The sequence below is a fragment of the Streptomyces sp. NPDC007905 genome (assembly GCF_042959345.1).
Classification (GTDB): Bacteria; Actinomycetota; Actinomycetes; order Streptomycetales; family Streptomycetaceae; genus Streptomyces.
Window position 1 is genome coordinate 1 of sequence record NZ_JBIBKS010000023.1, and the last position, 115,343, is coordinate 115,343.

Here is a 115,343-nt window from a genome sequence, read left to right on the forward strand (position 1 = left end):
ACCGACGACACCGTCCTCCCGACCGAACTCACCGCATAGCCTCAAAACGAGATCACCGAGTGGCCGTCGATACACCACTCCGGCGGACGTGACCGGACGTGCGGGCTTTCCCCGCATCCGGCTCAAGCAAGCCCCATGGGCTTCGCAGGTCAGCAGGGTTATGTGGTCCGTTTGCCGTCACCAGCATGGTGCTGGCGGTGGCATTCGGAGTGCACGAGGCGAAGGTTGTTCCGCTCGTCCGTGCCGCCGTCTCGCCGGTAGGTGAAGTGATGCTTGTGGAGCATCTTCTTCGAAGCCGCGAACCAATTGATCCACTCACGTGGACTGTCCGGTTCGTACTCGGCTCCGACGATCAGCGCCTGCTTGCAGAGAGGACAGAGCCCCTGCTGCCTCACCGCCAGGAGAAGACTCGTCTTGTCCATCGGCGGCGGCGCTTTCCTGCGGCGGCGATCCCGCCAGTACTCGATCAGAGCGGGGTCGTCCGGGGACGCTCCGCCCTTGACGAGCTGGTGGCGGACGATGCCGGTCCAGGCGAACTTGATGAGGAAGGCGCCGCTGTCGCGGTCACCGAATACCCACCGGTCACGCCGGGACGGGTGGAACCGTCCGAAGTACCGGTCCACGACCCAGTACCTCGACTTGTTGCGGTGACGACGCCTGGCCCACTTGAAGGTCAGCCGCCACATGTAGTGATCCAACGACGAGAATGTCGTCGAGGACGCCACCCCCCGGTAGTAGGCCGCCCAACCGCGAACGATCGGGATCAGCCTGCGCAATACAGCCTCGGCATTGGACCCGTGCAGGGCCTTCACCTCGGTCCGTAATCGCGCCCGGAGCCTCGCGCAGGCCGCTGTACTCGGCTTGATGATCAGCTTGCCGCCGGTTCGGCGAACGGTGAAGCCGAGGAAGTCGAACCCCTTACCGAGGTGGACGACCTGGGTCTTCTCCTCGTTGAAGCGAAGACCCCTCGGCTCCAGCCAGTCCTCCAGCCGGGCTCTGACCTGGTGCACCTGGGCTTCGTCGTGACAAAGCACGACGAAGTCGTCGGCATACCTCACCAGCACCGGGGTGCTCGGCATGGCGCCGGGCTCGCGCCCGGCCCGCACCGTGTATTGGCACCCTGCGGCCTGTTCCAGTCCGTGCAGAGCGACGTTCAGCAGTAGCGGGCTGATCACACCGCCTTGAGGAGTTCCCTCTTCGGTCGGTGCGAACCGGCCGCGGTCGATCACGCCTGCCTTCAGCCAGCCGCGGATCAGATCCCTGGCGGGGAACTGTCCGAGCATGGTCATGAGGTGGTGGTGGTCGATGCGGTCGAATGCCGCTGACAGGTCCGCGTCCAGGACCCACAGACGTTTCGGGTTCTTGCCCTTCACCGTCCAGAAGATCGCGGATATCGCGTCCTGGCAGCTGCGGCCGGGCCGGAAGCCGTAGGACCTCGGCTCGAACCGCGCTTCCCATTCGGGTTCCAGCGCGTTCTTCACGCGGGCCTGGAGGACCCGGTCACGGATGACCGGAATGCCGAGTGGTCGCTGTTTCCCGTTGCTCTTCGGGATGAACACTCGCTTGACCGGCCTGGCCTTCCAGGGTTTCGACGACCGATGGATCTCGGCCGCCAGCGTGCCTCGCGCTTTCGGCGTGAGGGCCCGTTCCCCGTCGATGCCAGCGGTCTCGCGACCACTGCTCTGCTGCGTTACCCGCTTCACGCTGACCAGCGTGTTGCTGCGGCTTCTCAGCATGAGCTTCTGCAAGTTGCGGACCTTCTTCAGGTCCCCGTCCTGCGTCGCCTTGAAGATCCTCTGCCTCAGCCGCCGTACGTTCTCCTCGCAGGTGGCCCAGTCGATGCCGTGCCAGTCGAGTAAGTCGTCCTCGGGTCCGTTCACTGCAGGCGAGGGCATCACGACAGGCGCCGTGACCTCCATGTTCGCCTCCGGTGTCTAACTTGTCCCTCGGTTCCGGCTTCCTTGCAGTGGTGACTTCAAAGGCTCACCTGATCCACGTGGGCGCCCTTTCGGGCCGGGCCACCAGGGCCCGTATCCGGCGAGTTATGCGAGAGCGGGTGAAGGTCCCAACTCCCGGTTTCCTCCGGCCTTTCGGCCTGCCGGCCTTCGCTTCTTGGATCTTCCTTCTCCCGCCGGGGACTTCAGCCTTCCTTGCGGTCGACCTACCAAGCCGAGGCTTGGACCCCGTCGGGGTTTCCACGTTCCGCACCAGTAAGACGCGGCTGGGGTGGGCGCCCCCTCTACCCCGGGACCAGCGGTGTCCTCCCTCCGGGCTCAGTTACCCGAAGGTCGCTTGGTGCCTTCCAGCACCGGGTCCTATGACCGCCGTCAGCACGCCATCAGCGCGGTCTTAACGTCACGGGGCATCATCGAGGGTTCACTTACGTTCGCCCGTCCAGCCTTCCCCTCGCCTGTTGCACCCCGATGGCCGGGACGCTCTTGGGCTTGAACGCTCCGCTTCACACCCCGCCGTTGCCAGCGACGCATGGGAGCCGCGGGGACGGGCCGTGGACACTGGCCCGAAGTTCAGCCGATCGATACCTCCTTCACGTGGCTGTCCTTTACTTACCTGGAGCGACTTCGTGTCGCACACTTAGCGCTTCAGTTGGCGAGTTGAGCGCCTCAGCTGCTGGCTAATGCGGCTGTGGCATAGCGCCAGGAGCCCGCGAATCCATCCCCTGAAGACAGCTTCGCTGTACCTAATGGACGGGTACGGTGGAGCGGTCCCCCGGGTACGCCCTCCGGCGCCACTGCCGGGTCAAAGGAAAACAGCAGTCAGCGCATGTTGGCCGCGTCGTCGATCTCGTACACGGCGCGTCGCGCGTCTCGCTCCAGTTCCTCGAACTCGTCCTCGATCGCCGCGAACCGCGTGAACATGTCGTCGCGCGTTGCGGCATTTGCCACGTCGGCAGCACGCTGTATCCAGATGGGCATGTTGGCTGGCGACAGTGGATAGCCCCGGCGCCGCATGACGTCCGCATCGAAGGTCGCCTCCACGTCGCTGTCCTCGATCTGCAGCGCGAGGTACCCGTCGCCAGGGCGGACGTCGCTGCCGGTCATGTTCGCTTCTATGTAGGCGACGTTCGATTCCAGGTCCTCCAGCCGGCCGAGCAGGTGCTCGGACAGGAACGCACCGAGGGCTGCGACGTCCAGGCCGACCTCACTCCGAAATGTCTGGGCCACTAGGCCAGGCAGGCGGAACGGGTCGAGGCGTGCGGTCGCCTCATCGGTGAAGCGAGTAAGGCCTGGGGTGGCGGAGCCGTCGAAAGTCATCACGCCGAGGTTGTAGTGCTCCAGGATGGTGCATGCGGCGTCGAAGTAGATCAGGACAGCGGTACGTAGGACATCGACCCGGTGCTCGTCGCGGTGGTAGGTGTCATTCCGGTACTTGTGCAGCTTCTTCAGCACCGGGCCGATCATGGCCGGGAGTTCGTCCTTCTCCACCAGAAAGTCGATCTTCACGTTGAAGTCCCGGTCGATCCTCCTGCGCCGGGTCTTTGATGTCACCAGCGGGCGGAGGCGGTCGAGCTCGGCTTCCAGGCCCTTGCCTTCGCCCCGGGCCACAGCCGCCTCCATCGCATGGAGGCGGCTGTAGTTGAACCGCTCACCGTGCAGCACGTACTGCGCGAGCCGGAAGAGCATCAGCTCCACCGCGCTGTCGACCAGGATCAGCGCCAGCCGCAGATGCGGTACATCGCTGACTTGAAGGAGACGCTCGGCCTCCTCCATCTCCACGACGACCAGTTCGAGGCGGTGCACCCTTCGGTCCCTTCTGCATGCCGGCCGACGGCCGGTGCCAACTCATAGGGGCCACCGTAGAGAACGTCCTACGGCGTGGGCACGGGAATTGCGTGAGGCCGCCGGCAGTGCGGCTGTGCGCTGCCCTGGACGCTGGGCGCCACGGTGGGTGCGGCGCCGGTCGTGTCGGGTCCGTCCGATCAAGCTGTGCTGGTGCGCCGTCGGGTCAAACCGATGGTCCTCGTTCCCCTGTCCGGAGGATGATGTGCGCATGCAGTCGGGCCACGACCTTCCGAGTGACCGCCGGGCCGAGTATTTCGGCCAGTGCGCGGTGATGATGCTCGACGCGCTCCGACAGGAGAATGACGGGGACCCGTTTTCCGAGGTCACCAGCGTCGACCTGTCCACAGAAACCGAACCCGGGCACGAAGGAATCTACGACCAGGCGCTGTCCAACGCCCTGGCCGCGATCGTCGCAGCGGAGTGGCCAGGAAAGGAAGCGAACGGCAGGGGCCGTGTCCACTTTGCGAGAGACCTGTTGAAAGTGATCGCCGAGAAGATTCCGCCCGACCCGGCGACGGGCCTGTGCGTCATACCCGATCGCGACGCCGACGTCCGCTCACGGTGGGAGAAGGAAAACCGTGCGCCCGAAGGTTTCTGGGACACCCGGATCGACGTTGCCCTCCTCACCGATGCGCTCAACGTCAGCGGTCTGGCCCGCCATGGAAGCGGAACGGGACGCCTGCAGCACCGTCACGTCCACGCCCTGCTCGCCCTCGACCACCACCCCGCCCTGAGAACGCTCCTTGAGGCCCAGTCTGACCGCGATGACGAGCAGGCCCAGGACGAGGACGCGCGGTCGGCCGATCAGGCACGCGCTCTACTGGAACTCATCGGTGATGAAGAGGCCAAGCGCCGTGCGGAGTCGGCCGAGAACCCCAACGAGTACGACCCCAGGCACAACCCTGACGGACACGACTTCGAGGAATGCCCGGTGTGTGGATATGAGACCTTCTGTGTCCTGGGCTTGGACATGTGGGGGCGGGTCGGCTTCGGGCAATGCGTCGTCTGTTCCTACAGGCGCAGTCCCCAGGTTGCTGACCAGGAAGGCTTCGGCGAGCACCTCACATGGCTGATGGGAAATGACTGAACGCTCAGCTCGCCAAGTGTTGCGCTCACTCGCCAGCTGAAGCGCTCAGTCACAAGAAGGCAGTTCGGGCCCTTGCTGCAGGGCGATCTACAGGTCGAACTCTAGGTGCTCGATGTCCGTGAAGCGGACTTCCTCCAGCTGGCCAGCGCGGCGGCCGTTGTCCTGGAAGTACACCTCCTTGAGTCCTTCGGCCGCGATCTCCCGCAGATGCTGGTCGCTGGCTCCGGCCTCCTGGGCCTCGAAGAGGCGGGCGGCGTAGCGAGGCGGCAGGGCGACGGTCAGGTGCCGGATGCGGTCCTGGTCCGTCGACCCGATCGGCGCGGTGTAGCCGAGGCGGGCGCGGGTGTCGATGACGATGCCGCCGGTGGTCGCCGCCTGCTGCCGGGCCTTGGCCCGGATCTGCGGCTGCCAGCGGGCCTTCACCTCGCGCTCCAGGCGCGCGGCGAGGTCGGGGCGCGGCTTTTTGATCTGGTCCTTCACGTACCGCTCGACGGTGCGCTGGGAGACCCTCAGCATCTGAGCGACCGCCTTGGTGCCCTTGAGCTGCTTGACCAGGTACCGCATCTGCGCGCCCGCGCTCTTAGGCGCCGGGCGAGTGAACGCCTTCTGCACCGCGGCGTCCAGGCCGTCCCCGAACAGGCTCATCGTCGCCCTCTCCTACTCTCCGTTGTCGACGTCGGTGACGGTGCCGTCCTTGATGTACCGGGCGAGGTTGAGCTCCGGGGCGTTGAACTTCTCCCGGACTTCCTCGCCCCACAGGACGTCCTGGGTGCCCTCGTGCTTGACCAGGCCGGGGTTGATGCCGAGCTTGAAGCCGCCGGGCAGCGGCTTGCCCTCCCGGTAGGGCAGGAAGTCCAGCGGGCTCGGTCCGTTCGAGGCGTAGACGACGCAGTCGGACAGGATCGCGATGGGGTACTGCCCGGTGAACGCCGCGTGCTTGACGATCTTCCGGTGAAGGTTGATCCGGGTGCGGGAGATGACCGCCGCCCGGATGTCCGGCCGCCACGTCGGACGGGACAGCGCCCGCCACGGCTCGCCCGGCCGCCAGCCCTCACCCCGTGGCCGCTCGCGCAGCTTGCCCAGACCGCCCTTCACCGTCGCCTTGACCGCCGAGACGACGATCGCCAGCTCCGGATCGCGGGCCTTGTAGCCGTCCATCGCCGCGAGGAAGTCGGCCGGCGACAGGTCGGCGTCGACGCCGAGGTCGGCCATCGTGGCGAGGTAGGCATCGCGCAGCCGGTTGTACCAGCCGTCCAGGTAGCGGCCGTTCTCGTAGCGCACCCACGCCTCCAGCGGGCGCACCTCGTAGCCGAGCTCCACCGCGTACGCCACGGTGGGCGTCGCGTACCAGGCCGGGCCGGTCGGGCGCTCGCCCTTCGGCGTGAACGGGCTCGGCAGCAGGCTGCTGTCCAGCTCCACCCACTCCTTTCCGACCTTCACGTGGGACAGGTCGACGAGCCACGAGCCGGGCAGCTTCGGGTCGAACGTCGGGGCCTTGACGTGCGTCGGGGCACTGAGGCTGACGTTCAAGCCGTTGGTGCCGGCTGCGAAGGCCATGTTGACGTCGATGCCGACCAGGTGGCGCAGGGTGCACTCTGCGTCGGTCATCGGCCGTGCCCAGTCGTACGCCTCCTCGAACAGCTTCTCCGCCGGGCCGCGGACGTGGAACCGGGGCAGGTCCTTGAGGACGGGATGGCCGTCGGGGGCCTCGCACGGCGCCGGGTCGACCGGGTCCTTGCCCAGGCTGCCGGGGTTGTGCTCGGAGTGCCGCTTGCCGTCGGCGTCCGGCTCGGAGGCCCGGGTCGCCGGGTGTAGCGCGGTCATCAGCTCCAGGCCGGTCACGGCTGTGGAGCCGCGCGGCGTCATGACCCGGGAGGCGTACACGCCCAGGACGCGGGCGAGTTCGGCCGGCGGGAGCTGCCCGGCCTCGCCCCAGTGCCGGGTGTCCAGCGCGTGCCACGACGGGATGCACAGCTGCACGCAGGCCCGCTCCGAGCCGGTCGCGGGGCGGTAGATCCTCGCCCACGGCCCGAACCCGCGCTTGGTCAGCTTCCACTCCGCGCGCGCGAGCTGCTTGATGACCTTGTGGCCCTCCGGCAGGCGCCCGGCGAGGCGCTCCTCCTCCGTGAGCGTCGTCGGCAGGCCGTAGCGCTCCAGCGCGGCCTCGGTGAGCACGATCAGCGGGTCGGCGTCCTTGCCAGGCCCGGCGAGCTTCGGCTGTCCGAGCTTGGCCTCGCGCAGCGCCCAGTCGACCAGGGCCGGGATGCTCTTGGCGGGCACGTCCAGGACCAGGCCGCCGGTGCAGTAAGCCAGCACCTGCCCGTCCTCGACGTCGACGACCGCCAGCGGGCCGTTCTCGAACCGCGGGTCGGCAGAGCTCGCCGAAACCCCGGCCGGGGCCGCCTTCTTCGCGCCGGGGCGGCGCGACGTCGACGACGTCCCGGTGGTGCGCGCCGGGCGGGTCGCGGCGGCCGGAGCAGCGGCGACAGGGGCAGGGGTCTGGGTGTTCTCGGTTGCAGTCATGGCCGCAGGCTCGGATTCGACCATGTCGTCGATCGCAGCGTCCGGCACCTCTGACATTTCGCGTGCCGGGTCGGACGCCCCGATAAACGTGGCGGGTACCGGGGCCGCCGGCTCTTCCGGCGTTGCGGGTGCGGGGTAGAGCTCCGCGAGCTGCTTGAGCAACCGCGCATACGCCTCACGCTCCGGGCCACGCGGCTCGGTCGGCTTCTTCGTCGACTCCCAGGCGGACACCGTGGCCCGCCGCACCTTCAGCGCGCCGGCAACCTCGTCCAGCGTCAGGCCGTGCGCGGTGCGCAGCCGCTTGCGCTCTGCTGCTGGCGGCAACGGAGAGCGGGACGCGACCAGAGCGTCGACCGCGTCGAACAACTCGGACATGAAACACCTCCTAACCCACAGCCTACCTCGCCAAACCGTACGGTTGGCGTAACTTTCGCGTACGCATACCGTACGGAACCTCAGGTGCAGCTCACCTCAGTTTTTCTCCTGAACAACTTAACGAAGAAGATTAAAGAAGTCTCCTGGATGGCTTATGATCAGAGCGAGACGAGCGGTCCGGGCTGGCCGGACTGCCACAAGGGGAGGCCGCATGCCCACGCTCAGCATCAACTTCGACCCGGCTCTCATCGCGCACCTGATGAAAGCGAGCGGCGATGACACCGTCCATGTCACCCTCACCCTCGGCACCGGGGACAAGCAGTCATCACCGAGGCAGGTGGTCCCCCACGGCCCGCTGGCCGATCTCATGCAAGCGGGTCTGCTGAAGGCGGGGGCGGTCTTGTCCTTCCACCAGCGTCGCGCCAACCGGTCCGGGCGCGCCGTGGTGACGCCCGACGGCCAGTTGGTCGTCGATGGCCATGCCACTCCGTACCCCTCGCCGTCCAAGGCGGCCGAGGCAGTGACAGGAAACGTGATCAACGGATGGACGCTGTGGCACCTGGCAGATGGGCGCACGCTCGATGTCCTGCGCCGAGAGCTGGAGTCACGCAACTCGCAGTAGTCCCACTTCCTGAGCTGTAGATCCAGTCCTTGAGGCGGGGGCACAGCGGTGCTCCCGCCGGATCATGGCCGCATCCCTGAGATGCAGACCCTCAAGCCGACCGTGTGCTGGAGAGCATGGCCGCCCAAGCGGCCCATCGGTGGCAGAAAGGAACACCGGCTTGACCATGCTGTCCGAGCAGGAGAGCTTCAACGTGCTGCACCGGGTGATCCTCCCGGCCGCGACGCAGAGCGCCGTCGCACAGGCCCAGCCGGTCGTGGTCGTCGTCGCTGGACAGCCCGGCGCCGGGAAGACCGAGATTGCTGACTTCGTACAGGCGGCCCTGGACCGCCGGGGCGGCGCCGTGCGCGTCGACCGAGACCTGTACAAGCCTTTCCACCGCCACTACGCCAGCGCCCTGGCGGCCGACATCCGCACGGCCGGAGCCCTCGTACGTCCCGACACTGCTCTGTGGCAGGCCGCCATCGAAACACACGTCCGCGAGATGGGTTACGACGCCGTGGTGGAGTCGGCCCTCGCTGACCCGGACGACTTCCGCATCTCCTCCCGTGCCTACCGTGCCGCTGGCCACCGGGTCGAAGTGGTCGCGCTGGCCACGCCAGAGGCCTTGAGCCAGTTAGGCATCGTGGACCGTTTCCTCACCGAGGCCACCGCTGGCGGCGGCCGGTACGTGTCCTGGGAGAATCACGACACGTGCGCGAAGAACATGCTGGCCACGCTGACCGCTATCGAGGACGAGCAGCTCGCCGACCGCGTCACCGTCGTACGGCGCGACGGCACCGTGCTGTACGCCAACGAACTCAACCGCGACGGCGGTTGGCGGGGGAGGCTCGCCGCGGCACGGGCGGTGCAGCGAGAGCGGTCACGGCCGTGGACCGCGCCGGAGACCGCCTCTTTCCGCCGCGAGCTGGCCCGTACGGACCGGCGCGTACACGCCGAACTCGTCAGCGAGGACCGGCGCCTGGCCGTGCAGCGGGACACCGAGCGCGCGACCGCATGGTCCGAGCCGGTCCGCCGCACCGCCCAGCCCCGCAGACGCGCGCCCGGCGTCGACTACCACCGGCTCTCACCCAATGAACACCGCTGGATCTTCGACGAGCTCATCGCCCCGTCGTACCTGAAACACATCGTTCCCCGAGACGACCCACGCGCCGTGTACGTCCTGGGGCAGCCAGGAGCGGGCAAACTCCTGGCCGCCAGGATGGTCCGCCGCGCCATGCGGCCCGGCACCACCCGCCTGGTCGGCGACGACTTCAAAGCCTCGCACCCCGACTACTACCAGCTGCTGCGCGACGATCCCCGCAGCGCCGGCGCAGCGATCCGAGCCGACTACAAGACCTGGTTCGCCCAGGCCGAAGAGTACGTACGACTGCGGCGCGGCGACGTCCTGATCGAGGGTGCCCCCGGCAGCGCGGAGGAGCTCTTCGACAGCGCACTGCCGTTCGCGACCACCGGCTATCCAGTCGAACTCGTGGTCCTGGCCGTACGGGAAACCGACAGCCGACTCGCCACCGCGCTGCGCTACGCCCGGGCACTGCAGCGCGGCGGCACCGGCCGGTTCACCACACGCGCCGGACACGACACGTGCTTCCGCGCGCTCGCCGACGTCGTCGCCGTCGCTGAGCGGCACCCGCAGATCGCGGCCGTGACCGTGATCCGCCGGGACGGCCACGCCCTGGTGCGCCACGAGGCCGGCGGCGCCGGACAGGCGTCGTGGGCGCTGACGGCGGAACGGCTCCGCCCGTACACCGAGCAGGAGGCCGCCGCGTTCCTCCGCCTCCACCAGGCGCTGCGCCGGGCGCTCCCGCAGCACCGAGCCGAGCTCGACGAGATCGTCGCACTCGCCCGGCCCCTGATGCCGCCTCGGGTGCAGCCGGCCCGCATCAACCGGCCGCGCCCGCCCGTCTGGTCCCTGCCCATCCCGCGACGGGCCCCGGACTACGACTCGTTGAGCTCCCTCAGCCGCGCCGCATAAACGGCGGCGATCCGCGCGGCCTCCTCCAGGTCGGCGGTCGCCAGCTGTGCCTGGTCGGCGAGCGCGGCCTGACGGCCGGCCTTCAGCTCCTCGATCCGCTCCTCATCGGGCATCGGTGCGCGGCGCTCGGTGATGATCTGGATGTTGTACCAGTTCACCACCTCCTGGACGGCTTCCTCCGCCGATTGCTCTTCACCGCCTTCCAGGCCGGAGAATTCGGGCTCATCTGGTGTGCCGGACACGGCAACCCCCTCGACGTGATCATGATTGGGAGTCGCCATTGTCCCCTGGCCCGCCTGCCCGGTCCGGTGCCGTCACGGTCTCTACCCGCGCCGACTCAGAACCCGTCTTTGGCCTACCGGGGGACTCGCCTGGCGGTGACCTGCGCTGCGTGGGGCCCGAACCGGAGATCCGGGCCCCACGTGTCACACGTGGCTCTTCCGCGGACGGCGGTGGCCACCGGGGCGGCCGAGGAGGACTCCGACGCGGGTTTCAAGGCGGGCGACCTGGCGGCGCTCAAGGTCCTCACGAAGAGGCAGTTCCACGACGGATTCCCACCTGTCGCGCTTGTTCTGTTCCGTGAGGTGCTCGCGAAGACGATCGCCGGTGGCGAAGACCGTTTGCATCCGCTCTGTCATCCCGACATACAGGATCTCGTACGTCACTCCCAGCGCGATGTACAGCCCGACGTGGTGCAGGCGTCTCGGGATACGAGGCTGAAGTGGGCGCACTTGCGGATCGGTGATGGTGAGGTCGTCGCCCAGAAGGTCGACGACTGCCCTGGACACGGCAGAGTTCCAGCGCAGCATCAAACCTCCTTCAGGTTTCCGATGGACGTGACGACGTTGAACACCTGGGTGCTCACGACGGCCTTCCAGCTCTGACTGCAGGTACCTGACTCTCCGAGGTGTCGGTGATAGGTGTCGATGGCGTCCTGTGCCGCAGCCACGTTCTCGGAAATCTGCAGCTCGAGATCGCTGTTGTCCGGGGGTCCCTCAGCCTTGCCAGCCTTCCAGGCGTTGCGGATCGACTCGTCGGTCACGGGCACGATCTCGCCGCCGGAGCGAACTGGCTCGTACCGAGAGCCAGGCGCAGGGGCGTCCTGGCTGACCTGCGGGAGATCCTGCGTACCGCCGTGCGCCCAGTACACCTCAACGATGGCCTCCGCCTGCCGGCGCCCCCAGGCGCTGCGAGCACCCGGCTTGTTCGACACCATGCGAGTGACAAAGGTATTTGCCTGTCCGCGGGCACGGGTCACTTGCTGGGACCCGTATGCGGCCTGCAGAACACCGGCCGCTGTCGCGGCGATCACGGTTCGGATCCGGGCCTCGGCCAGGGCTTGCTTGCCGATCGTGGTGTCTGCGTTGGCGGTCACCGTGTCCATCACCGTGGAGATGGGACGCCAGGTCGGCTCCGGAGGCAGTCCCGAACTCCCCACCAGCAGAGACTGGGCGGCGGCACTGTGGTAACTGTCCTTCGCCCGCGGCAGGGACCGGTGGACCAGGTGGGCGACCACCCGGCCCCGCAGCTTCCCGGCGCGGGTACTGGAGTCGGTGCTGTACATGCCGAGCTCGGCATAGACGTCCTTCGCGGCGGCGGTGCTGCGGTTGAAGGCCCACACGGCCAGGAGCGCCAGGTACTCCAGTTCCATGCCGTCCGGCCGAGTGGACGGCATCTTCATATAGTCCACGATCGTCCGCCCGTGGACCGGTACCCGGTCGAAGACCCCGGCATCGGCGAGCCGGTCCAGAGCATGCTGAGCCAGTCGGGCCACAGCAGCTCCCTGTGGAAGTGCCTCCGGGTCGTTGTGCACGGTCTCGTAGCGCCGCGTCAGCGAGGCGGCATAGTCACGGACGCCGCTGCCCACGTACCGGGCCCCGAGGACTACCTGAGCGGTCGTCGTCCAGCTGTACACCGCGGCCAGCGCCTTGTCCGCCGGCACCGCCACTGTCCGCGTACCACGGTAGGACACTTGGATCTCCACGGTGCCCTTGACGTCCTTCGCCACGAGAAGCTGATCGCGGGCTTGCTGAAGGCAGGGGACGAGCGTGTCGATGATCCGCTCCTGTTCCTCCTTCCTGAGCAGCGTGAAGTCGTACAGCTTGAAGGGCAGCTTGAGAGCGGCGCAGAACTGTACGAGTGCATGGAATTTCATCCCTGCACGCCCGTGACCGTCAATCGGCGTGATGCCACGGGCCAGAGGCTTGCCATGGTTGTCAACGATGCGCACGAGCGCGGTGTCGATAGGGCGACGCTGGCCCTGCGTGGTGACCGTGGCGATCGTACGGTTCGAGGCCGAGCTGGTGACCTGGTGAACGGTCCACTTCTGCCGCTCCTCAGGCCTCTCCAGGGCGTGAGGGCCCTCTGATCGCAGTTCCAGTACGGAGGACTCCGAAGGGCTGGGCCGCTGGCGGGAACGGCAGAGCCCCGATGTCACCTCCCGTTCCGCTGTAGTCGCTGCTCTCCTCATCCCGGACATTGCTCACCAGGAGGAGGAACAGGGTGAGAATCTGGATCGGCGGAGTGATGATCTGGTGGCAGCCTCCGAGCACACCACCGTCGAGGAAATGCAGCCGCCCGTCGGAGCCCAGGTCCCGAGAGAAAAGGCTCTTCACCGGTCTCGGTTCGGCCACGCTGCGGGAAATCACCTCCAGCATCTCTTCATCGGGCCGACAGTCAGCTTGGGCGATTGCCGGGCACCGTCGGATGGCCTGAGCCAGACTTCGCGCTGCGTCCGCGGGGGCGCGACCGAGGATCTCGGGGAGAGTGGCCGTCTCTGGCATGATCATGTAATCAGAACTCGCTTTCTGCGTGCAGGTAGGAGGGCACGCAGGAAGCCCTGCGCTCCCGGAACAGGCGAATTCCGACCGTGAACGGACCTGCGCCATGAACCGGCCGCGTACGGGGGCGAGGGGGCGATTCCGGCCGTGACCGGACCTGGCAGTCCCACGCCACAACCTGTACGGGGCGCGATCACGGACAGACTAATGGGCCTCACTGACAGTTGAGGCCGGAATGACGAGAGAGGACCTCTGACAATCCGTCGGATGAGATTGGCACGGGTCTGAAACCGCCGCCCATCCTGGCAACAGCGCCAGGGCGGGCTCCCCAAACCCCGCAGGGCGGGCGTAGGTTGACCCTGCCGTTGATCATTTTCGGGGGTGGATGTGACAGGCCGGGATCTCAGGGCCCTGTTCAGTACGAACGACCGCAGCGTGCAGGCTGATGAGGCATTCACGAACCGCTCCTCACAGTGGGAGACGGTCGCGGCCGCGCTCACCGAGCACCTCCAGCGCATCAGTGCGCCCGCCTTCGACGCAGAGGACCTCGAGGCGCCCCGCAACCACGTCCTGGTCTTCCACGGAGTGGGTGGCATCGGCAAGACGACCCTGTCGAGGATGCTGGAGGCGGCGCTCACCGACGCCGGACGGCGGCCCTCCCAGTGGGGCGAGCCTGGCTGGCCGGCCGACTGGATCCTGCCCGTACGCATCGACCTCGCCCGCTCCGCCGGTACCGACTTTGAGCAGATCGTGCTGACGATCCGGGCCGCCCTCACCCGGATCGGGCGGCCGCTGCCCGCCTTCGATCTCGCCCTGCGCCGCTACTGGGAGGCCAACCACCCCGGCGAACCCTTGGAGGAGTACCTGCGCAGGGCGGGGCTCGGCTCCCGGTTCGGGCAGGCGCTGCCGCAGCAGATGCAGTCCGCGCTCGCCGACGTCGCCCAGGCGCTCATGCTGCCCGGCACCATCGGGTCGGTCGTCGGCCAGGTCACCGGTGCCCTCATCGGCGCGCTGCGCGAACGCCGCCAGACCGTACGGGCCCTGGCCGGCTGCGCCCGGCTGGCGGATCTGCTGGAGGCCGAACTCGACCTGGACAGCCTCTCCTTCTATCCTCACCTGCTGGCCTGGGAGCTCGCCCGCCTCCCTGACGGCAAGAAGGCCGTGCCGGTGGTGCTGCTCGACACGTTCGAGGATGTCGGTGACCGCACTCACCGCGACCTGGAACGGCTGATCCAGCGGACGATGTGGCTGATGCCGAACGCCTTCTGGGTGATCACCGGCCGCTCCCGCCTGCAGTGGGCCGACCCGGCCCTCCAAGGACAGCTCGACTACACCGGCCCCACCGCCTGGCCCGGGCTCACCCACACCACCGTCCCCGCCGCCCGCACCTCCGCCGGTGCCGGAGCGGCGCGGCAGGTGCTGGTCGGTGACTTCTCCCCCGAAGACTGCGACGACTACCTCGCCCGCCGCCTCTCCAGCAACGGACAGCCCCTGATCAGCGAGCCCATCCGGCAAGTCATCACCGCCCGCTCCCACGGTCTGCCCCTCTACCTCGACCTGTCCGTCGCACGGTTCATGGAACTGCGCCGCACCGGACGCACCCCGCAGCCAGCCGACTTCGACCACGACTTCCCCGCCCTGGTCGCCCGCACCCTGTCCGACCTCACCCCTGACGAACGCCACGTCCTGCGCTCGGTCACCCTGCTCGACGCCTTCGACATCCCCCTCGCCACCCGCGCCGCCGGCCTCACCCACGAAGGACCCGCCCAGCGGCTGACCGAGCGGCCCTTCGTCCGTGAAGCCCCCTTCGGCCTGTGGCCCTTCCACCTGCACGGTCTCATCCAGTCCGCCGTACGCAACGCCGATGACACCACCGACGACCGCTGGACCGAGACCGACTGGCAGGAGGCCGCCCAACGCGCCTTCAACGCCCTGGGCGAACAGCACCAGGCCGCCGACGGCCCCAGCCGGCTGCTGCTGGTCGCCTGCCTGCGCCAGGGCCTGCGCCTGGCCCGCGACCACCGCCTGGACCTCGACTGGCTCACCCCTGCGGCCTGGACCTACGTCAGCGACTCAGTCTGGGAACCCCTTGCCCCACCAGCCCGTCAGGAACAGGCCAGCGCCCTGCAAACCCCTGCCGAGGCGCTCGCCGAACTTCTCCACACCCTGGCCCGCCGCCAGCACGAACACCGCGCCCGTACCGTCGACCGCCTCACCGCGGTCATCGACACCGCCCTGCTGCCCGACGAACTGCAGGAAATGGCGATCTACTACCGGGCCAAAGCCGAACGTGACCTTGGCCGCTCGAGCGCCTCCCGCCACGGCATGCAGTACGTCGCCGACCGCGGCGGCCGCCTGGCTCCCGCCGCCCGCCGCGGCCTGGCCCACCTCGCCCGCCTCGCCGGCGACTTCCCCACCGCGCTGGCCACCGCCCGCACTCTCGGCTGGACCGGCCGCGGCCACCGCGTCGAAGGAGACATCTGGTGGCCGCACGCCGACATGCACCGCGCAGCCGCCGCCTACGCCGCCGCCCGCACCCAAGCCGAAGAACACGCCATCGCCGGCGAACGCGCCACCTCCCAGGCACAGCGCGCCTTCGTTCTCTCCTTCACCCATCCCGATGCGGCCGCCGGTGAAATCGACTTCGCTCATCAGCTCCTGGCCGGTCTGGTCCTGCGCGTCACCACCGCAACCGTCTCAGCCGCCGAGCTCATCCGGGACGCTGGCACCACCCGTGACATCGAGGACCGTGCGGAGCAACTGCGCACCGAGATCCGCCTCGCCGGCGTCAACGTCGCCGAACCCATCCTCGAACTCGCCCTGACCTTCCACCACGCCGTCCAAGGGGCCGACGAGAAGATCACAGACTCCATCGCGCGCCTGCGCGAACTCACCCGCAGCGGCGACTACGCCTACTACGCCGACATCGCCCACTTCATGACCGGCCTGCCCCTCCAAGCACACTCACCAGCACGGTGGGTCGACGGCGAAGAGTCAACCCGCCAGCGCTGGCGAGGCCTGGTCATCGCGCGGCGCGCGTACCTGAGCACCGGGCCGTGAAGGCAGCGCAACCGAGTGCCGTGCCTCAGCAGGAGGAGGCAGAGCTGTGCCGCTCGAAGCGCGGCGTCCGTCGCCCACGCCGGTCCCCGGCCGATCGAGCGACCGTACGCCAGTGAGCCCCGGACTGGCTCCGGGGCTCACGTCATCACAGCTGCTGAACCAAGCCGGTGGTGGTCACCCTGCTCGGACAGATGCACCGTAACTATCAATCTGGCGGAGCACCACCGCCTCTTGGGCCGGTGCGGACCATACCTGGATGAGGTACCACTCGGTGACGTCGTCCGGAGTAAGGTCGATGGCGGTGTCCCGGCCCCGTGCGTGGACGCGCAGCCGGTAGTCGCCGGGGCCGTCGAACGACAGCTCGGGCAGCTCCTCATCGAGGTCGGCCATCAGACCGCGCACCATCAGTTCACCCGATGCGGAGTGCAGCGAGATTTCGACGATCTCCTCCCATTCGGCGCCCCCGGGCTGGGGGGCGTTGGTGTGGAAGGTGACGGTGACGTCGACGTCGCCGGTGTGGATGCCGGTGAGGACTGAGGCAATGACGTCTTGCACTTGACCAAGCCGTTGTGCTCGGGAGGCAGGTCGGGGCCGACGCGGCCGTCCTCATCGCTGATCCTGAACTGGTGGTAGTGCACTGGCACGAGCTGTTGTCCGTGCGCGGCCTGCTCGGTCATGCGGTATCCCGGATGGTCGGCGGATTGTTAGTGAGGGGCTGTGACTCCAGCGAGTCAGAAGGAGGAGCTGTCGCCGTATCTGCCCCCCGACGGCGGCGCGGCTTCAGGAAACAGCGCATCACCGCATACGGGGCAGCCTTCCAGCGATGCGGTGTGCGGCGCCGCGGCAACCGGGCTCTCACAACGGGGGCATGACGTGGGGGCCTGCTCCAGCAGCGCATCGGCCACAGACCGCACGAGTGCAGTGGGGCACCGGTTGGGGCACCCGACCCAATCGGTGCCTAGGTCACCGAGCCGAACCCGGAAGAGATCACCACAGATGCCGCAGCGGACGCTCCACGCCGCCGTCGGGCTTCGAAACGGCTCCACTGATTCAAGTTCGTACCGGGCCAGTTCTGCTTCCGCCTCGCGGGCTGCCAGTTTCCGGGCCGGGGTGATCGCTGGCTCTTTCCGATCCTGTGTCCGGTTCACTTTCTTCCACGCGCGCCCCCAGTCCCCCCAGGTCCGCTGAGGCACGGCGCAGGCGTGAAGCAGAGCCAGCAGCTGCCGATGGCTGGTGGGGAATGACTGGCGCGTGAGTATGCGCTGTGCTGTCGAGCGCGACAGCGGCCCCAACTCGGGCCGTCCTTCTAGTCTGTGCTCCATGGCGCGGTAAGTCAGTCCGCTGCGCTCGCGTAGATCCAGCAGTGCCCGGCTCATGTCTGCCCGGTCAGCGATCAGGTCCGGCCGGGGCGCCTTCCCCGGATGAGGCGGCACCGCCCGCCGCCGGTCGTGGAGTCCTGCCATCTGCCGGGCCTGCTCCCATAGCCGGCGCGCTTCGCCGTCGGCTAGGCCGCACCCCTCCTCGTACGCTAAGACGACCCTGAGGGTGGGCAGGGCGGTGCCGCCCGCAGCCCGCTGCAGGGTGGTGGCGCTGTACTTCGTACGGGCCGCCAATGCCGCGTTGGTCAGGCCGGCACGGGCCCTGCACCGCCGGAGGTGGCTCGCGAGCCGGCCAAGGGCGCTGTCCGGGCGCGGGACTGGGTTCTCGGTTCGTCCCACGATCGCGCCTACCGGGGCAGGGAGGCCGAATGGACCCGGGCAAGGTTGCGCAGGCCCCGGGCCGCGGCACCGGTGGCCAGTCGTGTCACGCTCACCGACAGCAGGCCAGCCGCGCCCAACAGGGACAGCACCTCCGTGTGCGGCATGCCGTTCAGGGCCAGGGCGGACGCCATGATGATGATCACCACGATGACGGCGGCTTCCGCTCCGCCGAGCTGGCAGCGGGCAGAGCTGTTGGGTACGACGCAGCGCGCCACAGAATCGTGCATGAGGAAGGTCCCTACGTGCGGGCGGTCCACGGCCAGCGGCTGTGAACCTGACTGGCTCCAGCAATTTGTCATAGGCCACGGGCAGTTGACGCTGCGTCGCGGCGTGACAGCATGGTGCCACCACAACGGGCCGCAGACATTCCGTTGATGCACACTTGTCCCATGTGCTGATTTGAGGCAGACCCGATTTTCGGGCGGCACCGTATCTGAGACAGCATGTGGTCAATTCCGGCGAGACCGGTGGCCTGGCTGTTCTCCATGCCTGACCGGAGCCCGGCGCCGACGAGCCGCCGGGGAGGGGTCAGTTCGCGCGTTCCGTCCCAGTTCTGTTTGCCGTGAGCGGACCAGGGCTGCCACCCTCCACGTAGTTCCGTACGTGACTGGCTCCAGCAACCAACCGCACGGATGCGGTCGTCCGTGTTGACGCGCGGGCGCCCTACACAGCCGGCTTCGACGACGTGCGGGGCCGGCTGTTGCTAGTCAGTGGCGCGACGGTAAGCCTCGATCGCCGTACGGCGTGCATGAGGTCCACCCATTCGGCTCCGCAAATTCACGGGCGCGCGCGCCACGGCCGCAGCAGTGGGCCTGCGCCCCGCCGCCGAGTCGCAGAAAGATTATCGACGCTGGGCGTCCGGGACAGCAGCCGTACCGGCTGAGCTACCGCCGGTCGAACTGCGGTTGGGCCGTGGCAACGTACGCCGGATCGGTTCTGTAGGGCCCGCGAATCGCATCGGGAGGTGTGGCCATCGTTGCCGGTGTGTGGTGCCTTGTACGACGACGTCCAGCAGTACTTCGCCCACCACCCCACGCACCCGATCCTCATCTCCCGGATCGGCGGGACCCTGAAACCTGCTGCGTAACGCCCCGGCCGGACCGGCCGCCTGACCAGGCGCGGTCTGTGCCAGGGCCAGACGGCGGCGGCTTGCCGCAGGTCCGGCCAGCTCGGGGAAGACGCGGGCGCTGGGTTCGCGCGTTGCCCGGGCCTGCCGCTCAACCGCCGCCGCGATGTCCTGGTCGACCAGGCGGGGCGATGTGGCCTGTCGGTGGGCGGCGAGCGCGCGGTGGTAGCCGTCGCTGGCCAACTTCCGCGGCATGGCCCGCCTCGCCAACGACTTCCCTACCGCCCTGGCCGCAGCCGAGATGCTCGGCTGGGCTGGCCGCCGTCGCGTCACCGGAAATTTCGCAAGGCGGGCTCCCACCGCTCGCCGTGAGTTCCCAGTGTTTAGCTGCAAGCCTTTGGCCAGGGCAAGTCCGTTACCCGCATGGCATGGTCTCGGGAGGGGCTATTCCGTCAGGCGCGAGATGAAGGCAGGGGCGAGGTTTCGGACGCGATCCTCTTCAAGGGAGCCTGCAAGCGCCTTGACAGCCATGTCGACGCCGGGGGTGGCACGCCCGCCGAATAGCTGGTGCAGCTTCCCCAGCCCATCCGCCGCAACGTCGCCCACGCGCGGGTCGTTGCACAGAACGGTGAACGTTTCGGAGACCTGCCGTGCCCTGGTGGTCATCATGATGCGCAGGACGTCACCTGCGTCCTTGTCGGTCAGGCGGTCCGGACGCTTCTCGGCCTGGCTAAGCCGGTCGGTGATCTTGAAGGCTTTGGCGACCAGAAGGGCTGCAGGGCCGGCGACGTTGACCGTGACGGAGCGATCGTCGGCAGGGTCGAGGCTGCCGACGGGCAGAGGAGAACGGTCCACAGCGGCGACCTCAAGGCCCTCGATCCAGCGCGCGGACATTGTGCCGTGCGGCGGGACCTTGGCGCTGCGACGCCCGTTCTTTGGAGAGAGCTGCCGGGGAATGAGGAGATCCAGTTCCACCGGAACAACCTGGTCGCCCACGGTCTCCTGCCGTTCCCAAAGCCCGGGTTCGCTGTCCTTCTTCAGCGTGAAGCCGGCCTCGCGCAGAGATGTATCGAGAAGCGGTTGATCCTCCAGAAGTGCGGGGTCGATGCTCAGGTCGCCGTCGGAAGTGAAAGGCGAGTTGCGGATCGCCGCGTCCGGAGTGCGCAGGTAGACGGCCTGCGCACCTACGACAGTCAGGGCGTCGAGGTGAGGGCTCAACGCGACCAGGCCGTCGAGGAGAACGCGCCGGGCAACCACCGTCAGCTGATCGGGGTCGACGCCCTCCGGAACCTGTGACATGGTGCCTCGCGCTCTCGTCGGCTTGCGTCCTGCGTTGCGATCTTAGTGTTGGACGGGCCGTGTCCAGGCGTCGTTCTTGGGAGCCCGCCACTTCTCGGGCCAGCGCTCCATGAACTCAAGGAGAGCCTCACCCTCGGCAGGCATCCGGCCTGGGCCAGCCAGGCAGTCGATTACCGCTTGGCTGGGCGCGACGTACTGTACGCCGTCGACGAATTCCGCCCCCCTTCGGACGAAGGAGTCCGGTTCGTTCAGCAGCAGGACGTCCGCGCCATCGGCGACCGGCAGGAGTCCAAGGTCATCGGCCAGATCGTCGACGTCCAGCCAAGGTGCGACGTAGAGCACCAGCTGGCCGCCCACGGCGACCTGAACAAAGCGCTGCGCGGCGTAGGAGCCGGTGACCGAGAGACCGTCGATGGCTGAGAGACCACCGACATGCTCCGTGGAAAGCTGCGGGATCTGTTGCAGCAGGGCGGATACACCATTGGGAGCCAGCGCTCCCCGGTACGACCCAGGGGAGAGGAGATTGGTCTCCTGGGCCCGTGCGCGCAGAAGCTGAACCCAGTCGACGTCCGTGATGAGTCGGCCCTTGCGGTGGATCAGGAGCTGGTCTTCCAGGGTGTCTAGGAGCCGGGACACGTAGGGGAGGCTCAGCGTGGAGGTCCGGTGCAAGTCAGTGGCTCGGTGAGGTGGCGGCACATCGGCCAGGAGCCGAACAAGGCGGCCTGCCTTCGGCCCCGCCAGAGTGGTCCTGCTGGACTCCCGCCGAGCAGACCGCGGCGCCTTCTCGGCTCCTACTGTGTGGATGATGATGGCCGGTCGCGACACGCGAATGCCGACATTACCGGTCAGATCCAGATAAGCGATGCCGTTCTGCCGCAACAGATCACGGGCCTGCGATGAGATCCACGGTGCTATGACCAGCAGAGTTGAGTAGTGATTGACCTCACGGAGCAGCTGCACCTGGGGCACCAGCCGCTCCATCACGAACCGTGGTGATACCGCCTGCGTCGCTTCCACCAGTAGTTGCGTGAAGGTGCTGTCCCCCTCCGCCCTTACCTCCAGGAGAGCATCGAAGACCTTGCTGTTGTTCGGGCGCTGCGTGACCTGCCACTCCGGCCCCAGCAGGCCGCTCAGGGCTTGGATGCCCTGCTCCAGCAGGTGCGCTTCTCTGATCAGCGGAGATTCCACGAAACCATCATCACACGTGAAGCAAGCAAACTTGCTCAGAAACGGCGACTTTACCGGCTCAGTAAAGTTCCGGTTGCAGGCAACTTTTTCTGGGTATGCCACTTGCCTGAGCTGGACAACTCCGCCAGTCACGCAACTCGAGCAGCGTCGCACCATCGGTGCGCCTCACGGAGTCCTCGAGTCCCCAACGTCGGCGCCGTGGACCTAGTGGGCCACGTTGGCCGCTGCCGTTCTTGCGTGCCGCCTCCATCGCGGCCCGCAGCGCGACCCGTGCCAGGTCGACCCCGGACACCTCACTGCCGCTCATGCCTGCCCCCAGGTGGCGTAGCCGAGGTCCAGATGCCCGAGACCGGCCAGGCGCTGCACCTGGGCGACAAACGCCCGGGTGAACAAGCGCTGAGCCGACCTCTCGCCGTACCGGTCGATGTGGTCGAACACCAGCTGGTGGTCGGCGGCGGCGCGGTTGCGCCAGTCCAGGACCTGCTCCCGGGTGAGCTCCTCGAGGACCAGCTCCTGGTCGTCGTCGACGTCGGCGCGCTCCGGCTCCGGAGCAGGTACGACGGCGGCCGGGCGCGGCGCGGGCAGCACGACCGGGGCCGCCGGCGCGGCCACGACGTCGTCGGCCGGCTGCGCGGCCACGGCTTCGGCGGCACGGGCCTTGGCGGCGGCCTGCCGGGCGCGGACCTGCTCCCACTTGTGCTCGCGGGCCCATGCCTGGGCGGTCACCTGCTCGTGCAACTGCCGGTCGGCGGCCGCGCGGCGCTCCGCCTCGGAGGCGGCGGGCATCGCGGCGTCCACGGCGGCCGCGACCGCACTGCGCTGGGCACGGCGGTCGGCCTGCTTCTCCTCACAGCGCGGGCAGTCCCGGCCGGAGTCGAGCAGCAGCCGGTCGTCGCACAGGGCGTCACCGCACTGCTGGCGCTGAGGCAGTCCCCGGGCCAGCAGCCAGCCCACCGGGTCGGTGATCGGCCCGTACAGCCGCATCTGTTCGGCCAGGCGGCGGGCGAGCCGGTCGGCGAGGACCTGCGGCCCGTCGGTGCGACCGGCGAAGCCGATCACCCGCGTCAGCTCGCTGCGGGCGGCGGCCTCCACCAGCTTCCGGGCGCCCGCACGGTCCAGCCGCGCCCACACCAGATCGACCGGGGCCAGGACGATCCGCAGATCCTCCGGCGGCAGGGGCACCCTCCCCCGCTGCTGCCTGCCCTGACCCGCACCGTCCACCACCCGCACCGGAGCATCGGCCACCGGCCCGCGGCCAGGCTTCTCGCTGCTGATCGACGGGGACTTCTTCGGCTGTTCCCCGCGCAGCGGGCCGCCGTCCTCGCGCACGCACGCGCGGTCCGGCAGACCACGGTTCCCACCACGGCCTTCGCCAGAAAAGCCACCAGAGAGGGAGAGCGGAGAGACCGGAGTAACCACAGAAGCGTGAGAGGCGTGAAGGTATGCAGCAACGGCGAGGTCTGCCGAACCGGCCTCCTGCCCCTGCTCAGCGCCCTCCATCCCAGTACCCACAGGGGTCACAGCCTCTCCGGCCGTCTCATGATCTCCGGATGCACTATCGGCGAGGTCTGAAAACACCGAGGCGGCGGCCTCGCGGGCCTCCCGGATGAGCACGCCGTGGGCCTGGGTGACCGGCAGCAACCGCACCCGGCTGCGGGCGTTCAGCCCGGACGCCGTCTCGCGGCGCTCCACCGTCAGCACGCCCCGCTCCTGCAGCCGCGCTAGGACCTTCGCCCCGGCCGCCGGCGAGCAGCCCAGCAGCCGCGCGGCCGTCGCCGCCGGACGTCCCCGGGAGGTGTCCACGCTGCCGGAGCACAGCTGCAGCCAGCCACGCGAGTTCGAGGACAGCACCATCAGCAGCAGCCCGAGCCGGTCGGTCGCCGCCCCGCGCCCCGTACGGTCCGCGAGCATCCCGGCCGGAGTCGTCCGGCCGTCCTTGTGCACCCAGCCCGGTGCGAACAGCGTCTCGATCAGCTTCAGCAGCACGATCAGCTCCACCCGCGACAGCGCCAGGACATGCCGCCGGTCCCCGCCGTGCTGCGCCCGGTACATCGGGATCACCCAGCACTCCAGGCCCGTCGCCCGCCCGGCCGCGCTGGTCGTCTCGTTCGAGCCCAGCACGCCGCGCTCACGCAGCTCCGGCAGAACCTGGTGGGCGATCCGGGACGGCTTGAGGCCAACCCACCGGCCAAGCTCCCTTGCGGTGATCGTGGCGCGGTAGTTCGTTGCGACCTTCGCCTTCGCCATCAGCACCACCGCCGCAAGGCGCGCGGGGTCGCCCGCCCCCTTCAAGGCCGGGTCCGACACCAGGGCGCGTACCGCGGCGAGCAGCCGGGTGCGCATCGTCTCCGTCAGCTGGAGCGGGTTGCCCAGCTCCAGCGCGACGGCCGGGCCGGCCTGCGACGGGACCGACCGCAGCCGACGGCGCGAGGCCCCACCGACGGAGCTGTCCACGCACTCAGAACGGGGGCGTGCGAACGCGTCCGGCGCCGCCACGGCGCTCATCGGCCCACCGCCCCGACAGCAGCGGCGGACACCGCAAGAGCCGGACATCCCAACATCGCCTGCGTCGCCATCGGGTCGATGTACACGCCAAAGCGGACACCCCCCTCGGCAGGCAGAACTCGCGTTTCTTGATCCACCCGCCGACCCTGCACGAGACGGCCTGTGGACAGAGGACGCTCAGCCCCGATCACCCCCGGCGCTCCCGCACGGCGGGCAACAATCTTGGAACCCGTCCCGCCACACGGGACGCCGCCCTCACGGGCGCTGCCGTCGACGGAGTTGTCGACGACCTCCGAGAGCGGGTGCACGAGCGGGGCGGCCCACGCCGCAACCGCGCTCAGCGAGACCATCCCAAACGCGCTGCTCTTGTAGCTTCCTACCGGAAATCCAATCTCCGGTACGAACCGTGTATACCGGCATGAACGGGACGTCGATCCCGTCACACGGGAGGCCTGCAGAGTCCGAACCGGGGTGAAACGGACATGGCCAGGCTGACAAGGGGACACCAGGTCGTGCACTATGAAGACGACCGCCTCTCCATGTGGTGTATCGCCCGGCGTATCGCTGGACGTATCTCTCGGGAATGGGCGGGACGCCCCCTCCGCGAGGAGCGGGCGACCGGACGAAGAGCTAGAGGCACCTCCTGTTGTGGATGTGCTGACGGGGACTCGGACGGGTGGTCCCAGCGGCCTGCGAAACCGTTGGAACCGGGCTGCAAGGCCCCCTGCGAAAGGGGCTCTGCAGTTGTGTTGCTGGCCCTGATGAGGGGCCGATGGGAAACAGCGGCTTGATAAGCCGCAGCTCAGAACCGGGTGCGAACCGAGAACTGAGCAGCCGCGCTGGGTGCGAAGTCCAGGCGGTTGAAGGGCCGCGCGGCCACAGTGGATTGCGAGTCCACCGTCGTGGCGCGCGGCCGGTGGCGGCTACGTCACCCCGACCCCCTCGATTCCGAAGGTGGAGTCGGCGTGCCTGAAACCAGGTATGAGATCAGTCCTCACTTGGCGCCTCCTGGGCGGCGTCCGGGTACTTCTCGGTCAGCCGACGGAGGAAGTGTGCGTACTTCAGTCGATTGCTGCGGTGGGGCTTGGTAAGTCCTGCCTCCCATCGCGCGACGGCGACGCGCTGGACGCCGATGGCGTGGGCGACTTCCGCCTGGGTGAGGCCGGCGGCGACGCGCAGCTGCTGCCGAACGCGAGGCGAAGGGAGGGTGCCGGCATCCACCAGAGCATCGACGCGACGCAGCGGATCCGACATCGGAGCCTCCATCCTAGGAAACAGTTCCTGAAAAGATACACGAAGTGATCTCTGTGAGTGCACCCCATTCGATGCCCGGTAGTGTCCGTGCCTGTGTCCCGCCCCGCGTTCTTCGATCTCGACGGCACACTGGTCGACCGGCAGTCGGCATACAACGATGCCGTGACCGACTTGTGCCGCAGGCACCGCTTCACACAGGACATCGAGCACTGGCTGCTCACCGAGCTCGCTGACCGAGCCAACGCCGCTGACTTCACGCGGATGCATGACACCTTCGGCCTGGCGGTGCCCGGCGCTCAGCTGTGGCGGGAGTACGTGGACCTCATGGCGGCTGCCGTCACCTGTCGGCCCGAGGTTCTCGAGGGCCTGGCGCGCCTGCGCGCGGCCGCGTGGACGATAGGGATCGTCACCAACGGCGCCAGCGACATCCAACGGGCCAAGCTCTCTGCGACCGGCCTCGCCGACCTGGTCGATGGTGTCGCCGTATCGGGTGACCTGGAGATCCGCAAGCCAGACAGGCGCCTCTTCGAACTCGCGGCTTCGCGCTGTGAAGTGAGGCTCGCCGACGGCGGCTGGATGGTCGGCGACAACCCGACCGGGGACATCGGCGGCGGCCACCAGGTTGGTTTGCGCACCGTCTGGCTGCGCGGCCGGCCCTGGCCCGACGGCCTTCGCGCCGCGCACCATGTCGTCGACGACGTCACCGACGCCATCACCATCCTGCTCAACGAGACGGAGTAGCACCGTGGACCAGCCGACTGTTGGCATCCTCCACCCCGGCAGCATGGGCGCCTCCGTCGCCGCCTGCGCGGCGACTAACGCGGCCGAGGTCCTGTGGTGTGAAGCCGGGCGCAGCCAGGCATCTGCGGCGCGCGCCGCCCAGTTCCGCCTGAAAGCAGTGGCCAGCCTGCCGGAGCTGCTGCAGCGCAGCGACGTCGTCATCAGCCTCTGCCCGCCGGCCGCTGCCGAGGACCTGGCCCGCGACGTCGCCGCGCACGAGTTCGCCGGGGTGTACGTGGAGGCAAACGCCATCAACCCCACGCGCGTGCAGCGGATCGCCACGCTGCTCGAACCGGACGCGACCGTCGTGGACGGTGGTGTCGTCGGCTCCCCGCCGGTCGGAGGCAAGTCACCGACCTTGTACCTGTCCGGAGGGGGCGACGCGACCGCGCGCATCGAGGCACTCTTCGCGGGCACCGCTGTCCAGACGGCAGTGCTGGGTACCGAGGTGGGGAAGGCATCCGCGCTGAAGCTGTCGTACGCCTCGTTCCAGAAGACCAGCCGGGTGCTGGTGGCGCTCGCGGTCGGCATGGCGCGCGAGCACGGCGTCGACCAGGAGCTCCTCGAGGTGGCCTCGAAGCGCACCGACTCATATCTCGCGGAACCGGAGTACGTCGCCAAGACCGCCGCGCGCGCCTGGCGATGGGGCCCGGAGCTGGAGGAAGCCGCCGACACCCTCGCGGCCGCCGGCCTTCCGCCAGAGATGTTGCGCGCGGCCGCGTCCACGCTGGCACGGTGGAACGACGCCAAGGACAGCAAGCTCACGCTCACTGACGCCTTGGACCGCCTCGCCCAGCCGTAGCCCGCGCTCATGCCGTCGCCGCTCCCGCTGCTCGCTGCGCCAGCAGCTGGTCGATGAGCCGCGCCGCGTCCTGCGGCGACGCCGCCGTGGTGTCCACGGTCAGGTCCCAAACTGCGCTCGGGTGGGCGTCCAAGTCCTCGAGGGTCGCGTCCCACGCCGCCAGCCGCGCCATGGTGTCGCTGTCGCCTCGGCCTACCGACCGCTCCGCAGTCGTCTCGCGAGGGCACCACAGCAGCACCACAGCCCAGCTCGCCGGGTAGCCGTCGACCAGGGCACGGACACCGTCGACCTGCCCGAGATGGACCACCGGCACTCCAGCCGTGAATGCCGCGTCGAGGCCGGGCCGGTCGATGACGTACGTGTTGTCGTACCTGGTGTTGGCGTAGACGACGTCGCCCGCGGTCTTCAATGTGCGCAGTTGCTCGGCAGTGCCCATCCGGTAGCCGGACCGCTTTCCAGACCCGAACTTGAGCCGCGTGAACTGGGCGTACTGCGAGTTGAGTTCGGTTAGCGCTCGGGTGATGGTGTCCTTGCCTGCTGCTGGCGGGCCGTACAGCACCACTCCGTGCTTGCCGCTCACGAGTACATCGCCCCCATCGCCTGCCGGGCCTGGTCCGCGAGTGAGACCGCGGCCCCGAGACGGTTGTCGACGACCAGGTGCGGTACCGCTGGCCGCAGATCCAGGTCGATCGTCGCCATGTACTCATCCCACCGCTGCAGCTTCCAGGCATCTCGCGCCGCGCCACGGAAGCCGATGTACTCGCGCATCGACTCCTCGTCACAGCGGACCCAGACCGGATAGACGTCGACGCCCATGGACGCTGCGCGGTTGGTCAGGCGCTGCATCCACGCCTGGTCCGTCATCTCCGCGATGAACGGCGCCGTGAGCACCGTGCTGATCCCGCACTTGATGTTGGCCATCGCGGACTGCATCAGGCAGTCGTACTCCACCGGCCGGACCTGGGTGCGATACAGGTTGGTGTGTCGGTCATTAGAGTCACCACCCAGCGCGACCAGCAGCTTCTCCACCAGCGGGCGGGTCAGCGGATCCTTGTCGAGCAGCGGCCAGCCCGTGAGCTGAACGAAGAACCTCGCCAGCTCGGTCTTCCCGCTGCCCGCGTACCCGCCGACCAGGATCAGGACCGGCCGGTGCGGGTCACCACCGGTGTGCCGACGCTTCCACGCGTCAATGATCCGCTGCTGCAGCCCGAAGTGATCGGCGTCGTCACTGCCAGGCGCAATTCGGTGAACTGCACGCTCGACTGCGAGGACATGCGCGCCGTTGAGTCGATCATCCATCGGCGTGAGCTTGAAGGAGGTCTCCTCCCCCGGCAGGGCAGCGCGGAATCCAAGGTCCGGCTCCGTCGCCCTGTACAGGAGACAGTAGGCGCGACGGTAATGCGGGCCTGGGTAGACCTCCCCCTGCTCGTGCTGCCACAGGGTCTGGGGATTCGCGGCCGGGATGCCCTTGAGCTTGGCCTGTTCAGCAACCTCACGGAGGCGCTCGCCGGCCTTCTCCAAAGTCAGCCCGTGAGCTTCACGCTGCTCACGCAGCCGGTCCGGCCGCCACCCTGTCCGGTGCTTCCCCACCCTGTTCCCCTCCGTCGTCGTCATGGCCGCGAGCCTAGAGCGCAGCCCCGAAATCCCATGTGTACGCGGATGTTGAAAACCCGTGAACGCCGGTGCGCACGAGCTTCGACAAGGCGCTGTGATGTTGCGTTTCGGCTCTGGCGAGTGTGATGGCCCCCACACGACAAGCAGTCATGAGGGGGTTTGAGGTGACGGAGTTGGGACGCTCAGGCATCGAAGGCGTACTCCAGCACGTATGCCGCGCTGTCCATGGTCATCTCGTTCACTTCGACAGCTCGAAGCTCAGCGTCGAAGGCCGTGCGGCACAGCTTGATGACCGGGCGCTCCAGGGGCATGGCCAGTCCTTCGGCCTCTGCAGCTACAGGGAGTCGGCACCGAAGTTCCTCGCGGAAGTGTGCGGGCGCGTGACCGATCTCAGCGAGCCGGGCGTACGTGCCGCCGTCCCCGGTGTCGACGCGCATGATCGCCGTGCCTTCAACCAGCCCGAGGGGCAGGTAGGAGGTTGCGAGCATGACGGGCCTGTCGTCCAGCACGAAGCGCCGGGATCGAGCGCAGACGAGTTCGTTCTCGTCCACGTTCAGCATCCGGGCGATGTGTACGGGAGCCGCCACGGTATCGACGCGGACGTCGATGGTGACTGGACGCTCTTCGTCGGCGGACCAGATGGATTTGCCCGCGCCCCACTGCTCACATGCCAGTCGCTGAATGCCGTGGCGCCGGATCGGGCGGAACTCGATGACTCGGGCACCAGCGCCCTTCTTCGTTTCCACCAGGCCTTCGATCCTCAGGATCTTGAGCGCCTGGCGGGCGGTGAGCACGGCAACGCCGTACCGGGCGGCGAGCGCGCTCTCACCCGGCAACCGATCACCGGGGCCGTACTCGCCAGACTCGATCGCCGCCTTCAGGTCGTCGGCAATCCGCTGGTACTTCGGCCTCTGCGGGCTCGTCTCACTTGCCATGCCTCTCCCTACCTCGTTAGCGATCCTAGGGCCGCTGACTATCGAGCCGTCGGAGGGGCGCCGCCTTGACCCGCAGACAAGTTAGGCGGCGAAGTACCTCGTTAACGAGTTCTCTTGACAACGCTAACGAGGATACGTCTACTCTATTAGCTTACCTCGTTAACGAGGTTGCGAATGCCACTGCAAAACAGCAGGAGTCACTGCTCTTCGGAGCGGCGGCAGTGGGGTGAGCCGAGCTCCCCCGGCCTAGGCACCTGTACCGAATAGCTCCACCTGATCCACCTCGAACGGCGCTGCTGCGCTGTCTGTCCGCCAGGACCAACCTGCCGAAAGGCCGGCCTGGCGCGGCAGAGAAGGCAGCACCCCGCACCCGATCCACGTCAGGAGGACTCGATGCCCCGCAAGCGTCCCGGCCGCGTCCGGACCAAGAACACGAACCGCCGTGAGGCGCTCAAGCTCAGCAGCATGGCCCCGGAGGACTTCAACGTCCGACCCGGCGAGACGAAGTCGATCGCCTGCCCCGACTGCCGCACCTGGCGCCGGATCATGGGCGACAAGGTCCTCAAGATCCGCGAGCACTGCATCAGCGACAAGGTCGTGGAGGGCGAGAAGCACCCCGCCTGCCCCGGCAGCAACCAGCTCGTGGTCATCGACATCGACGTCCGACGCTGGCAGGCACGGCAGGACCGGCTGCTGCGCGACGCGATGCCGCAGGACAACCGGCGCGCCGCCCGGCAGTTCTACAAGCCGCTCCCGGCCCCGGCCGCTCCGGTCTCCCGGATCAAGGCGGAGGCCACGCTGGAGACGACCCGCCAGTCCTACCTCGCCCACCGCAAGGGATGCACGCGCTGCGTCGGCGGCCAGCACTGCACGGACGGCGGCATCCTCGCCCGCCGCTACGTCCTTGCCCTCCAGTTGGAACCCACCCGCCGCGAGGCCCGCGAGCAGATGGAACGCCAGGAGCGCCGCATTGCAAGGGAGTTGGCGAAGCAGTGGCCGGCCGGGCGTCGGCAGCAGTGGGCCAAGCACGGCGGCGAGGCGATCGAGAAGGCGAACAACCAGTGCGCGGAGCGACTCCCGGGATCGCTCTCCGAGTTCCGCGGCCCCCAGGTCCCGCTGGCGCCGAAGGACGTGAAGGCGCACGAACGGCGTCAGGCCGAACTGGGCAAGCGGTACGCGCGGAAGAACCCGGCCACGTCAGCAGCCTGACCTGCACACCGAGACGAACGACCACGGCCCCGGCCGTCCCGCATCAAAGGGGGCGGCCGGGGCCGTGGCTGCTCGTACAAGCAGTCAGCTCCCCAATTGGGGAGTGATCGCGACAGCCCTTGGGATTGCGGCCCGTGGGGCTGTCCAGGACCTGACTGGAGGACCTGATGCAGCACAGCATGACACGCACCACGGCGCAGCCGCGGGCCGGGATCATCGACGACATCGAGCGCGAGGACGACGCAAAGGGCTACGAGCCCGAGGACGCCGCCCGCGTCGACGTCGTCCTGGTCCTGGTCCCCAGCATCGCTGCGGTGCAGGCCGGTTGGGCGGTGACGGCATGACCGACGCCGAACGCGAGGCGCTCTCGCAGAAGAACCGGGAGCAGAACCGGCGCTCGGAGAACGAGCGCGCTGGGGACAACCGGTGAGCGCCCGTCCGACCGACGACCTGTTCGTCCGCTACATGAAGGCGTTCGAGGACTCCACCAAGCACACCGCCGACTGCCTGGCCTGCCAGGGCGAGACGCCGTGCGCGGAGGGGGTGCCGATCCACGAGCGGTTCGCCCGTCTCCAGGACGCCTACACCGCTCGCCAGAAACAGCAGCGCTGATCCCCCGGCCCTGCCCGTCGTCCCCGCGTCGTTCCCGGCCGGGGCCGGCGGAGAGCGCCGGGAGCTCCCGCCCGCTCCGGCCATACGGCCGCCACAACATGCAACAGCCCCGGGGCGGCCACCCCGGGGCTGATTTCTTGCTCTGGACCTTCTGGGAGGCCCTGATGAATCGCGACTCCATCGTACGCACCAGCTACGCCCCCGACGCCTACCTGCCGGTCAACACGAACTGGCGCGAGGACGGCGCCTGCACGCGAGAGGACCCCGAGCTGTTTTTCCCCATCGGCAACACCGGCCCGGCGCTCTTGCAGATCGAGGAGGCCAAGTCGGTGTGCCGTAGGTGCCCAGTGCTGGAGCGCTGCGCCTCCTGGGCGCCACGGCGTCTGGGGCGGGATGAGCGAGGACGACCGCCGCCGCATCAAGCGCCGGGCCGCCCGCAACCGCACCAAGGCTGCCTGATCCGTTCTGGCGGCTGCCTGATCTGCCCGCACCGACCGCTGAACCACGGCGGCCGGGACGGGCGGTGAAGGGGAGCCGGACAGCCCGGACCGACCTGATGCGAGGGAGGCCTCCATGGCCACCACGACCCTTATCCAGCCCGGTACGGAAGCCACCGCCGCCAGCCTCGCGGACTTCCTCTTCGGCAGCGACATACCGCCGATCGGGCCCGAGGACCACAGCGGCAGCTGGCGCACCACCCTCCATGTCATCGCGGAGGAGTGGGTGAAGGAGGGCCGCGTCGAGCGGCACGCCAGCTGACTTCGCTCCCGCCCGGCGGGAGCCGAGAGCAGTTTCGAGCCCGCCCCGTAGCACGCTCTCAGACCGGCCGCCCGGCTCCCGGGCCGCCGGCCTTTTCGTGCGCCTGGAGCGGGTAGAGCCGGTGTCCGCTTCGCAAGCAACCATCCCCGCGGACCACGGTTTCGGGAACGCACGCCTCGCGTTTCGGGAGCACCGGCCGCTGTTTCGACCCCGCCCTGAACGAGCCCTTCCGGAGGCCCTCATGACGATCACTGAGACGTCGCAGAACGCGGCACCCGACACCCCCGTTTCGCGTCCGCCGGTCGCCGCTTCGAGCGCACCGGAGAAGGCTTCGGAAGCGCCCTGGAGCGTTTCGCAGGCGCAGAAGCGGAAGACGATCAAGCCCAAGCGCGACCGCTTCACCGCGGCCCTGCCGTACTTCGCGGCCATCTCCGGCACGCTGGTCGGCGGCATCGGCTTCGCGACGTCGTACCAGACGCTCGCCAACGTGGCGCTGAGCTGGGGATTCGGCGAGGACCTGTCGCGCTGGTTCCCCATCGGCGTGGACGCGTCGATCCTGGCGTTCCTCGCGCTGGACCTGTACCTGATCCTCAAGGGCATCCCGTGGCCGGTGCTGCGCATGGGCGCGCACGGGATGACCGCCGCGACGATCTGGTTCAACGCCTCCGCCCAGGGCGAGATCGGCGCGGACCCGGTCAAGGCTGCCTCGCACGGCGTGATGCCGGTCCTGTTCGTGATCGGCGTGGAGGCCGCCCGGCGCCTGTTCATCCAGAAAGCGCAGCTCGAAGCGGGTACAGCTACCGACCGCATCCCGCTGCACCGCTGGATCCTGTCCCCCGTCGCCACGCCGCGGTTCTACCGCCGGATGCGGCTGTACGGGGTCACCTCCTACCCGGAGATGATCCGCCGCCAGCAGGAGCTCATCGCCTACGAGCAGTGGCTTAAGCGCAAGCACAAGGGCGACCTGAGCAAGGCGAGCGACGACGAGAAGCTGCCGATGAAGATGGCGGCCTACGGCTACACCGTCTCGGAGGCCCTCGCGCTGCCTGAGCAGCAGGAACGCGAGGCGGAGAAGCGGGCGGAGGAGGCGGAGCGCCGACGCCTGGAGGCGGAGACACGCCGGGAGCTCGCGCAGAAGAAGGCGGAGGCCGACCGGCTGGAGGCCGACGGCGAGCTCGAGGCCGTCCGCGCCCGGGTGGAAGGCCAGACCGCCCAGGCCCGCGCCCACGCCCGAGCCCAGGCCAGCGCCGCTGAGCGGGCCGCTGAGCTGGAGGAAAAGGCGATGGAGACGGCGCTGGTCGCTGAGGCGCGCGCCCGCGAGGCTGAGGCGCTGCGCAAGGAGGCCCAGGAGCGCGAGGCGCAGGCTGCCGCCGACGCCCGCGCAGCCGACCTGGAGCGCCAGGCAGCGCTGAGGCGGAAGGAAGCGGCGGAGGCCGACAAGGTCGCCGCGGCGGAGGGCCGGGCGATCGAGACGGCCAAGATCGCGGAGGCCCGGCGGCGTGCTGCCGAAGCCGATCGGGCCGCTGCCGAAACCGAGGAGGCCGCTGCCGAAGCGCGCCGCCGTGCCGCCGAAGCCGACCGGCTGAAGGCGGAGGAAGAGGAGCGCGCGGCCGCCGCTCGGGCCAACACGCAGGCCGCCCGGGAGCGCGAAGCCGAAACCGAGTTCCGCGCCGCCGAAAAGCGGCTCGCCGCCGCCGAAATCGAGCGGCGCGCGGTCGAAATCGAGGACGCCGCGAAGCTCACCCCGCGCGAGCGGGCGGTGCGCAAGGTCGCCCGGATGATCCTCGCGGCCGGCGGTGACGCCGACCAGGTGCTGCTCGCCGACATCCAGCGCGAGACGCAGGTGTCCTCCACGGACACCGCCTCGAAGTACCGCCAGGAGGCGGTCGACCTGCTCCGCGAGGGCTACCGCCCGAAGCAGTGACCTGCACCAACGAGCTGTTTCGACGGTTCCACCGGCCCCCGAGGCGAAGTCAGCGCCCCGGGAGCGCGGTGAAGGCGCCGAAACGCCACCCCGAACCCTGCCAGATCCCCCCGGCCCCGAGAAGGAGAAACCCCAGCTCATGGATATCAACGCGCTGTTCACCGATGAGGGCCTGAGGGCCTTCACCTCCACCGTCCGCGACCAGCACATGAAGGACGCCACGCAGTACGGGCAGATCGCCGACATCGTGCGCCGCCGCCTGGAGAGCGAGAAGATCGACGGCGACCGGTGGCTGTCCAAGAAGGTCCGCGCCTGGAAGGTGTCGCGGCAGGTCAGGGCCATGGAGAAGGCGTCGAAGGACGCCGCGTCCGCGGCTGAGGCGCTGTACGCGACCTACGTCAACGAGGTCCTGGAGCTCCCTCAGCGCCGGGCGTTGGCGGCGGCCCGGAAGACTGAGCGCAGGCAGAACCGCCAGGCGGCGGCCGGTGCTGCGGTCGCGAAGTCGCTTCAGAAGTCGGTGACTTCGCTGAGCGGCGGTCCGACCGAGGTTCCGGGCCAGGTCCCGCAGGCGAGGCCGGCGGAGTTCGTCACCCCGGACAGCCCCTGGGAGCAGTGGCCGATGGCGTCCGGCGGTGACCACGTCGCTCCGACGCGCACGATCAACGACTACTTCCCGAACGGGGGTGAGCGGCGTTGACGACGCCTCGGCAGACGCAAAACCGTGCGAAGCACTGGAACGCGCGGATCGCGGAGGCCAAGAGTGACCAGGAGCGCGCGGGGGTCTGGTACGACGCGTGCCGGACCCTGGCGCGGCAGGCCGAACGCGACGGCAAGCCGGACCTGTGGCGCGCGCTCACCGCGACGCTGCACGACTTCTACAAGCGCAACGGAGGGTGACGAAGTTCTTCTTCATCACCGCTTCTACTTCGCCGCCCGGCGGCCCCCAATGTGCGCGCGTGTCGTGCGCGCGTGAGGGTGCCCCGGGCGGTGACCGTCTGTCAACTCCGAGAGGGAGACGTCATGGCCGACGACGACGGCCCCAACAACCTGATCCACTTTCCCCGCGTGGGCTACACCGAGCCCACCGAACCCCCTCCGGAGACGCCCGATCCGGCCCCCGCCGACGTGCCTTTCGCGGCCCCGGCCGACGTCTCCGAGGACGCCCCCGAAGGGTTTGCACCCGCGACGCGACCGTCCCCGCTGGACACGCTCACGGCCCTGGCCGACCCTGGCCTGGGCAGCCCGTTCACGGCGGACTCGGAGCCGGATGCGGCCCCCGCTTCACCGGGTGCGATGGTCCCGGCGACGTTCCGCTCGGAGGCGGCGCAGCCCGTCGCGCCGCGCCTGGGCGCGCTGTCGCTGGCTGCGATCCTCGCGGTGTCCGTGGCCGCGATGCGCGGCATCCACACCGCCATCTCCGGACGGCGGGAGTCGCGGGAGCAGCGTGAGGCGGTCGCGAAGACCGCATCGACGGCCAAGGACAGCCCCTCCGGGGGCGGTTCGAAGAAGCAGCTGCAGCCCAGCCATGATTGGGGCCGCAAGACCCTCCAGCGGGGTCCTGGAGGCCCGTCAGGCCGCTCCGGCTCCGGTCCCGGCAGGTCCGGGCGGGGCGGCAGCGGGCCGTACAGCGGCTCGGGCGGGGGCAGGCGCAACGCGCCGACGACGAAGTCACCCAGCAGCTCCGGCGGCGGGCGCGGCGGCCGCGGAGGCGGCTCTGGCTCGGGAGGCGGCAAGGGCGGCTCCGGGATCACCTCCCCGCGCCGCACCTCGCAGGGCGGCGGCCTCAACCTCAAGAAGAACAACCGCGGCCCGGGTTCCTCCGGCTCCGGGGGGCCGGGAGGCTCGGGCGGCAGCAAGGGCCCCGGCAGCGGTGGCGGCGGGAAGAAGCGCAGCCCCGGCGGCTCGGGGTCCGGGTCCTCGGGCGGCGGTTCGAGCACGAACCGCAAGCGCGGCCCGGGCAGCACGGGTTCCGGCGGTTCCGCCGGCACAAGCGGCGGAAGGAAGCGCGGGCCCGGCGCCTCTGGGTCTGGCACCGGCACCAAGAGCCCTGGGAAGGGCTCGGGCACCGGGGCCGGGACGGGCGCACCCGGCTCGAAGGGCACCGGCACGGGGAAGGGCACGGGCCCCAAGAGCGGTACGAAGAAGTCGCCGCGCGGCACGACCGGCCCGTCCGGGATCCTGCGCAAGAAGCCCGGCACCACCACCTCCGGCACCGGCCCGAAGACGAAGTCGAAGGGCGCGGGCAAGACCGGCTCCGGCCCGACGCCGACCGGCAAGGGCGGCGGCAAGAAGGGCAAGACGAAGTCCGGTAAGCGCGGCGGCTCGGGCCCGGTCGGGCCGGTGCACAAGGCGCCGGGCGGGAAGTCCCGCAAGGGTAAGAAGGTCACGCTCACGCCGGGCATCGCGCACGGCACGTTCGCGGCGGTGGACAAGTACGGCTGCCGCTGCGGCAAGTGCCGCCGCTTCAAGCGCGAGTACAACCGGAAGGTCATCGGGGCCATGAAGTCGGCGGCGCGCGGCCGTACGACGCTGGGCGAGGCGATCCACGAAACGGCGGAGAAGCGCCTCAGGCGCCGCCGCAAGCGGATCAAGCCGGTGATGACGAAGGTCAAGGTCAAGAAGCCGAAGAAGAAGACCGGCCCGAAGACCAAGACCGGGAGCACCAAGCCCGCCGGGCCGACCGCTCCCGCCGGTCCGGCCCCGAAGGCACCGGCCAAGGGCGGCAGCTGGAACACCGCCAAGGCCCGGGCCCGCAAGCGCGCCCGGATGAGGACGCGTCCCGTCACCGTGTCCGGGCCCACCCCGGCCCCGGCCGGCGGGACGTCCCCGAAGCCGACCGCGCCCACCGGGCCCACGCCCAAGCCGGTGACCGCCACCGCTGCGGTTGCCGGTGGTACCACGGCGCTCCCACCCGGCCCGGCGACGGGCGCGGGGACGGTGACGGGCACCGGCGAGCCGCGCCTGTCGCCGTTCGAGGCGCTGGGCATGGCCACGGCGGTGTCCGCTCCGGCTGGTCCGATCACAGTCGAGCGGGCCGACTCCCCCCGACCCGACCCGGCGAAGCCGAGCGCGGGCCTGCCCGCCGGCACGAGCACGAAGGAGAACAGCGTGAGTGACGCCTGGCTGGCGAAGTACGGGGACGCCGCCGTCGCGGAGATGTCCTCGGAGCACCAGACCGAGGTCACCCTCGACGACACGCTCGACGTCCTCGAGGAACTGACACAGCAGTCGTTCAAGGCGCACGAGACGTGCAAGAAGCTCGCCGCCAAGGCGAGGCAGATCCGGTACGACCTGGACGAACTCGCCGCCGACCTGCGCTCGCGCCACAACGTCACCGGACGCCTGACCGGCGCTGCGATGGCCAAGCTGGCGGAGTCCATGGAGGTCCTGGCCCGCAAGGCCGACGAGATGTCCACCAAGTCGCTGGCGGCGGCGGAACTCTCCGAGACGGTGGAGAACGCGATGTTCGACGCCTACCGGCCCGTGCAGCAGGCCACCGAGGACGCCGGCCTGCTCGTGCCGTCCGCACGCGTCCACAACGAGGGCTGAGGAGACAGAAGTTGAGTGACAACCTCCCCGCCATCCCCGGGGTCGGCGGCGGCGCCAGCAGCGGCAACGGCTTCCTGGCCCTGTCCGGCCGGACCGCCCAGCTCGCGGCCGCAGCGCTCTTCCTCAAGGAGGGCATGCACCTGCTCAAGGCGCACATGCGGGCCAACGCCAACGCGGCCAGCCGCCTGTCGGAGATGTGCGACGCGGCCGAAGTCGAGCCGCACTTCACCTCGCAGATCATGGATGTCTCCACCGCCCTGCACGGGGTCGCGGAGGCCTCCGGCGAGATGGTCAACGCCGCCGACAGCGTCGACAACGACGCCCGCGGCTTCAACCAGGCGCACGACACCGAGTACCGCGGCGTGTACGAGGCCGTGAACGGCTCCGGCGTCCAGCAGGCCAAGCCCGGCTTCTACCGGCGCACCGGCCGACGCCGCTGAACAACCCCACCACCCCACCGAGGGCCGCGCCCGCACGCCGGGCGCGGCCCCTCCCCGTTCCCGCCCCTGAAGGAGGCTGTGTTGAGCACCATCGACCAGGCGGCGCCGGCCGCCGACACCACCAAGAGCGTCCCGGGCCACGTCATCTACCGGCGCGTCCTGGCCGAACGCACCTCCTACGCCCTCGCCGCTGCCGGAATGGCCGTCGGCCCGCAGCTGGATGACTCCGTGCTGTCCTACCTCGCCAGCGGCGGGGTCGCGGCCGGCACCATCGCCTGGCTGTACGCGAAGACCAAGGACCCCGACCAGGGCCTGGACGTCATCACCCGCGCGCAGCGCGCCCTCCCGTTCCTCACCGCCGCCGGCACCTACCTGGCGAACCTGATCACCCCCGGCTTCAACTGGTGGGAGGTTGTCGCCCCGGCCGCCTGGGCGTCCCTGACGGGATGGATGGCCCCGCTCACCCGCAGCGCGGGCCTGGTCCTCGAGCTCACCGAGCACCAGGACCAGGCCGCCGACGGCGGTCCCCCGGAGCCGGTGACGTACGAAGAGTTCCTCGCCGCGAAGTGGGCGCAGGCCACCGGCGGCGACACCCGCCTGGTCAACATCCAGTGCTTCCGCCCCGACCGGCCGGACTTCGAGGCCGTCATCGTCGCCCAGGCCGGGAAGGCCGTCCCCACCTACAACGAGACGCAGCTCGCCGCCGCGTTCGACTTCCCCGTGCGCACCGTCACCCTGCGCCCCGTCCAGGGCTCCGGCCCCGGCCGCATGCGGGTGATCGCCCGCCCTACGACCGAGGATGTCGAACGAGCCGCTGAGGGACTGCGCGGGCTGTGGGAGACGGCCGTCTCCAAGCCCGGCGGCGCAGCCCCCGGCGTGGAACTGATCGACCACCGCGCCGAACCCCACCGGATCGTGCTCCTGGTCGCCTCCCCTCCGGGCAAGGAGATCCGCTTGCCGCACACAGCGATCTGCTCCGCCTTCGGCATCGACGACCCCTCCCGGCTGGTGATCGAGACGGACGGCATCCGCATGGGCGTCGTCTCCGTCTACAAGACGGACCCGCTGATGAAGGTCCGCAAGGCCACCGTCGAAGACCTGACGATGGACGACAAGGGCCGCATCACCATCGGCATCTGCCACGACGGCAAGCCCGCCCGGATGCGGCTGTGGGACCCCAGCCAGGGCGCGCTGCGCGGCATCACTGCCGGCGTCACCGGCGCGGGCAAGTCCGTGCTGCAGAACCTGATCCTCGCCGCGGAGAAGCGCTCCGGTGTCGTCTCCTGGGTCGGCGACGTCCAGGGCGGCATGTCCCTGCCCGAGGCTGAGGGCCGGGTCGACTGGTTCGCTAAGGGCCCGGTGGAAACGCTGATCATGCTCACGGTCGCGCACGCGGTCATGAAGTACCGCGAGCGGATCTCCAACGAGATGGGCCGCGGCGACTTCGCGCTCAACCGGCCGTGGCCGCTCATCAACATCACGCTCGATGAGATCAACCGCCTGCTCTCGCACCCGGATGAGGAGATGCGGAAGGCCACCGCCTACCTCATCGCCGACATCCAGAAGACCGGCCGCAAGGTCGGCATCGGCATCCGGCTCGCCGTCCAGTCCCTGCACCTCAAGGACCTGGGCGACGACGATGCGATCCGCCAGCAGGGCAAGGTCGGCGCGCTGTTCCTCATGCGCACCGCATCGTCCTCCACCAAGGAGATGGGCCTGGACGGCATCGCCCCGGCCGGTTTCCAGATGGAGAACATCCCCGCCCGGATCTACGAGAACGGGCAGATCGAGGCGCTGTTCTCCGGCAAGGACGATGAGGACGGCGAGTCCACCGCCGGCATGGCGTACATGTTCCTCGACGGCCGCGCCAAGTTCATGCGCACCTTCTTCGCCCAGAAGGTCGACGGCGTCTACCCCGACCTGATCGCCCTGTACGGCGAGGACCCGCCCACCGGCCTCACCGACGGCGAGGCCAAGGTCGCGGCCGCCGCTGCCGAGCTCTACACGCTCCGGCACAGCAACCCGTACGCCGACTGCGACACCCTCGCCCAGGCGTTCAGCGGCGAGAGGAAGAGCGCCGGCGTCAGCACCCCGTCCGAGCCGGCCGACACGGAAGGCGCCAGCGGCGGCGAGGCTCCCGCCCTGTTCGACGCACCCTTCGGCACGCCGTTCGGGGAGGCACCTGACCCCGGCGAGGAGCCCGGCCTGCAGGACCAGATCTACACGCTGCTCGCCGACGGGCCCAAGAGCCTCAAGGAGCTGCGCGAGGCCCTGCCCGGCTTCCAGCCCTCCAGCGTCAGCAACGCCTGCACCCAGCTCAAGGCGAAGGGCCTGGCCAAGCCGGTCAAGCGCGGCGTCTGGCAGCGCGACAACTGACCACATCCCAGCTCACAGAAGGAAACCGATCACCGTGGCCCTGTCGATCTCCCTCGTCTTGCTCACCGGCGTCATCGTCGTCGTCCTCTGGCGCCTGGGCTACCTCCGCTTCTGGCCCACCCTCACGGTCGCCCTGTTCGGGTTCAGCCTCGCCGCCACCGGCATCGCCCCGGCCATCCGCAACGCGATCGCCTCCGTGTCCGGATGGATCTCCCACATCTCCTTCTGACGACCCCGCCCCGAACCGCTCCCCGCGCCGCGCCCTCCCCGCCACCACGGCGGGGAGGGCGCGGCGCATCTGCCCCGAAACGGAGAAACCCCATGGACTTCCCCCCCACTGCCGGCCGCCCGATGTCCGAGGCTGAGGCCGCCGCCGAAGCCAAGCGGATCATCGAAACGGAGTTCCGGCCCCAGCCCGAGGCGCCGGTGCGCCACTTCCCGACGTCGTTCCGCGACGAATCCCCGCTGCCCGCCTACGGCGACGCCCCGCCCGTCAAGCAGGACGACAAGCGGATCGAGCCCGCCTGGGCGGCCGGGATGGCGGTCGCGAGCATCGGCGTCGGCGCCGGATCGACCGGTCTCGGCTGCGCGGCCTGGCTCCTCTTCCGGGGCCTGTCCCTCGTCAGCGTGCCCGGCCTCGAGCGATTCGTGCTCATCGTCATCGCCCCGTTCGCCGGCCTGGCCATGGTGCTCACCGCGGGCGGTGCGGCCATCGCCGAGGCGAAGTCCAGCAGCACGACGAACGTCTACGAGGGCTCGGTCGTGCAGAACACGCAGATCAACAACACCAGCCACCAGCGCGGGATGTTCTCCCGCACCCGCAACGACGTCCGCTGAACTCCGGGCGTCCTGCCTCGTATCCGGCTCCCGCCTTCGCGCGGGTTCGGGTGCGGGACAGACCGTCCAACCTCGAGGTCAGTCGTCGTAGTCGATCCAGATACGGCCGTATTCATCGACCTCGGCTCCGCGGATCTGCCCGTCGACGATCGCCCGGTTGATGGTCACTTCGACGTCGTAGTCCACGTCGATCCACAGCACGCCGTCGTCATCGGTGAACGCGGGCCAGATCGTGTCGTCCGTGTCGATGACTTCGTCGAAAACGATCTCTTCCGGCTCATCGCGGGTGAACCACCCCATCGCAGCCGTCCCCCTCTCTTCCGGGCCTGTGGCTCCCAGCCTGGCCCATTCGCACGCTCCGTGACCATGCATCGACAAAAGGGAGTTGCCCCGTGCAGTCCTACGACAACACCTCCGCCAACGGCCAGGCGGTCCACTACCTGCCCGTCCACGTGCCGCAGCCCGAGAAGACGGCCCGCTTCGCCAAGGCCCGCGCCGCGGTGCGCGATTGGTGGAACCGTGCCTGGGACGTCGACGGCGTCCTGCACCACCTGTGGGACGACGTCCTCAGCGCGCCCGAGGACGGCCTGCGGTACATGGCCCCCTGGATCCGCGCCGTCCTGGTGGTGGCCGGAGTCTCCTTCGTCGTGCTGATGGCCAAGGCCGCCGGCGAAGTCGTCCTCCAGGCGCTGCACCAGCTGCTCACCGCCGTGCCCAAGGTGCAGGTCGGCGTGGACACCTCCAACGGGGTGTTCGCCGTCGTCGACCAGCCGGTGCGCACGTACATCGCGCAGCACTCCGCCGGCCTGCCCGTCGCGGCCTCCACCGTCTACACGCTGTGGCTGCTCACCGGCATCGTCGGCCTGGTCCTCGGCTTCCTCTCCAAGAACAACGGGGTGCGCGCGATGTGGGCCGGGCACGGCGCGGTCACCGTGTGGATGGTCTGGACGGCCACCCCGACGACCAGCCGCCCCGTCGCGGCCGGGCTCGCCGTCCTCGCCTGGACGTTCCTGTCCGCGTTCGCGATGCGCGGCCTGACGCTGCGCCGCCGTGTTCGCGCCGGGCGCCCGGCGAAGGTCACCGTCCGGCCCGAGATCTACGTCCCGGTGCAGCCCCCGGCCCCGGCCGCCGAACAGCACCCGCACAACGGATGCCCGTTCCGGGACTGACTTCCGGTCGCTCCGCCTGGTCCTCGCCCACCCCCGTCCCGGGTGGGCGAGGACTGGACAGGCCGACCGGCCGCCTCGCACCGCGCCCGTCGACGAACCGCCAGCGGGCGCGGTGCTTGCTGTCTACCGACATCTGGAGGAACCGCTCGTGCTCATCCCCCGCCCGCGCCGCCGGATCGGCCGGCTTCGCCCGCAGCGCCCCGGCCCGCGCTACCCGCACCGCCCCAAGCAGCTGCCCGGCGCCTGGAGCAGGTGATGCCCCGCCCCCGGAAGAGGCGCCGCCGCGAGGTCAAGCGAGTGCCGCGCAGCACCGCAGCCTTGCCGGAGTACGACCGGCACGCCTGTCCCGAGGGCCTGGTCACGCGCAGGCAGTTACGGGCGCTGAACCTGAGCCCCGGCGGGCATGGGCCGGTGGCGGTACTGCGTTGCAAGGCGTGCTCCTACCGGCCCGACCAGTCGTGCATCCATCCCACCCGGGCCTGGCTCTACAGCGTGGAACTCGCCCGGCCAAAGCGGACGCCGACGCTCGCGCAGGAATGGGCGCTGGACCGGGCGATGGCCGCGAGGTCCACCTGCCCGCGGTGCAAGCGCCGGTACTACTTCTGCCTTCCGCTGCGCACTCAGGGCTGCTGCGACCCCTGCGACAAGGGCTACGAGCCCAGCCCCGACACCTACATGCCCTCCACCAACCCGGCTGGCCACCGGCTGGCCGCCTGATCAACGACCCTCCCGAAGGAGAAGTCACCCCATGGCACTGAGCCTGTTCACCCGACGCCCCGCCGTACAGGGCACTGCGACGTGGACACCGGACGGCACGACCGTCGTCCAGCGCTATCGCGGAGTCGTCGGAGAGCGTGAGGGCGCGATCGTCCTCGTCTACACCGCCGACGGTGACCGCGGATCGTCGTCCTTCGCAGCTGCCTGCCTCGGCTGCACCTTCCGCGCGGCCCTGAACCGAAACGGCTCCGCGCGGCTGTCCGAGACCGAAGCCGCCGACCTGGCCAACACCCACGCCGCCAACTGCCGTGCGCTGGACCGAGGCATCCCGGCCGCCCTTGACGACGATCAGGCCGCGAAGATCGTGCGCGACCGGCTGTGGGGCATGCGCGAGCACGGAACCACCAGCCCCCGTTACGTCTTCCTGCGCGACTTCCACGCCGACCGCGTCGACCTCCAACGCCCGGCCGACTTCATCAAGGAGACGATGCTCCAGCTCACGCAGGCGGAGCCCCACTTCATCACCGCCCAGCCCGACTCCAGCGGCACAGGCACCCAGTTCCTGGTCCAGCCGCACCCGCCCCGGACCCGAACGCGGTGAGCGCCCGAACCGCCCTGCTGCTCGCGGCCGTCGTCCCGCTCACGGCCACGGCGGCCGCCGCCGTACTCAAGGCCGGCGCCTGGGAGCTGACCGTCTCCCGGCACGCCATCCGACTGTCCCCCCGGCCCCGCCCGGGCTGCCCGGACTGCAAGGGCGAGGGCGGCTGGTGGTCCGAGGGCCCCTACCCGGGCGGAGAGATGTGCTGGTGCTGGGACCGCCCGGTGCGCACCCTCGCCTTCTGCCGGTCCCGGACCCCTGGCCGGACGAACCCCCGTTCTGACACGCCCATTCACCGGAGCCAACCGGGGCGGCCCGCAGCACTACGCGGGCCGCCCTTCTCGCGTCACGACAAGGAGAACCCCGCTCATGACAACCGTCACGGCCCCCGCCCCCACCGTCGACAAGAACCTGGACACCGCCTGCGCATCCGTCGTCAACGAGATCGGACGCACGGACGGCAAGTCGTCCTTACTGCTCGCCTTCAACGGCGCCGTGCTCGCCGGCCTCGCGTCCATCGCCGACAAGGACCTGCCGCCCATGACGAAGGTCTTCGGCGCGCTCGCCGTCCTCGCCCTGGGCGCAGCCGCGGTGCTGCTACTCCTGGTCGTGAGGCCCCGACTGCGCGGCGACGACAAGGCGTCCTTCCCGTACTGGGCACGCCTGAACGAAGACGAGATCCGCGCGTGCATGGACGGCGACAGTCGAGCCGCCCGCATCCGGGTCCTGTCCACCCTCGCCGTGCGGAAGTTCACCCACCTGCGGCGCGCGGTCGACCTGTCGCTCGCCGCCCTGGTCCTGCTGGCGCTGGCCGCCGCCGGACTCGCGCTATGACGGCGCCAGTGACCCGCACGCGCCTGGAGCGCGTCCGCGCCTCGGTCGGTATCGCCTCCCTGGCTCTCCAGCAGATTGAGGTCGACCTCAGCGCCGCCGACGTCGACCAGGAGCAGCTCGCCGCGATCCTCTGCGAGCTCATCGAGGACACCGACCCGCCCGGCGGCTTCATCCCGGCCCTGGCACAGCTGGTCACCACCGCCGCGAGGCGAGCTGAGCAGATCGAGCCCGACCGCGACGGTGACGCCTCCTGCCCCCTGCACGAAGCCGCCGCCCTGATCACCGACAACGCCGGGCAACGCCTCATCTGGGCTGCCCGCGCCCTCCACCCACAAGGAGACACCTGAGATGGCGAGCGCGAAGGCAATGAACCCGCCCCGAGGGCAGTGCAAGCAGTGCTGGTACCACGCGTACGCCAGCCGTGAGGCGCACGCCGGGCTCGGTCCGCGTGAGGACTGCCCGCAGTGCGTGGACCACATGGTCAACGGCCACCCCGCTCACCTGATCGTCCGCTGACGGCGCCGCGCGAAGCCGCCGCCCTGCTCACTCATCACGCCGGGCAGCGCCCCATCCAAGCTGCCCGGCACCCCTGACTCCCAAGGAGAGATTTCGCATGACCGAGCTGATCTACCCGGAGATGTGCGAGCACAGCCTGGTGGTCCTCATCGGCCCCTCCGGCGCCGGGAAGTCCACGCTCGCGCGCACCTGGCCCGCCTCGCAGGTCCTGTCCCTGGACGCGCTGCGTGAGGTGGTCAGTGACGACTTCTCTGTCAAGTTCTGCGTGTTGAGCTGACAGTCGGGGGTTAAGTAGACGACTGGACCCCGGCGGGACTGCCGGGGTCCAGGGAGCAGTGGTGTTCGCTTCTTTACTCTGCCTGCTGCTCGCTGGGACGTAGCCCGGCGGTCCACTTCTCCTCGATGCGGCCGAACTTCCATACCGCGAGGGCGATGGCCCAGGTCGCGAAGAACAGGCCGACGATGACGTAGCCGATGATGTTGAGGTCGAGACCGGCGATCCAGTCCCAGAAGGTGCCGTGCAGGTCGGCCTTCTCGGCGATCAGGCCGAGGAGTTCGACGGTGCCGATGATGAGGGCGACGGCGACGGACAGGCCGGTGATGGTGAGGTTGTAGTAGACCTTGCGGACGGGCTTGGAGAAGGCCCAGCCGTAGGCGAAGTTCATGAACGAGCCGTCGATGGTGTCCAGCAGGGACATGCCGGCCGCGAAGAGGACCGGCAGGCAGAGGATCGCGTACCAGGGCAGGCCGGAGGCGGCGCCGGATCCGGCGAGGACCAGCAGGGCGATCTCGGTGGCGGTGTCGAAGCCGAGGCCGAACAGCAAGCCGAGCGGGTACATCTGCCACGGCTTGGTGATCGACTTCATGACGCGGCCGAGGAGGCGGTTCATGAAGCCGCGGTTGTTGAGCTGCACCTCCAGGGCGGCTTCGTCGAAGTGGCCGGTGCGCATCTGCCGGAACACCTTCCAGATGCCCGCCATGATCACCAGGTTGATGATCGCGATGACGTACAGGAACGTCCCGGAGACCGTCGTGCCGATCCAGCCGGTGATGCTGTGCAGCTCGGAGTTGTCGTTCTCGACCGGTCCGGCCAGTTCCTTGACGCCGAGGGAGAGCAGGAACGCGAGCGCGAAGACGATGGAGGAGTGGCCGAGGGAGAACCAGAAGCCCACCGACAGCGGGCGCTGCCCCTCGTTCATCAGCTTCCGGGTGGTGTTGTCGATGGCGGCGATGTGGTCGGCGTCGAAGGCGTGCCGCATGCCCAGGGTGTAGGCCGTGATGCCGATGCCGATGCCGAACGTCTTGGTGCCCAGGCTGTAGTGCTCGGGTGCGACGATCACCACCAGCGTGAACCAGCCGATGACGTGCAGGGCGGTGATGAAGGCGGCCATGCCCGCCAGGCGGCCCCATTCGGCGCGGGTCATTGACCGGGATATCCGCTGCCAGGGTCGTTGGGAGGTGGCAGGGGTCGTGGTGGTGGAGCCGGTGGGGCTGGCCATGGGCGGTCTTCCTTTGATCGAGGGCGACGCGGAGCCTAGACGCGTGTACATGGTTGTTGCAATACGGTCGCATTAGGGGTGCGCTGGCCGCCCGTACGCAAGGAGGCGCATTTCGTGATCCGCACCGCCACAGACCTGCGAGAGAGCTGCCGCGCACACCTGCGGGCGCGGGGCGTGCGCTGCCCATCGGCGCGCCTGTCCGTGCTTCAGGTGCTGGCCGAGGACGGCGGTCACCTGGGCGCGGCGCAGATCCACCGCCGGATCAGCGAGGCGGGCGGCCACCTGGACGTGTCGACCGTGTACCGGACCCTGGAACGCCTGGCCGAAGCTCGGCCTGGTCCATCAGCTGGCGGGGACGGCGCAGGCGAGTTACGGGCTGGCGGTGGAGCCGCACCACCATGCGGTGTGCACCGGCTGCGGAGCCATCGAGCAGATCCCCGCCCCCGCGGTGGCCGAGGCGTTGCAGGCCGCGGCGGGCGCTATGTCCTTCCGTCCGGAGAGCCTGGTGCTGAGCGGGCTGTGTCCGAGCTGCCAGGCGTGATGCGGTGGCGGGGTCGGCCGGGTCCGGCGGGCGCCGGGTGAGAAGACGATCACTCTTCAGGAAGGACACGCCGGACGGACGGAACGACGCTCAGACACCGAAGACTGACGGGCCGACCCCGCCACAGATCATGCTGATGCATTCCTGTCGTTGTTGCAAGGTCTTCGCAATAGAGGCATAGGCTGTTCCCGGACGATCACCCACACGGAAAGGGGACGTGCCTGATGGGCACCTACGCGCTTCCCGACCTGCCGTACGACTACGCGGCGCTGGAGCCGGCCATCACCGGGCAGATCCTGGAGTTGCACCACGCCAAGCACCACGCTGCCTACGTCAAGGGCGCCAACGACACCCTGGAGCAGATCGCCGAGGCCCGGGACAAGGACCAGATCACCCCCACCTCGCTGGTCGGGCTGGAGAAGACCTACGCCTTCAACCTCTCCGGCCACGTCCTGCACTCGATCTTCTGGCAGAACCTCTCCCCCGACGGCGGCGACCGCCCCGACGGGGCGCTGGCCGACGCCATCGACGAACACCTCGGCGGCTTCGAGCAGTTCAAGAAGCAGCTCACCGTGGCGACGTCCAGCGTGCAGGGCTCCGGCTGGGGCGTGCTGGCCTGGGAGCCGCTGGGTAAGCGCCTGATCGTGGAGCAGGTCTACGACCACCACGGCAACGTCGGCCAGGGCAGCACCCCGCTGCTGGTCTTCGACGCCTGGGAGCACGCCTACTACCTGCAGTACAAGAACGTCCGCCCCGACTACGTCACCAAGCTGTGGGACCTGGTCAACTGGGAGGACGTCGCCGCCCGCTACGCCGCGGCTACCGGAGCCTGATCCGTTTTTCACCGCCAGGTCGCCAGCGGGCCGGGAAGTCTGGCTTCCCGGCCCGCTCTGCCTCATACGCGTCGAGGCTGAGGTGGTAGCGCGCGGACCACAGGGGAACGCTCCGCCAGCTGCTGGCGCAGAAGCTGATTCTCGGCCGTGGCTTGGTGCAGTGCGCCGACGAGGGCTTCGACGTCGGCCTTCAGCTGGGCGATCTCTTCCGCGTCGGCGGCTCGGAGCTCTTTGAGCCGTCTGACCTGCTTGCGCAGGCGCTTCTCGCTGTCCGGGGTGCCGCCGCAGCTGCGGACCTTGTCGTAGAACTCGTTCTTCAGGTCGGGGTGCCGCTGGGTGAGTGCGTTGCGGGGAACCTGGGCCTCTGCCGCGAGCGCGACGATCGTCAGCGCGCCGTTGGAGTGCTCGGGCTTGCCGTTCAGGATGCGGTCCATCGCTGCGCGGATGCGGTCGCGTTCGCCGGGGGCTGGGCTCATGGGGTGGGCTCCTGCGGGTGGATGCAGTCGTCCTCGTGGCGGTCTGCCAGCGCGCGCAGCTGCGCGGCGCGGCGGGCGAGGCGGTCGGCGAGGGGGCCGGGGACCGTCTCCGAGGCGGCCTGCTTCTCCAGGGCCTGGGCGTGCTGAAGGAGCTGGGCGGCATGGTGGTCGGTGCGCGCGATATTCGCGCACGACGGCTGGCAGCGGTCCAGGCGCGGGGCGTCGTCGGCGTCCAGGCGGTGGCACAGGGCCCGGTCCCGGTTGTAGACGCACATCAGCAAGGAGCGCGGGTTGTCGTAGACGGTCAGGGCCGGATTGCCGAGGATGTCGTGGGCCTGGCGATGGGTGCGGATCGACCCCGCGAAGGCCGGTGCCTGCGCAGCGGCGTGGATCGCGCGGCGCACGGCCGGACCGGAGATGCCCACCCCGCGCGCGAGGTCGTCGTGGAGGCTGGTGAGGGTGTCGGCGGTGGCCCGGGCGGTTTCGATGTCCAGCAACTGGTGGATCCCGTCGCGGCCGCGGGCGGCGTACCCGCCGCTGACCGCGGTGCGCATGTGCCCGTACTGGATGGCCAGCGCCACCAGGCCGCCCGGGCGGCGGGCGATGTGCCAGGCCAGGGTGCGGCGAAAGCGGGCCAGACCGATCGCGCCGTGCGGATCGTCGGGGATGACCTCGCCTCCCCGTCCCAGGCGCCGGGCCAGGCTGGAGGCCCATGCGACGAAGGCCTCAATGCGTGAGCGCAGCCCCGAATACCGCAGGGAGACAGTGCTGGGCGTGGGCGTGTTCACGAACGCGTGGGTGGCCGCGTCGAACAGCAGCCCTTCGGCCGGGGCGATCTTCTCCAGCACGCGGATCGCCCTCACCACCGGCGGGATCGCCACCCAGGGGACCTCGCGCAGGCGGCCGGCGGAATGGTGGTTGCCGTCCTCGTCGAAGGCGTTCTTGAACTCGCGCCCGTAGATGAGGTGCCGTCCGGAGGTGACCTCGGGGCAGCACCCGGTCTCCAGGCCCAGCACTTCGGCCGGGCGCATCCCGGTCAGGTAGGCCAGGACGATGAAGCATGCCGTGCCCAGATGCCGCATGAGGTCCCGGCTCTCGGTGAAGTCGATGAACGCCGTCCACGGCTCACCGTCGATGCGGCCGGTGATGGGTGTAGCCAGCGGGCAAGGACCGGGATTGGCGTCGACGTAGGCGAGCAGGTGCTGCCACGGCTCGGTCACCAGCAGGCCGTTGAGCTGCGACGACGGGCAGCCGACCCGGGCGGCGATGTAGGCGTTGGCCAGGGCGTGGCGGTAGCCGGCGTTGGGCCTCGAGGGCACCGGCTCGCCGCGGTCGATGAGGTCTCGCAGATAGCGCTTCAGGCGGGCTTTGGACTCCGGCGTGCCCGGCGTGCGCACGGCCGCGTCGGCCATCCGCCGGCTTTCTGCCCAGGCGGCGAGGATGTCGTCGGCGAAGTCGTCGACCACACGCAGTGCCCAGATCAGCAGGGGCCCCATGGTGGCCGGGGAGATCACCTCGGTGGCGTTCTCGCCCCGCCCGATGGCCGGCGCGCGGGGCAGGAAGTCATCGACGCCGAGACGGTGCCAGGGCGGCATCGCCAACCCGCTCGGTGCAGGCCCGGCCGCATCGAACGCCCACAACCGGGTCAGGGCCACCAGGTCCTTGGTGACGTTGCCGCGGCTGGCGCCTGGCTGCCGGGCCAGATGACCGGCCCACGAGATCAGAACGTCCTCGGTGACCGGGCGCAGGTCGCCCAGACCCTGCTGGTGCAGCCAGAGCGTGAAGCGCTGCCAGCGCAGCACGGTGTGGTAGATCCCGGGCGGGCCCAGGCGGGAGTGCCAGCTTGGATGGCCGACCAGCACGCTCGCCGGCAACGAGGTGTTGATCATCATCCAGGCGGCCAGTTGCACCTGGGACCGCACGGCGCCGGGGAACCGTGCCCAGTCCAGCCCGGGCCGGGCGGCGCTGGGGTTGGCGACCAGCGGGGCCAGCGACCACACCTCGTCTGCGTAGATCGACACCGGCACGGGGCCGGGCGCCAGGACCAGCGACGGTGCGACGACCGGCGTGTCCCATGAAGGAAGCACCGGGAGTTCGGCGGGCAGAGCGGTCACAGGTCGAAGTCCCCTTGCAGAAGCTGGTCGATGATCGTGCGGTCGGATGTGGTGACGGCCTGCAGCGCCGCCTGCCAGACCGGCTCGCCGAGCCGGCCGCGCAGGTCGGTCAGCCGGGCATGGGCATCCGCCCAGTCCGCCTCCCAGATGCCCGGATCCACCACACCGCGCAAGTGGTTCAGGGCGTTGAGCAGGTGGGCCAGGCGCGAGTGATGGGCGGGCGTGACGCGGGCGTTGGGGCAGGCCGTGCACAGCAGGAACGACGCCGCGCACCCGTGTCCGGCCGGACTGAACGGGCTGTTCTCCCAGCCCGCGCAGCCGGCCGTCACCGTCTGCCGGTCTCCCGCCTCCGCGTTCGAGATGAGGCGGGCGGAGAAGACGGTGCGACGGGCGGCATCCACCGCCTCCTGCGCACCGTCGGCGATGACCGGCACCGCCGCCTGCTGAGCCTGCGGCTCGCCCACCACGTAGACGCTGTCGTGGGTGTCCTGGGTGTTCTGCCCGGGCTCTCGCCGGTGCAGCACGTTCACCGTCTTGCGCAGCCGCCGCAACGGGGAACCCCGCAGTCCCACCGAGCGTGCCCAGTCGCCGCCGGCCAGCTCGTCCACCCCTAGCCCGAACGGGCCGATCCGCACTGCCCTCCGATATCCCTGGCCGTCGTGCGGGGTGGTCTGGCGCCAGATGAGCAGCCGGTCGACGTCTGCATCCAGCTGTTTCATCAGGGCCCGGGCGTGCGCGGTCACCTCCAGAGCCTCGGTGATCAGACGCCCCGAGGAGTCGGCGCCAGAGTCGGTCACATTGCGGCTCTCGAACCGGCCGCGGTGCCCCGCGCGGCGCCGCTTCTCCAACTGCAGCCGGTAAACCGGCATTCCTGCCTCCGCTGTGCCCGGCAGCGACTTGGGCACCGGCAGCTCAGACAGCGTCGTGGCGTTCAGACCGAGCTCCGCGACGATCAGCACGGCCAGCGCCGCCGACTCCTTGCGGCTCAGGTACAGCCGCCCCCACGTGTATGGCGCCGAGCCGCCGACCAGCGCGGCCCGATACCGCCTGCGGACCGTGCGCGGTCTCTCATACACGGGGACGTCACCAGTGCGGGCCAGCACGTCCAGCGCCTCGCCCAGCAGCCAGTCGCTGCCTCCCGGCTCGATCCGGCCCGCCTGCCACGCCTCCAGGCGCTCGGTGTTCTCCCGGATCCGCAGCAGCGCTGTGCGGAACGTGCGCCGCGCCGCCACGCGGATGGCCGTGAACTCATGCGGTGTGTAGGCCTCTTCGCGGCCCGGCGTCCACGCGAACCGCTGGGCCATGGCCTCCCGCACCGGCCGGGGCAGCCGTTCATCGAGCTGCAGCAGGCCGGCGACGGTGGAGTACTTGCTGTACCCGTTCGTGTTCGGCGGCAGGCTCAGCCGCCACGCATGCCAGTGCGCCGCACTCAACCTGCCCACGTCCCGCGGCGCCGCATCCAGCGCGCTGAGGAACTCGCCGAAGGGCCGGACCAGGTACCAGTTCGCCTCGCTGGTCTCCACACTGTCCCAGCCGCCGCCCGGGGCGCACTTGGCGGCGAACAGCACGGCCAGCGACCGCTGCCACGGCTCGGGGGCAGGGAAGGTGCCGAAGTCGTAGCGGCGCACCCTGCCCTGATGGTCCCGATGAGTCACCACCAAGCCAGGCTGGTCCAAGGCCGTCGGCCGCTGGTGCGGGGTGTCGGGCAGGGCGGCCGCGCGGCCGCGGCGGCTCACCGGGCCACCAGCTTGTCGTCCAGGTCCTGAATGCCCTCGCTCTCCCTGGCCAGCCGCGCGAACACCGGCGTCAGCTCCCCCTCACGGAGCGGACCGTCGGCTGGCTGGAAGTCGGCCAGCAGCGACCGCAGCTGCAGGTCCGCGACCGGAGCGAGGTAGATGTGCTTCGTGGTCTCCAGCTGGGCGTGGCCGAGCAGGTCCTGCACCATCCGCCACGGATCGCCATACAGCAGTCGGAAGTCCCGCCTCTCCTCCGGCGTCAGGCCCATGCGCCGGTCCATGACGTGGTTGAGGACTACGAGCATGACCAGCGCGAAGCTGTGCCGGGCCATATGAGGGGTGCAAAACGGCGGCTCGCTCATCACCGGCGCCAGCACGTTCTCGCACCGCTCGTTCGCCGCCCGGAACACGCCCTCCCAGGACGCCGGGTGGAACGGCAGCCCGGCCTCGTTCAGCCACAGCCACAGCGGCTCCGGGCCAGCCGGGCCCTCGACGAACAAGCTCATCCGCTCATCCACCGTCGCCTCCGTCAGGGGCGTCTGACCCACCACGCCGTCCCGGTCCCGCCAGTGCAGCAGCCGCCGACGCCGGCCCGTCTCGTGCGTGACCAGCCGCATCGGCAGCCCGTCGTACCGACCCGCCGCCTGCGCGCGCCGCACCACCCGGGCGCGCGACGACTCCGCGTACCCCTCGACCTCACCCACCACGACAGAGGAGGCATAGAACGTGCGCGCCCGCTTCGACTTCGTCACCGCCCGCCCCAGACGCCCCACGTAGTACTGGCCGCCCTCCAACTGGAGACGCGGTACCTCCAGCGTCAACAGCGAAGCTCCCTCCGTCAGACGCACCCCGGAGGAGAACAGCAGATCAGCGAAGGCCGCGTTGCGGTCGGCCAGCCGTCCCGCCCACCCGGCGTCCGGCAGCCCGTCCGCGCCGTGCCCGCGCAGTCCCACATTCACCCAGCGGCGGAAGGCGCGCGGCGTCAGCCAGCGCACCTCGCTCGTCCGCGCGTTCTTGGCCCGCGCCGCCGGCACCAGCACGACATCGCCGGTCCGGCCGGTAACCGTACGCATCAGGACCGGATTCGCCAGTACGTACTCGCGCTGTTCCGCCCACTCGTAAAGCCGCGCGAGCGCGGCCAGTCCCCGGTTCCACCGGGCCCCGCCGACCCGGCAAGGATTCCGCGGCGAGCGGGTCCGCCAGTCCTCGAAGTCCCACAGATCGTCCGCCGACGCCTCGCTCCACCACTTCCCGCGGCCCCACAGGAAATCGAAGAACAGGCAGTAGTCGTCCGTGTAGTTGCGCTTCGTCTCATGCGCGAGACGGGCGAACGACGACCTGCACAGATACCGGCTCAGTACCTCGTCGATCCGGTAGTCCGGAGAAAGAAGAATCGGATCCCCAGGATGAATCCCAACGCGATCCTCACGTACCGACAGGTCCTCCCACCCAGCCAGAACAGGTACCCGATCCCCCGCCACCCGGCGAGCTGTCGGCACCCAGAACGTACGCCAACCCAACACTCATCCACCCCTGCTCGATCCGCTTCAACACGCCGATCCAACAGGGAAGATGACGCGGGCGACCAGGCGGCGACCGGCGACGCGGTCGCAGCCCTGCACCTGCTCCTGGAGGTCCGGATGCGCCGGCGCCTGTTCACGGTCGTCGACGCAACCAACGTCACCAGGGCCGCCAGGGAGCCGCTGGTCGCCGCCGCCAAGCGGCACAACATGCTCCCCATCGCGGTCATGGTCGCCACGCCCGGCACGACGTGTGTCGAGCGGCAGGGCTCGCGGCGGGCCAACCGTGCGGTGCCGGAGGACACGGTCATCCAGCAGCGCAAGGACATGGTCAACTCGCACCGGACCCTCAAGGCCGAAGGCTTCCTCGAGGTCGTCTTCTCCGACAGCCTCTACCGGTTGCTGCCATTCCTGGAGCGCCTGAGCGGGACCCGGCAAGCCGACCTCGGGCTCGACGACGGCGACGGCCTGGGCGACCTGAACCTCGTATCCCGTGTGTTCGGTGAGGAGATCCTGCCGCTGTGGCGGTGGAAGCCCGGCTCGAACGTCGCCGGCGGCGACCGGGTCGCGGAGATCCGCCTCGGTCAGCAGTACCTCACCCTCGCCCTGCGCACGAACGTGGACGGCGAGGGCGACATCGGGTTCGACGTCATGGTGCCGTGCCCGTACGACGACGAATGCACCGGCTACGCCTGGGCGCCCGCCTACAGCGTCACCTGCCTGTACCGGGCGCTCAACGGCGACCTGGACGACAGCGAGGACATCGTCTGCACCGTCCACGGCGGTGTCGACGACATCGACCAGGAGGCCGACGGTCACGCCCTGCAGCAGCTCGCGGAAGTCGGCGGGAGCGTGGGATGACCTTCCGCGAGCAGAGCGACAAGCCCGACTGGGACGACTGGACGCTCGCCCACGAAGCCGTCTGGATCCGCTTACTGGCCCGCCACAGCCCCAACCCGCAGGTTGAGGCAGCCCAGCGGATCCGGGAGGAGTTCACCGCCGACGAAGCCCGCCGGATCGACGCCTACCTGGCGGCGGCCACGCCCGACACCGACCGCCTGGCCGTGATCGAAGCCCGGCTTGACGACGCCAGCGACGACACGAAGTGGCTGGCCGAACAGCTCAAGGCCGCGTGGGCGGACCTGGACGAACTGCGCGACCGGATCGACGACGCGCGCACCCTCATGCACACCGCCTACGTCTCCAGCGCCATCCGGTACATCAGGCACAGCCGCGAGCTGGCTGAACCTCGCTGAGTTGAGCGCACTCTGTGCCGCCCCGACCCCGCACCTACCGGGGCCGGGGCGGTCGCGGTGGCCCCTCAACACCGAGCAATGAGAGGAGATGGACGTCATGGGCCTGCCCGTTTACGAGGTCGACGTCCCGACAAGGAGCACCACCCAGCCCGGTCTGGAAGGCGTGCACGTCTTCACCGGCCAGGCCGACAGCCGCAGCGCCGCCGTACGGATCGCGCACGAGGTCTATGACGCGGCACGCGCCGCGCGCGAGGCCGGCTGCGAGATCCCCCACGACCGGCCGGACGGCTGGGGCGCCTGCGGCTACCGGCCCGGCTGGGAGCTCGACTGGCGCGCGGCGACCGCCGGCCAATGGAACAACCCGTACAGCTGGCTCCGCGTCGCCGACGACGGCGACTTCGAGCTGTAGCTCCGCCCCGGGACGGACGACAAGCGTCCAAACCAACCGCCCGTCCCGGGCCCATCCCATCCCGCACAAGACGAGAGGGAGATCCTCAGTATGGACTCCGTCCTGCGCTTACAGGGCCGGATCGGCCAGCGCACCCTCCTTTTGACCACCGCCGCGCTGCCGCTGACCGGCTGGACGGTGCACGCCGTCACGCTGCACCGGCGGCTCGCCGCCGCCAAGCGCGACCCGCTCACCGGGCTGCTGCGGCGCGACGCGTGCACAGCCCGGGCCCGGCAGATCCTGCGCCGTCACCGCGACGACGTGTGCGTGGTCCTGGTCGACGCCGACCACTTCAAGGACATCAACGACACGATGGGCCACCCGGCCGGGGACGCCGTCCTCACGGCGATCGCCGCCCGGCTCGCCGCATGGGCGGGCCCGCGCGCTGCCGTAGGCCGCCTCGGTGGCGATGAGTTTGCGATCGTCCTGGAGTTGCCCGCCGCCCGCCGTGAGGTCCGCCTCGCGCAGCTGGTCCGCATGCTGCGTACGCCGGTCACCCTGGACGACGGCCAGGTGGTGAACGTCGCCGCCTCGGTCGGCGCCGCGACCTGCGACATCGTCGGCACCCGCGACCTGTCCATGTTGCAGCGCGCGGCCGATGCCGCTCTTTACGACGGCAAGCACTCCGGTCGCGCCGCCATCGCCACCGCCGCGCACGCCACGGTGCCGTCCGTCAACGGGCGCCGGGCCGGCCGCCCGGGCACGAGCCTGTGGGGGCGAGCCGCATGAGCCTCGTGACCCTGCCCGCGGGCGACTGGATCCGCGGCATCACGATCCGCCAGCCGTACGCCACCTGCATCCTCGCCGGGAAGAGCCCGGAGAACAGGCCGGTGCACTGGCCGTGGCAAGGCTGGGTCCTCATCCACGCCGGAAAGAAGAAGCCGGAGCCCGCCGTGCTGCGTGACCCGCTGGTCGCCACCGCGATCCGCGGCCGCGAACTGCACCTCGGTTCGGTCATCGGCGTCGCCCGGCTCACCGGCTGCCACCTGGATCAGGGGCCGAAGCGGTGCACCAGCCCCTGGGCGGAGCGCGGCGCGCACCACCTGGTCCTCGAGGACGTCCAGGAGCTCGCCCTGCCCGTGCCCGCTACGGGCGCGCTTCCGGCCTGGAAGCCGACGCCGGACCTGCTGGCGCAGGTGTTCCAGCAGCTGCCCGACTTCCGGCCGTGACCCGCCCCCCGCGAGGCAAGAAGCCGCTGTTCGAGCCGGGCTTGGTACCGGCTCCCGGCGCTCTCCTCGAATGGCGCGACAGCCAGCACTACGACCGCTGGCAGGACCGCCCCTGCGTGCTGTGCGACAAGCCCACGCCCTTGCGCTCCCACTACGGGGAGCCCGTGCACAAGGCGTGCGCTGAGGACTGGATCGCCGCGAACCCCGTTGAGGCCCGCCTCGGCAGGTTCGCCTCCGACGTCCAGTCCAAACGCCGGCGCGACGACGACCACGCCTGAACCCCTCCGCCTGGAGGCCCCGTGAGTAACACCCAACGCGACGTCGACCACGCCCTCGCCTACCCCGAGCCGCCCGCCTCCCCGCTGTGGCACTGCCACGGCGCGAAGGCCCGGCCGCTCACTCCAGCTCAACAGAAGCGCAACCGCGAGCTGCTGGACATCGCCCTGCGTAAGCCCCGCACCAGGGCCGCGTAGGAGGGCCTGGCCGTGTTCACCGACATGAAAGAGGCCCTCGCAGCCGAGGACCTCGAGCTCACCCCGCTCGGCAGCGACCAGAGCGCCGCCGCCTCCCTGGTGGTCGCCCACCACGCCCGCGACAAGGCCGACCTCGCCGACCTGCTGGGCGCGCTCGGTCTGCCCTGCGACGAAGACGACCTCGTCCGCTTGCTCCACCACCTCACCACCGCCGACACCCCGACGACTGGAGCCCAGATGCCCGTCAACGCCTTCACCGCCACCGCCGTCTCCATGCTGAACAACGGCGACAGCCCTGAGCACGTCCGCGAGACCCTCGGTCTGTCGGAGGACGAACTCGCTGACGCCGTCCAGCACGCCAAGATCGCCGACGCCGTCCAGCACACCGGACTGCCCGCCGATACGGACACCAAGGACAGCACCGGTACCCCGGAGACGGTCGCCGCGGCGCCCGACAGCACGATGGACACCGACGGCATCGGGGCCCTGCTCGCGTGGGCGGAGAACCACCAGGCCGCCAGCATCCGCAACCGGGCCGCTCGCGTCCGAAGCGACCTCACCGAGCTGACCGAGCGCCGGACCGCCGACGCCGCCCAGCGGGAGGCAGAGGAGCGCGTCGCCAAGGCCAAGGCCGAACTGGAAGCCGCGCAGGCGCAGCTGCGTGAGGTGAAGGCCGGCGGCCGCGCCGCCACGGTGGCACAGGACGTCACGCCCCTGGCTCCCGCCCCGGCCCCGAAGGCCCCGACCGGCAAGCGCAGCAAGCAGGAGCTGGCCGCGATCCGGACGTGGGCGCGCGCCAACGGCTACCAGGTCGCCGACAAGGGCAACCCGGCCAAGACCGTCCTGGACGCCTATGACGCCGCCCACCGCACCAACGCTCTGGCGGTGGCGGGCTGATGGACGCCATCCCGTTCGTGCTGGACGGCTACCTGGCCGCTGAACCTGAGCCCGGCGACCGTGAAGGCACTGTCTCCTGGCGGCTGAGCTGCTCCGCCGGGACTGACCACCTGGTGGAAGAAGCGGTCATCCCCTGCACCACCATGGAGCCGGAGATCGCACACTCCCTGCTCACCGAGCGGCAGCCCGGTGACCTGCTGCGCGTCATCGGTCACCTCAACCTCCCGGACACCGCCGACGGCGTCATCCGGCTGCACGCCGAAAGCCTCGAAGTGCTCTGGGCAGCCCCGCTGCTGGACGCCGACGGGGATGACGCAGACACCGCGACGGACGTGGACGCGGACCGCAACAGGGCGATCGCGGCTCTCGCCGAAGCCCTCACCGGCTTCGGACAGGTCGCCCCCGGCGCGGGGCCCAGCATCCGCATCGACATCAGCCCGACCGAGGCCCTCGGCTCGGGCCTGGAGCACTGCCACAGCTTCGACATCACCCCGGACATGGCCCACCGGCTCGCCGACTACGTCGACGCCATGAGCTGCTACCTGGACAGCGAACGCCCCGACGGCCTCGTCCTGGACCCGGAGACCATCGCGGACCTGACCGAGCTGTTCGAGGACATCGACCTGATCGGCCTCACCAACACGGTCCTCAACGCGACCCGGCCCGAGCACCGACCCGCCGTCACCCGCGCGATGGACGACATGTTCGGCGACGCCCCCGCCCCTGAGGACACCGACCCCTGACCACCCACCACGCCCCAAGGGAGGCGACCTTGATGTCCACCCAGCCCCAGCGCACCGTCCTGGAACGGTTCCCCGCCGGAGGCCCCCGCGGCTCCTGGCCGGCCGAAGAGTACGCCGCCGCGCGGCGCGCCCAGGGCACCAACGCCCAGGTCGTGATGGACCTGCCCAGCGACCAGTTCCTCGTGGTCACCGACACCACCACCCAGTAGCACCACCCCGGAGCTCCGCGCCCGCCCTTCCCGGCCGGGCGCGGAGCTCCACACATCCCGCCCTTCCACCACCAAGCAGGAGGCTCTCCCCCTTGCGCCCGATCCGTCTGACCTCGTTCGGCTACCTGCACCTGCCCACCGGCCCGGACGGCTCCCCCGTCCCGCCCGCCGCCGACCGGATCGAAGACGTCCGTGACCGTCTCCGCGACCCGGCCGCCGCCCGCGACACCCTCGACCTCGACGGCCTCAACCCCCGCGTCCAGGACGTCGTCCTGAACACCCCCGGTGCCCGCGAGCTGCTCGCCAACCTTGCCGACTACGCCGACCTCCCCGCCGGTCCCAGCCGCATCGCCATCGGTTGCGCGGGAGGTCTCTAGCCACAAGCAACTGTTGCTGGGATTTCAGTGACTGTGAGTGGCTGTATGTTCACTCGTTGATGATCGATGAACTTGAGGTGGAAGCCGGTCCGTTGGCGCGGTGGCAGGTGCATTGGTGCGACCCGCGGCGGGAGGTGTCGTGGTACGCCGCCGATCCGGTGCTGGCGGGCCTGCCGACATTGGCGGAGTGGGCGCACGCGCACGGTACGCAGATGGGACAGCCGGTGCTGCTGCGGGCCGATGGTTGGTCGGTGCCGGAGGTCAACGGGTTCTTCGCCTCGGCGCGGATGCGCAACGCGAGCGCTGGCACGCGGAGGAAGTACGCCTTCGCGGTAGCCGTCTGGCTGGGATTCCTTGATGCGGCGGGGCGGGCCTGGCACGACGCCAACGAAGAGGACCTCGCCGGGTTCAAGTTCTGGCGGATGACCGACGAGGCCAACGTTCGGCGCGTGGCCGGCGGGACGGTGCTGGACGACCTGATTGCGATCAGCGCGTTCTACCGCTGGGCTGGGTTCCGGTTCGGAGTGAGCGATCCGGTGGCCCGACGGCAGGTTCCCGGCCCTGACCCGGGCACGGTGACGGAGTCGTTCGAGGCCGGCCCGCACCTCGTACGCGGCAAGGACATGGCAGCCGGCGCCCGTCCGTATGTCCCCGCGGGAGCTGGCCCCGGGTGGTAGCGCGCTGGCCGTGCCTGCGGCGCACTGCTGGCTTTACTGCTTTGTGGTCCGCCGCCGTTGCACCACGCGGGGGCGGACCACATGGGAAGGGCATGTCAGATGGTGTATCGCACGTAACGCTCGCCCTTGAACAGGTAGACGTCCTTTCCGCTGCCGGGGACAGCGCAGCCGGCCTGGAGGTTGTAGGCGAACTCGGTGTCGGCCAGTCGCGGCCAGCCGGTGATGATGTTCTGGACGCCGTTGCGGATCCGTTCGTTGCGGCAGTCGTAGCGCACGTACTTGTCGCCTTTGAACAAGTAGACGTCGGTGGAGCTGCCGGGAACGCTGCAGGCGGCGTCGAGGTTGCTGGTGAAGTTCGTGCCCCTCAGGCCCGGCCAGCCGTCGGAGAGCCTGCCGATGCTGGCCCGCTCGTTGCGGCAGTCGTAGTTGACGTACTGGTCGCCTTTGAACAGGTAGACGTGGGTCGTGCTGCCCGGAATGAGGCAGGCGGCGTCGAGGTTGCTGGTGAAGTTCGTGCCCCTCAGGCCAGGCCAGCCGTCGGAGAGCTTCTTGGTGCCGTAGCCGATGTCCTCGCTGCGGCAGTCGTAGCGGACGTACTGATCGCCTTGGAACAGGTAGACGTCTGTAGCGCTGCCCGGAGCGAGGCAGGCGGCGTCGAGGTTGCGGGTGAACGAGGAGCCGAGCAGCCCGGTCCAGCCGGTGGCGAGGAACTGGAAGCTTCCCTCCGGAGGAGGTCCCGGAGGGGTGTCGCCCGTGTACTTCACGTGCAGGGCGAAGTGGCCCATTCCCGAGGAGCGCGCATTGAACTGCAAGGTCATGCGTCGGCCTTCGGTGTAGTACAGCGCCTTCAGGTCCGATCGGTTGAGGGCGAAGCCGCGGGTGAGGACCATGTCGTCGTGGTTGCGCAGCGCCTCCCAGAACGTCGCCAGGAGGTCCATCGCGACGATCATGTAGCCGAGCATGTCCGCACCAGGGACGAAGTTCAGCGCGAAATCGACCAGACTCAGCGAGTCGACGGCGTCCCCGAGCGCCTTCCCCAGCGCGGTGTACCACGCGTCGTTGGACTGGTCGGCCTCCCAGCATGTGATCATCAAGGCGCTGAGGTTGCCGGTGAAACTGGCGTCGAAGAACGCCATCCTCCCGGTGCCATGTTCGCCGGAGATGGGGTAGTCGTTGTTGCTGGACACCTCGCCTGTCTCGCCGGTGCGGGTGTGGAACTTGTAGTTGTGGGACTGACAGGCCGCGGTCCAGTAGATCTCGTCCCGTCCGCCCCACTGGTCGCCGGCCGCCTGGCGGCAGCGGAACCCGGCCCACTCCAGCTTCGCCCTGAACGGCGTGCTAGATGCCGCCTCATCCGTGGGCGCGCTGCCGTCTGTCTGTTCCTGCGTGGCGGTACCGAACTGCGCGCCGTTGAAGAGGGTCAGGCCGTAGCCGTAGGCATCGGCTGCTTCGCTGAACGCATCTGTCTCCAACTGCTCCCCCGCCAGCAGGCGGGTGCGGTTGACCCACGCGACGTTGGGCTGGTTGGCCGCCAGTTCCCCGACGGCCCGGATGCGCGCAGCGACGTCCTCGGGCGTGAACGGCTCGTCGAGGCCACGCCGCACGACCGCCTGCGGCACCAGCGCCACCGTGCCGGCATCCCGCTGCTCACGGTAGGCCCGCCCCAGCGCCCACACCTCGCCCTCCCCCAGCACACCGATCAGCGGTTCCAGGAACGACTGCTCCCACTCGGTCAGCTCCCGCCCCATCTCCGCGCGCGCCGCAGTGTGCAGCCATACCCCTGTGGCCACATTCGTCTCCGGGTTCTGGCGCCGCTGCCGCCGACGGGACGCGACGGCTGGCGCTCCCGCCAGCATCCGCCGCCATCGGTCCAAGCGCTCCTGCCCGCCCTCGACAGATGCTTGCCACGTGCTGGTGTTGGTCGTCATCTGGTCTCCATCTCAAAGCACTTCAGCCGCAGCACGAAGTCGCGTCGGGCTAACCCGATCCCCCCCAAATCACCCTATGTTCGGACATCTGTGGCATGTCGGTCACCATAGGCCCAAAACACCTCGATGCTGCCCTGGCAAGAACCCCAGTACCTCCCGAACTCATCAACACCACTCATCCGTGGAAGCTCCGTGAGACCGCCGGTGCTGAGGCTGAGGATGGGGCCAGTAAGGTCGCGACTACCGCTCAGCTGGCTGCTGGAATCTCAGGCCATGACCAGGGTCACCGGTAGGGACTCAGCCGCTGGTCATAGGGCGAACCCCCGCTCCAGGGACGATCACGGTGCTAACCGACACCATGATCAATCTCAGGGCCAACGGCTTTGTTGAAGCAACGGTTGGCAATAGGCGAGAGAACGGGAGGCCGGCACCGTGCCAGCGGACTTACCGAACTCCTGGCCCGAGCACTCCGCGGCCGCGGCCGCGAGGTCGAAGTCGAACACCTTCATGTCCATCTGCCGGGCGTCCTGAAGACGCCCGCCGGCCCCAGCGCTGCCAACCCTGAGCAGGAGCCCACCCGATGATTCGTCGCTTCCGCCGCTGCGGCCACGCGCCCGGCGCCCTCACCTCCGAAGACCAGGCCGCCGTCGACCAGTTCCGCGCGCTGCTCGCCGTACTGCGCGACATGGAGACCTGGACGCCAGGCCTCTACAAGGACATCGCCGTACGCGTCGGACCGTTCGTGGACCGGGCCCACCCCCGCCCGGGAGACGACCACGGCCCCGATTATGCAAAGGAAGTCCAGATGTCTCAGTAGCGATTCATGAGTGCCATGAGGCCCCAGGCGCGGCTGTTAGCTTCCTGCTCCCTGGATGTCTCACGATCACGGTGGTACTGGGTGGACTACTTCTTTGTCTCACGCAGCAAGGTGCGCCGCTTCTACGAGGCGCCTCCCGGCGTCGACCTCGACGCGATGGCGTACGTGTCTCGGCCGGGTGCGCTGAAAGAGGGCACTCCCTTCTTCTTCGACTCGCAGATGCGCCCGGCGGAGCCACTGGTCTCGTTCTTCCTTGAGATGGCGAAGACCTTGAAGGCGAAGTCGCTGCAGGACTACACGTACGACGCTCTCGACTTGACCGAGTACCTGGAGAACGAACTCGACCCACCGGTCGACCTGTTGTCGGTGATCGAGGAAGACCTCGTGGCGTACCGGGAGGACTGCACCGAGCACCGCGAGTCGCCCGATGCACCGGCGACATGGAAGCGGCGCCGCGCCATGATCAACGGCTTCTACGGGTGGGCCGAAGACCAGAAGCTGATCGACAAGCGCCCGTACTTCCGCCGCCGCAACGGCCGTGACGTGCTGTCCTGGGGTGCGACCACGCAGCTGGACGTGCGTCATCTGACCTGGCGGCAGTGGAACTTCCTCAAGCAGGTGGGGCTGCGCGGCTATCTACCCAACGGCCGCGTGGACCGTGCGTTTCGGGGGCGCTCCCCGCTGCGTAACAGCGCGGCGCCGGAGCTGGCGATCACGACGGGGATGCGGTTGCAGGAGTTCAGCTGTCTGCTGGACATCGAGGTCGGGCCGCCGCGCCGGGATGGTTCCCGGGCGGAGGTGCTGCTGCAGGCGATTGCGAAGTACGGGCTGCCCCGCACGGTGACCGTCCAGGATCCGACGCTGCGGGAGTTGGACATGTACCGGCGCACGGAGAGGGCTGCGCAGATCAGGGCTGCGGCGAAGGCGCTGTGGCGGCGCCGCGAGGAGCTGTTCATCGTCGACGACGTCGACCTTCGGCGGATGAAGCTGCGTGGAAAGCTCGATGGCCGGCGCTGCACTTTCCGCGTCGAGAGTATGAACGCTGACAAGCGCCGCCTTGCCGTCATCGAGGGTGATCACGGACTTGAACCGATGGCTCTGTTCGTCGGCCGTGGCGGCAGGATGCCGACCAGGCAGCGGTGGGAGCAGATATTCGGCGAGGCGCACCTGCGCGCGCTGCGGCTGAGCGAGGAGTACAAGGTCGGCTTCGTCATGCCGCGCGAGGTGCGGATCCACGACACAAGACACACCTTCGCCGTCTACATGCTGCGGTTGCTGACCAAGCTGATCGTCCAGGAGGAAGCCGAGAAGTACCTGGCCGGAGGCCACACCGGCTACCTGACGGACCACATCTCGCGAAACCCCCTGCTGATCCTCCAGGCCCTGTTAGGCCACCGGAGCCCAAGCTCGACTTTGCGATACCTGCGGTACATGCGCGACACCAACGCGCTGGTAGCGAAGGCGATCGCCGAGTGGAACAACCGGGACGCCACGTACGCCGACTACGCAGCCGCGATCGCCGAACAGAGGGCTGCCTGATGCCCCGCCGTGGTGAGCGCAAGCCGCGCGTACGCAGCAGCGCCCCGGAGCCGACGCCCGCCCGGGAGCCGGACCACATCGGGATCCGAACCCTGACCTGGACACGCCGGGGCGTGAAGGCCAGGCGGACCGTGGATCCGGCGAAGTACCGGTGCACAACCCTGGCGGCGCAGCTGGCCGACGAGTGGATCACGTACACCCGTGCCATGGCGCGGACCGATGGCGGCGACGACCTGGCCCAGGCGGTGCGCAGCTTCGCCAAGTTCGTCGACAGGCATCTGCCCACGCTCGGCATGGACCCAGCAGACGTCCGCCTGGACGGCCACGAAGTGGATCTTGTCGAGGTCATTCACGCCTGGGAGGAAGACCTGCGGCAACAGCATGGACTCGGCTCCAACTCCCCCCATGTGAAGACCAACAGCTGCTGACGCTGATCGAGCAGCGCGCGCTGAAAGACCCGGGCATGCCACAGGCGCTGAGACTGCGCTCTCAGGCCCCGCCCGCCTACCCGCCGCAGAAGAGTGAGCCGCTGGACGAGTTCTCCAACGCCGAGCGGATCGCCCTGCGGGACGCGGCTCGTGATGCCGTCCGGGCGCTCGAGGCGCGTCTCGCCCGGGGCCGGGCACTGCTGGCCCGTGGTGTCGATCCCCGCGAGGGCGGGTGGCACGAGCCGGAGAACCTTGTGTGGGCAGCGACCCACCCCTGGCTGCTGATCGTGGAGGTGCTCAAGCCCCAGTTCCCTCAGAACGTGCTGAGCTGGCCGGCACCGGTGAAAGAGCTGCTGCCGACCGGGCCCGACGGCACCCTCCTCAAACGAGGTTTCCGCTATCTCGTTACCGAGCTGAGCGCGCTGCTGTTCCCGACCGAGATGGACCTCCAGGCGTTCCGGGTGCTTCTGCTGCTGGGCATGAGCGATACGAGTCCGGAAGAACTCCACGACCTGAAACTGTCCGACATCGAGTTCACCGACGGCGGCGTGCGCCTGGTCCAGCGTAAAGGCCGTGCCCAACGGGTCCGCGCAGACCTGCACCCCGACCCCGGCCCAGAGGAGGAGACGGCGACGGAGTTCGCCGGGGACGGAGCCTGGGGCGTGACGGGCCTGCTGCGCCGACTCCTTGCAGCCACCGAGCTGTCCCGGAAGGTCTTCCCCGAAGCCGAGCCCTGGCTGTTCCTGGCGGTGGAACGACGCCACAGGGGTGTTCTGGACGCGGAAGTCGCCCAGTTCAAGAACCGCGAACGACGCTTCGGCAGCTGGATCGCCCAGCAGCACGACGCCGCAGGAAAGCCCCTTGATATCTCCAGGCCCTTCGAGATCCGGCGACTGCGTAAGACGACCAAGGTCGTACGTGCGGTCGCACTCGGCGGCACGGTGAGTGATCTGGCGGGAGATGACCACCACGTCGAGGTGTACCGCATGCACTACGCGCACGGCACGACCGCGCACATCCTGGCCGGCCGGGCGATCAACCGGGCCCAGAAGCGGGTCTTCGAGCGCATGAGTGAGGCCGCGCGCCCGGTGCTCGTCACCGAGGAGGCTGAGAAGCATCTGGAGGAACCCAAGGTCGCAGAAGACCTCGGGCTGGACACAGAGCAGGCCAAGGCCATGCGGTCGGGGGAATTGGACATGGGCCTGGTCAACTGCCGCAACCCGTACGCCTCGCCGCACCGCAAGGACACCAAGGCCTGCCACGTCGCACCCGCGATGTGCATGCTGTGCCGCAACGCCGTGGTGTTCACCTCCCAGATCCCGCGCCTTCTGCTCCTGTCCGATCACATCGAACGGATGCGCACGGTCCTGACCCCGCCGCACTGGCAAGCCCTGTGGGGCCGCCAGGCGGCCGCCCTGGCGGAGGTCTTCGAGGAGTGCGCCGACCTCGTGCCCGCCGCACGCCGCGAGATCACCGAACTTGGCCTGCGCCTCGATCTCCCCCTAGGCATGAGGACGGAGTTCGACCGATGACGGCCCGCCCCGCGCCCGCGCCCCTGTCGTCGCTCACCTTCCGGGACGACGAGAATGTCTTCAGCCACGGCGGCTACCAACTCCTCGACGACATCGCGGTGCCGCGGTTCGGCGACACCCGGTGCTGGCCGGCCGACTGCCTCGGCCGCCCGGCCAACCGGAAGCCGTCGGAGTGGCGGTTCGTCTTCCCCTAGGATGACCCGCTGATCAATCTGCAGCTGCGCGAGTACTGCTTCGCCTTGCTCAACCCCTCTCACCCGGTCTTGCGTAAGTCGCTGATCTTCCTGCCCGCCGTGCCGCTTGCCGTCGCCACCATCAATGCGTCGATGCTGGAGATCAGGAAAGTCATGCGCTGGGGCCGCGAACAGGGACTGCCGGCCGACCTCGGCCTGTGGGACCAGGAAGACTGGCACGAGGCGATCGTTCACAAGGCGTCCCAGGTCGAGGGCGCGAAGACCGTCGCCTTCCACGTGACGGCTATCCGCCGCCTGCGCCAGCTCGCCGAGGTCATCACCGGCATCAGCCCCTTCGACGACCCGTGGGGCGACGAGACAGCCGAGGCCATCGGAGCCAAGGAGTACGACGAGGACGTCCCCTGCAAAGACACGCTCGCCACCCCGTCCATCCCGCCCGAGACCTGGTGGCCGCTCCTGCGCGGAGCCTGGACCTACATCCATACCTTCGCCCCGGACATCTTCCGCTGGCGCAACCACTTCGCCCAGCAGAGGGAACCACGGCCCGACACACCGCTTTCCACCAGCGCACGACCGACCCCTGCCGAAAACACCGACACCCTCTTGGAGGAGTGGCTCAGTGCGCCGGGCAACGCGGTGCCGGTCCACGAGGTCGACTACCAGAACACCAAGGCGGGGACGCCTATGTGGACTGCCCTCAGCAAGATGGTCACCAGCGGCAGAACGATGAACATTTTCGGGTCGAACAACACGAGCAGCAGGCCTCAGAAGCGACGAGCCATCGTCCTCGCCGCGATCGGTGAAGGCCGCGTGGCGATTGCCACGGCGGGCGTGGGCCGTGGCAAAGGCTCCACCGCACCGAGCTACATCGCGCCGGGCACCGGACCGGGCGTCACCCAGGAACAACTGGACGATGACGTACGACGGTGGCTGGCCGATCCCTCCACGCTGGTGCCCGTGCACACCACCGACGATCACGGGAAGACGGGAGAACCGATCTGGGCGATGGCCGCCCGCATGATCTGGGGTCCCCCTCCCCTGGGGGCCCACCGGAAGCGGTACGCCAAGAGATTCGACCCACGCCAGCGGACAGGAGCGGCACGCATGCGACTGCTCAGGCAGGCCGTGGCCGCCGGCCGCGGCCTGCCCGTCGATCTGGGCGTTGGAGTGGGCTGGCGCGCCTACCGCCTGGAGTGCCGGGACGCCGCTCACATCCAGCGTGAGGACGGCACGTCGGAGCCGTGGCGAACGCAGATCAGTGCCATAGAGCTCACCTTCGAACTGCACATGCTCAGAGCAGCGGTGTACGTGTTCGTCTCGGCGCTGACCCTGATGCGCGACTCGGAGGTCCAGGAGATTCAGCGCGACGCCGTGCGTACCTACTTCGGCTCCCCAGCCATCGTCTCCCGCAAGACCAAGATGGACCCGGCGCGCCCGGAACTGCACTGGTGGATCATCGAGCCGGTCGCTGAGGCTCTCGCGGTCCTCGAGGAGCTGTCCTGGCACTCCACGCACCTGTTCGTGGCGCTGGCCCCGCCCACCGGAAAACAGACCCACACCGAGCCCGGAATCCAATCCGAGGCCGAGATCGATTTCTTCATCAACGGCGTCAACACCATTGCCCACCAGCACGGCCTGGCCAAAATCCCGCCCGCGCACGTCCGCTCGCACATGTTCCGCAAGACCATGTCGCAGCTCGCCGGACGTGAACCCGACTCGGAGATCGCGCTCGGCCTCCAGCTCAAGCACGCCGCGCGCCGGTCGTTCGCCAACCGCACCACCCAGGCGTACGCACAGATGGACGCGAGCTGGGCCAAGGAGTTCGACACCGAACTGCAGCAGGCCGCCGCCCGCAAACTCGTGGATCTGCTGCGTGGCCGCCGCCAGGGCGAGCGCGTCGCGGTCGGACCCGGCGCCGCCCGGCTCCACGCCGGCCTCGACAAGGTCATCGCCACCATCGACAACGATCCACAGCTACGGGCGCAGATCGCCGACGAACGGGTCGAAGAGGCCCTGCTCGCCGATGAGTTCCCCAACCTCCACCTGGGCACCGTCAACCACTGCATGTTCGACGCCCCGCAGGCCGAGTGCCAGGACGAGCTCCCTGAGGAGCAGCGCGGGCTGGCCCCGCTGATCGGCGCCTGCCAGCCGGCCCGCTGCCGTAATTCGACCATCACCCGTGCCCACGCCCCGTACTGGGTCGCGGAAGAGGACGACCTGACCGCATTGTCCAAGGACCCGCGGTTGTCGCCCCCGAACCGCGAGGCGGTCTTTGTCCGACTCGCTGACGTCCAGCGCATCACGCGCGCACTCGAAGAGGAAGGCACCGCCTGATGCCGGTATCCGCAGCGTCCGCCGAGAAACTGAGAGCGGCCATGGCCCGGCTGCTGGCTGGCAAGCCCCTGCACACCGACGGCGCGCTCACCAAGGAGAACCTCGCCCGCGAAGCACAGGTCAGCCACGCAACAGTGCACCGCGCCGAAGACGTCCTCGCCGAGTGGGACGCGCAGGTCGTCCGCCCCGTCCTGCGCACACCCGGGGAGGTCCAGCGTGACGAGACGATCGCCGAGCTCCGCAAGCAGCTGCGCGAGGCGAAGGCGCAAGTCGCCGAGAAACAGGGGAAGCTCGATGCCCTCGCCACGGTGACGGCGAACCTCTACGCAGAGAACCTCGCGCTGAAGAAACGGCTCGGACGCAAGGGCGTGGCGGTCTTGCACACCGAAGATCACGAATAGCTGGCCCCGCCCTCTCCGCGTTGCCTGAACCTCCCCTCTCGAGGGTGGCCGCCGCCAGCGCGGGGCCTGATCGGCCGAGGCAGCCCTCCGACGATGGGACATGCACTGTGTCGGAGGTGTTGGGCTTCCAGCCGCGCGGGAGCCCAGAGAGAGCTTCGCCAGCGCTCGACGCACCGCCGTACCAAGCGGTGGCGTCGAGCGCAGCGTACGTTACCGGTTCTTCAAGCCGCGCTGCAGGAAAGTGGCAACGTCCTGGATCGCCGTCTTCCCAGGCACCTTCCCAATGTCTGTGATCCCGTAGAGAAGATGCGTGCAGCTCAGGGGCTCGCCGACCGTGCAATCGCGGACGCCCTCCAGGGTGGTGAGGGGGTCGTTGCATACAGGGTCTCCCGGAAGGCAGACGCTGTAGCTGTTCTTCAGACCGAATTCCTCGGGCAGCGGCGGCTGGAAGAACTTGTTGTACGGGTCCGCTAGCAGCCCGATACCACTGATGCTGTCCAGGACGTCAGCCCACTGGTGCGGGTGGTCGCGCTTGAGCGCGGCCAGCGCGACGCGGATCACCCAGGCTCCCTGCGAGTACCCGGCCAGCACGACCTTTTGCTTCTGACCATGGCAGTGCCCGACCTGAGCCAGAAGGTCTGCCTCAAGGTTCGCGGCACCTTCCTTCACGCTGTCCGGTACTGGAAAGCCTTCCCTCTTGACTTGCTCTGCCGTCTTCGTCACTGGGTTGCCGCCGACGATGACGGAGATAGCCTTGTTCTTCGCCAGCTCGTAGGCGAGCTTCTCGGCGCTGTCCGTCGCGAGATTGGGGAACACCTTCGCTGCGGGGTAAGGCAGCCCGTACACCTGCGTGTCGCTGAGGTACGTGGAGATGCGGCCTACTTCCGGGCCGAGGTCCCGAGGGATCACCGGGTTGCCTTCGACCTCGGGTTTCTCGTCTGAGCCCCGCACGCCGATCATGAGAGGTTTCGAGCAGGACGCTGGGATGTGCTCTACGCGGTTCTGCTGCGCTATTTGGGCCAGCTGCTGCGCCGTTGGGGCTGGCTGCCGAGTCTCCGGGTGGCATGTTCCGCCCGGGACCGAGAGACGGGTCCCCGGGAATATCAAGTTCCCGTGGTCGCTCGTGGCATGCCCGTAGGTCCGAGCTGCTGCCTCGATCACCGACTGACTGGCCTCGTAGAGGGCAATCCATTTCGTCGGGTCACCGAGGTTCTTGGTGGCGATATCCCACAGAGTGTCCCCTTTCGCGATCATGTGGGTGGCACACGTCTTTGGTTCGGGCCTCACCGGTTGCGGGGGGGCCGTTGGCTGGACGGGAGCCGGCGGCGGGACCGGAACGGGGGCCGGCGGGGGTTGCACGCTCGGCGGCTCAGGCTGAGGCGGTGGTGGTGGAGGCGCCACGCTCGGCGGCTCTTCGTGCGGGGCCGGCGGGGGTTGCACGCTCGGCGGCTCAGGCTGAGGCGGTGGTGGTGGAGGCGCCACGCTCGGCGGCTCTTCGTGCGGGGCCGGTGCGGACTCCACGCTCGGCGGTTCGGACGGGGACGGCGGCGTCGGCTGTCCCGGACTGACGGCGACAGCCGGGAAGCTCGATGCCAGCGCCATAGACCCGGCGGCCAGGGCGCTGACAGTAGCGAGAGCTATCCGCAGGCCCGGCCGTATTCGGCTGGATCTTGCCTCGCGCGACGATATTCGAGGCACAGTTCACCTCCAATAGGAGTAACGTGTAGTAACTGAATGCAACGCTAAGTGACACGCGTGAGTGACGCCCATTTGCTGTAGGCCAAACGGAACGGCCCCGGGCTCCTACCTCGGATATCAGCCGCAAGGTACGGGGCGACACCAGCTCAGCCTCAGGGGTGATCCTCCAGGCTGGTGAGAAGCCGCTGGATCGACGCCACATCCCGGCGAATTGCCTCCGTCCAGGGCGTCACGTCCATGCGGTGCTCCGCCACGGGGTCCATCCATTCGTCGTCCGGGGAGAGCTTGTGGAAGGCGAGAGAGTCGTTCGGGTTGTCCCGCCACTCGGCGGTCGCGTTGCCGTCTCCCCAGACCATGAACCACCGGTCTTCGCCGGGCCATTTGATGGCGATGGCCTGCTCATACCGATGAATGCGGATCTGCGGGTGCCGACTCTCCGTCTGTTCTTGTGTCACGCCCCATCACCATGCCGCTCGCGCCCGTACCTTGCGGCTGGTGTCGAAGGTAGGATCCCGGGGCCGGGTACCACGCTGCTCCGGGTCCCACGGGATCGGGTACGACACCGTCGGCGTTGGCCGCGGGGCAGGCTTGTCCCAGCCGGGGGTACACGCCAGCCTGCTGCGGCCGGGGAAACCCCTCGCTCCCAGCCGGTCGGCCGTGCATCAGCGAACTCGCGCCGGCCTCGCCGAGGTGACTCAGGCCGGTGCGCGGCCACTCGTGCAGGCCCCAGCCATTGCCAGGCACCCCGCCAGTGGCGGGGTGCTGTCCATCAGCGCGCGAACCTGCCCGTAGGAAAGCCGGACCGGTGTCCGAACACACGTCCCGCGCCGAGGCGACTTTCCCCGGCGGACGCGGATAGCTGCACGCACTCTATCCACAGGTGCTTTTACTCCTAGGTTGATCCAGAAGGTCTTCGCGATCACGAAGCGTGACTTCAGGAGGCGGACATGTATGCCACCGCGACATCACGAAGCGTTCGTAGGGCGGGCCTGAAGGTCACGAACGAGCAACGGATCCCGGTCATCGCTGAGACACTCCACTGTGCGGCCCGTACTGGATCAGCCATGGGCTCCACCTGTCTGTTGATGAGACAGGATGGGGCCTGAGACATGCGAGCTGTTCATAAGCCCGACCTGATCGCCGTCTCCCTGGTCCACCCCGACACCCCGCACGCCGCGGCCTACCTCCACGGCCACCAGCTCGGCTACACCGGCAAGGTCTGGCTGCGCTGCTCAACGGACAAGATCCTCGGAGTGTGGCACCCGGCCCTCACGCCGCGGCGGGCCTCGACATCCCCGACGACGTCGGCATGAAGCCCGCGCACTACGCCGTCCACGTCGAAGCCCGCCAGAAGGACAACTCCGGCCGCATCCTGCTCCGCATGGGTCCGTACACCCAGACCTGGCTCGCCTCCCGTGACACGGAACGCCTCAACACCCTGCTGAAGGGCAGGGCGGCCACCGTCATGCCCGGGTACACGGTCACCGCGAAGGACACGGTGTTCCACGTCAGCGACCACGCCTCTTACAGCGACCCGCACAAGGCCGACGCCTGCGAGCTCCTGACGGCCCTCATTGAGAACGTGAAAGCCCCAGGGTGACCACGGCCAGCAATGCGTCACCCGGCCGCCCCTGCGACCGCCGCTAGCCTCCCCAACCCCGACGAAGACGCGCCCGCCACCTGGGCGGCCTGACACCCGCATGCTGAAGCCCTGCCCTCCCGGCCTCTCACCGGGGGGCAGGGCCTTTTGCGTTTCAGGGAGTGCACAGAGGAGTGAGCTGCCCTGGATGCTCACTCCCGTGCGCAAGGGGCGCTGAGAGAGCTCAGGTGCTTACCCGGTAAGCACCTGACATGCAGGAGCTGACGTCAAAAGGAGTGAATGTCCCGCCCTCCTGACGTTCATCCGCCTCCGGCGGCAGTATGCTGCCGCGCATGGCGTCTCCGACATCGGGAGGGGAGCGGGAAAAGCTCGCATCGAAGCTGCCCGCCTCCCTCCGACAAGCCCTCAAGGTCCGGGCGGCGCAGCTCAGTACCGACGTGCAAGATGCTGTCACTGACGGCATCCAGGCGTGGCGCGCCCACGCCGAGCCGCTCCCCGCAATCGACACGGCGGGAGCCGAGTCATTCGGGACATGGCTACCCGAAGGTCTCTACGACGACTTCAAGCGGGACTGTGCCACCCGTGGTGTCTCCTACATCCAAGGGCTTGCCCAGTCCGTGGCGCTATGGCTCGAGCAGAATCCCGCCGGCGAAGAGGTCGCTCCCACACGGCGCGTCATCGTCTGCAACCAGAAAGGCGGCGTAGGGAAGACCGCCGTCACCGCCGGCCTCGCCCAGGCCCTCGCGGAAGACCCCCACGCGCTGCCGGGCAAGACAGACGACACCGCCTCTCTCGCTCAAGCCGCGGCGCGGTCCGGCCTCCGTGTCCTCATGGTCGACTACGACCCTCAGGGGCACCTCTCCCACCAGTTGGGTCTGAAAGCCATCCCCGCCGGCAGCGAGAGCCTCATCACGCACATGCTGAACAGGGAGCAGGCGCGCACCCCGCTCATCGACCTCACTGTCGTCATAGAGGAAGCACGCTTCGGAGACCGGCTGAGGATCCTCCCCGCGGCGTTCGACGCCTTCCTGCTCGACTCCGGCCTCACCATGTTCCGCGGGCCCCGGCACGCTGCCCTTGAGCGAGCACTGTCCCCACTGGAAGAGCACTTTGACGTCATCGTCATCGACTCGCCGCCCAGCCTGGGGTTGGCCATGGATGCAGCCATCTACTACGGCCGTCGCCGCGAGGGAGAGAAGCCCGGCGCCTCTGGCCTGGTGATCCCCGTCGAAGCAGAGGACACCTCCGCGCAGGCGTACGGCATGCTCATCAACCAGGTGCAGTCCCTCGCTACTGACTACGACATCGACGTGGACCAGCTCGGCCTCGTAGTCAACAAGTACGACTCGCGACGCGGCTACATCGCCACCTCCTCCCTCGAGAAATGGAGGAGTCTCGGGACACCGCCCGTCCTTGCGGTCATCGGCGACTTGAAAGAGCAGCGCGAAGCCGTCCGGCTCCAGAGAGCTCTCCTCGCCTACTCCCCCGAATCCGACCAGGCCCACCACATGCGTGAGATCGCTCGGAGGCTGACATGAGCAAAGCCGATGCCCTCGGCGGCTCCGCCACGTTCGACGCCGTTGCCCAGCCCATGAGTAGCCGCGCCGCAAGCTTCGCCGCGTTTGCCGGACAGGCCACGGCGGCCCCGGCCGCAGCCGCCACCCACAGCTCACTCCGGGTCGCTGTCGACCGGCTGGCACCGAACCCCTACAACCCCCGCGCCACCCTCGCGGCCGTAGAGGAGATGGCGGACAGCCTCACCAGCAAGGGCATCATCCAGCCGCTCACCATCGTCACACGCGAAGCATTCCTGGCAGCGCACCCCGACCACGCACAGGACCTCGCATCAGCCGAGTACGTCGTCGTCGACGGCAACCGCCGCCTCGCCGGCGCCCGGCTCGCCGGTCTCGACGAACTCCCGGTCCACATCGACGACGCGCTTGCCCACGACGCGGACACCTTGCTGGAGACTGCACTCATCGCAGCTGTCCAGCACGAAGACCTGGAACCGCTCGACGAGGCCAAAGCACTTGAGCGGCTCGTCCAGGTCCACGGCTCACAGCGCGCTGTAGCCCGGGCTTTGGGCAAGTCCAGCGGCTGGGTAACCCAGCGCCTGGCGCTGCTGAAGCTCACTCCGGAGCTCAAACAGGCCCTGGAAGACAAGGCACTCCCAGTCAAGATCGCCCGCACCGTCGGGCAGTTGCCTGAACAGCAGCAGCAGAGTGCCGCAGAAGAGGCACTCGCGCGGCGGGCCCAGCAGAAAAGCGAGTCCAGCCGGAAGCCGAAGGGTGCTTACCCGGTAAGCACCCCACCAACGGCCGCCGCCAAACGGCAAGGCGAGCCCGCGACCGCCGCCAGTGCGCAACAGGCGCAAGAGGACCTGGAGGCACTTGCCGCAGAGCTGAAGCGACGCCTCACGCCGCAGCAGATCGAGGAACTTGTTGAGAGACTCATCGGCTGACGGGTGCTTACCCGGTAAGCACCGAGCTCATCGGGGGCTGCAGCGGGGACACCCGGCTACAGCCCCTCCTGCGTTGAGCGACGCCTTTCGTCGCCCTGCTGTGCGCCGCACTCGGCGATCTGCCTGCCGATGAAGTGCCATGCAGGTTCTTGCTGGCCATCCGCGACGGGCCTGCCCATCAGACCTGCGAGCAGATCGAGGGCTTCCTGGTTGATGTACCGATCGGGGTCGGGGGACTGAAGGTGTCGACGCAGAAGATCCGCGTCCAGTCCCTGCTCTTGGAGGTATGCAGCGAGCGCGCCGACCAGCAAGAAGTTGTAGGCCAGGGCGTCCGTGAGGGCGTAGAGCACCAGACGGTGCCAATTCGCAGGCGATTCGATGTGCTGGCGCGCGACGCTTACAGCATCATCCAGGTGGCGTCGTTCCCAGTGAACGAAGTCTTGGACGAGAGCGATCAGCTCAGCTGGCACAACCTCCGCTTGTGCCTCTCCGCCCGGAATCCTGGTTGCGCTTCTGGCCTGCGGAGCAGGCGGGACAGCGTTGCGGATCTCCTGCAGCGCTGCGCGACGGTTCGTTCCCGTTAGGTCCTGCTGCCGACGAGCGGCGTTCTTACGTGCGTGGGATGCCATGACTGATCCTCGTGCGCGAGCCCATGACTCCACGCAGACTGTGGCTAACTACAACTCCTCTGCTGCGATGACGCGGCGCGTCTAGGGCCTACCCATCTCCCGGTCATGGGCCGACAGCTCTCAGCCAGGCGCCGTCGCGGCAGCTTCATGCGGCACCAGCCACCTCAACGATCCGATGTCCTGAAGGGTCACGGAACCCAAGAGGCCAGCGCGCCGACCACCCCATTGCGTTCCAGTCCACGTGCCAAAGCTCTCGGGGGCAGCCGAACCCGTCGAAGTAGTCGAAGTGAGGGCCTACCGCATGGGGGCATGGAGGATGATCGGGTCATGCCCAAGAAGCCGCCGCCTCCCACCTACGTCGACCAGCTGCTGTCGGAACTGACGGACATCGAGACCGCCTACGCCTCGATCCTGGACAACTCCCAGGTACGAGAGCGACAGCTGGACTTTGGAGACGTTCAGGTCTTCGGTCATCCGTGGGCCTGGGTGCCGAGCACTCCAGAGGCCGAGGCCAGCCGAATGGAACTCCTGCGGCAGGTACGCGACTGGGCGCCGCGGTTCCGGCTTCTCTTCCCTCACCCCACGCCAGCCGTGCAGCGCAGCATGGACGACGGTATTCGGCTGCTAGAGGACTGGCTCGTCCGCGAAGGCCGGGTGAAGAATCGTGCTCCCAAGGACATCACCGGAGCGGTGACGCAGCTGCAGGAAGCCACAGCTGCACTGCGTGACCTTGTTCAGCTGCTGCCACAGGACGACTGGCCGGTGCGGGTGGTCGTCGACACCAACGCCTTGATGGACGACCCCGACGTCACGGTCTACCAGGATGCCGTCGACAGCCCGCGCTACATGGTGCACCTCCTGCCCGTCGTACTGCGCGAGATCGACGACCTCAAGCGCAGCCACAGCCGCCCCGAGCGCAGGCAAGCCGCGAAGAAGGCTGACCGGAGGCTGAAGGCGATGCGCGACAACGGAGACGTCCGCAAGGGAGCTCGCGTCGCCGGCGACGTCTCCGCGGTCTTCGAGCACATCGAGCCCCGCGCCGACGGACTCCCCACCTGGCTGGACCTGGACGTCCCCGACGACCGCTTCATCGCCTCCACGCTGCTCCTGCAGTCCGCCCACCCCGGATCCAAGCTGTACGCCGCGACCAGCGACATCAACCTGCAGACCAAGCTCGCAGCGGTTGGCCTCCCCTACGTAGAAGGACCCGCCGCAACGTGAGCCGACGGCACGACCACCGGAACCTGCGTACCTCTATCAATGTCAGTGCTCTCCGCTAGGGTCGGCGCCCTATCGCTACGAGGATGGGAGCGTCTGTGACCGAGCACCTCTTCGACTCGCACGGGCAGTTCATCGCGTTCCGCCGCGACACCACCGACAAGTACGTGTTCACCGCGGACGGCCACCAGCTCGGCTGGCTCCCGTACGGGGACCTTGATGTCCACGACCACTCCACCGGCAACTACCTGGCGACCATCGTTGAGGACCGCCTGCTGGTCCTGCCGAACCGTCCTCCCCGCGGTCTTCCCGGCTTGCCTGGCCTTCCTGGTCTCCCGGGCCTCCCCGGACTGCCGGGCCTTCGAGGACCCATCACCCTCCCGGCAGGAGCGAAGGACCTCCCGAAGACCGCCACCACCCAGTTCCAGTACCTCTTCGATTCGTCGGGCGAATGGATCGCCTTCCGGATCGGCCGGTACGTCTGGGCTCCGGACTGCGAGTGGATCGGCTGGTGCCCCTACAACGACGAGAAGGTATTCACTCCGGACGGAACCTACCTCGCCTCGATCTTGGACACCGACCGGCTCGCCCGTGAGACACGAGCGCCGCGTTACGGGAGGGTCGGGCGACCGGGACGTCCTGGAAGGCCCGGACGTCCTGGACGGCCTGGGCGTCCTGGAAGGATCGCCCTACCCGTGGGCTGGCAGGAGCTTCATCGCGCGGGGTGAGCGTTCCGAGAGCCCTGCCCAAGCTGAAGCGGTCGTGGAGAAGCGGTCGTGGCGCAGCATTCGCACGGTCCGGGTCAAAGGCCGTAGCGGTCGTTCATCAGGTCGTTCCACCTCTGCACGCTGGGCAGGTCGTTGGCGCAGGAGGTGCAGTGTGGCAGGTAGTCGGTCCGGGTGGGGTACGGCACGTTCGAGCGGACGACGACAGCCAGGCGCAGCGTGAGGGGTCGGCCGCACAGCGGGCAGAGGTCTCCGTGCAACAGTTCGGTAGTCATGCGGCGGACTGTGCACAGGTCGACGGCTTACCGTCGCGGGCTGGCGTCGCGGCCCGCCTGGCGGGCGGGGCGGTAAAGATCTGGTGATGGCCTCCCGCCTGGCGGGACGTACCCGGGATCGCGCTTTTTCGCAGGTCAACGCCGGGGTTCCATGGGCCGGTGATCAGCAAAGCGGAGGTTCGTCCGGGGAGCGGGTGGCGCTATCTCTTCCGTGGCGTGATGGTGGGTGACGGCTACCGCGCTTCGGGTACGCCGCTGCGCGCCGCCCAGGACGAAGCCGGTGTCCCGCCCGGTGTGTGGAAGGGCCGGGGCTTGGCCGCGCTCGGGCTTAAGGCCGGGGACGTGGTGACCGAGCGGCAGGCCGAACTGCTCCTGGGTGAAGGCCGGCACCCCGATGCTGACCGGATCGAGCGCGAGCGCCTGGAGGCGGGTGACGATCCGGCGACGGCGCGGCGGGCGACCGTGCTGGGAAGGCCGATCGAGCACAACCGCTCGCCGAAGACCGAGAAGGCCAAGGAGCGCACTCCCTGGCTGGCCATGGACTTGGTGTTCCGGGCGCCGTCGACAGCACACATCGCGTGGGCGCTCGGGGACGACGAGACCCGCACGTTGCTGGAGCTGTGCCAGGACATCGCCAGGGACAAGACGCTGGCGTGGTTTGAGGATTCGGTTGCGGAGATCCGCTGGCGGAGCGGCGGCAAGATCCGCAAGCCGATCAGGGATGGGCTGATCGTCGCGGTGTTCCGGCACTACGAGTCGAGAGCTGCCGAGTCGAAGCCGCTTCTTCACGATCATGCGGTGGTGTCGATCCGCGTCCGGCGGCCGGACGACAAGGGGACGTGGGGCAACCTGTCGGCGGACTCGCTGATGGCCCACATCGTCGCCGCCGACACTCTCTACCTCCTGTACTTCATGGAGGAGGTGTCCGCCCGGCTCGGGTGGGCGTGGGAGCCGCGCGAGGTGACGCCCGGCCGCCGGCCGGTCATGGAGATCGCGGGCATCGACCAAAGGCTGATCGGCTGGCAGTCGACCCGCCGTCAGCAGATCGAGGACGCGCTGCCCGTCCTGACGGCCAAGTATGAGGAACGGCAGGGGCACGCGCCGGGGGAGCGGGCCTCCTACGCGCTGGCCTGTCAGGCCGCCGACCAGACGCGCCCGCCCAAGCGCACGGAGCTGCTGTCGCTGACCGAGCTGCGCGAGCGATGGCGCACCTCAGCAATCCGGGCGTTCGGCGCCTGCACCGTCTACCGGCTCGCGGAGCGAGCGCGGGCAGCAGCCGCGGCGGTATGGGCGCGGGTGCGGCCAGTGGTCGACATTGCCCTGGCGGCCGTTGACGTCGTCGCCGTGGTGTATGTGATGCGCGGCGTGTTCAAGCGCCACCACCTGCTCGCCGAAGCCCGCCGCTACCTCTCCTACGTCCTGCGCGGCCGGCCCCACCAGGCGGGCCTGGAGGAACAGATCGTGCAGACAGTCGTCGACGACTACACCCGCCCGGCCAGCCGGCGGATGATGACTGCCGACCTGCGCGCCCTGTACCCGCGCGACACCGAGGACCAGGCTGTGCTGCGCCCACTGACCCGGAAGCGGTCCGCGCCCCAGTACGAACGGGCCCGCCTCGCCGCCGGCGCCCTGGCCACCCGGGTCCATGCAACGCGGCGTGCGGAGCGCCTGAGCTCCCGCACCCGGCCGTACGCCGTCGCTGTGCCCGCCGCCTCGAGGTCGCACCCGCGGCCGTTCCACTCCGACCGGGAGGCCGGTCGCGTCCTGGAGCCGGAGACCGGCGTCGACACGGTGGAGCAGACCCGCCGGACCCTTGAGGCCGCCGCCGCCAAGCTCCAGGACGGCATCCGGGAGCGTGCCGTCGCCCACGGTCCCCGACCGCAGCCCGCCCCGGCGGCGGCCCCGTCGCCGCACACCCAGCAGCCCGGCACCCAGCACACGCCGGGCCGGACCACAGGAGGAGTCGCGTGAGCACCCCGGAAGAACAACCCAGCCTTGATGACGCCCTCGCCCGCGCCCGCGCAGCCGCCAAGGACATATCCGCCGCGCTCGATGAGGACCAGGTATCCGAGTCCGATGAGCCCCTGGGGTGGCAGCCGATCTGGAAGCGATCCCGGAAACCGAAGTCGAAGGCGGCGAAGAAGCAGGAGCTGCGCAAGCAGCGGCGGCGACTCCAGGACGCCGGGAAGCGCCGCCTCGCCGCCGCGCAGTCGCGCCGGCCCCGCTCCCGGCAGAACCGGATCGGCAACGCGGCCGCGCGCCGCGATGCCCGCGCCCTGTCCCGGGTACGGCACTCCACCGCCTGGCTGTGGTGACGATGCCGGGCATCGCCCACCGAGTGGAGCCCACGATGTTCCGCATCCAGTGGCGATGCACGACATCGGGTGGACTCCACCCGATGGGCTCCACCGAGTGGACTCCACTCCGGTGCGCGGATGACGATGCATGCCACGTGGTGCGCACCGCGATGTCCGCCACGGCATCCGGCGGCGCAACACCCGACGATGCCCGGCACCCTAGCGCGCGCCCGGTGCGCCGCACCCGACGTCCCGCACCGCACCGGTGCGCCCACCGCCGACCGCCCCCTTGACCAGGTGCGGCCGGTGGCGTGCGCTACCCCTTGACCAGGTCCGCCACCGAGGACGTTTTCCCTTGACACAGCCCCTTTCGGCTGGCGGTCAGGTCGTGGTCAAGGGGGTGTGTGATAGAGGAGCCCGCCCGGCCGTGGCGCGCGCCCGGTGCGGTACGGCGATGCCGATGGAACGCACCACGATGGGCGATGCGGTGCGTCGCGCGGCGGTGGCGCGCATCCGATGCGCCTACACGACGGTCAAGCGCACCGGATGCGAGCCGGCCGGTGCGGGGTGGGCATCGAGGGCCTGGCCCACACCGACGGCCTCCAACTGGCGCAGAGTGTCGGCGACGTCCTCGTGGTCCTCGGTGAGGAACTGCAAGGCGAAGTCGATGACGGAACGGGCGATGCCTTCCGCCGTGTCCGGCCCGGCCTGCGCCCAGGTCCGCATCGAGGTCACGAAGACGTGCCCGAGGGCCTCTAGAGCGAAGGTGTCCGCGCACGGCTCGCCCGCCTCCGGGCCGGGCAGCGCGGTGACGGGGACGACGATCCGTTCGACGACGTCGACGAGCAGCTCGGGCATCCGCGGCTCGCCGCTGGCGAACTCGCGGGCGGCTTCGAGGTCGTCGGCCTGCACGGCCCGGAGGTAGCTGAACGCGGAGATGGCCGCGTCCGGGGTCATCGGGGCGAGCGGCATGTTGGTGGTGGGCATGATGGCTCCTCAGGTACGGGGCCCCACGCCGATCGCGGCGGCCTCATAAGCGATCTTCAGAGCAGATGCCTGTGGATAGAGCCCGCGCACCGACGGTGAGCGGACTCGCCTGGCCGGCGCTCGCGTTGCCCCTTGGCCAGTTCCGCTACCTGCGACATTCGGCCCATTTAGGCAGAGGAGAAATCTCCGTCCCGCCACGCTGCGCGATGCCCCGGCGGCCGGGCTCCGGACTCCACTCGCCGTCTCGCTTCGGTCGACGGCCGCCTTGTCCGCGCGCTGCTCCCGACACCCCTGCTGAACCGCGGTCTTCTCAACTCGAAGCTGCAGACCTCTACCTGTAGCCAGGCGCCGGGGAGATGCCGCGCGCGGCAGGACGCGGCATCTCCCCGGCGCCCAGGTCAGCACGAAGAGACGGACGTGTGGACCAGGCGGAGCAGCTCGCGGACCAGCCCGCTGGCCAACGTGGCGGAAGCGGCGTAGAACGCCGCCTGCCCGAGGCCCTGGACAAGACGATGGCGGGCACGTCGCCGCTTCGGGACGGGGCGGTGCGTACGGTGGGACATGACGGTCTCCGTTCAGGGGATGAGTCGGCTGCCCCCGCACCGCGTGTTCCTGGCAGGGATACGGTGCGGGGCGCAGTCTCTGCTGACCCCAAGCCTTATGGCTGACGTCCGCTGAATGCAGCTCCCGAGGCTCGAATCTCGATGTAAGTTCGGCGCCATGAACGGGAATCGGGCCACCAAGTGGGTCGAGGGAACTTCGGCCGATCTGGTCGCCGACGCACACGCCCTGGGCGTGATGAAAGCCAGTCCCAGGATGGTGACCTCCTGGGTCGAGGACGGCATGCTCGCCAACCCCGAGCCGCGCAAGACCAGCGCGCACGGTAGCGATCCGCGAGTCTTCCCCCCGGAGCAACGCGAGTTGTTCACCAGACTTCTCGAAGCTCGAGAGCGTTCCCCGCTGGGGCGCATCCCGCAACGGTCGCTGATCCGTGTCGTGCTTTACCTATGGCTGATCGACGACAGGTGGCATGCGCTTGAGGGAGGTGCGGGCTTACGGACCCCGAGGCGATCTGATGGTCCTTACCCATTTTCCGCGCGAGGACAGACCCCCACGTGCGTAGGGAAGACGGCTTAGCACGCGTGGAGCCCTGCCATGATGCGAACGACCCACATGTGCATGGGGACAACGGGCCCGACAGTTCCTGAGGGAGTGGGAAGGCAGACCCCCACTTTTGCGGGGAGAGCAGCTCGCGCAGGCAGGCGTTGACGGCCAGGGACGACACACCCCAACCGCGCGGGGAACCCCTCACACGTGTGGGGAGCACTCCTCTCCGAGGGACGCGACCACCATCGCGGCGGAAAGACCCCTACATAAGTGGGGAATACCCGACCGCCACCCCGAAGATGCTCGTCAGCGAGGAGAGACCCCTACAAGTGTGGGGAGGGTATGCGGGCATCGACGTCACCGCCAGTACGGTGGACAGACCCCCACGTGTGTGGGGAAGACCGCAGAACCGTGTGGTCCAGACCGCGAGTGAACGACAGACCCCCACGTGCGTGGGGAAGACGGGGACCTGCGGCCCCGTGACTGGTTCGCACCGGACAGACCCTTACGTGCGTAGGGAAAACGACCGGGCGCTGGTGGCGGGCGTGGGAATGCTGGACAGACCCCCACGTGTGTGGGGAAGACACCTACGCCTCACTCGGAGTGCTCACCGAGGCGGACAGACCCCCACGTGTGTGGGGAAGACAGCGAGGCGATCGAAAGGGGCATCCTCGCGCCGACAGACCCCCACGTGTGTGGGGAAGACCCTTGCTCACCTGCGGTTCTAGAGACCGGTAGGGCATATTTCTGCTCACTTTACCTGAGCTGGCCCCGCTGGTGGAGCCGCCGCCTGGTGGGGGTTGTCATGGACGGTTCTGCTTGCACTGCCTGACTATGCGGTGGCCTGGTATTACCAGAAGCGCGGTCATTGTGGTGCGGGAGCGCCTCCTGCGGCCGCTGAACGGCCGCTGTGGGGTGGTCCCAGGGCTTGGCCCTCTCGCCGCTGGCGTTGCGGATCCTTTTCGCTCAGGAGACACCGGGCGGCAGCTGACGAGTGACGTCAGCGAGGAAGGAGCAATTACGTCACTTCGTGCCGTCGGCACACGCACCTGCGAGAATCCGCACGTGAGTTCCCTATCGCCCCGTAAGACGACCCAACTGTGTTCTGAGGCGGACTGCGGGCAGCCTGCCGCGTTCTCTACACGTACGAAGAGCACCTGGTGTGACGCCCACATCACGGAGATGCTGCGTGAGGGCGGCCTGGAACCGCTGGAGCCCTTCACGAAACCGAAGGCGTGGCGTCTGACCCGGTGCCTGGCATGCGGCTGCGAGGCGCACTATCGCTTCGAGTACACCCTGGAAAAGAACGCGTATGGGGAAGCGACGTGCCGGGCCTGCTACTGGCGGCAGTGGGCTCGGAAGGCTCGCCAGGCCATGGGCGCGTACGCCGACCTGAACCCGGTTCCGCAGGCCGAGGCGCGGGAGCACGCCGAAAAGAACGGATATGACTACCTCAGCGCACTGACCGCGCCCTCCTTCTCCGACGACCCGCACCATGTCCGGTGCCGCTACTGCGGCCGGTTGAGCGCCGCGAGGCTGGGGGACATCGGATTCGGCTGCCAGTGCCAGGTCAACCCTCGGCGTGAGCGGCAGACGACCAAGCCCGCCGGGTCCAAACAGCGTGACCTCCTCAAGGACAGCGAACTGCCCGTCCTCGACTGGTGGGACCACGAGCAGAACGACGCCGCCACCTGGGAGACCGTCACCGTCAAGGCCCGGCGGGAGGCGGCTTGGCGTTGCCCCGATTGCGGACTGCGGTTCAGGAAACGGGTCCTCGACATGGTCAACATGCGCGAGTGTCCGGAGTGCGAACCGAAGCGACGGGCTGAGTGGGAGGCGGAGCACGCGCGTTATCAGAGGACGCCGGTCGCGGACGTGCCCGAACTGCTCGCCGCTTGGGACGACGAGACGGATCTCCGGACCGTAATGGTCGCGGACTACCGGCACCGTCAGCTACGTTGCCCGCAAGGGCACCGCTGTCGCCAGTCTCCGCTCACGTATCTACGTAACGGCTGCCCGTCTTGCCGCGGCCAGGACACACGCGCGTCGCGTCTTGAGGCGATCGAGGTCGATCCTGAGGCCTTCGGACTCAACGCCGAGATCGCCGCACAGTGGCACCCGACCAAGAACGGCAAGACTCAACTGTCGAAGGTGTCGCCCGGTTCACGCAAGCTCGTGTGGTGGCGAGATGAAGACTGCGGCCACGAGTGGCAGGAGACACCGGCCCGTCGGGAACAGGGCCAGCGCCTGCGCTGCCCGGAGTGCCGCACGATCCTCGACTCGCTCGCCTACCACTTCCCTGATCTGGCGGCGGAGTGGTCGCCGGCCAATCCGCTGTCCGCGTGGCAGGTGCGCCCGACCGGCCAGACCTTGTTCACACCTGCCTGGATATGCTCTGCAAACCCAGATCACGCGTGGCAGGCTGCCCTGTCCTCACGGGCTAACGGCAGCGGCTGCCCCGAGTGCCGGGGACATGGCAAGTCCCGCATAGAGCTGGAACACTGGGCAGCCGCGGAGCGTGCCTTCGGCCGGGCATCGTCCGGCCAGTCAGTGCGGCACGAGGCATTCGCCCGGCGCGCGAGCTGGCTCGTCGACATCACGGTCGAGACGGCAGGGGGGCGGAAGCTCGCCATCGAGTACGACGGCTCCTACTGGCACGCGGACAAGGTTGACCTCGATATCGAGAAGTCCCGTGACCTACTGGCCGCCGGATACCTGGTGGCCAGGCTGCGAGAGTATCCATTGCCACCGCTGTCGATCGACGACCCGAACTACGCCGAGTTCGTCGTGTACTCGGCGCTGCCGAAGCCGGAAGAGACAATCGGGCGGGTGAACGACTGGGCAAGCAGGCAAGAGGAGAGGCCGGCGACCCAGCGCTGAGCCCTGCTGTGGTGGAGTTGACGGCAAGAGTCGTCAGACCCCGACGTGTGTGGAGAGCACCAACGTCAGCGACGCACGTTCTGACTTGGGAGGAGTGACCCCCACGCTTGTGGGGAGGGCGACCGCATCAAGGTTCGCCGCATGTACGAGAACGAACGACCCCCACATGTGTAGGGAAGACGGGGTCTGCACGTGGTCGGCATCCCAGACGTGGGCTACACCCCCACGCATGTGGGGAGTTCGCGCCGGGGACGAGGCTGAAGTAGACCAGCACTGACAGAACCCCACGTGTGTGGGGAAGACGTCGAGCGGACCTTCGGCAGTATCAACACCCTGGACAGACCCCCACGCACGTGGGGAAGAGACCGCTGACCCAGGAAAATCTGTTCGACGACGGGAGGCAAACCCTCACGCGTGTGGGAAAAACAGCATGGGCCGGTTCTCGTCCAGAGCGATCCGCGACAGACCCCCACGTATATGGGGAAGACGCATGTTCACGTCCTTGGTCGTGGGAGCGGGGCGACGGCCCCTCACGCATGCGGGAAGACTCGCTCCACAGCCCGGTCTGGGCGTCCGTACGGGAGAAGAAGCCTGCCGCCACTGCAAAGACTCTCACCACCGAAGGCTGACCCCCACGCACGTGGGGAGGGCACCCCGCTGGTATCCCGTCTTTCCCCGCGTGCTGGACAGACCCCCACGTGTGTGGGGAGCCAACGTGGGCTGGACCGGGTGTGCGCAATTCACCGACGAACCCCCACGTACGTGGGGAAGACGGCGACTACTTCTTCGGCAGCCGCGAGGAACTGGGCAGACCCCCACCTGTGTGGGGAGGGCCGCGCATCGCCCAGCTTGCCGCCCTGCTGTACGGCTGATCCCCGCGCGTGTGAGGAAACAGGGCCCTGAGCGGCCCGTGATGACCAGCAGGGGCGCACCCTCACGGGGGTGAGGAAACCGGCGAAATCCGAATCGCAGGCTACACCCTGCCTTGCCAGGGGCGTGTGCCGGGGAGGTGCTTTGCATGCGGCAGGATGGGTGTCAACGTCCCTGATTCCAGGGCTGACTGGCGCATGGCGGGAGCGGGCTGGTGGGGGTGCGGGAGGATGCCCGGCGTGGCGGGATCGATCTGACGCCGTGGGGGAAGTTCGACCGCGGTGCGTGGGCGGTGTATCCGCTGCTGTTTCATCTGCTGGATGTCGCGGCGCTCGCCGGTGTGGTCTGGGACCGGTACCTGACCCGCGGTCAGCGTCGGCTGATCGCTGCCGGGCTGGGGCTCACTCTGGCCGAGGCGCGCTGTCTGGTGATGTTCATCGCCGGCCTGCACGATCTCGGCAAGTTGTCGGCGTTCCAGGAACAGGAGGCGTATCCCTGGGCCCGGGTCAGCGACACCCTGCGCGCGGACATCCGTAACTGGCAGCGTATGCCGCACGAACGGGCGTCCATGCACAGTGTGCTGCACCTGCTGGCCGAGGCCGGCTACCCGGCAGACACCTCCGACAGCCCCGGAGTGCTCGTCGCTCAGATCCTGGGCGGTCACCACGGCCGATTCCTGCAGGTCGACATCGACGGCGCAGCCAAAGCCTCCCGGGTCAACCTCACCCTGGGCGGGCCGGCCTGGCAGGATCTGCGCCGCCACTACTTCGCTCTGCTGCGCTATCTGACCGGCGCCAGCGCGCTGCCCGCGGACGTGTCGGTGCCGGCGGCCGTGCTGATCACCGGAATCGGCATCATCGCGGACCGGCTGGCCAGCCAGCGCCACTACTGGCTGCCCAATGCCCAGGCGCCCGCCTTCAGCGCCGGCGAGCACTACGCACAGGCCGTGCGGGACGCCCCCGCCGTGGTCGAGGAGTCCGGGCTGACCCGCATCACCCTGCCGCAGGTGCCGTTCACTCAGGCACACGGCGGCCTGGAGCGGCCGAACGCCTTACAGGCCTCGGTGATCGGGCAACTCACTGCCGCGGTGGGGGAGAAGGGGCCCGGCATCCTGGTGGTCACCGACGCCACCGGCGGCGGAAAGAGCGTCACCGCGCTGGAAGCAGCACGGATTTTCAACGCCTCCGGGGACACGGCCGGCATCCTGTGGCTGCTGCCGACCATGGCCACCACCGACGCCGCCTACGACCTCCTCGAAGCGTATGTCGCGGCCCACCATCCCGAGCACGCCCCGGTCTCCCTGGTCCACAGCCACAGCTACGACAACACCGCCTACACCGACCACCGCCTGGCCGCCCACGAACCCTCCACCAGCGACGCCTACTGGCCCGACGCGGACGACGGCGACGATGGCGGGGGCAGGCCGGCTGCGGGGGAGCGGCCCGAAGAACGCGTGACGGTGCCCGACGGCTGGCTGCGCGGCTGGGACAGGGCCCTGCTGGCCCAGTTCACCGTCGCCACCCACGACCAGGCCCTCATGGCCGCCCTGCCGGTCCGCTTCAGCGCCCTGCGCCTGCTGGCCCTGTGCGGACGGACCGTCATCGTCGACGAAGTCCACGCCCTGCCCCCGTTCATGCGGCAGACACTGTCCCGACTGCTGCACTGGCTCGGCGCCCTGGGCTGCCCCGTGGTGCTGCTGTCCGCAACCCTGCCCGGCCACAGCAGCGAACAGCTCGTCCGCAGTTATCTCGACGGCGCCGGCCACCCGCACCCCGCAACAGCCCACCTGGACTGCCGGCCCTCCTACCCGGGCTGGCTCTACGCCGCCGCCTCGGACGCCTCCCTCACCCGCATCGACCCGGCCGCGGCCGAGGCCCATGCCGACGGTCACCGCCGCCGCGCCGAGCTCCGTCTCCACCCGGTGCGCCACTCCTCCTGCACCGACCCCGACGACACACCCGCCCGGGAGAGCCGCCTGGAGCGGATCACTCAGGAGATCGCCCCCGTCGCCCGAGCGGGCGGCTGCGCGGCGGTGTACTGCGCCACCATGGCCGACGCCCAGGCCACCTACACGCATCTGCGTACCGCCCTCGACTGGCCGGAGAGCGGCCCTGACGGCCAGCTGCTGCTGCTGCACGCCCGCCTGCCGGGCCACCAGCGCGAGGCCCTCACCCGCCGTATCCGCACCGCCCTGGCCTCAACTGGCGAGCGCCCCGGGCGGCTGGTGGTTGTCACCACCAGCCTGCTGGACATGAGCCTCGACATCGACGTCGACGTCATGGTCAGCGACCTGGCGCCCCTGCACACCCTCCTGCAACGCCTGGGCCGCCTGTGGCGCTTCGACCACATCGAGCGGCCCGCCTGGCTGTCCGGCGACCGCCCCCGCCTGATCGTCCTCGACCCCACCGACCATCGAGGCCGCACCCTCCTGCCGCCCGCCTGGCGCCCGTTGGACTCCCCGTTCCTGCCGCTCGCCACCGCCGCCTACCTCGCCCGACGGCCCGAGCAGCCGCTCACCCTGCCCGACGACGTGCTGCAGCTCGTGGAAGCCGTGCACGGCGACGCCGACGCCCTGGCCCGCACCGACGCCGCCCTGCGCCGTAGCCACACCCTGCACCAGGCCCGCACCCGCACCGAGGAACACCACAGTGCTCTGCACCTCGTGCCGGCCTGGCACGACACCCTCTCGCTGTCCGACCTGCACCGCCAGAACCTGCCCCCCCGGGAGACCGCCACCCGCCTGGGCGCCATGCCCCGCCGCCTCCTGCCCGTCTACCGCATGTCCGGTGGCCGCCTCACCTTGGACGCGGCCGGCACCCGGCCGCTGAACGAGCACCGCAAACCGACCACTGCTCAGATCCGCACGATCCTCCAGCACACCCTGCCCGTCCCTGCCGCCTGGGTCGCCGGCCGCATAAAAGACCATCGCATCCCCGATTCCTGGCGCAGCCACGCTCTCCTCGCCGACCTCGTCCTGCTCCCGCAGGACGCCGGCGATCCCTCCCGGCCGGTGCGCTTTGGCCGGCACCGTCTGCACTTCGACGGCGTCCTGGGCCTGGTCCACACCGAAGACTGAGCCGCTTTCCCGCCCCACACCGCCCGCCCGAACTCCCCTTACAGGCATCGCCTGTCCCGTGTTCCCTGGAGGTTGGGCGAGCCGCAGCACCGTGTCGTGGCCGCGCTGGGTGATGCGCTGTGGACGCAACGGTACGCATGCCGCCACCTTTGCAGGAGAGCCGGACCTCCCCCCGCCCGAGGCACGCAGCAGTGCGATGCCAGAAGACAGAAGGCCGCAAATTCCCATCTCAGGCCGCCATGGCTCTCATCCGATGCCACCCTGCGGGGCCCGGGACCAACAGGAACGCCTGACATCTGAGCGAGAACCGGCGGTGACATCGAAATGAGAAGTGACAGCCGTCGCCCAGCCGGCACCGATTGAGGAGTGCGATCCGGAAATAAATAAGCACACCGGTCGGTAATTTTCGGATGAACCATGTGGTTTAGAAGCTGCTTGTCTATAGCTAATATGGAAACGCGGGGCCGGATTGACGTTTGAGTCCGGTCTCGCGCGCCCTGTCTGCTGCGCTGTGTGCACCACACCCTTGGTGCGCCCGTGTTGCAAGGGTGGTGCGCCGGCGTGGCCTGACCCGGTCCGCGCCCTCACCGCCTGCCCTTTCCTCCTTTCCTTCTCTGTCGCCGAGTGAGCCCCTGGCGTCTTGGCCTGTACAGAATCCCCCGCTCCGGCGCGCGAGTCTTCCCGAGAATCCCCTCTTTCGTTCGCACCCGGCAATGGAGCCTGCGTGTCTTCCCCGCATTTTGAGACCGACAAAGAGCCGTGCATTCCCGTTCTCTTCCCGGACGGGTGCCAGGAGGAGCTGGGATGGCGTGACGTGCTGCTGCACGCCCACCTCATCAAGGATCTGGCACTGCCCGTGCCGCCAGCGGCATCTGCCGTCTTACGCCTGCTCGTTGTGATGGCCGCACGGGTCAGCGGCCTGGACGCACGAGGCGGAAGACGCATGACGGCACGTCAGTGGGCGGCTCGGCGCAGGGAGTTACTGGCGCGTCCCGCCGGGTTCGATCCCGACGCCGTTCATGCCTACTTCGACGCCTACATCTGGGACCTGTTCCACCCGGTGCGGCCGTTCCTGCAAGACCCGAGGCTGGCCAGGCAGTGCCCGCAACGCGCCGGCGTCAACAAGCTGGTCTTCGGCCGTCCCGAGGGCAACAACTTGTCCTGGTTGAGTCCGCATACGGACACCGACCCCCAGCCGGTGCCCAGCGCCCGGGCGCTGTGGCACATGCTCATCCACCACTACTACGGTGCAGCCGGCCAGTGGTCCGTGCGCACGGTTGGGGGCCGCTCCCTCAGCCGGGCGAAAGCCGGCCCACTGCGCTCGAGTCTGTCCTTCCACCCCCTGGGCCGCACCCTGTACGAGACCCTCCTGGCCGGCATACCCAAGCCCGACCCGTTGTGGCCGGACGCAGTGGACCACTGCCCGTGGGAGGAACCGCTGCCCCACCCCGACCCTGACGACGGTGACCCCGTCGAGGGCCCGGACCCCGATGCCGCGCCGCCGCCAGTGTCCTCGCCGGGCCGTCTGCTGACCGGCCGCTCGCGTCACGCCGTCCTTCTCATTCCGGCGCCGGACGGACGCCAGGTGGTCGACGCCTATCTGACCTGGGCCACCCAGAAGAAACTCCCGGCTCTTGACCCGTACCTCATCCATCACGTCCATGTGGACGAACCCCTCACCAAGCGCTTCAAAGCACGTCGCGCGGACGCCGACCGGGCCCTGTGGCGTGACCTGGACGCGCTGCTGCTGGCGGGTGACGAGGACGACCGCAAAGGCACACAGGCAAAGAGCGGCAAGGGCCGCTATACGGTCCAGCGCCCTGACGCCTTCACGACTCTCAATGACCTGCCCCCTGACCTGCGCGCCGCCCTGCGGGTGCGGGTCTACGGATTCGACCAGGACGGCAAGACCACCAACCGCACCTGGTACACGGCCCTGACCCCGCCGATCTGGCCGTGGATGCAGGAATGCGATCCGGCCGCGGCCGAGCGGGTCGCCGAATGCCGCAAGGCCGCCGAAGAGATCGGCGCCCACCTCGACCGCCTCTCCCAGGACGCCTGGAAGCAGACCACCAACTGCGGCAGCCCCCGCCGCCTGCCGTCCTGGACCCGCAGCGCCCGCGCCCTGTACTGGCCCCGCGCCGAGGCCACCTTCTGGAACCTGGTGAACGAACCCGCCCGCAGCGCCCGCGCGGCGTTCGCTGCGGACGCCATCGGCGCCCTGCGCACTGCCACCCGCCCGGCGATCGCCCAGCACTTCCGCGCCGCCGAAGCCGTCGCCACCGCCCTGGCCCAGCTGCGCATGCGCAGCCGCTGATCCTCCCTCACCACATCCTTCTGCCCTCTCCTGTCTTGCCGCCTTATCGGAGGCTGCCGCCCCTATGCCCGTCACCACCGTGCAACGCCGCGCCCACTACGACGACTTCGTCCGCCAGGTCATCACCCTGTGCGCGGTCAACGGCATCCGCGCCGACCTCAACTCGGGCTTCGGACGGCCCGTCGAGGAGTGCTCCCGGATGCCAGAGCACCTCACCCGGCACATCGCCGGCTTCGGAGCACGCCGCGCCCACTACACCGTGGCCTCACTCATCGCTCTGCACCGCGACCTGCCCCACGAACAAGGCCCCTACCGACCGGAGCAGCCCGTCCCTGGCAAGGACCAGGACGCCACCACCACACCGGCCGCGGGCACAGCTCCGGTGTCCGACCGGTCGGGTTCGGCAGCGGTGGCGAGCACGGCTGAGCGGCCCTGGCGCCGCCGTCCCGATCTCGGCACCCACCTCGCCATCGCCGTGGCCCGCTACGGCTTCAAAGAAGCCACCATGACCAACCGCGTCAAAACCCTCACTCGGCTCGACACCTCGCTGCTGCACCCGAGGCTGTGGACGCTGACCGGCCACCTGAACAGCCGCGGCGCCGCCCGCCTCGACTTCGCCGTCCTGCTGGAGGATCTGGCCTGGTGGGACGACGACCAGCTCGAGATAGCGGCCCGCTGGCGGGAGAACTACTTCCTCACCCTGCACACCCTGACGTCCAAGGAGCAGTGACATGGCCGCCTACGCGCCCGCCCGCTACGCCGACTTCCACATCCTGCACCCGCTGCCCGCCTCCCTCCTCAACCGGGGAGAGGACGACCTGCCCAAGACCGTGCTGCTGGGTGGCGTGGTCCGCGCGCTGGTGTCCTCGCAGTCCTGGAAGCGGGCCGTCCGCCTGCGCTTGGAGGACGTCCTGGACGAGCACGCCGCCCGCACGCGCATGCTGCCCCTGCGGGTGGGCGACGCCCTGCGTGCGGCCGGCTGGCCCACCGACCTGGCCAGTTTCGCCGGAACCCAGATCGTGCGCTCGGCCACCACGGAAGGCCTGAAGACCGAGGAAAACCAGCGAGGCATCACCTCGGCCACCCTCTACCTGCCGCGTGACGTCCTCGACGACCTCACCGACCTGTGCACCGAACACCGCCCGCAACTCGAAGAAGCCCTCGCCAAGGAAACCGCCGCGCAGACCGCCCAGGCCAGCGGCACCCGCAAGAAGGCCAAGGTGGAGGCCGTCTTGCCCACGCCCAGGGTTGCTTCCGTGATCCGCCGGCGCACCGCGACCATCAACCTCTTCGGACGCATGCTCGCCGAGGTGCCCGACGCCCACGTCGACGGTGCCGTGCAGATGGCACCCGCCTTCACCGTCCACCCCAGCTCACCCCAGCCCGACTACTTCACCGCCATGGAGGACTGGGCAGCCCCGAACGAGGCTGGTAGCGCCCACCTGCAGACCGCGTTCTTCACCACCGGCCTGCTCTACCGCTACGCCACGGTCAACCTCACCGAACTTACCCGCAACTTGAACGGTGACCACGAGCAGGCCCTGCACCTGCTGGGCCTGTTCGCCGACGCCTTCATCGACGTCATGCCCGGCGCGAAGAAGACCTCCACCGCTCCGCACACCTACCCTTACCTGGTCCACTACGCGATCCGTGACCGCCGCCCGGTCTCCTACGCCGGCGCGTTCGAACAGCCCGTCAAGCACGCCCCCGGCGGCGGCTACACCGCTCCCGCCATCACAGCCCTGTCCGAGCATGCCGCCGGGCTGAACCGGCTGCTGGGCACCCGCCGCCTCGTCGGCTGCGGCTACGCCACCCTGCACCCCGGCACCGTCGACCACCTCGGTACCGCGCACGCCGGCCTCGACGACTTCATCGACGCCCTCACCAAGGACGCGGCCCTGCCCACCGGGACCCTCGTATGAACGGCATCCTGCTGCGCCTGGCCGCACCGCTGATGTCGTTCGGAGAACACGCCGCCTTCCACTACCGCGACACCCTTCCCTTCCCCTCCCGCTCGGCCCTCATCGGCCTGTTCGCCGCCGCCGACGCACGCCCCCGCAGCGAAGCCCTCGCCCCTGACCCGGCCACCGGCCAAAACCCTTACACCGACCTGACGTTCACCGTCCGCATCGACCGCCCCGGCACCCGGCACACCGACTACCACACCGTCGGCGGCGGCCGCCCACACCGCCAGGGCCTGCGCACCAGCAGCGGCGCCTACCGCCCCCGCGAGAAGTCCACCCTCATCACCGAACGGGTCTACCTCGCCGACGCCGTCTTCACCCTCGCCGTCCAAGGACCCGACCCCTTCCTCAAACACCTCCTTAAGCGGCTCGAACAACCCGCATTCGGCCCCTACCTCGGCCGGCGCGCCTGCCTCCCCAACGAACCCCTCGTCCTCAGCGGCCCGCACCCCGACCCCATCGGTGAACTCCTCCACCATGTCCCGCTCAGCCTCACCGCACCACCCCGCGCAGGCCAGACCACCGTGCCCGTCGCCTTCGTCTGGGAACATCCGCCCCGCCACGTACCCGCCGCGCACAGCGAACGCGAAGTCGCCGACGTCCCCCACGACTTCACTCCCACACGGCGTTTCCACGCGATCCGCCGCACCTGGCACACCACCGAAGACCTGCCCGCCGCCCTGTACGCCCCGCCGCCCGCACTCACCGAACTGACCGCCTACATCCACCAGGACGCCACCCCGTGACCAGCCCGCTCACCGTCGCCCTCGCCACCACGGCGGCACTGACCCGCATCCGCCTCAACCGCCGCAGCCCGGCCGCCCGCCGTGACCTGGCCGACGCCGTCAGCCTGCACAAGAGCGTGATGCTCCTGGCCCCCGACGACCTCGGCGAAAACCCCCGGCAGCAGGCCGGTCTCCTCTTCCGCCTGGAAGACGCCACCGACGACACCCCGCCCACCCTGCTCGTCCAGTCCCACCAGCCGCCCGATCTCACCCGCCTGCCCCACCACTACGGCACCGCCGAAACCCGACCCCTGCACCCCATGTTCCAGGCCCTCGCCCCCGGCCGAGCGGTGCGCTACCGCATCACCGCCAACGCCAGCGCCGCCCGCCGCGTCCTGGACGACCACCGCCCCGTCGACAACAAACACGGCAGAAAAATCGTCGCCCTCTCCGGCGACGACGCCCTGGCCTGGTGGCAGCGCCGCGCCCACCAAGCCGGCCTCACCCTGGCCACCACCGACATCACCCCCGCCCGCTTCCCCCGCACACGCCGCCGCGCCGACAAGCCCGGCGAACAAGCTCCCTCTCCCGGCCCTATGCACGCACTGACCCGCTTCGACGGCCTGGCCACCATCACCGACCCCGACCAACTCAGCCACGCCCTGCTCACCGGCATCGGCCGCGGCAAGCCCTACGGCGCCGGCCTGCTCACCCTCGCCCCCGCCTGACCCGACGTCCACCCTTCCTAGGAAGCCCCCCGAACACCCGTGCCCACCACACCACCACCCGACGGCCCCTACGACCTCACCTCCCTGCGCGCCGCCGCCGTACGCCGACTGCTGCGACTGCGCGCCGCAGACCGCCTCGCTCACCACGACGTCCGCACCGTCGCCGCCGGGTTCGACGTCCACTGGCGCACGGTGCGCCGCTGGATGGACAACGCCGACGCCCACCACGGCGTCTACACCCCCCAAGGCCGCCGCCACTTCACCCTCACCCCGGCCATGCACGAAGCCCTGGCCCGATGGAACGGCAACGCGGCAGCCACCTACCGCGAACTCGTTGCCGACGGCATCCTCGGCAGCCCGCAGCCCCGCATATCCCCGGCAACCTTTTACCGCGCTGTAGGCCGGGACCTCACGCCCGGCCAGCGTGCCGCCCTCAGAGGGGGCGAATCCGCCCGCCGCCGACACGACGTGCACGCCCTGCGCCCGCACGGCAACCGCAACGACGTCTGGGAGACAGACCACGTCGAAGCCAGCGTCTTCGTCAACGTCGACGGACACCGCCGCAAACCCTGGATCACCTGGTTCATCGACCACACCACCGTCATCATCTGCGGGCTGGCCATCACCCCCCACCATCCCAGCCAGGACGCCATCCTGGCCGCCGCCCGCGACGCCATCCTCTGCACGGATCACCACCGGCCCTTCGGCGGCATCCCCCGCAAGATCCGCACCGACCGCGGCCGTGACTTCCTGGGCAAGTGCGTGGACGAGGCGTTCAAAAAATTCGGTACCGAACTGATCGTCCTGCCGCCCTACAGCCCCCACCTCAAAGGCACCGTCGAAGCCATCAACGGCGCCGCCAAGCACACGCTGTTCAAAGGACTGCCCGGCTACGCCCACACCCCCCGAAGCCGCCGCGACCGCCGCGGCCAACCCCTGTGGGCCCTGGACGAACTCCTCGACTACGAAACCTTCGTCACCGTCGTCCTGGACTGGGTGGACTGGTGGAACAACGACCACACCATCGCCCGCCTCCACCGGCGCACCCCCGCCCAGGCCTGGAACGCCGACCTCACCCCCATCGACACCCTCGACCCCGCAGATCTGCACACCTACACCCTCACCGACAGCGGCCCACCCCGAAAGATCACCAGCAAGGGCGTCCGCTGGAAGAGCGCCTACTACGTCGGCGACTGGATGCACGGCCACTCAAGCGCCGGCGAGATGGTCCGCCTGCGCCACGAACCCCACCACTACCACCGCGTCGAGCTCTACGACGCCGACACCCTCACCTACCGCGGCCCCGCCTTCCGCAGCGACGAGATGAGCCCCCGCCAAGCCCGCGCACTGCACAACGCCCGCCGACGCGAAGCCGACCGCTACGCCGCCAAAGCCCGCCGCGCCCGCAAGAACGCCACCCCCCGCTACGCCGCCACCAGCGTCGCCGCCGCGCCAGAACCCCTCAACCGACTCACCGCCAGCCAAGCAGCCGCCCAGCTACGCCAGTTGCAGACACCGGAAGGTCACCTGCAGGCCGAAACCCGGCCCGACCTCCTCAACCGGCCCCAACCCGACTCCACCCGCTGGACCAAGCCCCGACCCGACCCCAACCCCCAGGACACCGAGTGACCCACCCGACCACGCCCGAAAACCAGCCGACTGCCGACCCCAACTACCACTACATGGGCCTACCCGGCGCCCGCGCCATGCTGACCCAGGCCAGCGCAGAGACCTACGCCAACCTCGTCACCACCCTCAACGCCGACGCCAGCAAGGGCGCCATCATGTGCATCCACGGCGGCGTCGGACTGGGCAAGACCTTCGCCGTCAACAGCCACCTCGACGACCTCGCCCCCCACACAACCCTGCGCATCAAAGTCGGCTCCGCCAAAATCCAGGCCCTGCGCTCCGCCCTGTACAAAAGGCTCGACCTGCCCGGCGAGGCGCCCCTCAACAGCACCCGCTGCGAAACCATCCTCAAGGAAGCGCTGTCGGAAACCCCACGCGTGCTGGTCGTCGACGAAGCGCAGTGGCTGGACACCCGGGCCTTCGAATTCATCCGCGAGCTCTCGGACGACGAGGACACCCGCCTCGCCGTCGTCCTGGTCGGCGCCGAAACCTGCTACCAGAAGATCAAGAACCGTCCGGCGCTGGATTCCCGCATCCTCGTCTGGCAGCGCTACAAGCCCCTCACCCCGGCCGAAGTCCTCACCGTCATCCCCGAGTACCACCCGCTGTGGGCGGACGTACCCGCAGACGAACTGCTGTGGATCGACGACGTCGCCTGCCACGGCAACTTCCGCCAGTGGGCCAAAATCACCTACCTCCTCCGGGAACAGCACGGCGGCCCCGGCTCGCAGCGAGCCGGAAGCACGAGTCCGACTACCCCGCCCACTCCACACGGCGCCGCCACGCCGCTCCCTCCGTACAGCCGGGACCTCGTGCGCGCCGTCCTCAGCCGCATCGACCCCACCCAACGTCACACCGACTGAAGCGCCGCTCCGGCGGCTGGGCGCATCCGCACCGCCACTGGAGTTGGCGGTGCGGAGCAATGCTCAAGACTTGTGGATCAGCCTCGGGTTGCCGCGCGGAGGGCGTACCTTCCCGAATGATCCTGTGATGGTCATCGAGTAGGCCGACGTTGGCGCGTCGGTCGGGAAGGCACGCCCGTGCTCACGCTAGTCAACGAAGACGGAACGACACCACACGGCTCCCTGATTGACGAGATCGTCCGCGAGGGCGCACGGCGGATGCTGGCCGCCGCGCTGGAAGCCGAAGTCAACGCCTACATAGCCGAGTTGGCCGATCAACGGGACGAGTCCGGGCGGCGTCTGGTCGTGCGCAACGGCTACCACGAACCGAGAAGGGTCACCACAGCGGCCGGGGCGATCGAGGTCAAGGCTCCGCGGGTCAACGACAAACGCGTCGACGAGACGACCGGGGAGCGCAAGCGGTTCTCCTCGGCGATCCTGCCGCCCTGGGCCCGTAAGTCCCCGAAGATCAGCGAGGTGCTGCCCCTGCTGTACCTGCACGGCCTGTCGTCGGGTGACTTCGTGCCCGCTCTGGAGCAGTTCCTCGGCTCCTCCGCCGGCCTCTCGCCCGCCACGGTCACCCGGCTGACGACGCAGTGGCAGGCCGATCACAAGGCATTCGGCGAGCGCGACCTGTCGGCCACGGACTACGTCTACGTGTGGGCCGACGGCATCCACCTGCGGATCCGCCTGGCCGAGGCGAAGTCCTGCGTGCTCGTTGTCATGGGCGTGCGCGCGGACGGCACCAAGGAGCTGGTCGCGATGGCCGACGGCTACCGCGAGTCCGCTGAGTCCTGGGCCGACCTGCTGCGTGATTGCGCACGGCGCGGGATGCGCGCTCCGGTCCTCGCGGTCGGCGACGGAGCACTGGGCTTTTGGAAGGCCCTGGCGGAGGTGTTCCCCGAGGCCCGCCATCAGCGGTGCTGGGTTCATAAAAAGGCCAATGTGCTCAACGCGATACCGACGTCGGCCCAGCCCGGTGCGCGAAAGGCGCTCCAGGACATCTACAACGCGGAGGACCGCGACCACGCGGTCAAGGCCGTCGCGGCATTCGAGAAGACCTACGGCGCGAAGTGGCCCAAGGCCGTCAAGAAGATCACTGATGATGTCGACGAGCTGCTGGCGTTCTACGACTTCCCGGCCGAGCACTGGGTGCACCTGCGCACGACGAATCCCATCGAATCAACCTTCGCGACGGTGCGGCTGAGGACCAAGGTCACCAAGGGCGCCGGCAGCGTGGCCGCCGCGCTTGCCATGGTCTTCAAGCTCGTTGAGTCCGCCCAGGCGCGCTGGAGGGCGGTCAACGCGCCTCACCTCGTGGCCCTCGTCCGCGCCGGAGCCCGCTTCGAGCGCGGCGTCCTGGTCGAACGCGACGAGGCTCGCGCCGCCTGAACTGAATACGAGACGGGGTGCCGGGGACGGGGTATCACGGCTGAGGCCGGTGCGTCAGTGCTCCGTCGCGACAGGAGCTTCGGCGAACCACTCCCGACCCATCAACAGGCTGAAAACGGGAACCGGTAGGCGAGTCAGGATTCTCATCACGGGAGCCGCCCTGCCTGGCCCATCGATCTGAGAACGGTGCGCGGCCAGCGCTGCTTGCTTCTGCCGGGCGAACTTCCGCACGTCGATCCGGTGCGTGATGGCCGCGCGAGGGGTGTAGGCAGCCCGCATCGCTTGGGGGTCATAGCGGCGAAGGACACCCATCAGCTGGAGTGCATTCACGACTCTGGCGATCGGCTCGCGCGGCAACGTCGCCTCCAGCACTCGTGGGACGCCCGCCAACTGGGCGGCGCGCTTGCCGACCTCGTGCACTTTGACATGGTCGCGATGGCCGTAACCGCCGTTGGCGTCATAACTGAGCAGGAGATCCACCTTCTCCTCGCGCAGGATCACGGCCAGCCGCTTGGCGGCATCCTCAGTTTCCGCACGGACGAAGCGCGTGCGGTCCGGGGGGTCGGGATAGAGGATCGCGCCGTGGCCGCTGTCCGCGTAGCCCAGATGGACGACGCGATGGACGCCGAGCGCCTTCGCGCTCGCGCGCAGTTCGCCCAGTCGAGGCGTGTCGCCGTCTGATGCGGGGCCGATGAGCCCGTCACAGGCGACCACGATCACCACCCGGTGGCCGTCCGCGGCGGCGCCGGCCAGGACGCCGCCGGTCATCATGACCTCGTCATCGGGGTGGGCATGAAAGGCGAGGAGGGTTGCCATGGCGGACATCATGGCACCCGCGCCGCATCGGTTCCGTGGGCAGCGTGCGCGCGCTCGGTCACGGCAGAAAGGCGGGCCCCACGAGCCAGGCCCCCTTGGAAGAAGCACCCAGCCGAATCACGTGACTGATCCACAAGATTTGACAATTTCTCTAGCGGGTTGCAGCTGCTATCAGGTGCCCTGGAGTAGAGATAGTACGGAGAACGCGGCAAGTTGTTCCTGCCGCGGCCGTCTTTTCGGTTCAGCAGCCCGGGCAAGACGGCGCAGGGATGATGCCGCAGGGACTCCGCGGCTACGGCGCGAAGACGGCCCGCGCGGGAAGCTGCCACAGGACCTCGTCGGTGGTGCGGTCGTAAGTCCAAGCGGTCAGAGTGCGGATGGCCACCAGCCGGTCGAGAAGCTCTGCGATTTGGGCGGGGGAGTGCCCGCACATGCGGGCGAGGAGGTCCATGTCTGTGCCGTGGCGGGCGGGAAGGGCGCTCTGTGCGGCCACCGCCAGGGCAGTGAGCCGCAGAATGAGTGGTGCGGCGGCCGGCAGCACCATCGGCGAGGGGCGCAGTGCCCAGTGGGCGGCCTGACGGCGGGCGTTACGGCCAGGTGCCTGGTCCAGAACTGCCGGGTCAAGCACCTGCACGGTGACCGTCGCAGATCGCAGGTCGGGCGACGTCAGCCAGCCGGTCTGGATGAGTTCCTCCCACGCTTCCTGGTGTCCGTGCAGGCGCATGCCCCGCAACAGACCGGCTGGCAGCCGCACCTGGCCGCGGGTGTCACAGCGCAGGGCGCACTGCAGGGCCAGAAGACGGGCGGCGGGAGAGGTGAACCGGGGGAGCGCTGCGGCGAGATAGGTCAGCATCTCCTGTACTCGTACTCTTGCCCGCTCGTCGGACCTGTTCCCGAGTGTGTAAGGCGCGGGAGTCGACAGGCTGGCCGACGCAGGCGGCGGGGGCGGGCCGAACGATGTGGCGGGCACCACCGCGGTATTGCTGGTTGCCGCGGCGCAGGCCGCGCAGGTGTCGGCCAGCCGCCACCTGCGGCCGCTGCTATCGCGGGTGAGGGCGAGCAGCACGGGGCCCGAGCAGCCGCGGTGACGCGCGTGCCATGAGCAGCCCCGCTCCCTGCACTGGCAGGTCCGCAGGTGCACCGGTACCAGGTCGGTGCGGGCGTGGCGGGCCAGATGGGCCAGTGCGGCGGCTCGTGCAGAGTCGGCCTTCGGTGCCGGGGTGGGGGTGCTGCAATGGGTGCAGACGACGCTCGGCCCGCTTGCCCGCGAATGCAGCTCCACCGTCCAGACACGCCGCACCGCGGCATGCGCGCCACCGAGCCTCATGGGCTGGCCTTCCTCCCGTCTGCCCGCGCCGAGATGGGGGCTCATCGTCGAAAGGCCCCCGGGGATGGACGCACGGTAGTGCAGATCCCTGCACTGCGAATGCCGCCCCTCACCCCGAAACGGATAGTGCAGATCTCTGCACTGACAGGGCAGGGTCCTGCACCGTCGGATGGTGGAGTGACGATCTTGCCGCCCGACCCCGACTTCACCGCGCTGCGCGTCACGCTCGCGCGCCTGCGGGCCGAGCGCGGCTGGACCTTCGACGCACTCGCCGAGCGCAGTGGACTGGCCCGGCGCACCCTCATCGACCTCGAACACGGCCACACGACCGGCACCGTCACCACCTGGCACACCCTCGCCCACACCTTCGACGTGCCCATCGGGCACCTGCTGGGCACCCTCTGCGACGACCACACCCCGCCCGGCGCCGCCAGCTCCTGACACCCCACCCCGCACCACGTCGCGAATCACCCGATCGGGCAATCGGCCATAGAACAATCATCCGCAACACCGTTCAGGCGTGCGAGCTTGTTGGGCTGGCCGTGGGACATACCCGCCGACACGCAGCCCGCCCCCGCGTGTCGCCTGGCACGGTGCGCCCCATGCACCCCACCCCCTCCTCCACAGGCCGCTACTGGGACGGAAGCCCGCGCAGCAGCCGACACCCCCGCCCCCTGCGAGTGGCCCCCACCAGCCCCAGCCGACTGCTGCGCGCCGGCCACAGCAGCCGCTGCCACCGCTGCGGCCACCGCATCGATCTCTACCAGCGCGCCGACCACCGCACCGTCGCCCTGCACCCCGGCGAACTGGCCGTAACGCACATCCCCGAAACCTGCCGCTGGCACCTCAGCGGCGGCATCGCCTACCCGCACGGCGACGGCAGCGCCTGGTGCCGCATCCCCCACGCCGTCCTCTGCCCCGCCCAGCCCCCCGTTTGCCCCCTCAGCGCAAGCCTCGCGGCAGCCCGCCGGCAACTCGCCGTCCGCACCCGCCGCCTGATCGATACCAAAGCCTTCACCCCCGCCCCCGACCCCGCCGCAAGCCCCTCACCCCACACCCCCGCACAACCCAGCCACCCGATCGTGCAGATCCTCCTGGTCCGCTACCTCACCCCCAGCCCACTCAACGCCATCCAGTGCGTCGCACAGACCCGCCAGCGCCACCGCTGCCCCCAGCCCGTTCTCACACCCCAACAGCCCGCCGGACACTGGAGACTGATGCCGACCGGCCCCTGCCACGGCCAGCTCGCCCTGCCCGACACCCCCATGGCCGTCTACGACCTCAGCCACCTGCCCTACACAGAGCAACTGCGCTGGCGAGCCCAGCACTGCCCCGCACACGCCACCCCCCGCGGCGCGCCCGACCTGACCCTGGCCGACTGGCAGGCCTTCGACCCGCTCCTGCACGCCGCCCACATCAGCACCCGCCTCCCGCACCCTCCAGCCCCCCAGCGGCAAAGGCACTGACCATGCCGCACCACACCCGAACGCAGACCACACAGCGCTGCTCAACGTCGCCCTCCCACCCGCCCAACACGCCGCCCACAAAGCTCAAGCCCGCCACGCAGCCCAGACACCCGAGCGATTCCTCGAACTGGCCCTGCACCGAGCCCTGGCCGAACACACGGACCGAGAAACCGCCCGTCTCAATCGCGAGGTACACCAGCTACTGACCCACACCAGCCCCGCCTACCTCCTGTCCGCAGTCGGGCACGCCCTCGCCCGACTCCCCGAAAGCCCCACACCATGAAGCCCACCGACGAACAGACCGCCGCAGCCGACGCCTTCCACGCTGGAGACCACCTGGCCCTGCAGGCCGGCGCCGGCACCGGCAAAACCACCACCCTCGCCCTGCTCGCGCACACCACCAAACGCCGCGGCCGCTACCTCGCCTACAACCGCGCTATCGCACAAGACGCCACTGCCCGCTTCCCCAGCACCGTTCAGTGCAAGACCGCCCACGCCCTCGCCTACGCCGCCGTCGGCCACCGCTACACCAGCCGCCTCAGCGCACCCCGCCGCCCCGCCTGGCAGGCCGGCCAGGCCCTCGGCCTGACCAAAGCCGTCCGCATCGGCGACCGCGACGTCTCCCAACGCGCCCTATCCAACGCCGTCCTGTGCACCGTGACCCGCTTCTGCCATACGGCCGACGAGAAGATCACCCGCCACCACGTACCGAAGCTGCGCGGCCTGGAAGATACAGACCTCCACCGCGAACTCACCGCCCACATCGTTCCCTTCGCCCACAAAGCCTGGAACGACCTGCAACACCCCGACAACGGAGTCATGCGCTTCGACCACGACCACTACCTGAAAATCTGGGCCCTCACCCAGCCGACACTCAACACCGACTTCCTCCTCCTAGACGAGGCCCAGGACACCAACCCAGTCGTCGAACAGATCTTCCTCAACCAGCGCAGCCACGCCCAACTCGTCATGGTCGGCGACTCCGCCCAGGCCATCTACCACTGGCGCGGTGCCAAAGACGTCATGACCGGCTTCGACGGCACCCAACTCACCCTGTCCCAGTCCTTCCGCTTCGGCCCCCACCTCGCCCAGGAAGCCAACCGCTGGCTGCGCCTGGCCGACGCCCCCATCCGCCTCACCGGCACCCCTGCCGTGCCGACCGAAATCGGGCCTCTCACCAATCCAGACGTTGTCCTGTGCCGTACCAACGTCGGCGCCATGGCCTATGTGATGGTCCTCATGGCCGCGGGACATGACGTCGCTTTGGCCGGTGGGGGAGAAGGGCTGCGCGCCCTGGCTCAGGCAGCCCGCGACCTGAAAGAAGGCCGCCGCACCCACCATCCCGAACTGATCCTCTTCCCCTGCTGGGGCGATCTGCAGGACTACGCCGCCCACGACCCTGCCGGACGCGACCTGCAGCCGCTGGTCAACCTCATCGACACCCACGGCACCGACGCGATCCTCACTGCCGTCGCCCGGCTCGTTCCCGAACAGGCCGCCCACGTCACCATCTCCACCGCCCACAAGGCCAAGGGACGCGAATGGCCTTGTGTCCTGATCGCCGACGACTTCGCCCGCCCCAAGGAGCTCCAGCCGGGAGAACCGAGCGATCCCGTGATTCACCCCGAGCCGATCGACGACACCGAAGCCCGTCTGGCCTACGTAGCCGTCACTCGCACCCGCCAGCGTCTGGACCTTGGCGGCCTGTCCTGGATTCACGACACCCCTGGCATGACGACCCGCTGAAGATCGCGTTCAGGAGACGTGCCTCGTACGGGGTCCTCAACGGCACCGCCCGCTAGCGTGGGGCCTGTTGCGAAAGTCCGTACGGATGTGTACCTGTCCGCAGTGGTCGATCTCGACGACACGCGGCGCTCGGGTGTCGGAGGGCGTCCTGGCAGAGCCGGGCATCCCGGCGTTGAGAGACGGGCATCGCGCCGTCAGTGCCGTCGAGTAGTTTCTCTCCGTTCGGCCCGACAGGCGGGCCGCCGAACTGGGAGGACTCGTCGCCGTGAGCATCCACATGCACATGCGCGCCGTCGCGGAAGCCGAGATCCGGGACGACCACACCTGGCTTGCGGCGTTCATGTGGGAGGCTTGGGAGAACCACCCCGACGAGTACGCAGCGGGCATCGCCGAGTCGATCGACAAGGTCTGGGGCTCCGTCAATGACCTCTATGCCGCTGCCGGTGTCCTTGATGCGGATGCCGACGACTCTTGGGAGCTGCCGATTTACGGCGGGCGGCCGGTGGCACACGGCGCCGGTGCCGACCCCTCCAACCCGCCCCTGGGGATTCTGGAGCCGCCTGGGGTGTCACAGGCCGCAGGCTTCCTCGCACGTGTCTCGTTCGACGAGCTGTGGAACGTCGCCGGTGCCAAGCTCGTCTGGGCCGGCTGGGACGAGGCGCAGGTCAGGCAGAAGTTCCTTGACTATCACAAGGGCCTCCAAGGGTTCTATGGGCGGGCGGCTGCAGCAGGTCACGCCGTGGTCAGGGCGGTGTGGGCTTGAGACGTGGTCGCGTGCCGGTCACAGCCATTCGTTGATGGCGGCGACCAGCACTGTCGCTTCGTAGCCGACAGCAAGTTTGTCGTATCGCGTGGCGACGGCTCGGTGCCGCTTCAGCCGGTTGATGCCGCACTCGACGGCGTGCCGGGCCTTGTAGTCCTCCGGGTCGAACTTCGGTGGACGGCCGCCGCGGGAGCCGAGCTTCTTTCGGTTGCGGGCCTGGTCGACCTTGTCAGGGATGGTGCAGCGGATTCCACGTCTGCGCAGGTAAGCGCGATTTTTTCGGGAAGCATAGGCTTTGTCGGCGCGCACGCGATCGGGCCAAGTGCGCGGCCTGCCCGGCCGATGCGGGGCACGCGGACCTTGTCCAGGACGGGCTCGAACTGCGGGGAGTCGCCACGCTGTCCGGCTGTGACCACGATGGACATGGGCTTCTGTCCCTGCTCGGCGGCCAGGTGTAGCTTGGTGGTCAGGCCGCCGCGGGAGCGCCCGAGCCCATGGTCGTCCGGCTCGATGACGATGCCGCCGGGCGGTTCCTTTTGCAGATCCCCCTTTTCCTTGCCCCGGCCGCGTGCTGGTGGGCCCGGACGATGGTGGAGTCGACGTTGAGGTCCCAGGTGATCAGGTCCTGGCCGTCGGCCCGGGCCTGCAGCTCGGTAAAGACCCGCTGCCAGATACCGTCTCGCTGCCAGCGGCGAAACAGGTCGTACGCCCGGCCCCAGGGCCCGTACCGCTCTGGAACATCCTGGGCGTCCTGGTTCGGGTCCGCCACCGTATGCCGTCGATCAGTCGTCGCCGGGTCCATATCGTCGGCCGGCCCGGTTTTCTTGCCCTTCGGCAACAGCGGCTCCAGCACCGCCCACTGCGCATCCGTCAGATCTCCTCGCCCCACGAATCCAGATCATCGCATGCTCAAGATCCACTTTCGATACACGCCCTAGCGCCGTAAGCCTGGTCGTGGGGCGTCGTGAACACCGAGCGAGGCGGGAGGGTTCGGCATCCACCCTGCTCATCCGCCTAGCGGGCAAGCAGATCTAAGAACATGGGCCGCGGTGCCCAGCCCCACATCCGAGATGGAACCGACTCCTCGGCGACCTGCTTGGAGGGTGGACACCAAGCGAAGACTCGTCCGGTTGCCGTTTGCGGCGTGCGGTGTGCAGTTGTGATGATGTGCTGCATGTCTGAGCACGGGGGTGCGGTCGAGGGGCCGCAGAGGGTTCCACGGTCGCGGCTTGCGGACTACGCGGATATGGCTGACGCGTCGGCCGCTGCTGAGCCGGTGACGTCTTCACGTGAGCAGCGGGATACGCAGCAGGGAGAACATCCGCCCGTTCGGGAGCCTGTGCGCGAAGCTGCACGGGAGGTGCCCGAAATAGCGGAGCGCAGGCGGGAGTTCGCGGCGCTGCTCGGTGAGTTCCGCCGCACCCCCGTCCTTGTCCCGCTCGGCGACGGCCCCGGCCCGCACGAGGAACGCGGTCTGCTGACTGCGGACTTGGGTGGCATCCGTTTCATCCTGGCCTTCTCGGACGAGCAGGCGCTGGCCCGTTACGCGGTGGCACGCGGCGAGGCGGCGCGTGAGTGGACGTACCAGACGATCCTCGGCGCTCGTCTGCTGGATGTGGCCGTTCCTGCGGCCGGGGTGCCCTGCGGGGTGGCGCTGGACTGCGCGGACGGGGAGGAGGGCATGGTCTTCCCGCCGGTGCGCGGGATGGTGCCGGACGAGGCGGCACTTGACTTCGACATCGATGCCGACAGGGACGCGGGGGTGCGGCATGAGCGGTGACGGCAAGGACCTGAAGACCGAGGGGCTCGCGTTGATCGCCAAGGGTCTGACCGAGGCGCTGGGCGAGTTGAAGGAGCTGGGGATGGTGGGCGAGGCCGGGGCCGGGCGCGGCTTCGGCGACATCGCCCTGTCGGGGTTGGAGCTTGGCCACGACGGGTTGACGGGTGAGTTCGGGTCGTTCTGCGAGCGCTGGGAGTGGGGCGTGCGGTCGCTGATCAATGAGGGCAACGGTTTCGCCGTGAAGACGGGTCTGGCGGCCGGCACGTACTACGAGACCGACAAGTACGTCGAGGGCTCCTTCAAGGTCGTCGCGAACGCGGCCATCGGCAATCCGTACGCCTCCGAGGAGGACGTCGAGAAGATGGGCTGGGGCGACATCGCCAAGTCCGGTGTGTACGGCGGCAATGTGGACTACAGCAAGGAGTCCTTCGACCAGGCCATGGACAAGAGCGGGCAGGCTTGGAAGGACGCGGGCCGGGACGTGATGACTTCGCACACCATCGGGCCGGTGCCGGGCCTGAACCCGGAGGATATGCACGGCGCGTTCGGGGTGTCGGACGAGGAGTACAACCAGTACCTGGACGACACCTTCGGACCCTCTCCCGAGGCCCGCGCCAAGGCGGCCGAGCAGCAGGGCGGTGAGGGCTGATGGGACTGGGCGACGTCACCAACTCGCTCCTCGGCGGCGCGGAGAACCTCTACGACAAAGGCAAGAAGAAGCTCGGTGAGGCCGTCGACTACGGCACCGACAAGCTGGGCGGCGCGTTGGACCACGCCGGTCTGCACGACTGGGCCGACGGAGTGGAGGACTGGGGCGACGAGGTTGCCTCCGACCTGGGCGCCACCCCCGGAGAGCAGCAGCTTGGCCAGACCGAGGACGCCAACGAACTCGTCCACGGCAACCCCGACAAGATCCGCGAAAGTGCCAAGCATCTGCGGGACTTCCACGGCGCCTTCGACAAGGTTTCCTCGGGGCTGAAGAAGGTGGACTCCTCCGGCTGGCGGGGCGAGGGCGGCGACGCCTTCCGGGAGAAATTCGGCGTCCATCCCACCAAGTGGGCCCAGGCTGCCGAAGCCTGCGCATCGGCGGCGGGTGCCCTGGAGTCGTACGCGGACACCGTCAAGTGGGCGCAGGGGCAGGCCAAGGAGGCCATCGAGCTGTACAAGAAGGGCGTGACGGCTGCCCAGGACGCAGCCGACGCCTACAGCAAGAAGGTCGAGGCGTACAAGGCCAAACTCCGGGCGGACGAGGACCCGGGACCCAAGCCGGAACAGGACCACAACGCGGGGAAGGCCGACGCCAAGGCGGCCGCGCAGAAGCTCGCCGAAGCCCGCAAGCAGCGCAACACTGCCGCCTCCGCGGCGCAGAACAAGGTGAAGGCGGCTCTCGCGCACGCACCCGCCGAGCCCCCACCGCTGGAACGCCTGCGCAACGACTTCACCGACGGCTACCAGGCCGTCAACACCGAACTCACCCACGTCGTCGGCGGCGCCCTCAAGGGCACGGCCGGGCTGCTGAACTTCGCCCGCGGCCTGAACCCCATGGACCCCTACAACCTCACCCACCCGGCCGCCTACTTCCAGAACGTCAACATGACGCTCGCCGGCCTGGTCTCCACCGCCTCCCACCCCGAACGGGCTGTCCAGGCCGCCGTCGACGGCTTCAAGAAGGACCCCTCGGAGTTCGTCGGCCGCCTCATCCCCGAACTCATCGGCACCAAGGGCGCAGGGCTGGCGCGGGGCGGGCTGCGGCTCGCACTGAAGGAAGGAGTCGAGACAGGCGCCGAGAACGCCCTGCGTCGTGAAGCTCGCCAAGCAGCCTCGCAACGCCCCCATGCCACATCCCGGCAGCCCCCGGAGATGACCTGCGAAGAGGACCCGGTCGATGTCGCCACCGGCAGCGTGCTGCTCTCCCAAACGGACGTCAGCCTGCCGGCCGGGCTGCCACTCGTCTTCAAACGCGAGTTCTCCTCCACCTACCGCTCCGGACGGTGGTTCGGGCCCACCTGGTCCTCGACCATCGACCAACGCCTGGAGATCGACACCGAAGGCGTCGTCCTCGTCGGCGAAGACGGGCTCCTGCTGACCTACCCCCATCCCGCCCCGGGCGTACCGACCCTGCCTCGGCACGGCAGCGCCCGCTGGTCATTGGATCGCACCGATGACGGCTACCTGATCACCGACCCCGACACCGGCCGCCGACTGCACTTCGCCGACGCCGGCAACGACATCGCGCTGCTGGAACAGATCGACGACCGCAACGGCAACTGGATCCAGTTCGAATACGACGAGCACGGCGCTCCCCGTGCCCTGGCACACAGCGGCGGCTACCGCCTCGTGCTCCACAGCTCCGCAGGACGCATCCGCACGCTCGCCCTTGCCGGCGCGGCAGCAGACGGCGGCGACCAGGAGCTCCTGCGCTACGGCTACTCCGACGACGGGCACCTGACCGACGTCGTCAACTCCAGCGGCACACCCACACGGTTCGGATACGACGAACGCGGACGGATCGTGTCCTGGACCGACACCAACGGCCGCACCTTCACCTACGCCTACGACGAGCGAGACCGCTGCACCTACCAGTCCGGAGAAGCCGGACACGAACGCTCGGTCTTCACCTACACCGAGGAGCAAGAAGGGCAGCACACCACCACGATCACCGACTCGTTCGGCCACGACACCCGCTTCGTGATGAACCACCGCGACCAGGTGATCGCCCGCATCGCCCCCCTGGGGAACGTCACCCGCTTCGTCCGCGACCGCCACAACCGCCTGCGCCAGCACACCGACCCGCTCGGCCACACCATGAGCCTCGAGTACGACGCGGCCGGCCGGCTCATCACCGTGACCCGCCCCGACGGACGTGCGGCACGCGCCGAGTACAACCACCTTGGCCTGCCCGTGAAGGTGGTCAACCCGGACGGCACCATCATCCGGCGAACCTACGACGAACGCGGCAACTGCACCTCGGACACCAATCCCGCAGGGCAGACCACCCACTACGCCTATGACGAGGCGGGACGCCTCACCGCGGTCACCGACCCGATGGGCAACACCACCACCATCGACACCAACCCCGCCGGCCTGCCCGTCACGGTGACAGACCCGCTCGGCGCCATGACCCGCTACCAGCACGACGCCTTCGGCCGTATCACCGCTGTCACTGACCCGGCGGGAGCCGTGGCAGCGATGCAATGGACCCCCGAAGGCCACCTCGCCCGCTACACCGCCCCCGACGGCACCGTGGAGTCCTGGACCTACGACGGCGAAGGCAACTGCACCAGCCACACCGACCCCCTGGGCGGCGTCTCACGCTACGAGTACACGCACTTCGACCTGCTCATTGCACGCACCGGACCGGACGGCGGCCGCTACGAGTTCCTCCACGACACCGAGCTCCGCCTGACCGGCGTCGTCAACCCGCAGGGCCTGACGTGGAGATACGAGTACGACGCCGCGGGCAATCTGGCAGCCGAGACAGACTTCGACGGCCGCCGCCTCGCCTACACCCACGACGCGGCGGGCAACCTGCAATCGCGGACCGACGCGATGGGACAGGTCATCCGTTACCAACGGAACTTCCTCGGCCAGGTCACCCGCAAGGACGTCCAGGGCCACATCACCGAGTACGCCTACGACCTCACCGACCAACTGGCCTGGGCAACCAGCCCCGACTGCACCCTGACCCTGCTGCGCGACCGCTTCGGCCGCCTGCGCTCCGAAACCGTCAACGGACGCACCGTCTCCTACAGCTACGACCAGTGGGGCCGACTGAGTAGCCGCACCACACCGACCGGCGCCGTCACCACCTGGCGCTACGACGCAGCCGGGCGCCCGGCGCAGATGATCGCCGCAAGCCGCACCATCGAGTTCACCTATGACGCCGTGGGCCGGGAAGTCTCCCGCCGCATCGACAACAACCTGCACTGGTCAAACCAGTACGACCGAGCCGGACGGCTCACCGCCCAGACCATCGCGGCAAACAGCCGACCCCAGCCGATCCAGCAGCGCGGCTACTCCTACCGCGCCGACGGCAACCTCACCCACATCGACGACCCCTCCACCGGCCCACGCCACATCACCCTGGACCCTGCCGGCCGCGTCACCGCCATCCAAGCCGCCAACTGGACCGAGACCTACGCCTACGACGAAGCAGGCAACCAAGCCTTCGCCTCCTGGCCATCCAACCACCCCGGACACGAGGCCACCGGCACCCGCTCCTACACCGGCACCCGCCTCACCGACGCCGGCACCGTCCGCTACGAGCACGACGCCCTGGGCCGCGTCACCCTGCGACAAAAGACCCGGCTGTCCCGCAAGCCCGACACCTGGCGCTACCAATGGGACACCGAAGACCGCCTGACCTCAGTGATCACCCCCGACGGCACCCGCTGGAACTACACCTACGACCCCCTCGGCCGCCGCACCAGCAAACTCCGTCTCGCCACCGACGGCGAAACAGTCATCGAACGCACCGATTTCACCTGGGACGGCACCACCCTGTGCGAACAGACCACCGTCTCCGCACAAGCCCCCAACCCCGTCACCCTCACCTGGGACCACCACGGGCTCCACCCGATCACCCAAACAGAACGAATCACCAGCGCCAACGCTCCCCAGCACGAAATCGACGCCCGCTTCTTCGCCATCATCACCGACCTCGTCGGCACCCCCAGCGCCCTCGTCGACGAACGCGGAGACATCGCCTGGCAGACGCGACGCACGCTATGGGGAGCAACAGCATGGACTGCCAACAGCACGGCCTACACACCCCTGCGCTTCCCGGGACAGTACTTCGATCCGGAAACCGGCCTCCACTACAACCACTTCCGGCACTACGACCCCGAAACCGCCCGCTACCTCACCCTCGACCCACTCGGCCTCGCACCCGCCCCCAACCCCACCTCCTACGTCCTCAACCCCCACCTGTGGGCCGACCCCCTGGGCCTCACCCCCTGCCAGTCCGCAGCGCAAAACGCCAAGGACAACAACACCACCCCACTCGGCAAGGACATCCCCAAACGAGAAGAAGCCTCCGTCGGCAGCACCACCAACCACAACTACAAACAGACATTCTTCAACGAACACCCAGAACTCAAAGGCAAAGTAGTCGTCCACCACGCCATCGAACAACAAGTCCTCAAACGCTATCCCGGCCTGTTCAAAGCGGACGAAATACACTCCCTCGAAAACCTGCGAGGCATCCCCAAGGGCGACATCAACAGCAGAATCCACCTCAGTGAAATACGCGTCTCCTGGAACGAGTTCTACAGAACTCACCCCACCGCCACACGGCAGCAAATCCTCGATCACGTCACCAAAGTCGATGATATGCTGGGACACTGGTTCAGTCCCCGCATCAGGTAATACCACCAGTATTGGAGAAAAGGCGCCATGTGGCGAGAGCTCGCCTCAGAATACCCCGATGCCGACGTCGAGCTGCAAGACCCCGCAACTCCCGACGCCCTAGCCGCGATCGAGGAACAGCTCGGCCAGCCGCTCCCCGCTCCTTTGCGGGAACTCCTGACGGAGACTGACGGGATCGAAGCCAATTATGGCACCGAGGTGATCTGGACCGCCGAGAAGATCCTGGAAGAAAACCTGTCATTCCGTAGCAACGAGCAGTTCCGCGACCTGTACATGCCGTTCGACGCCCTCATGTTCTTCGGTGACAATGGCGGCGGCGATCAGTTCGCCTTTGTGCGCACACCGGCCCGAGATGAAATCTTCGTCTGGGACCACGAGACAGACAGTCGCACCTGGATCGCGCCATCCCTGGAGACCTACCTGCGCAGCACGCTCGCCAGCAACGGTGAAGACTGGTATCGCACTACGTGACCAGCGTCTGCGGTTTCCGTGCCATGCCTGGTGGACCAGGCTCTCCGCCACGCTCCCTCGACGTGGCCACGGCGCCCGTCGAGCGGCCGCCGACGGCACCATAGCCACGCCACAGAGAGTCAGCATCGAAGAGCTACTTCGCTCACGCGAGACCTTCGCAGAGTTCGTAACGGATCCACGAATACATCCTCTCCGCATCGGCAAGTCGGGCCAGACTGAGGGACCTCCTTCGCCATCTCGACATCGACCAGGACCACGGAGCACCCCCGCGTCGGCGGGGAGGATGAAGCCTGGCAATGAGAGGACCACCACGCCGTCGGAACACTCCTGCGTCGGCGGGGAGGACGCCGAGCCGCTCGCCGACGGCGCCCCCAAGGTCGGATCACCCCCGCGTCGGCGGGGAGGACGACCACAAGGGCAGCCAGTACCTGGACCTGCCCGGAACACCCCCGCGTCGGCGGGGAAGCCCCGTCCGTCTGAACGCCGGCTCCCGGTTCGGCGGAGCAACCCCGCGTCGGCGGGGAGGACATCACCTGCTTCTGTGACGTGCCGATCCTCAGCGGACCACCCCCGCGTCGGCGGGGAGGACCGGTGAAGCTGTTCCCGTCCGGTACGGAGGCGCGGACCACCCCCGCGTCGGCGGGGAGGACGACGGACAGATCGTCGTCCCGGACCTGAGCCTCGGAACACCCCCGCGTCGGCGGGGAGGACCGGATCGTCCAGGGCCCCGACGGCAACCTCTACGGAACACCCCCACGTCGGCGGGGAGGACATGCGCCGGTAACGGGAGATGGCCTCCTTGCTCGGAACACCCCCGCGACGGCGGGGAAGCGGGGTTCGGAACACCCCCGCGTCAGCGGGGAGGACAAGGCGCCCGCGATGGGGCCGGAGCCGACCAGCGGAACACCCCCGCGTCGGCGGAGAGGACGATTGGTCCCGCCCCATCGTCCCGGCAACCATTGGAACACCCCCGCGTCGGCGGGAAGGACCTTCAACGGGTCACCTCCAGCGACATCGTGACCGGAACACCCTCGCGTCGGCGGGAGGACGCGGGCTACTACGACCGGGCCACCTCGAGCGACGGAACACCACGCGTCGGCGGGGAGGACCGGCGGCCCAGGACGCCTTTGCCCTGGCCCTTCGGAGCACCCCCGCGTCGGCGGGGAGGACGACTTCTCGATCACGCTCAACGTGGTGGCGAACGGAGCACCCCCGCGTCGGCGGGGAGGACGCGGCCGGGGCCGGCGGGGAACCAGAGGACGGCGGAACACCCCCGCGTCGGCGGGGAGGACGGGATCGCGTATTTGGTCGAGTGCACCTCGTACGGAACACCCCCGCGTCGGCGGGGAGGACCGCACCAGCGGCACCGCGATCGCGCACCGCATCGGAACACCCCCGCGTCGGCGGGGAGGACCGGCTGCGCGAGTACTTCGCCGTCCCGGCTGACGGAACACCCCCGCGTCGGCGGGGAGGACCTAACGCTGGCCTGGGCCGAGCGGATCCTCGCCGGACCCCCGCGTCGGCGGGGAGGACGCCTTGGAGATGATCGCCTGAACGGTGACCTTCGGAACACCCCCGCGTCGGCGGGGAGGACGACCCCCAGGCGAACGCCAGCCGCCGTCTCGGCGGAACACCCCCGCGTCGGCGGGGAGGACGCGAGCTGGCTGGAGGCAGCGACCTCCCACAGCGGAACACCCCCGCGTCGGCGGGGAGGACCTGGAGTCGTCCGCGGTGATGCGGCCCGGGATCGGAGCACCCCCACGTCGGTGGGGAGGACATGCCCGCGAGGAGAGGCCACATGGCTCAGCCCGGAACACCCCCGCGTCGGCGGGGAAAACAGCTCGCGGGTCCGCAGAGCGTCCCGGACGGTCAGCAGCGCCCGGTGAACCGGCGCGCCCACCCCGACCAGAGGCCCGACCACGCCTGCTCAGGCCGTGGTCGGGGTGGACGGAAGCGCCCGGCCTGCGGTTCCATACCAGGCCGGATCTGCTGCTACTTGCCGAGCCAGTAGCACGCGTACATGAAGAGCACGATCAGCCCACCACACCCAAGGCAGGTTGAGACGGCTCCGACTAATTCCTGCAACGGGCGAAGGGCCACGCCAGGGCGCCGCGCGCCGCGACTGCCGCCGTCAGGAGGGAGCGGTGCGTCCGGCCTTTCGCCGTCACCGCCGTGGTGGCCGCCGCCATGATGTCCCCCGTGGTGGGCACCAACATGACCTCCGCCGTGGCCGCCACTGTGCCCTCCGGCCCCTCCGCCGTGTCCAGCATTCATGTGTTCCCCCTTCACCGTTTCCAGCATGCCCCCACCGTCGACGCCTTGCGAGGGAGGCCTGGCACGCACGGCACTGCGCTGGGGGGACCCGCTCTCCGTAAAGGAAGGACTGGCGCAGGCCCGGGGTGTCGCAACTGGTGAACGGAGCACCCCCGCGTCGGCTGGGAGGGCCGCTCCCACTCCGAGGACCGCTCCTCCACCAGCGGAGCACCCCCGCGTCGGCGGGGAGGACCTCGGCCAGCCCAACGTCGGGGCATGCACCGGCGGAGCACCCGGCGTCGGCGGGGAAGACGACGTGCGGAGGAGGATGCCGCCCCAGGCGAACGGAGCACCCCCGCGTCGGCGGGGAGGACCCCCGCCGGCACTTCGGCTGCGTCGGGCACGGCGGAACACCCCTGCGTCGGCGGGGAGGACTCGATCGACTCGCCGTACCCCTGCGCGTACACCGGAGCACCCCAGCGTCGGCGGGGAGGACCCCTTCGCGGACTGAGCTTCCCCGTCCAGCTTCGGAGCACCCCCGCGTCGGCGGGGAGGACCGCATGCCAGCGGATCACTTCCGGTTCGTCGACGGAACCCCCCCGCGTCGTCGGGGAGGACCGGCCGCCCGGGAGTCGCTCCATCGGGCAGTCGGCCATCAGGTGTCCTGCGGAGCACCCCCGCGTCGGCGGGGAGGACGTCGCGGCCGGGTCGGCGGAGCCGTTCAGGTCCGGAGCACCCCCGCGTCGGCGGGGAGGACTCCGACGACCA

105 protein-coding genes and 5 pseudogenes are annotated in these 115,343 nt (G+C 69.1%); 76 read left to right on the top strand and 34 right to left on the bottom strand.

Translation table 11 applies throughout. The features are described 5' to 3' along the window. Window positions 1-158 precede the first annotated feature (158 nt). Together ltrA and ACFZDC_RS32670 are read right to left on the bottom strand one after the other, a co-directional pair. A complete protein-coding gene (gene ltrA / locus ACFZDC_RS32665; protein ID WP_391329413.1) occupies window positions 159-1,919 on the bottom strand; it encodes a group II intron reverse transcriptase/maturase in 1,761 nt (586 codons plus the stop codon). An 855-nt stretch (window positions 1,920-2,774) separates the two neighbouring features. Then, the gene (locus tag ACFZDC_RS32670) at window positions 2,775-3,734 is read right to left on the bottom strand and encodes a hypothetical protein (RefSeq protein WP_391329414.1); all 960 of its coding nucleotides are present in this window, start codon (window positions 3,732-3,734) and stop codon (window positions 2,775-2,777) included. A gap of 274 nt (window positions 3,735-4,008) precedes the next feature. On the opposite strand from ACFZDC_RS32670, the gene ACFZDC_RS32675 reads away from it, so the two are divergent. Next, a complete protein-coding gene (locus ACFZDC_RS32675; RefSeq protein WP_391329416.1) occupies window positions 4,009-4,887 on the top strand; it encodes a hypothetical protein in 879 nt (292 codons plus the stop codon). An 87-nt stretch (window positions 4,888-4,974) separates the two neighbouring features. Here ACFZDC_RS32675 and tpg read toward each other — a convergent pair whose 3' ends face one another. Together tpg and tap are read right to left on the bottom strand one after the other, a co-directional pair. After that, a complete protein-coding gene (tpg, locus tag ACFZDC_RS32680) occupies window positions 4,975-5,532 on the bottom strand; it encodes a telomere-protecting terminal protein Tpg (protein ID WP_391329418.1) in 558 nt (185 codons plus the stop codon). A 12-nt stretch (window positions 5,533-5,544) separates the two neighbouring features. Continuing rightward, entirely contained in the window at window positions 5,545-7,785 is a 2,241-nt protein-coding gene (gene tap / locus ACFZDC_RS32685; RefSeq protein ID WP_391329419.1) for a telomere-associated protein Tap, read from the bottom strand. 211 nt (window positions 7,786-7,996) lie between these two features. On the opposite strand from tap, the gene ACFZDC_RS32690 reads away from it, so the two are divergent. Together ACFZDC_RS32690 and ACFZDC_RS32695 are read left to right on the top strand one after the other, a co-directional pair. Beyond that, window positions 7,997-8,407 (top strand): DUF4357 domain-containing protein, encoded by a 411-nt coding sequence (locus tag ACFZDC_RS32690; RefSeq protein ID WP_391329421.1) that lies wholly within the window; start codon window positions 7,997-7,999, stop codon window positions 8,405-8,407. Window positions 8,408-8,573: 166 nt separating this feature from the next. Next, complete coding sequence (locus tag ACFZDC_RS32695) at window positions 8,574-10,382, top strand: zeta toxin family protein (RefSeq protein ID WP_391329621.1); 1,809 nt, start codon at window positions 8,574-8,576, stop codon at window positions 10,380-10,382. On the opposite strand, the gene ACFZDC_RS32700 is transcribed toward ACFZDC_RS32695, so the two are convergent. From ACFZDC_RS32700 to ACFZDC_RS32715, 4 genes are all read right to left on the bottom strand, one after another. Beyond that, window positions 10,346-10,624, bottom strand: a complete 279-nt coding sequence (locus tag ACFZDC_RS32700; protein ID WP_391329423.1) for a hypothetical protein — start codon at window positions 10,622-10,624, stop codon at window positions 10,346-10,348. The genes ACFZDC_RS32695 and ACFZDC_RS32700 overlap by 37 nt on opposite strands. A gap of 183 nt (window positions 10,625-10,807) precedes the next feature. After that, window positions 10,808-11,191: a hypothetical protein gene (locus tag ACFZDC_RS32705; RefSeq protein WP_391329425.1), complete on the bottom strand. Its 384-nt coding sequence runs from the start codon at window positions 11,189-11,191 to the stop codon at window positions 10,808-10,810. Further along, complete coding sequence (locus tag ACFZDC_RS32710; RefSeq protein ID WP_391329427.1) at window positions 11,191-12,612, bottom strand: hypothetical protein; 1,422 nt, start codon at window positions 12,610-12,612, stop codon at window positions 11,191-11,193. The genes ACFZDC_RS32705 and ACFZDC_RS32710 overlap by 1 nt, the downstream gene beginning before the upstream one ends. Window positions 12,613-12,718: 106 nt before the next feature. Continuing rightward, a complete protein-coding gene (locus ACFZDC_RS32715; protein ID WP_391329431.1) occupies window positions 12,719-13,039 on the bottom strand; it encodes a hypothetical protein in 321 nt (106 codons plus the stop codon). A 510-nt stretch (window positions 13,040-13,549) separates the two neighbouring features. Between ACFZDC_RS32715 and ACFZDC_RS32720 the strand changes: the two genes are divergently transcribed. Further along, window positions 13,550-16,222 carry an ATP/GTP-binding protein gene (locus ACFZDC_RS32720; RefSeq protein ID WP_391329623.1) on the top strand — a complete coding sequence of 891 codons (2,673 nt, stop codon included), beginning with the start codon at window positions 13,550-13,552 and terminating at the stop codon, window positions 16,220-16,222. A gap of 174 nt (window positions 16,223-16,396) precedes the next feature. On the opposite strand, the gene ACFZDC_RS32725 is transcribed toward ACFZDC_RS32720, so the two are convergent. The 7 genes from ACFZDC_RS32725 to ACFZDC_RS32755 form a co-directional block, all read right to left on the bottom strand. Beyond that, window positions 16,397-16,777 (bottom strand): hypothetical protein, encoded by a 381-nt coding sequence (locus ACFZDC_RS32725; protein WP_391329433.1) that lies wholly within the window; start codon window positions 16,775-16,777, stop codon window positions 16,397-16,399. 176 nt (window positions 16,778-16,953) lie between these two features. Beyond that, window positions 16,954-17,940: a helix-turn-helix domain-containing protein gene (locus ACFZDC_RS32730; RefSeq protein ID WP_391329435.1), complete on the bottom strand. Its 987-nt coding sequence runs from the start codon at window positions 17,938-17,940 to the stop codon at window positions 16,954-16,956. A gap of 8 nt (window positions 17,941-17,948) precedes the next feature. Beyond that, window positions 17,949-18,209, bottom strand: coding sequence for a hypothetical protein (locus ACFZDC_RS32735; RefSeq protein ID WP_391329437.1), 261 nt, complete (start codon window positions 18,207-18,209; stop codon window positions 17,949-17,951). A gap of 1,283 nt (window positions 18,210-19,492) precedes the next feature. Then, window positions 19,493-20,347 (bottom strand): hypothetical protein, encoded by an 855-nt coding sequence (locus tag ACFZDC_RS32740; protein WP_391329439.1) that lies wholly within the window; start codon window positions 20,345-20,347, stop codon window positions 19,493-19,495. Window positions 20,348-20,389: 42 nt separating this feature from the next. Next, window positions 20,390-21,535, bottom strand: a complete 1,146-nt coding sequence (locus tag ACFZDC_RS32745) for a hypothetical protein (RefSeq protein WP_391329441.1) — start codon at window positions 21,533-21,535, stop codon at window positions 20,390-20,392. A 303-nt stretch (window positions 21,536-21,838) separates the two neighbouring features. Further along, window positions 21,839-23,989: a hypothetical protein gene (locus ACFZDC_RS32750; RefSeq protein WP_391329442.1), complete on the bottom strand. Its 2,151-nt coding sequence runs from the start codon at window positions 23,987-23,989 to the stop codon at window positions 21,839-21,841. Between the two features lie 1,038 nt (window positions 23,990-25,027). Next, on the bottom strand, window positions 25,028-25,294 hold the full coding sequence (locus ACFZDC_RS32755; RefSeq protein WP_391329444.1) for a helix-turn-helix domain-containing protein: 267 nt from the start codon (window positions 25,292-25,294) through the stop codon (window positions 25,028-25,030). 93 nt (window positions 25,295-25,387) lie between these two features. Here ACFZDC_RS32755 and ACFZDC_RS32760 point away from each other — a divergent pair, with 93 nt between their 5' ends. Together ACFZDC_RS32760 and ACFZDC_RS32765 are read left to right on the top strand one after the other, a co-directional pair. Beyond that, window positions 25,388-26,035, top strand: a complete 648-nt coding sequence (locus tag ACFZDC_RS32760) for an HAD hydrolase-like protein (RefSeq protein ID WP_391329446.1) — start codon at window positions 25,388-25,390, stop codon at window positions 26,033-26,035. A gap of 4 nt (window positions 26,036-26,039) precedes the next feature. Further along, a complete protein-coding gene (locus tag ACFZDC_RS32765) occupies window positions 26,040-26,876 on the top strand; it encodes a DUF1932 domain-containing protein (RefSeq protein ID WP_391329447.1) in 837 nt (278 codons plus the stop codon). 7 nt (window positions 26,877-26,883) lie between these two features. Here ACFZDC_RS32765 and ACFZDC_RS32770 read toward each other — a convergent pair whose 3' ends face one another. The 3 genes from ACFZDC_RS32770 to ACFZDC_RS32780 form a co-directional block, all read right to left on the bottom strand. Continuing rightward, complete coding sequence (locus ACFZDC_RS32770; RefSeq protein WP_391329449.1) at window positions 26,884-27,456, bottom strand: guanylate kinase; 573 nt, start codon at window positions 27,454-27,456, stop codon at window positions 26,884-26,886. Next, entirely contained in the window at window positions 27,453-28,490 is a 1,038-nt protein-coding gene (locus ACFZDC_RS32775) for an AAA family ATPase (RefSeq protein ID WP_391329450.1), read from the bottom strand. The genes ACFZDC_RS32770 and ACFZDC_RS32775 overlap by 4 nt, the downstream gene beginning before the upstream one ends. A 182-nt stretch (window positions 28,491-28,672) precedes the next feature. Beyond that, complete coding sequence (locus ACFZDC_RS32780) at window positions 28,673-29,425, bottom strand: UTRA domain-containing protein (protein ID WP_391329451.1); 753 nt, start codon at window positions 29,423-29,425, stop codon at window positions 28,673-28,675. A 393-nt stretch (window positions 29,426-29,818) separates the two neighbouring features. On the opposite strand from ACFZDC_RS32780, the gene ACFZDC_RS32785 reads away from it, so the two are divergent. The 14 genes and pseudogenes from ACFZDC_RS32785 to ACFZDC_RS32850 all read left to right on the top strand — a co-directional run bounded on the left by ACFZDC_RS32785 (window position 29,819) and on the right by ACFZDC_RS32850 (window position 41,131). Further along, the gene (locus ACFZDC_RS32785) at window positions 29,819-30,634 is read left to right on the top strand and encodes a hypothetical protein (RefSeq protein ID WP_391329453.1); all 816 of its coding nucleotides are present in this window, start codon (window positions 29,819-29,821) and stop codon (window positions 30,632-30,634) included. A 179-nt stretch (window positions 30,635-30,813) separates the two neighbouring features. Then, complete coding sequence (locus tag ACFZDC_RS32790; RefSeq protein WP_391329455.1) at window positions 30,814-30,978, top strand: hypothetical protein; 165 nt, start codon at window positions 30,814-30,816, stop codon at window positions 30,976-30,978. Between the two features lie 82 nt (window positions 30,979-31,060). Further along, on the top strand, window positions 31,061-31,246 hold the full coding sequence (locus ACFZDC_RS32795; protein ID WP_391329456.1) for a hypothetical protein: 186 nt from the start codon (window positions 31,061-31,063) through the stop codon (window positions 31,244-31,246). Between the two features lie 168 nt (window positions 31,247-31,414). Then, window positions 31,415-31,603: pseudogene (locus ACFZDC_RS32800) on the top strand (hypothetical protein); the annotation flags it as partial. Next, a pseudogene (locus ACFZDC_RS32805) lies at window positions 31,516-31,705 on the top strand (WhiB family transcriptional regulator). The pseudogenes ACFZDC_RS32800 and ACFZDC_RS32805, both read left to right, overlap by 88 nt. Before the next feature lie 114 nt (window positions 31,706-31,819). After that, a complete protein-coding gene (locus ACFZDC_RS32810) occupies window positions 31,820-32,005 on the top strand; it encodes a hypothetical protein (RefSeq protein WP_391329457.1) in 186 nt (61 codons plus the stop codon). Window positions 32,006-32,246: 241 nt separating this feature from the next. Continuing rightward, window positions 32,247-33,929: a DUF2637 domain-containing protein gene (locus ACFZDC_RS32815; protein WP_391329459.1), complete on the top strand. Its 1,683-nt coding sequence runs from the start codon at window positions 32,247-32,249 to the stop codon at window positions 33,927-33,929. A 139-nt stretch (window positions 33,930-34,068) separates the two neighbouring features. Then, window positions 34,069-34,626, top strand: a complete 558-nt coding sequence (locus ACFZDC_RS32820) for a hypothetical protein (protein ID WP_391329461.1) — start codon at window positions 34,069-34,071, stop codon at window positions 34,624-34,626. Further along, complete coding sequence (locus ACFZDC_RS32825; protein ID WP_391329463.1) at window positions 34,623-34,826, top strand: hypothetical protein; 204 nt, start codon at window positions 34,623-34,625, stop codon at window positions 34,824-34,826. Before ACFZDC_RS32820 ends, ACFZDC_RS32825 begins: the two co-directional genes overlap by 4 nt. A gap of 123 nt (window positions 34,827-34,949) precedes the next feature. After that, window positions 34,950-37,478, top strand: coding sequence for a hypothetical protein (locus tag ACFZDC_RS32830; RefSeq protein ID WP_391329465.1), 2,529 nt, complete (start codon window positions 34,950-34,952; stop codon window positions 37,476-37,478). Window positions 37,479-37,489: 11 nt separating this feature from the next. Then, window positions 37,490-37,918 (top strand): conjugal transfer protein TraB, encoded by a 429-nt coding sequence (locus ACFZDC_RS32835; RefSeq protein ID WP_391329467.1) that lies wholly within the window; start codon window positions 37,490-37,492, stop codon window positions 37,916-37,918. Between the two features lie 81 nt (window positions 37,919-37,999). Beyond that, window positions 38,000-40,294: a winged helix-turn-helix domain-containing protein gene (locus ACFZDC_RS32840; RefSeq protein WP_391329469.1), complete on the top strand. Its 2,295-nt coding sequence runs from the start codon at window positions 38,000-38,002 to the stop codon at window positions 40,292-40,294. A gap of 34 nt (window positions 40,295-40,328) precedes the next feature. Beyond that, the gene (locus ACFZDC_RS32845; protein ID WP_391329471.1) at window positions 40,329-40,523 is read left to right on the top strand and encodes a hypothetical protein; all 195 of its coding nucleotides are present in this window, start codon (window positions 40,329-40,331) and stop codon (window positions 40,521-40,523) included. Between the two features lie 92 nt (window positions 40,524-40,615). Then, window positions 40,616-41,131, top strand: a complete 516-nt coding sequence (locus tag ACFZDC_RS32850) for a hypothetical protein (protein WP_391329472.1) — start codon at window positions 40,616-40,618, stop codon at window positions 41,129-41,131. 78 nt (window positions 41,132-41,209) lie between these two features. On the opposite strand, the gene ACFZDC_RS32855 is transcribed toward ACFZDC_RS32850, so the two are convergent. After that, on the bottom strand, window positions 41,210-41,431 hold the full coding sequence (locus ACFZDC_RS32855; protein ID WP_391329473.1) for a hypothetical protein: 222 nt from the start codon (window positions 41,429-41,431) through the stop codon (window positions 41,210-41,212). 92 nt (window positions 41,432-41,523) lie between these two features. On the opposite strand from ACFZDC_RS32855, the gene ACFZDC_RS32860 reads away from it, so the two are divergent. From ACFZDC_RS32860 to ACFZDC_RS32890, 7 genes and pseudogenes are all read left to right on the top strand, one after another. Further along, a complete protein-coding gene (locus tag ACFZDC_RS32860; RefSeq protein ID WP_391329474.1) occupies window positions 41,524-42,300 on the top strand; it encodes a hypothetical protein in 777 nt (258 codons plus the stop codon). Between the two features lie 255 nt (window positions 42,301-42,555). Continuing rightward, window positions 42,556-43,017, top strand: a complete 462-nt coding sequence (locus tag ACFZDC_RS32865; protein WP_391329476.1) for an RRQRL motif-containing zinc-binding protein — start codon at window positions 42,556-42,558, stop codon at window positions 43,015-43,017. 31 nt (window positions 43,018-43,048) lie between these two features. Next, window positions 43,049-43,618, top strand: a complete 570-nt coding sequence (locus ACFZDC_RS32870; protein WP_391329478.1) for a hypothetical protein — start codon at window positions 43,049-43,051, stop codon at window positions 43,616-43,618. Between the two features lie 366 nt (window positions 43,619-43,984). Then, window positions 43,985-44,449, top strand: coding sequence for a Pycsar system effector family protein (locus ACFZDC_RS32875; protein ID WP_391329480.1), 465 nt, complete (start codon window positions 43,985-43,987; stop codon window positions 44,447-44,449). Further along, complete coding sequence (locus ACFZDC_RS32880) at window positions 44,446-44,796, top strand: hypothetical protein (RefSeq protein WP_391329482.1); 351 nt, start codon at window positions 44,446-44,448, stop codon at window positions 44,794-44,796. Before ACFZDC_RS32875 ends, ACFZDC_RS32880 begins: the two co-directional genes overlap by 4 nt. Window position 44,797: 1 nt before the next feature. Continuing rightward, a complete protein-coding gene (locus ACFZDC_RS32885; protein WP_391329483.1) occupies window positions 44,798-44,965 on the top strand; it encodes a pRL2-8 in 168 nt (55 codons plus the stop codon). 97 nt (window positions 44,966-45,062) lie between these two features. Next, window positions 45,063-45,212 (top strand): annotated as a pseudogene (locus tag ACFZDC_RS32890) (AAA family ATPase); the annotation flags it as partial. 103 nt (window positions 45,213-45,315) lie between these two features. Here the strand turns inward: ACFZDC_RS32890 and ACFZDC_RS32895 are convergent. After that, complete coding sequence (locus tag ACFZDC_RS32895) at window positions 45,316-46,389, bottom strand: HoxN/HupN/NixA family nickel/cobalt transporter (protein ID WP_391329625.1); 1,074 nt, start codon at window positions 46,387-46,389, stop codon at window positions 45,316-45,318. A 249-nt stretch (window positions 46,390-46,638) separates the two neighbouring features. Between ACFZDC_RS32895 and ACFZDC_RS32900 the strand changes: the two are divergent. The 3 genes and pseudogenes from ACFZDC_RS32900 to ACFZDC_RS32910 all read left to right on the top strand — a co-directional run. Then, window positions 46,639-46,779: pseudogene (locus ACFZDC_RS32900) on the top strand (transcriptional repressor); the annotation flags it as partial. 19 nt (window positions 46,780-46,798) lie between these two features. After that, window positions 46,799-47,005: a transcriptional repressor gene (locus tag ACFZDC_RS32905; protein WP_391329627.1), complete on the top strand. Its 207-nt coding sequence runs from the start codon at window positions 46,799-46,801 to the stop codon at window positions 47,003-47,005. A 224-nt stretch (window positions 47,006-47,229) separates the two neighbouring features. Then, complete coding sequence (locus ACFZDC_RS32910; RefSeq protein WP_391329485.1) at window positions 47,230-47,838, top strand: Fe-Mn family superoxide dismutase; 609 nt, start codon at window positions 47,230-47,232, stop codon at window positions 47,836-47,838. A gap of 62 nt (window positions 47,839-47,900) precedes the next feature. Here the strand turns inward: ACFZDC_RS32910 and ACFZDC_RS32915 are convergent, their stop codons facing one another. From ACFZDC_RS32915 to ACFZDC_RS32930, 4 genes are all read right to left on the bottom strand, one after another. Continuing rightward, a complete protein-coding gene (locus ACFZDC_RS32915) occupies window positions 47,901-48,314 on the bottom strand; it encodes a hypothetical protein (RefSeq protein WP_391329487.1) in 414 nt (137 codons plus the stop codon). Next, window positions 48,311-50,428: an integrase gene (locus ACFZDC_RS32920; RefSeq protein WP_391329489.1), complete on the bottom strand. Its 2,118-nt coding sequence runs from the start codon at window positions 50,426-50,428 to the stop codon at window positions 48,311-48,313. The genes ACFZDC_RS32915 and ACFZDC_RS32920 overlap by 4 nt, the downstream gene beginning before the upstream one ends. Then, complete coding sequence (locus ACFZDC_RS32925) at window positions 50,425-52,086, bottom strand: hypothetical protein (RefSeq protein ID WP_391329491.1); 1,662 nt, start codon at window positions 52,084-52,086, stop codon at window positions 50,425-50,427. The genes ACFZDC_RS32920 and ACFZDC_RS32925 overlap by 4 nt, the downstream gene beginning before the upstream one ends. A gap of 74 nt (window positions 52,087-52,160) precedes the next feature. Continuing rightward, window positions 52,161-53,645 (bottom strand): integrase, encoded by a 1,485-nt coding sequence (locus ACFZDC_RS32930; RefSeq protein WP_391329493.1) that lies wholly within the window; start codon window positions 53,643-53,645, stop codon window positions 52,161-52,163. Here ACFZDC_RS32930 and ACFZDC_RS32935 point away from each other — a divergent pair. The 12 genes from ACFZDC_RS32935 (at window position 53,571) to ACFZDC_RS32990 (ending at window position 59,933) form a co-directional block, all read left to right on the top strand. Then, on the top strand, window positions 53,571-54,545 hold the full coding sequence (locus ACFZDC_RS32935) for an AAA family ATPase (RefSeq protein WP_391329495.1): 975 nt from the start codon (window positions 53,571-53,573) through the stop codon (window positions 54,543-54,545). The two genes, ACFZDC_RS32930 and ACFZDC_RS32935, sit on opposite strands and share 75 nt — an antisense overlap. Then, entirely contained in the window at window positions 54,542-54,940 is a 399-nt protein-coding gene (locus ACFZDC_RS32940) for a hypothetical protein (RefSeq protein WP_391329497.1), read from the top strand. The genes ACFZDC_RS32935 and ACFZDC_RS32940 overlap by 4 nt, the downstream gene beginning before the upstream one ends. 88 nt (window positions 54,941-55,028) lie before the next feature. Further along, window positions 55,029-55,349: a hypothetical protein gene (locus tag ACFZDC_RS32945; protein ID WP_391329499.1), complete on the top strand. Its 321-nt coding sequence runs from the start codon at window positions 55,029-55,031 to the stop codon at window positions 55,347-55,349. A gap of 90 nt (window positions 55,350-55,439) precedes the next feature. Further along, on the top strand, window positions 55,440-56,117 hold the full coding sequence (locus ACFZDC_RS32950) for a diguanylate cyclase (protein ID WP_391329501.1): 678 nt from the start codon (window positions 55,440-55,442) through the stop codon (window positions 56,115-56,117). Further along, window positions 56,114-56,557, top strand: a complete 444-nt coding sequence (locus ACFZDC_RS32955; protein ID WP_391329502.1) for a hypothetical protein — start codon at window positions 56,114-56,116, stop codon at window positions 56,555-56,557. The genes ACFZDC_RS32950 and ACFZDC_RS32955 overlap by 4 nt, the downstream gene beginning before the upstream one ends. Beyond that, window positions 56,554-56,835: a hypothetical protein gene (locus ACFZDC_RS32960; protein ID WP_391329504.1), complete on the top strand. Its 282-nt coding sequence runs from the start codon at window positions 56,554-56,556 to the stop codon at window positions 56,833-56,835. The genes ACFZDC_RS32955 and ACFZDC_RS32960 overlap by 4 nt, the downstream gene beginning before the upstream one ends. 21 nt (window positions 56,836-56,856) lie before the next feature. Next, a complete protein-coding gene (locus ACFZDC_RS32965; RefSeq protein WP_391329505.1) occupies window positions 56,857-57,030 on the top strand; it encodes a hypothetical protein in 174 nt (57 codons plus the stop codon). Between the two features lie 12 nt (window positions 57,031-57,042). Beyond that, entirely contained in the window at window positions 57,043-57,927 is an 885-nt protein-coding gene (locus ACFZDC_RS32970) for a histone-like nucleoid-structuring protein Lsr2 (protein WP_391329507.1), read from the top strand. Next, on the top strand, window positions 57,927-58,670 hold the full coding sequence (locus ACFZDC_RS32975; protein ID WP_391329509.1) for a hypothetical protein: 744 nt from the start codon (window positions 57,927-57,929) through the stop codon (window positions 58,668-58,670). Before ACFZDC_RS32970 ends, ACFZDC_RS32975 begins: the two co-directional genes overlap by 1 nt. A gap of 32 nt (window positions 58,671-58,702) precedes the next feature. Next, window positions 58,703-58,879 carry a hypothetical protein gene (locus tag ACFZDC_RS32980; protein ID WP_391329510.1) on the top strand — a complete coding sequence of 59 codons (177 nt, stop codon included), beginning with the start codon at window positions 58,703-58,705 and terminating at the stop codon, window positions 58,877-58,879. 92 nt (window positions 58,880-58,971) lie between these two features. Next, on the top strand, window positions 58,972-59,256 hold the full coding sequence (locus ACFZDC_RS32985; RefSeq protein WP_391329512.1) for a hypothetical protein: 285 nt from the start codon (window positions 58,972-58,974) through the stop codon (window positions 59,254-59,256). A gap of 59 nt (window positions 59,257-59,315) precedes the next feature. Then, complete coding sequence (locus ACFZDC_RS32990) at window positions 59,316-59,933, top strand: site-specific integrase (protein ID WP_391329629.1); 618 nt, start codon at window positions 59,316-59,318, stop codon at window positions 59,931-59,933. Between the two features lie 95 nt (window positions 59,934-60,028). Here the strand turns inward: ACFZDC_RS32990 and ACFZDC_RS32995 are convergent, their stop codons facing one another. Further along, window positions 60,029-61,861: a hypothetical protein gene (locus ACFZDC_RS32995; RefSeq protein ID WP_391329514.1), complete on the bottom strand. Its 1,833-nt coding sequence runs from the start codon at window positions 61,859-61,861 to the stop codon at window positions 60,029-60,031. 580 nt (window positions 61,862-62,441) lie between these two features. Between ACFZDC_RS32995 and ACFZDC_RS33000 the strand changes: the two genes are divergently transcribed. The 7 genes from ACFZDC_RS33000 (at window position 62,442) to ACFZDC_RS33030 (ending at window position 69,106) form a co-directional block, all read left to right on the top strand. Continuing rightward, entirely contained in the window at window positions 62,442-62,678 is a 237-nt protein-coding gene (locus ACFZDC_RS33000) for a hypothetical protein (protein ID WP_391329516.1), read from the top strand. An 81-nt stretch (window positions 62,679-62,759) separates the two neighbouring features. Next, the gene (locus ACFZDC_RS33005) at window positions 62,760-64,217 is read left to right on the top strand and encodes a recombinase XerD (protein WP_391329518.1); all 1,458 of its coding nucleotides are present in this window, start codon (window positions 62,760-62,762) and stop codon (window positions 64,215-64,217) included. Beyond that, complete coding sequence (locus ACFZDC_RS33010; protein WP_391329520.1) at window positions 64,217-64,645, top strand: hypothetical protein; 429 nt, start codon at window positions 64,217-64,219, stop codon at window positions 64,643-64,645. The genes ACFZDC_RS33005 and ACFZDC_RS33010 overlap by 1 nt, the downstream gene beginning before the upstream one ends. Before the next feature lie 35 nt (window positions 64,646-64,680). Next, entirely contained in the window at window positions 64,681-66,177 is a 1,497-nt protein-coding gene (locus ACFZDC_RS33015) for a hypothetical protein (RefSeq protein WP_391329522.1), read from the top strand. After that, on the top strand, window positions 66,174-66,371 hold the full coding sequence (locus ACFZDC_RS33020) for a hypothetical protein (protein WP_391329524.1): 198 nt from the start codon (window positions 66,174-66,176) through the stop codon (window positions 66,369-66,371). The genes ACFZDC_RS33015 and ACFZDC_RS33020 overlap by 4 nt, the downstream gene beginning before the upstream one ends. Before the next feature lie 69 nt (window positions 66,372-66,440). Then, window positions 66,441-68,705: a hypothetical protein gene (locus tag ACFZDC_RS33025; protein ID WP_391329526.1), complete on the top strand. Its 2,265-nt coding sequence runs from the start codon at window positions 66,441-66,443 to the stop codon at window positions 68,703-68,705. Then, window positions 68,705-69,106, top strand: coding sequence for a hypothetical protein (locus ACFZDC_RS33030; RefSeq protein ID WP_391329528.1), 402 nt, complete (start codon window positions 68,705-68,707; stop codon window positions 69,104-69,106). The genes ACFZDC_RS33025 and ACFZDC_RS33030 overlap by 1 nt, the downstream gene beginning before the upstream one ends. A gap of 210 nt (window positions 69,107-69,316) precedes the next feature. Here the strand turns inward: ACFZDC_RS33030 and ACFZDC_RS33035 are convergent, their stop codons facing one another. Next, the gene (locus ACFZDC_RS33035; RefSeq protein WP_391329530.1) at window positions 69,317-70,360 is read right to left on the bottom strand and encodes a cutinase family protein; all 1,044 of its coding nucleotides are present in this window, start codon (window positions 70,358-70,360) and stop codon (window positions 69,317-69,319) included. Window positions 70,361-70,956: 596 nt separating this feature from the next. Beyond that, window positions 70,957-71,259 (bottom strand): hypothetical protein, encoded by a 303-nt coding sequence (locus ACFZDC_RS33040; RefSeq protein WP_391329532.1) that lies wholly within the window; start codon window positions 71,257-71,259, stop codon window positions 70,957-70,959. Between the two features lie 654 nt (window positions 71,260-71,913). Between ACFZDC_RS33040 and ACFZDC_RS33045 the strand changes: the two genes are divergently transcribed. From ACFZDC_RS33045 to ACFZDC_RS33060, 4 genes are all read left to right on the top strand, one after another. Next, on the top strand, window positions 71,914-72,117 hold the full coding sequence (locus ACFZDC_RS33045) for a hypothetical protein (RefSeq protein WP_391329534.1): 204 nt from the start codon (window positions 71,914-71,916) through the stop codon (window positions 72,115-72,117). Beyond that, a complete protein-coding gene (locus tag ACFZDC_RS33050) occupies window positions 72,060-72,404 on the top strand; it encodes a hypothetical protein (RefSeq protein WP_391329536.1) in 345 nt (114 codons plus the stop codon). Before ACFZDC_RS33045 ends, ACFZDC_RS33050 begins: the two co-directional genes overlap by 58 nt. A 332-nt stretch (window positions 72,405-72,736) precedes the next feature. Continuing rightward, window positions 72,737-73,942, top strand: a complete 1,206-nt coding sequence (locus ACFZDC_RS33055; protein ID WP_391329538.1) for an AAA family ATPase — start codon at window positions 72,737-72,739, stop codon at window positions 73,940-73,942. Further along, window positions 73,939-74,865, top strand: coding sequence for a ParB/RepB/Spo0J family partition protein (locus tag ACFZDC_RS33060; protein ID WP_391329539.1), 927 nt, complete (start codon window positions 73,939-73,941; stop codon window positions 74,863-74,865). The genes ACFZDC_RS33055 and ACFZDC_RS33060 overlap by 4 nt, the downstream gene beginning before the upstream one ends. Window positions 74,866-74,921: 56 nt before the next feature. Here the strand turns inward: ACFZDC_RS33060 and ACFZDC_RS33065 are convergent, their stop codons facing one another. Next, complete coding sequence (locus tag ACFZDC_RS33065; RefSeq protein WP_391329541.1) at window positions 74,922-75,494, bottom strand: hypothetical protein; 573 nt, start codon at window positions 75,492-75,494, stop codon at window positions 74,922-74,924. Window positions 75,495-75,821: 327 nt separating this feature from the next. Here ACFZDC_RS33065 and ACFZDC_RS33070 point away from each other — a divergent pair, with 327 nt between their 5' ends. Together ACFZDC_RS33070 and ACFZDC_RS33075 are read left to right on the top strand one after the other, a co-directional pair. Beyond that, window positions 75,822-76,715, top strand: coding sequence for a PIN domain-containing protein (locus ACFZDC_RS33070; protein ID WP_391329543.1), 894 nt, complete (start codon window positions 75,822-75,824; stop codon window positions 76,713-76,715). Between the two features lie 95 nt (window positions 76,716-76,810). Further along, window positions 76,811-77,440: a 4-fold beta flower protein gene (locus ACFZDC_RS33075; protein WP_391329545.1), complete on the top strand. Its 630-nt coding sequence runs from the start codon at window positions 76,811-76,813 to the stop codon at window positions 77,438-77,440. 74 nt (window positions 77,441-77,514) lie between these two features. On the opposite strand, the gene ACFZDC_RS33080 is transcribed toward ACFZDC_RS33075, so the two are convergent. After that, on the bottom strand, window positions 77,515-77,712 hold the full coding sequence (locus tag ACFZDC_RS33080) for a hypothetical protein (protein WP_391329547.1): 198 nt from the start codon (window positions 77,710-77,712) through the stop codon (window positions 77,515-77,517). Between the two features lie 219 nt (window positions 77,713-77,931). Here ACFZDC_RS33080 and mobF point away from each other — a divergent pair, with 219 nt between their 5' ends. Beyond that, window positions 77,932-79,683: a MobF family relaxase gene (gene mobF, locus ACFZDC_RS33085; protein WP_391329631.1), complete on the top strand. Its 1,752-nt coding sequence runs from the start codon at window positions 77,932-77,934 to the stop codon at window positions 79,681-79,683. Further along, window positions 79,680-80,027 (top strand): hypothetical protein, encoded by a 348-nt coding sequence (locus ACFZDC_RS33090; protein WP_391329549.1) that lies wholly within the window; start codon window positions 79,680-79,682, stop codon window positions 80,025-80,027. Before mobF ends, ACFZDC_RS33090 begins: the two co-directional genes overlap by 4 nt. Window positions 80,028-80,531: 504 nt before the next feature. Here ACFZDC_RS33090 and ACFZDC_RS33095 read toward each other — a convergent pair. Next, complete coding sequence (locus ACFZDC_RS33095; protein WP_391329551.1) at window positions 80,532-80,996, bottom strand: hypothetical protein; 465 nt, start codon at window positions 80,994-80,996, stop codon at window positions 80,532-80,534. A 2,289-nt stretch (window positions 80,997-83,285) separates the two neighbouring features. Here ACFZDC_RS33095 and ACFZDC_RS33100 point away from each other — a divergent pair. The 11 genes from ACFZDC_RS33100 (at window position 83,286) to ACFZDC_RS33150 (ending at window position 98,586) form a co-directional block, all read left to right on the top strand. Then, window positions 83,286-84,983, top strand: coding sequence for a zinc-ribbon domain-containing protein (locus ACFZDC_RS33100; RefSeq protein ID WP_391329553.1), 1,698 nt, complete (start codon window positions 83,286-83,288; stop codon window positions 84,981-84,983). Window positions 84,984-85,714: 731 nt separating this feature from the next. After that, a complete protein-coding gene (locus tag ACFZDC_RS33105) occupies window positions 85,715-85,855 on the top strand; it encodes a hypothetical protein (RefSeq protein WP_391329555.1) in 141 nt (46 codons plus the stop codon). Between the two features lie 212 nt (window positions 85,856-86,067). Beyond that, a complete protein-coding gene (gene cas3 / locus ACFZDC_RS33110; protein ID WP_391329557.1) occupies window positions 86,068-88,929 on the top strand; it encodes a CRISPR-associated helicase Cas3' in 2,862 nt (953 codons plus the stop codon). A gap of 724 nt (window positions 88,930-89,653) precedes the next feature. After that, window positions 89,654-91,246, top strand: coding sequence for a type I-E CRISPR-associated protein Cse1/CasA (gene casA / locus ACFZDC_RS33115; protein ID WP_391329559.1), 1,593 nt, complete (start codon window positions 89,654-89,656; stop codon window positions 91,244-91,246). Between the two features lie 64 nt (window positions 91,247-91,310). Beyond that, the gene (locus tag ACFZDC_RS33120) at window positions 91,311-91,976 is read left to right on the top strand and encodes a type I-E CRISPR-associated protein Cse2/CasB (protein ID WP_391329561.1); all 666 of its coding nucleotides are present in this window, start codon (window positions 91,311-91,313) and stop codon (window positions 91,974-91,976) included. 1 nt (window position 91,977) lies between these two features. Then, window positions 91,978-93,168 carry a type I-E CRISPR-associated protein Cas7/Cse4/CasC gene (cas7e, locus tag ACFZDC_RS33125; RefSeq protein WP_391329563.1) on the top strand — a complete coding sequence of 397 codons (1,191 nt, stop codon included), beginning with the start codon at window positions 91,978-91,980 and terminating at the stop codon, window positions 93,166-93,168. Then, the gene (cas5e, locus tag ACFZDC_RS33130; RefSeq protein ID WP_391329564.1) at window positions 93,165-93,956 is read left to right on the top strand and encodes a type I-E CRISPR-associated protein Cas5/CasD; all 792 of its coding nucleotides are present in this window, start codon (window positions 93,165-93,167) and stop codon (window positions 93,954-93,956) included. Before cas7e ends, cas5e begins: the two co-directional genes overlap by 4 nt. Continuing rightward, entirely contained in the window at window positions 93,953-94,663 is a 711-nt protein-coding gene (gene cas6e / locus ACFZDC_RS33135; RefSeq protein WP_391329566.1) for a type I-E CRISPR-associated protein Cas6/Cse3/CasE, read from the top strand. Before cas5e ends, cas6e begins: the two co-directional genes overlap by 4 nt. 39 nt (window positions 94,664-94,702) lie before the next feature. Next, window positions 94,703-96,292, top strand: a complete 1,590-nt coding sequence (locus tag ACFZDC_RS33140; protein WP_391329567.1) for a Mu transposase C-terminal domain-containing protein — start codon at window positions 94,703-94,705, stop codon at window positions 96,290-96,292. Beyond that, window positions 96,289-97,155 carry an AAA family ATPase gene (locus tag ACFZDC_RS33145; protein ID WP_391329569.1) on the top strand — a complete coding sequence of 289 codons (867 nt, stop codon included), beginning with the start codon at window positions 96,289-96,291 and terminating at the stop codon, window positions 97,153-97,155. Before ACFZDC_RS33140 ends, ACFZDC_RS33145 begins: the two co-directional genes overlap by 4 nt. A 177-nt stretch (window positions 97,156-97,332) precedes the next feature. Then, window positions 97,333-98,586, top strand: coding sequence for an IS256 family transposase (locus tag ACFZDC_RS33150; RefSeq protein WP_391329570.1), 1,254 nt, complete (start codon window positions 97,333-97,335; stop codon window positions 98,584-98,586). A gap of 54 nt (window positions 98,587-98,640) precedes the next feature. On the opposite strand, the gene ACFZDC_RS33155 is transcribed toward ACFZDC_RS33150, so the two are convergent. Both ACFZDC_RS33155 and ACFZDC_RS33160 read right to left on the bottom strand, forming a co-directional pair. Then, the gene (locus ACFZDC_RS33155) at window positions 98,641-99,402 is read right to left on the bottom strand and encodes a PIG-L family deacetylase (protein ID WP_391329572.1); all 762 of its coding nucleotides are present in this window, start codon (window positions 99,400-99,402) and stop codon (window positions 98,641-98,643) included. 292 nt (window positions 99,403-99,694) lie between these two features. Next, window positions 99,695-100,255 carry a hypothetical protein gene (locus ACFZDC_RS33160; protein ID WP_391329574.1) on the bottom strand — a complete coding sequence of 187 codons (561 nt, stop codon included), beginning with the start codon at window positions 100,253-100,255 and terminating at the stop codon, window positions 99,695-99,697. A 651-nt stretch (window positions 100,256-100,906) separates the two neighbouring features. Here ACFZDC_RS33160 and ACFZDC_RS33165 point away from each other — a divergent pair. The 4 genes from ACFZDC_RS33165 (at window position 100,907) to ACFZDC_RS33180 (ending at window position 104,704) form a co-directional block, all read left to right on the top strand. After that, the gene (locus ACFZDC_RS33165) at window positions 100,907-101,170 is read left to right on the top strand and encodes a helix-turn-helix domain-containing protein (RefSeq protein ID WP_391329575.1); all 264 of its coding nucleotides are present in this window, start codon (window positions 100,907-100,909) and stop codon (window positions 101,168-101,170) included. A 161-nt stretch (window positions 101,171-101,331) separates the two neighbouring features. Next, window positions 101,332-102,195, top strand: coding sequence for a DUF6083 domain-containing protein (locus ACFZDC_RS33170; RefSeq protein WP_391329577.1), 864 nt, complete (start codon window positions 101,332-101,334; stop codon window positions 102,193-102,195). Between the two features lie 279 nt (window positions 102,196-102,474). After that, entirely contained in the window at window positions 102,475-103,941 is a 1,467-nt protein-coding gene (locus tag ACFZDC_RS33175) for a UvrD-helicase domain-containing protein (protein WP_391329579.1), read from the top strand. 265 nt (window positions 103,942-104,206) lie between these two features. Continuing rightward, complete coding sequence (locus tag ACFZDC_RS33180) at window positions 104,207-104,704, top strand: DUF1877 family protein (RefSeq protein ID WP_391329581.1); 498 nt, start codon at window positions 104,207-104,209, stop codon at window positions 104,702-104,704. A gap of 18 nt (window positions 104,705-104,722) precedes the next feature. Here ACFZDC_RS33180 and ACFZDC_RS33185 read toward each other — a convergent pair. After that, window positions 104,723-105,593, bottom strand: a pseudogene (locus ACFZDC_RS33185) (IS5 family transposase). 450 nt (window positions 105,594-106,043) lie between these two features. Between ACFZDC_RS33185 and ACFZDC_RS33190 the strand changes: the two are divergent. Genes ACFZDC_RS33190 through ACFZDC_RS33205 form a run of 4 tightly spaced genes read left to right on the top strand, consistent with a single transcriptional unit; the run spans window position 106,044 to window position 112,322 of the window. Further along, complete coding sequence (locus ACFZDC_RS33190) at window positions 106,044-106,484, top strand: hypothetical protein (RefSeq protein ID WP_391329583.1); 441 nt, start codon at window positions 106,044-106,046, stop codon at window positions 106,482-106,484. Continuing rightward, complete coding sequence (locus tag ACFZDC_RS33195) at window positions 106,474-107,133, top strand: hypothetical protein (protein ID WP_391329585.1); 660 nt, start codon at window positions 106,474-106,476, stop codon at window positions 107,131-107,133. Before ACFZDC_RS33190 ends, ACFZDC_RS33195 begins: the two co-directional genes overlap by 11 nt. Then, window positions 107,133-111,851: a putative T7SS-secreted protein gene (locus ACFZDC_RS33200; RefSeq protein ID WP_391329586.1), complete on the top strand. Its 4,719-nt coding sequence runs from the start codon at window positions 107,133-107,135 to the stop codon at window positions 111,849-111,851. The genes ACFZDC_RS33195 and ACFZDC_RS33200 overlap by 1 nt, the downstream gene beginning before the upstream one ends. A gap of 27 nt (window positions 111,852-111,878) precedes the next feature. After that, the gene (locus ACFZDC_RS33205) at window positions 111,879-112,322 is read left to right on the top strand and encodes an SMI1/KNR4 family protein (protein ID WP_391329587.1); all 444 of its coding nucleotides are present in this window, start codon (window positions 111,879-111,881) and stop codon (window positions 112,320-112,322) included. A 2,072-nt stretch (window positions 112,323-114,394) separates the two neighbouring features. Here ACFZDC_RS33205 and ACFZDC_RS33210 read toward each other — a convergent pair. Beyond that, a complete protein-coding gene (locus ACFZDC_RS33210) occupies window positions 114,395-114,592 on the bottom strand; it encodes a hypothetical protein (protein WP_391329589.1) in 198 nt (65 codons plus the stop codon). Window positions 114,593-115,343: the final 751 nt, after the last annotated feature.

Coding starts and splice junctions, on each gene's coding strand:
- ltrA (WP_391329413.1), bottom strand. CDS start 1,919: ATGGAGGTCACGGCGCCTGTCGTGATGCCCTCGCCTGCAGTGAACGGA.
- ACFZDC_RS32675 (WP_391329416.1), top strand. CDS start 4,009: ATGCAGTCGGGCCACGACCTTCCGAGTGACCGCCGGGCCGAGTATTTC.
- tpg (WP_391329418.1), bottom strand. CDS start 5,532: ATGAGCCTGTTCGGGGACGGCCTGGACGCCGCGGTGCAGAAGGCGTTC.
- tap (WP_391329419.1), bottom strand. CDS start 7,785: ATGTCCGAGTTGTTCGACGCGGTCGACGCTCTGGTCGCGTCCCGCTCT.
- ACFZDC_RS32690 (WP_391329421.1), top strand. CDS start 7,997: ATGCCCACGCTCAGCATCAACTTCGACCCGGCTCTCATCGCGCACCTG.
- ACFZDC_RS32695 (WP_391329621.1), top strand. CDS start 8,574: ATGCTGTCCGAGCAGGAGAGCTTCAACGTGCTGCACCGGGTGATCCTC.
- ACFZDC_RS32705 (WP_391329425.1), bottom strand. CDS start 11,191: ATGCTGCGCTGGAACTCTGCCGTGTCCAGGGCAGTCGTCGACCTTCTG.
- ACFZDC_RS32715 (WP_391329431.1), bottom strand. CDS start 13,039: ATGCTGGAGGTGATTTCCCGCAGCGTGGCCGAACCGAGACCGGTGAAG.
- ACFZDC_RS32735 (WP_391329437.1), bottom strand. CDS start 18,209: ATGCACGATTCTGTGGCGCGCTGCGTCGTACCCAACAGCTCTGCCCGC.
- ACFZDC_RS32740 (WP_391329439.1), bottom strand. CDS start 20,347: ATGTCACAGGTTCCGGAGGGCGTCGACCCCGATCAGCTGACGGTGGTT.
- ACFZDC_RS32755 (WP_391329444.1), bottom strand. CDS start 25,294: ATGTCGGATCCGCTGCGTCGCGTCGATGCTCTGGTGGATGCCGGCACC.
- ACFZDC_RS32775 (WP_391329450.1), bottom strand. CDS start 28,490: ATGACGACGACGGAGGGGAACAGGGTGGGGAAGCACCGGACAGGGTGG.
- ACFZDC_RS32780 (WP_391329451.1), bottom strand. CDS start 29,425: ATGGCAAGTGAGACGAGCCCGCAGAGGCCGAAGTACCAGCGGATTGCC.
- ACFZDC_RS32785 (WP_391329453.1), top strand. CDS start 29,819: ATGCCCCGCAAGCGTCCCGGCCGCGTCCGGACCAAGAACACGAACCGC.
- ACFZDC_RS32790 (WP_391329455.1), top strand. CDS start 30,814: ATGACACGCACCACGGCGCAGCCGCGGGCCGGGATCATCGACGACATC.
- ACFZDC_RS32810 (WP_391329457.1), top strand. CDS start 31,820: ATGGCCACCACGACCCTTATCCAGCCCGGTACGGAAGCCACCGCCGCC.
- ACFZDC_RS32815 (WP_391329459.1), top strand. CDS start 32,247: ATGACGATCACTGAGACGTCGCAGAACGCGGCACCCGACACCCCCGTT.
- ACFZDC_RS32820 (WP_391329461.1), top strand. CDS start 34,069: ATGGATATCAACGCGCTGTTCACCGATGAGGGCCTGAGGGCCTTCACC.
- ACFZDC_RS32830 (WP_391329465.1), top strand. CDS start 34,950: ATGGCCGACGACGACGGCCCCAACAACCTGATCCACTTTCCCCGCGTG.
- ACFZDC_RS32850 (WP_391329472.1), top strand. CDS start 40,616: ATGGACTTCCCCCCCACTGCCGGCCGCCCGATGTCCGAGGCTGAGGCC.
- ACFZDC_RS32855 (WP_391329473.1), bottom strand. CDS start 41,431: ATGGGGTGGTTCACCCGCGATGAGCCGGAAGAGATCGTTTTCGACGAA.
- ACFZDC_RS32865 (WP_391329476.1), top strand. CDS start 42,556: ATGCCCCGCCCCCGGAAGAGGCGCCGCCGCGAGGTCAAGCGAGTGCCG.
- ACFZDC_RS32870 (WP_391329478.1), top strand. CDS start 43,049: ATGGCACTGAGCCTGTTCACCCGACGCCCCGCCGTACAGGGCACTGCG.
- ACFZDC_RS32875 (WP_391329480.1), top strand. CDS start 43,985: ATGACAACCGTCACGGCCCCCGCCCCCACCGTCGACAAGAACCTGGAC.
- ACFZDC_RS32880 (WP_391329482.1), top strand. CDS start 44,446: ATGACGGCGCCAGTGACCCGCACGCGCCTGGAGCGCGTCCGCGCCTCG.
- ACFZDC_RS32885 (WP_391329483.1), top strand. CDS start 44,798: ATGGCGAGCGCGAAGGCAATGAACCCGCCCCGAGGGCAGTGCAAGCAG.
- ACFZDC_RS32895 (WP_391329625.1), bottom strand. CDS start 46,389: ATGACCCGCGCCGAATGGGGCCGCCTGGCGGGCATGGCCGCCTTCATC.
- ACFZDC_RS32910 (WP_391329485.1), top strand. CDS start 47,230: ATGGGCACCTACGCGCTTCCCGACCTGCCGTACGACTACGCGGCGCTG.
- ACFZDC_RS32915 (WP_391329487.1), bottom strand. CDS start 48,314: ATGAGCCCAGCCCCCGGCGAACGCGACCGCATCCGCGCAGCGATGGAC.
- ACFZDC_RS32935 (WP_391329495.1), top strand. CDS start 53,571: ATGAATCCCAACGCGATCCTCACGTACCGACAGGTCCTCCCACCCAGC.
- ACFZDC_RS32940 (WP_391329497.1), top strand. CDS start 54,542: ATGACCTTCCGCGAGCAGAGCGACAAGCCCGACTGGGACGACTGGACG.
- ACFZDC_RS32945 (WP_391329499.1), top strand. CDS start 55,029: ATGGACGTCATGGGCCTGCCCGTTTACGAGGTCGACGTCCCGACAAGG.
- ACFZDC_RS32950 (WP_391329501.1), top strand. CDS start 55,440: ATGGACTCCGTCCTGCGCTTACAGGGCCGGATCGGCCAGCGCACCCTC.
- ACFZDC_RS32955 (WP_391329502.1), top strand. CDS start 56,114: ATGAGCCTCGTGACCCTGCCCGCGGGCGACTGGATCCGCGGCATCACG.
- ACFZDC_RS32975 (WP_391329509.1), top strand. CDS start 57,927: ATGGACGCCATCCCGTTCGTGCTGGACGGCTACCTGGCCGCTGAACCT.
- ACFZDC_RS32980 (WP_391329510.1), top strand. CDS start 58,703: ATGTCCACCCAGCCCCAGCGCACCGTCCTGGAACGGTTCCCCGCCGGA.
- ACFZDC_RS32990 (WP_391329629.1), top strand. CDS start 59,316: ATGATCGATGAACTTGAGGTGGAAGCCGGTCCGTTGGCGCGGTGGCAG.
- ACFZDC_RS32995 (WP_391329514.1), bottom strand. CDS start 61,861: ATGACGACCAACACCAGCACGTGGCAAGCATCTGTCGAGGGCGGGCAG.
- ACFZDC_RS33000 (WP_391329516.1), top strand. CDS start 62,442: ATGATTCGTCGCTTCCGCCGCTGCGGCCACGCGCCCGGCGCCCTCACC.
- ACFZDC_RS33010 (WP_391329520.1), top strand. CDS start 64,217: ATGCCCCGCCGTGGTGAGCGCAAGCCGCGCGTACGCAGCAGCGCCCCG.
- ACFZDC_RS33015 (WP_391329522.1), top strand. CDS start 64,681: ATGCCACAGGCGCTGAGACTGCGCTCTCAGGCCCCGCCCGCCTACCCG.
- ACFZDC_RS33020 (WP_391329524.1), top strand. CDS start 66,174: ATGACGGCCCGCCCCGCGCCCGCGCCCCTGTCGTCGCTCACCTTCCGG.
- ACFZDC_RS33030 (WP_391329528.1), top strand. CDS start 68,705: ATGCCGGTATCCGCAGCGTCCGCCGAGAAACTGAGAGCGGCCATGGCC.
- ACFZDC_RS33035 (WP_391329530.1), bottom strand. CDS start 70,360: ATGATCGCGAAAGGGGACACTCTGTGGGATATCGCCACCAAGAACCTC.
- ACFZDC_RS33045 (WP_391329534.1), top strand. CDS start 71,914: ATGCGAGCTGTTCATAAGCCCGACCTGATCGCCGTCTCCCTGGTCCAC.
- ACFZDC_RS33055 (WP_391329538.1), top strand. CDS start 72,737: ATGGCGTCTCCGACATCGGGAGGGGAGCGGGAAAAGCTCGCATCGAAG.
- ACFZDC_RS33060 (WP_391329539.1), top strand. CDS start 73,939: ATGAGCAAAGCCGATGCCCTCGGCGGCTCCGCCACGTTCGACGCCGTT.
- ACFZDC_RS33065 (WP_391329541.1), bottom strand. CDS start 75,494: ATGGCATCCCACGCACGTAAGAACGCCGCTCGTCGGCAGCAGGACCTA.
- ACFZDC_RS33070 (WP_391329543.1), top strand. CDS start 75,822: ATGCCCAAGAAGCCGCCGCCTCCCACCTACGTCGACCAGCTGCTGTCG.
- ACFZDC_RS33080 (WP_391329547.1), bottom strand. CDS start 77,712: ATGACTACCGAACTGTTGCACGGAGACCTCTGCCCGCTGTGCGGCCGA.
- mobF (WP_391329631.1), top strand. CDS start 77,932: ATGGTGGGTGACGGCTACCGCGCTTCGGGTACGCCGCTGCGCGCCGCC.
- ACFZDC_RS33095 (WP_391329551.1), bottom strand. CDS start 80,996: ATGCCCACCACCAACATGCCGCTCGCCCCGATGACCCCGGACGCGGCC.
- ACFZDC_RS33100 (WP_391329553.1), top strand. CDS start 83,286: ATGCTGCGTGAGGGCGGCCTGGAACCGCTGGAGCCCTTCACGAAACCG.
- ACFZDC_RS33120 (WP_391329561.1), top strand. CDS start 91,311: ATGCCCGTCACCACCGTGCAACGCCGCGCCCACTACGACGACTTCGTC.
- cas7e (WP_391329563.1), top strand. CDS start 91,978: ATGGCCGCCTACGCGCCCGCCCGCTACGCCGACTTCCACATCCTGCAC.
- cas5e (WP_391329564.1), top strand. CDS start 93,165: ATGAACGGCATCCTGCTGCGCCTGGCCGCACCGCTGATGTCGTTCGGA.
- ACFZDC_RS33155 (WP_391329572.1), bottom strand. CDS start 99,402: ATGGCAACCCTCCTCGCCTTTCATGCCCACCCCGATGACGAGGTCATG.
- ACFZDC_RS33160 (WP_391329574.1), bottom strand. CDS start 100,255: ATGCTGACCTATCTCGCCGCAGCGCTCCCCCGGTTCACCTCTCCCGCC.
- ACFZDC_RS33170 (WP_391329577.1), top strand. CDS start 101,332: ATGCACCCCACCCCCTCCTCCACAGGCCGCTACTGGGACGGAAGCCCG.
- ACFZDC_RS33175 (WP_391329579.1), top strand. CDS start 102,475: ATGAAGCCCACCGACGAACAGACCGCCGCAGCCGACGCCTTCCACGCT.
- ACFZDC_RS33195 (WP_391329585.1), top strand. CDS start 106,474: ATGAGCGGTGACGGCAAGGACCTGAAGACCGAGGGGCTCGCGTTGATC.
- ACFZDC_RS33200 (WP_391329586.1), top strand. CDS start 107,133: ATGGGACTGGGCGACGTCACCAACTCGCTCCTCGGCGGCGCGGAGAAC.
- ACFZDC_RS33205 (WP_391329587.1), top strand. CDS start 111,879: ATGTGGCGAGAGCTCGCCTCAGAATACCCCGATGCCGACGTCGAGCTG.
- ACFZDC_RS33210 (WP_391329589.1), bottom strand. CDS start 114,592: ATGCTGGACACGGCGGAGGGGCCGGAGGGCACAGTGGCGGCCACGGCG.